Source organism: Nonomuraea sp. NPDC047529 (assembly GCF_040642995.1).
Classification (GTDB): Bacteria; Actinomycetota; Actinomycetes; order Streptosporangiales; family Streptosporangiaceae; genus Nonomuraea.
On the sequence record NZ_JBEYTJ010000038.1, the window covers coordinates 1 to 111,076 of the forward strand.

Below are 111,076 nucleotides of genomic sequence, written 5' to 3' on the forward strand. Positions count from 1 at the left end.
CGAGCTGCTGGCCAAGGACCTGACCGTCTACAACTACGACCGGCGCGGCCGTGGCGACAGCGGTGACACCGCCCCCTACGCGGTGGACCGCGAGTACGAGGACATCGAGGCGCTCATCACCGCGGCGGGCGGGTCGGCGCACCTGTACGGCACCTCCGGCGGTGGCATCATCGCCCTGGAGGCCGCCGCCCGCGGGCTCGCCGTCGACAGGCTGGCGGTGTGGGAGGTTCCCTACATCCTGCCCGGCACCCGTACGCCGGTGCCGGCCGACTACCGCGAACAGCTCGTGGCGCTGCTGGCCGAGGGCCGCCGGGGCGACATGTGCGAGCTGTTCCTCACCGCCGCGGTCGGCATCCCGGCCGAGTACGTGGCCCCGATGCGTGACTTCCCGGGCTGGCCGGCGATGGAGGCCGTGGCCCACACGCTCGTCTACGACGCCACCATCACCGGCGACTTCTCCCTGCCCGCCGATCGGCTGACCGGCGTCACGGCCCCCACCCTGGTGATCGACGGCGAGACGATCCCGTGGATCAGCAGCACGGCGCAGGCCGTGGCCGACCTGCTGCCGGACGTCCGGCGGGCCACCCTCACCGGTCAGCCGCACAACGTGGACCCCGAGGCCATCGCCCCCGCGCTCGCCGCGTTCTTCACCGAGGCCACAGCATGAGCACCATCGTCTCGCAACTGTTCGTGTCGCTGGACGGTGTCGTGGAAGCCCCCGAGCAGTGGCACTTCCCCTACTACGACGAGGAGATGGCCGCGGCCGTCTCCGGCCAGCTCGACGAAGCCGACATCCTCCTGCTCGGACGCAGGACCTACGAGGTGTTCGCCGCCTCCTGGCCCGGCAGAGGCGGCGAGGTGCCGTTCGCCGACCGGATCAACTCGATGCCCAAGCTGGTGGCCTCGACCACGCTGACATCACCGGCCTGGCAGAACACCACCGTCATCCCCGGCCCGGTCTCCGACGAACTCGCCGCCCTCAAACAGGGGCCGGACCGGCACATCACCATCAGCGGCAGCCTGACCCTGGTGCGATCGCTGCTACGCGACAACCTGCTCGACGAACTGCACCTCCTCATCCACCCGGTCGTCCTCGGCCAGGGGGAGCGGCTCTTCGCCGACGACGGTCCGACCCCGCTGCGACTGGTCCACTCGGCCACCTTCGCCACCGGCGTCCTGCACCTGATCTATCACCCCGGCACCTGACAACCGGGGGCAGCAACCCGGTGGATTGACACGGATTTCGAGGCGTCCGCTGCGCGGCCGCGGAGGCGCCGCTCAGTGGTCGCGTCTCACTGATCGCTGTCCCCGCAAGTGAATACCCATCCGGCGGCGTCGAGCCCGCTCAAGTGCTGGCGTTGCCGGTGACGGCGCAGGAGCGGATCACCTCGGCGTCCGAGGCGATCGTGCGGCGGCTCCATCTGGCGCAGCGCTCGAAGCGCTCATCCAAAGGATGGAGCGAACAACTACGAGATCGATCAATTCGGTGATATGAAGGCGACCCATGTGACAGCCGTTGAACCGGGTCTCCGCCAACGGCACATGGGAACGGCCCAGCCCGTAAAGGGAAACGGGAATCCGGGTGCTGTCGGTTCATCTATGGGACAAGTAGGTGGGCGATGAGCGAGCGAACGTTCGAAGTCCGACTGTGCGGGCGCCCGACCCGTTCGGGCAGCCCGTGCAAACAACGCGTCTACGGATCCGACGTGGCGTGCGGTATTCACATCACCGACCATGAACGGGCCCTGTCCGAGGCGTACCAGCGCGGCCGGCGGGAGGGGCACTCCGGCGGGCATGACAGCGGACGCTCGACGGCCCGGCAGGAGATCGAGCGACTTCGGCGGCGTGTCGCCGAACTGGAGCAGCATCTCGACGACGCCCAGCGCTACTACGAGATCAACGGCGACCAGGTCGTCGAGGTCGGCAAATACGCCTATCGGTGGCGTGGACAGCCACCCCTCACGGTCGGCGAACGAGTGTTGCTTCCCGAGAACTGGGTCAGCCAGATGACTGAAGGCCGAGGAACGTTCGTCGGCGAGGTGACCAGGCTCGGCGCTACTTACCGCGGCCACCTGTCAACCATCGTCAGCAGAGCAAGAACCGACCAGAGCTGACCCATATCAGCGATCGGCCGCCGACCCGGTGTTCCGTGCTCGCCACGTGCTCTTCGGTCAGCGACACGCGTAGACATTGGGCGACAGGCCTGGGTATTTTCCGGGCGGCATAACGCGGCAGAGCGACACAATCGAATACGCCAAGATTGTTCGCGACATAAAAGCTCGCGACTTTAATCCGTAGGTTCCGGGTTCGAGCCCCGGGCGCCCTACCTCAACGACCTGGGCGGACTCCTCGATCTTCATGATCAAGAAGCCCGCCCGGTTGCCCTTCGAGTTGCAGTCATCCCCAGAGTGCACGGCCCATGCGGGCTGCGGCTTCGGTCGAGAGGTGGCGGGCACGGCGACAGGCCGTGGTCGGTGTGGACGAGCTGGCAGGCAAGGGTAGTTCGTCGGTCGGTGTCGAGATCGATCCAGCGCAGGCCGGCCACCTCGGCGCGCCGCAGACCGCGCAGAGCGATCAGCCACCACAGCGCGAACAGCCGGTCATCGCGGACGAAGGTGAGGAACTCGGTCAGTTGCTCGACACACGGCCACGGCGGGGCGCTCGTCGGTGCGCCTCCACGCGACCACCCGCCGGAGAGTCCACACCACCGGGTAGACGTGGCGGGGTGACGGTAGCCGTAGCCCGCGTGCCGGGTTGTCGCGGATCAGGTCTTCCCGGACGGCTTCGTTCAGCGCTCGACCTTGAGCCGGTCGTCCATCGACCCGGCCGAGCGCCGCAGACACAACAGGTCCTGGCCCTGCTCCACCATGACCCCGACCGCCCCTGACCAGGCCGGGACATCGCCCGCCACCTCCGCGATGTCACCCTCGACACCATGGACCGGCAACTGTCTCGCTGGGCCGGCAGCCAACTCATCTGCAAGATCGGGCCGGGTATCCACACCGCCCGGCCAATCTCTTCAGCACTCCTGCCAACAGCCCAAAAGCCTTGACCACCTGGCCTTGGGCGAGCCCCATCCGCTGCTACCGGAATCGTCTGCCGTTCCGTCCCGACCGACGACTGACAACCGGTGCTGTGATGGTCACGGGGATGCCTGAGGGAGCCTGGGCGCCCGTGATACGCCTCAGCTCGGCCTCGCCCGAACGGACCTCGCTGGTCTGCGGGACGATACCGGCGTCGGCCATCAAGCGGGTCATGTCACGGCGCTGATTGGGCAGCACCAGGGTGACGACGCTGCCGGACTCGCCGGCGCGGGCGGTGCGGCCGCCGCGGTGCAGGTAGTCCTTGTGGTCGCTCGGCGGGTCGACGTTGACGACGAGGTCCAGGTTGTCGACGTGGATGCCGCGGGCCGCGACGTTGGTCGCCACCAGCGCCGTGACGTGGCCGCTCTTGAACTGGGCGAGGGTGCGGGTGCGCTGGGGCTGGGACTTGCCTCCGTGCAGCGCGGCGGCGCGCACTCCGCTGTTCAGCAACTGTTCGGTGAGCCGGTCCACAGCGTGCTTGGTGTCCAGGAACATGATCACCCGACCGTCGCGAGCAGCGATCTCCATAGTGGTGGCCTGCTTGTCGGCACCCTGGATGTGCAGCACGTGGTGCTCCATCGTGGTGACCGCGCCCGCCGAGGGGTCGACCGAATGGACCACCGGGTCGCTCAGATAGCGGCGGACCAGCAGATCGACGTTGCGGTCCAAAGTGGCGGAGAACAGCATCCGCTGGCCATCTGGGCGCACCTGGTCGAGCAGGTGGGTGATCTGCGGCATGAAGCCCATGTCGGCCATCTGGTCGGCCTCATCCAGCACGGTGATGCCGACCTGGTCCAGGCTGCAGTCGCCGCGCTCGATGAGATCCCTGAGCCGTCCCGGGGTCGCGATGACGACCTCGGCACCGTTGCGCAGCGCATGGGCCTGGCGGCTGATCGACATGCCGCCGACGACCGTGGCCAGCCGCAGCTTCAGTGCTTGGGCGTACGGCGTGAGCGCATCGGTGACCTGCTGGGCCAGTTCCCTGGTGGGGACGAGGATCAGGGCAAGCGGTCGCCGCGATTGTGCGCGCTGTCCGGAGGTGCGGACGAGCAGGGCCAGGCCGAAGGCGAGTGTCTTGCCCGACCCGGTGCGCCCCCGTCCCAGGACGTCCCGGCCGGCCAGGGAGTTCGGCAGCGTGGCCGCCTGGATGGGGAACGGTTCGTTCACGCCCAGGCCGCTGAGCACCTTGAGCAGTGCGGGCGGCATGCTCAGCTCAGCGAATGTCGCGGCTGCCGGCAGGGCCGGGGTTACGGTGACCGGCAGCGCGAACTCTCTCTGGAGCGCGGCGGGACGCCGCCCGTTGCCGGACCGGTTGGAGGCGCCTGAACGGCCCTGAGCCGGAGAGCTGAATCGGCCGCCCCTGCTTCGGGCGAAGCCGCCCGTACGGGGCGAAGAGTTGCGATCGTGCGCGCGAGTTGCGTGGTTCATGCAGAACCTTCCTCGATGCGGCACGTGTCAGGATCCTCGGCGCGATGAGCGGCACAAGAACAGCTAGCACGAGCCGAAGAAAGACGAGTCGAACCGGCGGAAACAGCCTGGGCTCGTACGTCGAAATGGTCGGCCTTCGCCGGGAAGAACGCGGCTGTGATGCGGCGCCCTGGAACTGGAGCGGGCCTATGCCCGAACCGGAGCCATCGGTGGTGCATCCGGTGTGCGGCGGAAGAACAGACATGCTGTGCTTCTCGGGTTGTGAGGTCATCACGGCACGATGGATGCCACAAAAGCAACGCGCCGGGGACCGCACCCTGCGGCGCGGGCCCCGGCTACGTGGTGCGCGGTGTCAGGCGGGAACGATGTTCTCGGCCTGCGGGCCCTTCTGGCCCTGCGTGACGTCGAAGGCCACCTTCTGGCCCTCGCGCAGCTCACGGTAGCCACCGTTGGCGACGATGTTGGAGTAGTGCGCAAAGACGTCGGCGCCGCCGCCGTCCTGCTCGATGAAGCCGAAGCCCTTTTCCGCGTTGAACCACTTCACGGTGCCAGAAGCCATGTTGATCTCCTTCGATGGGTGCAAAGCCGAAATCCGCAACGAACGGATTCCGCGTCGCCGCGATAGGACCACACACCCGGAAATGACCGGAGAACAAAAAATGCACCTGAGGCTACATACCGTCAGGTGCACACAAGTCTTTATGGGTACCACAACTGCAACTGATCCCAATCTAGCACATGTGCCGTCGTGCTGCGCATGCCCCCCGCCAACGCCGACATCATCCGCGCGCCATCGCCGCCTTGACCTGCAAGTTCCAGGTTCAACTGCGCTGTTGCCCGCACCGCGCCACCCGACGCGGGCCTCATGGCCGAGTGACCGGCGACTTCCGGACCCGGCAATCAGCGATCCGAGCCGTCGAGATTCACCTGGCCCCTGCCCGACCGGCCGGTCATGACGCCAGCGGATGGATCATGCATCCCGGCCGGCCAATGGAATGAGAGTGCGCATGGCCAAGGGATGACACCCGTCCCATGGCTGCTCGTTGGATGCTCGTCGGCACCCGATACGACAGAGCACCGGACGGCACGCCGGTGCGCCCGGCTCGTGGCACGGGCGCTGTCGAAACTGGAGCGTGCCGCGCCCGGGTGCTCTCCTGCCGGGCGAACACCTCTCCCTTCGTCGGCCGACGCATCTAATGTGGCCGGCGTGACGACGATGCGATCCTTTCTCCTGGCCGCCCTTTTATGCGGGACGCTATTGGTGCCCGCCCCCGCGATGGCCCACGACTTGTCCGCGGCCCCGTCCAGGGCCGCGCTTCTCGCCCCCGAGGACCTCGGAGACGAGTTCGCCCGTCGCGGATTCCGCACCCGAGGACTTCTGCACCCCGAATTCAGCCACACGAAGCCCTGCGCCACAGCCGTCAAAAAACTCGTCCCGGTCTATCGGACCAAGGTCTCGACAGCGCTGAAGCACACGGACAGGTGGGAGGGGATCAGCGAGTACATCGTGAGCGGCACCTCCCGTGAGCTGTCCGCCCTGGAACGCGCGGCCAAGGCCGTGATCCGCCATTGCGGCAGGATCACGATCAGGACCGGCGCCTCCAGGGAGATCATCCGCAGGCTGTCGATCGGCCGGCTCGGGGACGGCGCCTACGGGATCAGGTTCCGCAGCGGGCTCGTGAACAGCAAGCTGGAGTCGGATTCCCACATGTCAGGCATGATGATCGCGATCGACATCGTGATCGTCCGGGTCGGGAACGTCCTGATCGCGTTGGAGCACGACGGCAACGTCGGCGAGTTCGACCCCGCACTGACCAGGACCGCGGCCGAGCTGGCCGTGGCACGGGTCCAGGAGGCCGCGCAGGACGGTTAGCCGATCCGGGAGTGGGTCCAGGCCCACCCATCCGTACGGCCAGCCGCATACCGGGCCGAATCCCCTCTTCCTAGCATCGTTGACACAACGACACGGAGGAGAACGACCATGGCGAACACCGGCCTCAGCACGACCGCTACGGCGCCCCTCGGCGAGGCCCGCACCCAGGACGCCTTCGCCACGATGAACAAGTGCGTCACGCTCTTCGGCGTCGTCGGTGTCATCGTCCTGGGGGTGGTCGCCGTGACGACGTTCGCCGGGCAGGAGGCGTCGGCGTTCATGTGGATCAGGGGAGTGATCATGGTCGCGGTCGCCCCGCTGATCCACCGCATGACCGTCCGCGCCTCGCAGGGGTCGTACAAGGATTTCGACCGCGTACGCACCCTGTCGGCCACCCTGCCCATCGCGATCGTCGCCGTCGACCTGATCCCCGGCCTGTGCCCGGCCTGGTACGCCGTGCTCCAGGGCCTGTCCGCGCCGGCTCTGGGCGGGGTCGCCCTCATCACCCGCGGTTCGTCGCTGCGTGCCGCCTTCCCCGCCAGGAGGTGAACGCGGGCAGCGGCGCATCCCCGCTCTCAGCCTGCGAGGGCCGTGAGACGGTTGCTGAAGCGGGCGAGCATCCCGCTCTGGGACGTCTCGGGCACCATCCGGCCGATGAACGGCGGGATGCGCCAGTTGGCCGGGCTGCGCCTGGCCATCCTGGACACCAGGTTGACGTGCGGGTAGCGGGCCCGCTCGTAGGCGCGTAGCCGTTCCGCCGGGTCGCCGCCCTTGGCGAGCTCGCGCCCGAGCACCCACACGTCCTCAAGGGTCTGGTTGGCGCCCTGTCCGAGGGTGGGCGGCATGAGATGGGCGGCGTCGCCGAGCAGGGTGACGCGGCCCTTGCCCCACTCCCGGCGCACCTTCTGCCAGTGATGCCCGAAGAAGTCGAGGTCGTCCTCGGACGCCTGGGCGAGCAGCTCGGGGACGGGCGACGCCCAGTGGCCGAAGCGGCGCCTGAGCTCGGCCAGGGGTGCGGCGGGGCGCGGCTCGCCCGGGGACCAGCGCACGTCGAACCACCACTGGAGTTTGCCGTCCCCGGCGGGGATCATGCCGCACGCGCCCTCTCGCCCGGTGATCATGAGGTGGAGGTGGGTGCGGGTGAGGTCGATGTCGATCGGGCTCAGGGCCTGCCAGGTGCCGAAGGTGGCCGTCCGGATGGGGACGTCGCCCCACAGCTCGCGCCGGACGACCGAGTGGTGGCCGTCGGCCCCGATGAGCAGGTCCGCCGTGATCGTCGAGCCGTCGTCGAAGGACGCAGTGACGTGGTCGCCGTCCTGGCTCACCGTCCGGAGGGCCGTGCCGTAGCCGATCAGGTCGCCGGGCAGCCCGTCGGACAGCCGTTCCAGCAGAAGGCGGCGGGAGATCGACTTGTTCGGGAAACCGTAGAGCGCGGCCGCATGGGCCATGTCGGAGCTGAGCCGCAGTCGTCCGTCGGACGTCAGCGCGTCGATCCGGTCGAACCGGCCACCCACCCCGTCGAGGCTGACACCGAGATCGTGCAGCACCGCCGCGCCGTTGCTGAAGATGCTCAGGCCGGCACCGCCCGTCCGCAGGGCCGGCGCCTGCTCGAAGATGCGCACCTGGTGGCCGGCGGACAGCAGGCTCCGCGCCACGGCCAGGCCACCCACTCCGGCCCCGATCACAAGAACGTCCATTTTATCTCCAAACCGAAGTTACTTCGATTCAAAGATACATCGCGGTGAAGTACATTGGGCCGAGTGACCGACAAGCAGCCAGAAGAGGACGTCTTCCGCGAGTTCCTGATCGCGGTCATGCTGCACATCGAGGCGATCGCGGACCGGCTGGGCGTGCACCACGTGGACGTGGCGGCCCTCATCCTGCTGGAGATGCGCGGCCCGCTTCCCGTGGGAGTCATCTCCGAGGAGCTGGGGTTGCCGTCCGCCTCCGCGACCCGGCTCATCGACCGTCTGGAGAAGGCCGGCTACGTACGGCGGGTGCGCGGCGAGCGCGACCGGCGCATGGTCACCGTGGAACTGCTGGAGGGTGGCATGGCCGAGTACCACGCCACCCGCATCACCTCCGAGCGACATTTGGGCGAGATCCGCGCCGACTACCCGCCGGAGCAGGTGCCGTTGATGCTGGGCATCCTCACCGGCGTCGCCCGCGCCTACCGCTCGGCGACCAGGGAGCTGCGCGAGCAGTCCGGCTGAGGGGCCCCTTCACCTCCATTCGCTCTCACCGGCGCGGGTGCGTCACGGCGTCTCGCGGGTGCGGTCGACCTCGTCGACGAAGGTCAGGACCCGGGCGTTGACGCGCTCGGGGAACTCGCCGTTGATGGCGTGGGAGGCGTCCGGCCACAGTTCGACGACGCCTTTGGCGAGCAGCCGGCGGGCGCGCCGGGCGGCCTTGCGCGGGTCGTGGATGATGCTGCGCCCGGCGATCAGGGCGAGCACCGGCACGTCGAGTCCGGCCACCGTGTCGTCCGCGGGGTACGTCGGCGGCGGCAGGAAGGCGGTGAAGTCCCGCATCCCGGCCGAGATCAGGTTGGCGACGGGCTCGTCGTCGGAGGCGTCGGCGCCGCCGGAGATCCAGCTCAACAGCTTCCTGCGCCACGACTCGGGGAAGAACGGCACCACCGAGCCCAGCGAGATGACGATGACCTTCCAGGTGATCCGGCCGAAGAGCACGGCGGGATCGAGCAGGCTCACCGAGGCGATCTTCTCGGGGACGTTCAGGGCGAGATGGAAGGCGCTCCACCCGCCGATGGACACCCCGAAGAGGTGCACCCGGTCGAGGCCGAGCCCGTCCAGCAGCTCCGTCAGCCAGCTCGCCTGGTCGGCCGCGGTCGTGAACGCCCGCGTCTGCACCGAGAGGCCGGGCTCGCCGAGCAGGTCGATCGCGTAGACCGGGCGGTGGGCGACGAGCCCGGCCAGGTTCGCCTCCCACATCGGGGTGGACGCGGTGCGTCCCGGCAGCAGGAGAAGCGGCACGCCGTCGCCCGCGCCGAAGCGATGGACCCGGACGGTCCCGAACTGGGTCGCCACGTCCTGGACCAGATCCGGCTCGGGCAGTCGGGCCATGGCCTGGTCGTAGGCGGTCCGGTAGCGCGCGAAGGCGGACGCGTCACGGAAGTGGCCGAGCCGCCGCCCGCGGAACGCGGCTCCGATGTTGGGTTCCACAAGATCGTTCACGTACGGGACCTCCGCTCGCACCCTTCGCGATACGATCGTATCGCATCAAATGTCACGATACACTCGTATCGCGAAGAGGGGGGCGGGCCCGTGCCGAAGCAGGTGGACCACGCGGCGCGGCGGGCGGAGATCGCCCACGCCGCACTCAGGTTGTGCGCCCACGACGGCCTGGCCGGGGTGAGCATCGGGCGGGTCGCCCAGGAGGCCGGCGTCTCCAAGGGGCTCGTGCAGCACTATTTCCCGGCGAAGGCCGACCTGCTGCGGGCCGGCGCACACCTGCTCAGGCAGGAGATCGAGCGCCATGTCCGCGCGGCGCTGCCGGACGCCGGCAGCCCGGCCGACACGCTGCGGCGCACGCTGCTCGCCGTCGTCGAGCTGGGCGCTCGCGCGCCCGTGCTCCTGCTCGCCGGACACGCGTTCCTGGCCACGGCCGTCGCCGACCCCGACGTACGCGAGCTGTACCGCGCGGGCGGCGACACGGTCCACCGCGAGATCGCCGCGCTCGTGACCGCCACCGCGTCGGAACCGGGCCTCGACGCGGGGGCCGAGGCTCACGTGCTGCTCGGGCTCGCGCGCGGCCTGGCCGACGGGGTGCTGGTCGGCGAACTGGACGTCACGGAGGCGGTCGCGGTCCTCGACCACCAGCTCGGCCGGATCGGCGTACGGACGAACTCCTGACGACGGCTTCCGCAAGACGCCCTTTCCTATGAAAACGCCAAATACCCCGCGGAAAGACTGACAGGGACCTGCGACAATTCGACGGGAACAACCGATCCGTGCGCACCTCGTGGCCCGTACGCAGAATTCGGATGCCGGTTCGGTGTGCCCGATGCCAGATTTTTTGAATGGCCGGAGCAGAGCTGAGTGAGCCCGAATATCTTCGCCACATCGAGCACCTGGCCCGCGAGCTGGTGAACGCGGCACTGGACGAAGGCCGGCTCGTCCATGGCGGCCGGGTGACGCATCTGACACCGCTTCAGCGGGTGGTCGGCGAATTGGCCCATCAGATCCGTCACTACCATTTCGACGGAGACGGTTGCCTTGATCCGGAGCTGCCGCCGATGAAGCTGGCCGGTGTCGTCGTGCTCAGGCCGGATGCCGTCCCCGTGGGCATGGAGGGCGAATACGGCGAGGTCTGTGCCCGGCTGGGGGTCGGGCCACGGCCTGAAGGGTGGGCCGTCTGGAATGCCTGGGCCGAGGACGGACAGCCCGTCTCCATCATTTTGGTTGACCTGCGCGGGACCGAAGGGCTGCTGATGAACTGGGCGCGAGGGATCGAGGTCCATCCGGTCCGACCGATTCCCGCCCAGGTGGTGCTGACCCGCCAAGGGTGGGTCAAGCCGATGACCTTGTCCCCGTTCAGCGCGCGGAAACTCGGGGTGAGCCGGGGCGTCAGAGGGGTGGGTGGGCCACGGATTCCAGGGTCTGGATGATTTCGTCGGCGAACAGGAGGCCGGCCAGGCCGTGACCGTGTTTTTCGCGGCGGACGAGCGAGAGGATGTTGTCGCTGAAGGCGCGGTCGCGGACCGGGCGGAAGGCGAGCGTGCCGTTGTGGTGTTCCTCGGCCATGTCGAACCTGCTGAGAAAGGCGATGGCCTCCCCCGCGGCGGCCAGGCGCTTCATCGTCTCGATCGAATTGGTGTGGAAGGCGGGTTCGACTTTCAGGCCGGCCTCGGCGAAGGTGTCGGCGATGATGCCGTGGATCACCATCGAGCGGTCCGCGAAGATGAGCGGGTAGGTCGCACACTGGGCCAGCGGGATGGACTCCAGGCGGGCCAGCGGGTGATGCGGGGCGATGACCGCGCCGAGCCGGGTGTCCATCTGCCAGCAGAGTTCGAGCTGCGCCGAGGACGGGACGTTGAACCCCAGGCCCAGGTCGGCCTCGCTGTTCGCCACCGCGCGCAGGATCTCGTGGGTGGACAGCGCGCGGATGGAGATCCGCACCTCGGGGTGGCGGGCGTGGAAGTTCACCGTGGCGGTGGAGACGATGCTGCTGGCCAGGCCGGTCATCGTGGCGATCACCACCTCGCCGCTCGGCAGTGACTGCAGGTCGCGGATCTCCGTCACGGCCTCGCGGTACTCCTGCAGGGTCTTCCGTACGTGGGCGAGGAGGAGCTCGCCCGCCGGAGTGGGCCGCATGCCGCGCGGCAGGCGTTCGAAGAGAGGCTCGCCGAGCTCTTCCTCAAGCAGCAGGATCTGCCGGTTGATGGCCGACGGCGCGACGTGGAGCCTTGCCCCGGCGGCCCGGATGGAGCCGTACCGCGCGACCTCGTCGATGTAGTGCAGCAGGCGTGAGTGGAGCATCGGGCCTCCCAGGCCGGCCGGACCGTGCGCAGAAAACTGGACTGTGCGCAAAAAGAGTACAGTCCGTGCGAAAACGGCTGCTTGTCAGCAACGGTGCGGTGCCATTTCATAGCCACAGCGCGTACGAGCGACACGGCCCCGGCGGCCTCTGATCAACTCCGCGACCTGGCCGCCGGCATCCCGGAGCCGCGTCCTTGGAGCTCGTTCCGCCGGCGGAATCGCAACAGCCGAGTATTGAAGCGAGGAAATCATGCTCCAGCAGGAGAAGACGAGCCAGACCGGTAGGGCGGACCGGGTCTCGGTCCACTACGACCACGTGCGGGCGGTCTTCGACATCCTGAACGGGGAGAGGGAGGCAGACCTGCTGCTGCGCAACCTCAGCGTTCTGGACGTCCACAGCGAGACCGTCTACCAGGGTTCGATCCTCGTCTACAACGAGCGGATCATCGCGCTGAACCCCGACGAGTCGATCGTGCGGGTACGCGAGGTGTTCGACGGCGAGGGCCTTTACGCGATCCCCGGGCTCATCGACGCGCACCTGCATTTCGACGCCCAGTTGGCCCACCCGGCGGCGTTCGGGGAGGCGATCGTGCCGAGCGGCACGACCACCATTTTCGCCGAGACCCTGGACTTCGCCAGCGCGGCGGGCGACGAGGCCGTGGCGGCCGCCGAGGCGTTGTTCAAGGACTACGAGAAGCTGCCCTACCGGATCTACGCCTTCGCGCCGGGCAAGAAGACGTCGGTCGAGGTCACCGACGCCATGCTGAAGATGGACCCGGTGATCGGGCTGGGCGAGCTGGCCCACCTCTCCTACATGACGGGCAACGAGGACGACTTCCGCAAGTCCGCCCTGGGCCGCGCCAAGGGCGGCTTCGTGAACAGCCACTGGGGTGTGACGGCGCTGTCGGACATGTTGCTGAACTACATGCCCGCGATCGGCGCGCACAACAACCACGATGTCTGGAACGAGGACGACATCGAGAAGAGCATCCGGTACGGCTTCCAGACCCAGATCAAGTTCGGCGTCGGCAGCCCCGAGGTGATCAAGACCATGCTGCGCGCCATCGTCAAGCGCCGCTGGCCGGCCGAGAACTTCCAGATGTGCGCCGACAACATCTCCGTCGACCGCGTGCTGACCAGGGGGCACATCGACTGGGTGATCTCCCTGGCCGTCGAGATGGGCCTCAACCCGATCCAGGCGATCAAGATGGGCACGCTGTACTCCGCGCGCTCCTTCGGCATGGACCACGACTTCGGCTCGCTCGCCCCGGGCCGCTTCGCCGACATCGTGCTCACCGACAGCCTGTCGAAGATCAACCCTCGGTACGTGTTCAAGGGTGGCGAGCTGGTCGCCAAGGACCGCAAGCTCCTCAAGCCGGTCGACCTCGACTATTCGGTCATGGTCCAGGAGCCCAGGCCGGGCCTGGCCGATCTGGCTCCCGCGCAGCTCGACCTCACGCCGATCGAGATCTCCGAGGACGGCGGCCGGGCCAAGGTCCTGCTCTTCGACGTCTACGGGCGCGGTCATCTCAAGTTCGCGCAGGAGGTCTGGGTCCCGTTCGTGGACGGCGCCGTCGTGCCCGAGGTGGACGGGGTCACGCTGAACCGGATCTCCGTCGTGCAGCGTTACGCGGACGGCACCCGCCATGTCGTCAACGGCCTGTTCAAGGGCGTCTCGATCGACCGGGGGGCGGTCTCGACGTTCTGGCCGGCGCCCTTCGCCTACTTCGTGGTGGTCGGCACCGACAGCGCCGAGATGTGCGACAACCTCAAGCAGCTCGACGCCTACGTCGGCGGCTGCGTCGTGACCGAGGACGGGCAGGTGAAGGCCGCGCTGCCCCTCGACATCTACGGCGTCATGGCGAACATGAACCTGCCCGAGCTGGTCGACGCGACCCGGTCGATCGACGCCGCGCTGGAGAAGCTGGGCAACCACAACGAGGGCGAGCCGGTCGTCAACAAGCTGCTGACCCTCTTCATCTCGCTCGACCGCTTCGGGTTCATGGTCTGAGGCGTACACCGCGTCATCCGGCAGGCTCCGGCCGGAACAGCAATACAGCCAAGGAGGCAACTGTGCTACAGCATGAAAAAGAGGCCGGAGTCGTCGACACCGGAAGCCTGGTGCGGCGTTGGATCACCTACGGCGCCGGCATCTACCTGCTGACCCTGGGGGTCAGCCTGGCCATCAGGGCGGGGATCGGCATCTCGCCTCAGAGCAGTCTCACCCGGACGATGACGCTGGTCTTCCCCTCGGTCAGCCAGGGGACGTTCAACTTCGCCCTTGAGCTGCTGATGTTGCTGCTGACCTATCTCGTCCTGCCGAAGGATTTCAAGCTCAGGAACTTCCTGGCGTTGATCCCGGCCCTCGTCCTGGCCACGTTCCTCGACCTGAACCTGATGCTGACGAGCTGGATCGTGCTGGACGTGTACGCCGCCAAGTTCGTCCTCCTGGTGGTCGCGGACGCGACGTTGGCGTTCGGGCTGTTCCTGATGATCCGGGCGAACCTGGTGCTCATGCCGGTCGACATGTTCGTCAACACGGTCTTCAAGCGGACGGGCTACAAGTGGGGCAACATCAAGACGGCCTTCGACTGCACGTTGCTGGTCGTCTCCGCCGGAATCGGGCTGATCTTCCTGGGCGGGCCGCAGTTCATCCGCGAGGGCACCATCATCAACGGCATCCTCGTCGGGCAGTACATCAAGCTCTACTTCTACCTGTTCAAGAAGTTCTCGCGGACGTGAGCTGACGTCAGTCGCGAGAGGGGCCTCCGGGACCGGGCACAAGCCCAGGCCCCGGGGCCCCCGTCGTTTCAGGAGGTCAGGCGCCCGGGACGAGAAGGTTCTGCACCGGCTGCCGGCGGGCGGCCGGGACGTCGCAGGCGTCCATCGCGCGCCGCAACAGGTCGGGGTCGAAGCCGTGGACGCCCAGGTGGTCGATGATCGGGCCGTACCGGTCGGCGCGGTCGCGCAGGAGCTCGGTGGCCAGCCGGATCTCCAGCCGGACCGCCGGCACCTGGTGGGAGCCGCACGCGACCAGGACGTGATGCCGCCACGGCCCCTCCCCGACGCATTCCAGGACGTCCGAACCGGCCGGCCTCTCGACGGTGCTGAGCTCGACCTCGACCCCGTTCACCGCGAACCTGGCGAAGTACTGCGCCGACTCCGGCATCCAGGCGGCGGCGTGCAGGCGGGGGAACGCCGAGAGGGCCGCGGCGAACGTGTCCAGTTCCGCCCGGCCGGGCATCAGCAGGTCGATGTCCCCGGCCGGCAGGGGGACGCCTTGCAGGAGCGCCGCGCTCGTACCGCACAGGCGGTAGGGGACGGCGGCGCCCGCGGCGTCGAGTGTCATGGCCAACGCCGTGGTGACGTCCGCCCGGCTCAGTGATCTCGTTCGGTGGCCCATGCCGGGGCACCGTAGCAACGCGCGGCTAGCTCTTGTCACGCTCGTGCAGGAACTCGGCGATGGAGATCCAGGAGTCGGCGAGGCGCTCAAGGCGTTCCATCAGCGCCAGGTCGGTGATCGTCTCCGCGTTGTAGAGCAGGCGCGCGGCGTTCGCGATGGCGATGTCCACCGTGGTGGTGACGTCTGGCTGGTTCACCGTGCGTTCCGTCCGTCTTCGCTGCTGGGGGATGGCCGACGGTTTGCCGTGGCATCAGGAGCATAAGCCACGGTCGTGCCGGGTGTCGTCCGGGTTTCGGTGTCCGGACGCGGGCGGCGCGAGGCGTCTGTTCTGTCAGCTCTCATAACGTTTTCTCGGCTACTGACCAAGAAGGGGGGTAATCGACGAAGGGAGCACGGCCGGTGCGTCGCAAACAGCCGGATATCGCCACAGATCCGGACGCTTTCTAGGCTTTCTACCGGCGTCACGTCGATGCGATCACCTCGTTCCTCGCACGCCGGATCGACGATCCGCACACGGTCGCCGACCTGGTGGCGGAGGTGTTCGTGGCGGTGCTCGACTCCGCGCACACCTATCGGCCCGGACGCGGCAGTGAGATCGCCTGGCTGTACGGCGTGGCGCGCAACAGGCTCCCGGCCGAGCGGCGCCGGGCGTTCAAGGAGACGAGACTGCCCGATCGGGTGGGCGGGCGACGGCAGCTCGCCCCCGACGACATGACCGAGCTGGTGGAACGCATAGACGCCGAGAACCTGGCCAGAGGCGCCTTCCAGGCCATGGCCGGACTGCCCGACGGTGACCGCGCGATGCTCGAACTGGTCGTCATCGACCAGCTCACGATCGGCGAGGCGGCCACCGCTCTGGGGATCCGGCAGGGAGCCGCCCGCGCCAGGTTGCACCGCGCCCGCCACGCGCTCAGGGACGTACCGGAGATGGCCCCCTTCGTCATGGAAGGAATCCGATGAACTTCAGGGAGCACGTACTGATGGAGCTCAAAGCCGAGATCGAGGCCCGCAACGGGGCCCGGAGCCGGCGCACCAGGCGGCGCCTGCTCACCGGCACGGCGGTGGCCGCCGTCCTGGCCGCCGCGGCCGTCGCGACGCCTTTCCTCAACGGCTCGGACGCCCCCGCCTACGCGGTCAGCAAGAACACCGACGGCACGATCACATTGAAGATCAACGAGTTCCGGGACCCCGTCCAGGTGGAGAAGGACCTGGCGGCGTTCGGCCTGCCCGCCGACGTCTCCTACCTCAAGCCCGGCACCCGCTGCGCCCCCGACCGCGCGCCCGCCGACGCCGGCCCCTCCTTCACCAAGGAAGAGCTGCAGAGCAAGGACCCCGCGGTCCACGAGAGGATCAGGAAGGCGATCGAGAACAGCCCCAACGCCAAGACGTTCCGGTTGGGCAACGGTCAGGTGCAGATCGACCCGAAGCGCATCAAGACGGGGCAGACCGCCGTCATGGAGTTCACCGAGGACGACGACCAGACCTCGGGGTCCGAGAAGCCCAGGGCGCTGTGGCAGTTCGGCGGCTTCGTGGTCGACGGGCCGGCCAAGCCCTGCAAGGTGATCGACGACCCGTCCTGGGACCAGATGCCCGACCCGAAGGAGCACCCGGAGGCGTACCCGCCGTCCGGCAAGTGACCCTCCGAGATCCCCCGCGACGGCCTCCAGACAGGCCGCCGCGGGGTCGTCCCTCAGTGGTTGGGCAGGCTGATCGTGACGGAGAGGCCGCCGCCCTCGCGCGGGGACGCGGTCACCTGGCCGCCGTGCGCCTGGACGACCGCGCGGACGATCGACAGTCCCAGCCCCGAGCCGTTCGCCGAGTCCACGCGGTCGGAGTTGAGCCGCCGGAACGGCTCGAACAGGCTGCCGATCTCGTACGCCGGCACGGGCTGCCCGGTGTTGGCCACGTGGACGACGACCTCCCCGGTCAGCGTCTCGTCGGTGCTGATCCAGATCTGCCCGTTCTGCGGGAGGTTGTACTTGATGGCGTTGTCCACCAGGTTGCCCACGGCGTGTTCGAGGAGGACCGGGTCGCCCTGCATGGTCGTGCCGCCGAGGCGCGAGGTGACGGTGACGCCGCGCCGGTCGGCGGAGGGCGTCAGTTGTTCCACCGCCGTCAGCGTCACGTCGTTGATGTCCACCGGCCTTCTGCGCGCGAGCTCCCGTTCGCTTCTGGCCAGCAGCAGCAGCCCTTCGATGAGTTTCTCGTTGCGCGCGTTCACTTCGAGCAGGGTGCGGGCGAGGGCCTTCAGGTCGGGTGAGGCCAGCGGGTCGGAGAGCGCGATCTCCAGGACCGTGCGGTTGATGGTCAGCGGCGTACGAAGCTGGTGGGAGGCGTTGGCGACGAAACGGCGCTGGGAGTTGAAGGCACTGTTGAGCCTGGTCAGCATCGAGTCGAAGGTGTCGGCCAGCTCCTTCAGCTCGTCCTCGGGGCCGTGGAGGTCGATGCGCTGGTGGGCCAGCGTGCTCTCGGAGAGTTTGCGGGCCGTCGCGGTCATCTTGGCGACGGGCCGCAACGCCCGGTCGGCGACCAGGTAGCCGCAGACGAGCGCGAACAGGCCGACGCCCAGCAGGATCAGCACGGACTGCTGGACCATGAGACGCAGTATCTGCTCGTTCAGCTTGACGGCCTGGATCTCGATCTGGTGCCGCCAGATCGTCACCAACGCGTCGGGCGTGCCCGGTGGCACGTCGAGCGAGAACTCCACGTTGTCCAGCACCGAGCGCAACAGCAGGTAGGTGACGGTCAGGAGGAGCGTGCCGCCGACGAACAGCATGGACCCGTACGTGAGCGTGAGGCGGGCGCGGATGCTCAGCCTGCCGAACAGCTCTCCGAGCGGTTTTCCGTGGAGCGGTAATCGCACGCGATCTCCTTCTGCCGGAGATCTCATTGTGGGGACCGCGGCGGTAAGCGCACGGTAAGGGCGTCCCGCGGGCGGTCAGGACTCCCAGTCGAGGGTGCGGCTCACCGCGCGTTTCCAGCCCTCGTACCCCTTCTCGCGCTGCTCGTCGCTCCACTCCGGGTTCCAGCGCCGGTCCTCGGCCCAGTTGGCGCGCAGTTCGTCGGTGTCCTTCCAGTAGCCGACGGCCAGCCCGGCGGCGTACGCGGCGCCCAGCGCGGTGGTCTCGGCCACCACGGGACGGCTGACCGGCACGCCCAGGATGTCGGACTGGAGCTGCATGCACAGGTTGTTCGCGGTGACCCCGCCGTCGACCTTCAGCACGTCCAGCACCACGCCGGAGTCCTGCTGCATGGCCTCCACGACGTCCCTGCTCTGGTAGCAGATGGCCTCCAGGGTGGCCCGCGCGAGGTGGGCGTCCCTGTTGTACCGGGACAGGCCGACGATCGCGCCGCGCGCGTCGGGCCGCCAGTACGGCGCGAACAACCCTGAGAACGCCGGGACGAAGTAGATGCCGCCGTTGTCGGTCACCTGCCGGGCCAGGTCCTCGCTCTGCGCCGAGGTACGGATGATGTGCAACTGGTCGCGCAGCCACTGCACGGCCGACCCCGTCACGGCGATCGAGCCCTCCAGCGCGAACACGGCGGGCTGGCCGGCGAACTTGTAGGCGACGGTGGTGAGCAGGCCGCGCTCGGAGCGTACGAGGTCGGTGCCGGTGTTGAGGAGCATGAAGTTGCCGGTGCCGTAGGTGTTCTTGGCCTCGCCGGGCGAGAAGCAGACCTGGCCGACGGTGGCCGCCTGCTGGTCGCCGAGGATCCCGGTGATCGGCACCTCGCCGGCGAACGGGCCGTACGCGCTGGTCACGCCGTAGGACGCGGGCTCGGACGACGGGCGGATCTCCGGCAGCATCTCGTGCGGGATGCCGAAGAAGGACAGCAGCTCGTCGTCCCACTCCAGCGTCTCCAGGTCCATGAGCATGGTGCGGCTGGCGTTGGTCACGTCGGTGACGTGCACGCCGCCGCGGACGCCGCCGGTGAGGTTCCACAGGGTCCAGGTGTCGGTGTTGCCGAAGACCGCCTCTCCCCGCCCGGCCGCCTGGCGCACGCCCTCGACGTTCTCCAGGATCCACTGGATCTTGCCGCCGGAGAAGTACGCGTCCGGCCGCAGGCCCGTCTTCCTGCGGATGACCTCGCCACGGCCGTCCTGTTCGAGCTGCGCGGCGATCCTGGCGCTCCTGGTGTCCTGCCACACGATGGCGTTGCAGTACGGGCGGCCGGTGCGCGGGTTCCACACGACCGTGGTCTCGCGCTGGTTGGTGATGCCCACAGCGGCCAGGTCGGTGTCGTGCAGCCCGGTGCGCTGGAGGGCGGTCTCGATCACCGCGGAGGTCCTGGTCGAGATCTCGATCGGGTTGTGCTCCACCCAGCCGGCCCTGGGCAGGATCTGCTCGTGTTCGAGCTGGAACTTGCACACCTCCAGGCCGCCGTGATTGAAGATCATGAATCTGGTGCTGGTGGTGCCCTGGTCGACGGCCCCCACGAAATCGGGCATGGTCGTTCTCCTCCGGTCGGGTCAGACGCGGCCCGCGTCCTCAAGGTCGGGCTCGGGCTCGGGGAGGAACCGGGCGATCATCAGCTGGTAGAGCCCGGCGCCGGCCACGCCGCCGAGCAGGGGGCCGACGATGGGCACCCAGAAGTACAGGTCGCCGTACTGGTCGCGCCAGGCGCCCGAGTAGCCGGTGAGGAAGCTGGCCAGGCGCGGCCCGAAGTCGCGCGCGGGGTTGATCGCGTAGCCGGCGTCGGCACCCCACGCCATGCCGATGCCGACGATGAGCAGGCCGATGACGACGGGGCTGAGGTTGGCGCTGGGCGCGAGGTTGTGCGAGTCGGACAGGGCGTACAGGACGAACATCAGGATGGCGGTGCCGATGATCTGATCGCGGAACCCGCCCCACATGCCCACCGGCAGCTCGCCGTTGCCGGGCAGGGTGGAGAAGACGATCTGGGTCTTCAGCGTGTGCCCGGGGTCCACCTTGGTCAGCACCTCCGTGTAGTTCCAGCGCACCAGCAGCGCCCCGACGAACGCCCCCACGGTCTGCGCCAGCGAGTACGGCAGCACCTTGGCCCAGGGGAACCCCCGGAAGGCCGCGAACGCCAGCGTGACGGCCGGGTTGAGATGGGCGCCGGTGATCCGGCCCGCGACGTAGACGCCGAGCGCGACGCCGATGCCCCACGCCCAGGCGATGCTGTCGTGGTCGCCGATGCCCGCCGCGACCACCTGGGCGACGACGCCCACCCCGAACAGGATGAGCACCATCGTGCCGGCGAACTCGGCGATGAGCTCACCGGCCAGTTCCCGCCGCTTGACACGTTCGACCACCGCTGCCCCCGCTTCCGTGGTGTCGGCGTTGTGTGCCATTCCCCGATCAGGGAAACGTATACGGATTGTGAGCAGTTGAGCACAAAACGTGGTTCGGGGGATCAATGAACATGACCGGGGCGATGGACGCCAGAAACCGTCAGGCCGCCATCGACCGGCTGGCCGAGCAGTCCTTCGACGTGCTCGTGGTCGGCGGCGGCGTGACCGGCGCGGGCGCCGCGCTGGACGCCGCCTCCCGCGGGCTGCGCGTCGCGCTCGTGGAGAGCCGCGACCTGGCCTCCGGCACGTCGAGCCGGTCCAGCAAGCTCATCCACGGCGGCCTGCGCTACCTGGAGCAGTTCGACTTCAAGCTGGTCCGCGAGGCGTTGAAGGAGCGCGACCTGCTGGTCTCGCGGCTGGCCCCGCACCTGGTCAAGCCGGTCACGTTCCTGTACCCGCTGCAGCACGGGCTCATCGAGCGGCCGTACGTGGGGGCCGGGCTCACCCTGTACGACACGTTGGAGGGCATGCGCCGGCCGATGCCCCGGCACCGGTACCTGTCGGTCAAGGAGTCCCGCCGGATGGCCCCCGGCCTCCGCGCCGACGCCGTGTCCGGCAGCATGATCTACTTCGACGCGCAGGTGGACGACGCCCGCTTCACGCTCGCCCTGGCCAGGACGGCCGCCGCGCACGGCGCCGTGGTCGCCACCCGGACGCGGGTCGTCGAGATGCTGCGCGACCAGGGCAACGAGCGGATCGTCGGGGCCCGCGTACGTGACGAGGAGACCGGCCGCGACCTCGACGTCAGGGCCGACGCCGTGGTGGTGTGCGCGGGCGTGTGGACCGACCCGATCAACGGGCTGCCCGGCTCGGCCCCGGCCGGCTTCAAGGTCAGGATGTCGAAGGGCGTGCACGTCATGGTGCCCGGCGAGGCCATCGACGCGTCCACCGGCATGATCATCCCTACCGAGAAGAGCGTGCTGTTCATCATCCCGTGGACGCGACGGCGGTGGATCGTCGGCACCACCGACACCGAGTACGACGGCGACCGGGAGGAGCCGTCGGCCACCGGCGAGGACATCGACTACATCCTCGACCACGCCAACGCCGTGCTGGCCCGGCCGCTGACCCGCGACGACGTGGTGGGCGTCTACGTGGGCCTGCGCCCGCTGGTGGCCGCCGACGAGAGCTCGGCGACCACCAAGCTGTCCCGCGAGCACGTCGTGGACGTGCCGATGCCCGGCCTGGCCACGATCGCCGGGGGCAAGTTCACCACCTACCGGGTCATGGCCAAGGACGTGGTCGACGCGGCGCTGGAGGGCTTCGACGTGCCGGACTCGGTGACCGACCGGCTGCCGCTGATCGGCGCGGACGGGCTGCCCGCCGTGCGCGTGTCCGTACGGCGTCTGGCCGAGGACCACGACGTGGACGCCGACGTCGTGGAGCACCTCGTCCAGCGCTACGGCACGCTGGCGCCGGAGGTGCTGTCCCTGGTCGACGGCGACCGCTCGCTCGGCGAGCCGCTGGTGGAGGGATGCCCGTGGATCAAGGCCGAGGCCGTGTACGCCGTCACGCACGAGGGCGCGCTGCACGCCGAGGACGTGCTGTCGCGGCGGACCCGGATGCTGATCGAGGCGATCCCCGCCGCGCTCGACGCGGCCCCCGTGGTGGCGCGGCTGATGGCCGGGCTGCTCGGCTGGGACGGGGCCCGGGTCGAGGCGGAGGTGGCGCGCTGCCGCACCCTGGTCGAGGCCGAGCAGAAGGCCCTGGCCGAGGCCACGGCTCCGCGCCGGGAGGCCGCCGCCGCGTCCTGAGGGCCGGCGGTCAGTGGCGCAGGAGGGTCAGCGACGGTTCGGGGGTGACGGTCAGGCGGGCCCGGCCGCCGATCGGGAAGGTGGCCAGCGGGTTGGTGTGGCCGACCTCGACGTTGGCCAGGACGGGGACGTCCCGCAACCCCGGCTGCGTCTCGACGATCTGCTCCAGCAGGGCGCGGGTCATGCGGCTGGCCTGCTGGAACCGTCCGATCACCAGGCCGCGGACGGTCTCGGCGCCCGGCTGCTGGAGCAGCGAGGTGAGGTCGCGGGCGAAGGTGGCCGGGTGCGACTCCAGGTCGTCCTCCACGACGAGCAGCGCGTCCTCCAGTGACGGCATGTACGGCGTGCCCTGAAGCAGGTTCAGGGTGCAGAGGTTGCCGCCCACGACGCGCCCCTCGGCGACGCCGGGCCGCAGCGGCCACCAGCCTTCGCCGGGGATCGGCTCGCGCTTGTCCTGGTCGAGGAACCACAGGTCGTCGGTCCAGTACGCCGCCGCCGAGAGCTCGACCGGCGCGTCACCGAACAGGACCGCGGTGAACCACTCCAGGGTCTGCTCGAAGTGGTCCCGCATCCCGAACGTCGACCAGTGGGGCCCCGAGTACGTGACCAGCCCGGCGCGGGCGAGGAAGGCGTTCTGCAGGGCGGTGATGTCGGAGTAGCCGCACACGATCTTGGGGTTGGCCCGGATCAGCTCCCAGTCGAGGTGCGGCAGGAGCTCGTTGCTGTTGTAGCCGCCGATGACCGTCAGGATCGCCGCCACCGACGGGTCGGCGAAGGCGTCGTGCAGGTCGGCGACGCGGGAGGCGACGCTGCTGGAGTTGAAGGCGTCCCGCTCGTCGACGTGGCGGCCGTAGGTGAGCGTCAGGCCGAGCTCGGCGAAGCGGGCGTCGATGAGCGCGGTGTGGTCGTGCTCCATGACCATCGCGCGCGAGCAGGCGGGCGCGACCACGCGGACCACGTCGCCCGCCTTGAGCTTGGGGGGATGGATGACGTCCATCTAGCGAAGCATAGGGGAGTCGTTCTCCGCCTCCGCCCACACCGCGAACGAGGCCGCGTCGGCGCCGTCGCCGCAGACCGGGCAGCCGTCCGGGTCGCGCGGCCACTGGGACATCACCTCCAGCTCGCCGGTCTCGAAGTGCACGTCGAGCTGACGGCCCAGGGCGATCGGCTCGGCGTGGCCGGTCACCAGCCGGATCGCCTCGCCGGTGATCAGCGACGCGACCAGCGCGATGTGCGGGGCGAAGGCGATGGTGACCCGGCCGTGCTCGACCCGCAGCGCCCCGGCGAGCTGGGACAGGTAGCTCGGGTCGGCGCGCGTGTAGTACAGGTGCAGGCAGTCCATGCAGCCCGTCTCGCGCGGGCGCACCGAGAACAACCGGCCGCGGGTGACGAACGAGCCGCCGCAGACGTAGGGCACCCCCTCCTTCACGCAGGCCGCGTTCACCCGCCGCTGCGCGACGAACGGCGGCTCGTCGATCGCGCAGATCGCCACCTCGGCGCCCCGGACGAGCGGGGCGACGTCCGCGGCCGACTCGATCCGGCGCTGCACGGCGGTGAACTCGACGTCGGGGTTCACCTCCTTGGCCAGCCGGGCGGCCACCGCGGTCTTGTACGCGCCGATGTCGCTCTCGCGGTAGAGGGACTGCCGGTTCAGGTTGCCCAGCTCGACCCGGTCGTAGTCGACGGCCGTGATCCTGCCGAAACCGGCCGCGAGCAGCATGGGCAGGATGTAGGAGCCGCCGCCGCCCAGCCCGAGCAGCACGCAGTGGGCGGACCGCAGCCGGTCCTGCGGCTGCTCGCGCGCGGCGGACAGGCCGGCGTAGTGGCTGAAGTAGTTGACGTTGCCCTCGTAGCGGCCGTCCTCGTAGGGCGTGGGCCGCGCTTCCTCAAGGAAGCCGCGCCCGTCCAGGTCGCGGACGGCGGTGAGCACGTCCTCGACGCCGATGCCCGGGTGCGCCCGGCCGACCGCCGCGGCGACCTCGCCGAGCGGCCGCGCGCCGTCCAGCGCCTCGACGAGGGTCCAGAGCTGCCCGTACGGGTCGGTGAAGTCCACCGTGACGCCGGCCTGGGCGCCGATGCGGAAACGCCGGTCGTCCAGCCGGTACACGGGATAGATGGGTTTGACGCGGATGTGGCTGTCCAGGGAGGGGGTCATCGTCGTCCTTTCATTTCGCGGTCGCTTCGGAAATGGCCGAGCGGGCATCCGGGGAGCGGCCGTTCTCCCCGGATGCCCTGAAACTGTCTGCCGCTGTGTTGCGGGTCTACCGTCGGGCTCAGAAAACGATCCAGCTCACCTCGACCGGCGCGTCAGTGCCCAGGTCGCTCATCTCGTAAGTCATGCGATTCACCTCCCTTCGCGAAGTTCCGGACCGGCCCGGAGACGAGGCCGGCCACACCTGCCGCGGCCACCAGTACGGCGCCGAGGACGAACACCGTCCTCGGACCGGCCGCGGAAGCCATGAGTCCCGCGAGCAGCGCGCCCACGGGGAAGATCCCGAACGAGGCCACCAGCAGTGCCCCGGACACCCGCCCGCGCACCGCCGCGGGCAGCGTGGTGTGCACGACGGTGATCAGCAGCACGTTGCCCGCCGCGTTCGCCGCGCCCGCCCCGAGGAAGAGCGCCGCGGGCCAGACCTGGCCCTCGATCAGGCCGACCGCGCCGAGCAGCGCGGCCTGCGGGAGCATCAGCAGCACCGCCGCCTGCACCGGGTTGCGCGGGGCGCGCAGCAGGCCCGCCACGACGCTGCCCGCGAGCGCGCCGAGCCCGAAGGCGCCCAGCACGATCCCGTACGCGGTGGAGAACGTCGCCGGCGCGGTCTCGTGCAGCAGCGCGGGCAGCCCGACCTCCAGAATCCCGGCGAAGCCGAGATTTCCGGCGGCGGCCAGCGTCAGGATCACCCTGAACAGCGGGAACCCGCGCACGACGGCCCACATGCCGGCCCCGCCGCCGCCCTGCTCAGGACGCACCCGTCCGGGGCGCGGCCGGACGAACCAGAGGGTCGCGACCGACACCGCGAACGAGGCCGCGTCCACGGCGAGCGCCGGCCCCGGGCCCAGCCGGGCGACGAACACGCCCGCGACCACCGGCCCGGTCAGCGCGACGGCCTGCGCGGTCGCGTAGTTGCGGCTGTTGGCGGTCTGGACGTGCCGCTCCTCGACGATGTCGGGGATGATGGCGAAGTTCGCCGGCAGGAAGACGCCTCCGGCCAGGCCGAGCACCGCCGTGCCCGCCGCCAGCGCCCACAGGCGGTCCTCGCCGTTCCAGGCCAGGGCGCACAGCAGACCGGCGGCCGGGGCCCGCACGACGTCGGCCGCCAGCATGATCGGCCTGGGCGTCCAGCGGTCCGCGAGCGGGCCGCCGAGCACGAGACCGAGCAGCCGGAAGAGGCCGTAGACCGTCAGCACCGTCCCCAGGGCCGCGGTGCCGTGCCGCAGCAGCACGATCCCCGGGAGGGCGACGACGTAGAACTGGTCGCCGAAACCGGACAAGCCCTGGCCGGTGACGAGCAGCGCCAGCGACGGCACCGGAGAACGGCGGCGCCCGGTGACGTGTCCGGCGGGGATCGAGTGTTTCGACGAGTGGCTCACGTCATGGAGGGCGTTCCACCCCGTTCCAGGGCCGTTCCATGGAGGCGCCGAACGGTCGTCCGCCATCAGCCCGAAACCGGACGTTGCTCAATAATTCCGGCGACAGTGTGCACGTTTGTTATGGACGGCCGATAAACGTGCGACCACAATGCCGCCGACGGGACTATTGATAAAGTTGCAAACCCCTGTCAATCGAGCCGAAGAACTGGCAAATGTAGGCCGAATGTAGCCATTCGTGTTCCGCTAGCACACGGGCCGGGGCCGGACAAGGAGTTGCTCGCCGTTCAGCGGCGTGAATAACTGACGCTCAATACCCGGCGGAGAGCCGGGGAGACATTCACAAAAGCTGCACGGACGGGTGCCGCGACCAACGATCCCCGTCCGTGGAGCACCATTCGATGCAGAGGGAGCCTACCCACGATGTCGCTGAAACGCACGCTCTCGGCAACCGCACTGATCGCACCGCTCGCGATTCTGGGCGCGACGCCGGCCTTCGCCGACGAGCCCCGGCCCGTTCCCGGCAATCCGAACGTGGTCGTCGGCTTCGACGACGACACGGAGATCTTCCGCGCCAAGTCCTCCGCTCCTTCCCTGGCGATGGCCTGCCCGCCTGGGGAGGTCAGTTATCGGGTCTCCACCTACAGCAACAGCCACAAGGCGATCGGCCCGACGCAGTCGAACCACAACAGCACCTCGCACGCCGCGACGTCCACCTTCACCGCCACCGTCTCCGGCACGGTCTCGGTCTCCTGGAACGTCTCCGGCAGCCTGAAGGTGGACAGGCTCATCGCCGGGGCCGAAGTGGCCACGGGCGTGAATCTGTCCGCCAGTCTCACGGCTTCATTGGGCAACACCATCTCGATCCCGACTCCCGCCCGCAAAACCACCACCGCCACGTACGGCGTCTGGCGTAAGAAGACCAACGGCATTTATCACGTATGCGGCCAAAAGCCGAAAAACGTAACCGCCTGGACTCCATGGCGCGTCGGCTGGTACCTCAAACAAAGGTGATCTCGACATGATGATCCGACAGGTGGCGTCTCTCGCCATTCCCTGCTGCCTTCTCGCCCTGGCGACGGCCTGCACGGCTGCGCCTACGACCGATCCGGCGGCTGAGCGGCGGGACGCCACCCCGTCGGCCCCTCCCAGCAAGACAGCGGCGGTCCCTCCCACCGAGACCCCGGCGAGCACGCCACCGCCCGAACCCGCGTCCCTGCGCCTGCCGGGCATGGAGGCCGGCACCATCACCGTCCTCAAGGCGGGCCCGAGGAAGGGGTCCATGGTCGTGGGCGACGTGCCCCCCGGCAAGGACGAGCTGTGGGTCCTGTTCCGCTGCCGGGGGGAGGGCAAGGCGGAGATCATCCTGGAGCCGGGCATCGACATGCCCTTCACCTGCCTCGACGACATGATCAGCCCCATCATGAACCGCCTCGATCTGGGCCGCAGGAAGACCCTGACGGTACGGGTCCAGGCCCCGGACTCGGTCGAGTGGGCCTTGCGCGTGACACGCTGAGGATGGTGTTCGCGGCGGGGTGCGGCACGCCGGGTGAGGAGGAACTCCGGGGTGAGATCCGTCCTGGAGCCTAGGGTGTTTGCCATGGTCAAGTGGCTTGTACTCCTGCTCGCTTGCGCGTTGACCGGGTGCGCCGGTCCTGTCGGGACGGCCGGGCGCACGTCGGCGCCCACTTCCGAACCCGCGTCCGAACCCGCGTCCGAATCCACGTCCGGCTCGTCCACGTCGCCGCCCGACGCCGCCGGCGGCGCGGGCGGACGGGAGTTCGGCGGGTGCGGGGACGCCCGGTGCGAGGTCACCCTCAGGGCGGGGGACGTCCTGAAGTTCGGGCAGCGTCACGGGATCTCCCGCTTCGCCGTCGGGAGCGTCGAGGGCGACAAGGTCACCTGGGAGGCGGACTTCACCGGGGCCGGGGACATGAGCTCCCAGGGCGAACAGGGCGGCTCGTCCACCTGCAAGTTCGACGAGGGCGGCGGCTGCACGGGCTACATCCGGGGCGTCACCACGCTCACCCTGAACGACGTCGTCCTGCGCTTCCTCTCCTTCGACCGCGGCCGCGCCGTCGTACGGGTGACGCCCAAACGATGATCGCCTGCCGGGAGGCCGCTCCGGCATGAGCGCGCAGCCGAGCAGCCGGACCAGCGTGATCGTCACCATGGTGGTCGTGGCGACGCAGGCCGTCGTCCTCGGGGTGCTGGCGGCGGCCACCGGCTCGGCCATCCTGTACGCCGAGGCCATGTTCAGCGTGGCCGACCTCGGGGTGGAGGCGTTCCTGCTGATCGGGCTGGCGCGGGTGGCGCGTCCGGCCGACGAGCGCCACCCGCTGGGCTACGGGCAGGAGATCTTCTTCTGGTCGCTGTTCGCCGCCGTGGGGCTGTTCGTGGGCGGGGGCGTCGCGTCGATCGTGGAGGGCCTGGGCGAGCCGTCGGCCTCGGGCGGTTCGTACGCGCTGGGCTACCTGGTGATCACCCTGATCACGGTCAGCGACGGGTGGGCGCTGGCCGTCTCGGTACGGGCCCTCGGCGCGCGGGCCGCGGTGACCGGCCGGTCGTTGTGGTCGGAGCTGCTGACCGGGAGCGACCCGGCGGCCAAGACCGTCACGCTGGCCAACGCGGCGGCCGTGGTCAGCGGCCCGATCGCGCTGGCCGGGCTCGGGCTGCACCAGGCGACCGGGAACGAGGTCTACGACTCGCTGGGCAGCGTGCTGATCGGGATCCTGCTGGTCGCCGTCTCGGGTCTGCTGTTGCGGCTCAACCAGAACCTCGTCGCCGCGCCCAGCGTGGACGCCGCCGACCTGGCCCGCATCCGCCGCGCGATCGCCGAGGTGCCCGGGGTCGCCGGGGTGCGCAGGGTGATCGCGGTGATCGTGGGCCCTCACCAGGTCATGGTGGCCGCCCGGGTGACCCTCACCTCGGCCACGGACCTTCCCGGGGCCGAGCGGGCGATGTCGGCGGTGGAGGAGCGGCTGCGGCGGCGTCCGGAGATCCGCGAGGTCTACGTCACGCCGGTCGCCCCGGAATGAGCCCGCGCCCTGTCACGTCGCGGCGACGGCACCCGGGGGTGCGGGTCCTGGAGAGCTTCCTGGAGGGGGCTCGGGTTCTGGAGGAGGGCTCTGATCTCCTGGCTGATCGTGTTCATGGCGGCGCTCAGGTCGAGCAGGAGCCGGTCGGCCGCGGCGGGGTCGGTGCGGTGGCCGGTGGCGGCCGCGTCGACCGTCCCGGCCAGGTCGCGCAGGGCCCGGCCGAGCCCTTCGTGCAGGTCATGGTGGAGGCGGCGGCGTTCCTCCTCGCGGATGGCGAGCACGCGTTCCCTGGTCCGGCGCAGGTCCGCGACGACGGCCGCGGTGTGGGCGGCGTCGGCGACGTACGGGGTGACCGCGGCGACCGCCCGCGGATCGGCGAACGGGGTGATCAGCAGGCGGCCCACCGCCCGTCCGTGCCACACCAGCGGCACGTCATGAGCGACCGGCCCGGGATCGCCCGACGTGATCCGGGTGCCCGGCAGTTCCACGGCGACCGCGGTGGCCGGCAGTCCTTCTCGTACCAGCTCGATCACGGCGGCCAGCGCGGCCTGCGGGCCGTTGGCGGAGATGGCCCGCTGGAGCCGCCGGACGAGCAGCGCACGCGCCCGGCCCCGCGCGCCGGGCAGCCGGTCGAGCAGGCGCCGCGCGGCGGGCGGGGTCATGGCGGTCGTGGAGGTCATGGCAGTTGCCGGATCGCGGCCACCGACGCGGTCACGACCAGGGCGGCGCCGATGCCGACCCAGAGCCCGCGCCGGTCCGAGTCGCGGGTCATCGCCAGCGCCCCGGCCCCCAGGCTCAACGCCAGCAGGTAGAGGGCGTGCCAGGCGGGCGAGCCCGGCAGGAAACCCACGCCCTCCAGGTACGGCGGCGGCCCCCACCGCGCGAACTCGACGTACAGGCCCAGCATGGACAGCGTCGAGTGGTGCGGCTCCACCCGCTGGTTGACGACGATCAACGCGAGCATCACCAGGACGGACACCCCGGGCCACGGCAGCCACCGGGCCACCGCCACCCCCAGGAAACAGGCGCCGAGCATGCACAACGGCCCCGCCGCGATCTCGTGGACGCTCGGGAAACGCTCCAGCTCGACGTCGGCGGCCACGTAGACGGACACCATGACGGCCTGGATCGCGCAGGCCAGCAGGAACGGCCCCAGCCCGGCCAGGCAGCAGGCCGCCGTGCGCAGGTTCCGGCCGACGGGGGTGACGGCCAGCAGTTCGTCCGTGCCCGCGCGTCTGGTGGCCGAGGCCGTGAGCGTCGCGGCGAAGAAGATCGGCAAGCCCCACAGGACGACGAAACCGTTGGTGAGCGCGCTGTAGGCGGGCCGGGGCGCCCATTCCGTGGTGGCGAGGCCGAGCAGGTACAGGGCCAGGCCCGCGATCGCGAGCGGGTGCAGCATCAGCCGCCGCGTCTCGGCCAGCGCGAGCGCGGGCAGCAGGTGCGCGGGCAGCGGATGGACGGGCTCGCCACCGTTCTCCAGCAAGTCCGGCGTGCGGGGGGTGTCCGGAGGGGAGGCATCGGGGTCGCGGGTCATGCCGAAGCCTCCGTGATGTCCGTGGTGTTGGTGGTTGTGGTGAGGAGCAGCAGGTAGCCATCCTCCAGGGTCGGGTCGGCGGGGCGGGCGTTACGGGGGGCGGGGCCGAGGCCGCGGTACAGGCCGTCGCCGGTCCGCCGCGACGTCCCTGCCGCCTTCTCCGCCGACACCCAGACCTGCCCCTCGGCCAGCGCCCGGAGCTCCCGAGGAGCCCCCGCGAACACGCACCGGCCCGCCTTGAGCACGGCCACCCGGTCGCAGAGGGCGGCGACGTCGTCGGTCTGATGGGTGGACAACACGACCGTACGGTCCTGGCCGAGGCGCGCGACCAGCTCGCCGAACAGCAGCCGCTGCTCCGGGTCCAGCCCGGCGGCGGGCTCGTCCAGGAGGATCAGCTCGGGCTCGCCCAGCAGGGCCTGGGCGATGCCGAGACGCCGCCGCATGCCGCCCGACAACGTACGGACCCGCCTGCCGCCGACGGACGTGAGCCCGACCTCCTCGATCACCCGGCGCACCTCGTCGTGCCTGGACCGGCGGTGTGTCATCTCCTTCAGGATCGCCACGTAGTCGACGAACTCGAAGACGGTGACACCGCGTTGGAAGCCCAGGTCCTGCGGCAGGTAGCCGAGCCGCCGCCGGATCTCCAGCCGTCCGGCGGCCGGGTCGCGGCCGAGCAGCCGCAGCTCGCCCTCGTCCGGCGCGAGGACGGTCGCGAGGACCCGTACCAGGGTGCTCTTGCCCGCGCCGTTCGGGCCGAGCAGGCCGGTGACGCCCTTGCCGGCGGTGAGGGTGAGCCCGTCCAGGGCCCGGTCGCGGCCGTAGGTCTTCACCAGGCCGACTGCCTCGATCATGAGAACTCCCTGCGCCGGACGACGAGCAGGACGACGGACACGACGGTGACGGCCAGGTAGCCGGCCTGCCCGGCGGCCCCGAACATGGCCAGATCCGGCTCGCGTACGTTCGTGCCGACGACCGCGGCCACCCAGGGGACGGTCACCGCGATCGCGCAGCGGCGCGGGTCGTACCGGCTGGACAGCGCCAGGGTCAGCGAGGTGAGGGCGAGCGAGGGCAGCAGCCACGCGGCGGTCGCCCAGCCGCCGCCCGGCAGGGTCAACCCGGCCGCCAGCGCCAGCGCCGACGAGGACGCCACCACGGCGGCGGCCCGCATCAGCATCAGCCGGAACGTCGAGTACGGCGCGGCCAGCCCGATCTCGTAGGCCGGATCCCCGTCCCGCCCGAAGGCCACGGCGACCCCGGCCACCGGCACGACCGGCGCCAGTGTGAGGAACGTCAGCAGCCCCCACCGGTTCGTCTCCCCCGAGGCCAGCGCGGCGAAGAACAGCGCCACGGCGCTGGCGGCCAGCCACGGCAGCCGCAGCGAGACCGTGGCCCCGAGCAGCCGGGCCGTGTGCTCGCGCACCCCGGCGGCCCGCAGCAGCCGTTCGACCGGGCGGGGCGCGGGGGCGTCCACGGTGTCGGCGATGTCGTCCCAGACCCGGTCCAGGCGGGCCCGCGGCACCCGCGGGGCCAGCAGGAGGCGGCACTGCTCGCAGGCCAGCAGGTGGGCCTCGACGGAGGCGGCCGGCGTCGCGGGCAGTTCGCCCGCCGCGTACGCCGCGGCCATGCCGTCGTCCATGTGCCAGGTGCTCACGCCAGTTCCTCCCTCAGCAGCGCGCGGGCGCGCATCATCCGGGTCTTGACCGTCCCCACGGGGATGCCGAGCAGCCGTCCGGCCTCGCGGGTGGTCAGGCCGTCCAGGACGGTCGCCTGGACCACGGCGCGCAGCTCCGGGGAGAGCCGGTCGAGCGCCCGGCCGAGCTCGCCGTACTCGATGCCGAGCAGCACCTGCTCCTCGGCGGAGACCATGACCTGCTCGTGGGCCGGCAGCACCGCCGCGGGGCGGCGGCGCAGGTGGTCGAGCAGGCGGCGCACGCCGATCCCCCAGATCCAGGCCGCGACCTCGCCCTGCCCCTTCCAACTGCGCGCGGTACGCCAGACCGCGACGAAGGTGTCCTGGACGGCCTCGTCCACCAGGGCGGGGTCGGCGCAGCGGCGGGTGAGCCGGAGGAGGAGCCAGGGCGCGTGCCGGGCATAGAGGACTTCCAGCGCACGCCGGTCGCCGTCGGCCACGGCCTCCAGCAGCCGGGCGTCCTGCCACGTCTCGTGCTCGCTCACGGGAGCCCGTTCATCGGTGTCATGCCTCTCTGTCGCATCCCTCCGCTCCGGCGGTTCACGAACTGGGATGCGCGTTTCACCCGACAAGGGGGATGTGAGAGGAAAGGTACTGGTGACACCGACCCGACCGAGCCCCCGGGAAGCCGGTCCGCTCAGGGAACCGGCCTCCCGGAGGCAGGCCCGGTCACTCCTCCGGGAAGTGGCAGCTCACCTGTCGTCCCCGTACCGTCGTGAGCACGGGCGGCTCCGTCCGGCACAGCGACTGGGCCTTCGGGCAGCGCGGATGGAAGGCGCAGCCGGGCGGCGGCGCGAGCGGGCTGGGCGGGTCGCCGTGCAGGACGATGCGCTCCCGCGCCGCCTCCACCTCCGGATCGGGCACCGGCACGGCCGACAGCAGCGTGCGCGTGTACGGATGGGCGGGATCGGCGTAGACGGTGGCCGAGGAGCCGGTCTCCACGATCCGGCCCAGGTACATGACGGCGACCGTCTCGCACATGTGCCGCACCACCGACAGGTCGTGCGCGATGAACAGGTAGCCGAGCCCGAGGTCGGCCCGCAGGTCGGCGAGCAGGTTGACGATCTGGGCCTGGATGGACACGTCCAGCGCCGAGACCGGCTCGTCGCAGACGACCAGGCGGGGGCGGGAGGCGAGCGCGCGGGCGATGCCGATCCGCTGCGCCTGGCCGCCGGAGAACTCGTGGGGGTAGCGGTCGGCGTGCTCGGCGTCCAGGCCGACGAGCCTGAGCAGCTCGACGACGCCGTCCCGGTCCACGGTCCGGCGCGGCCCGGCGACGATCTGCCGGACGGTGTGGCGCGGGTTCAGCGACGCGTACGGGTCCTGGAAGATCATCTGGAGCCGTCCGCGCATCGGCAGCAGGGCCCGGGGGCCCAGGTGGGTGATGTCCTGGCCGTCGAAGGTGACGGTCCCGCCGGTGGGCTCCAGCAGCCGGACGATCATGCGCCCGGTCGTGGACTTGCCGCAGCCCGACTCGCCCACCAGCCCGAGCGCCCGGCCCTCGGGCACGTCGAAGCTCACGCCGTCCACCGCCCGGACCCGTTGCCCGCGGCGTACGGGGAAGGTCATCCGCAGGTCGCGTACGGAGAGCATCAGTGGTCGGCTCCTTCCAGATGGCACGCGACCCGGTGGGGCTCGCCCGCGAGCGGCGGTCGCGTGGTCGCGCAGACGTCGAGGGCGGCCGGGCAGCGCGGGTGGAACCGGCAGCCCGGTGGCGGCGCGAGCAGCGAGGGCGGCGCTCCCGCGATGGCCCGCAGGCGGGCACGGCCCGGGTCCGCGCCGGGCACCGAGTCCAGCAGGGCCCGCGTGTACGGGTGCAGCGGCCGTTTGAAGATCTCCCTGGCCGGCGCGTGCTCCACGGTCCGGCCGCCGTACATGACCAGGACGTCGTCTGCCATGCGCGCCACCACGCCCAGGTCGTGGGTGATCAGGACGACCGCGAGCCCCCGGTCGCGCTGGATGCGCGCGATCAGGTCGAGGATCTGCGCCTGGACGGTCACGTCCAGCGCCGTCGTCGGCTCGTCGGCGATCAGCACGCCCGGCTCGCAGGCCAGCGCCATCGCGATCATCACCCGCTGCCGCATGCCGCCCGAGAAGCGGTGCGGATGCTCCCCGGCGCGCCGCCGCGGCTCCGGGATGCCCACCTCGGCCAGCATCTCGACCGCCCGCTCACGAGCCACCCGCCTGCCGGTACGGCGGTGCAGCCGGTACGCCTCGGCGATCTGCTCCCCCACGGTGAAGAACGGATGCAGCGACGACAGCGGATCCTGGAAGATCATCGAAACCGCGCTGCCGCGCAGCCGGCGCAGCCGTTCGGCCGGGGCGCCGACGAGCTCCTCCCCGTCGAGCTCGATCGACCCGGCGACGGTCGCCCGGCGGTGCAGCCCGAGCACGGACAGCGCGGTCACCGACTTGCCCGACCCGGACTCGCCGACGACGCCCAGGGTGCGCCCCCGCGCCACGCCGAACGACACGCCGTCCACGATCCGGACGTCGCCGAAGCTCACGGACAGGTCGCGCACGGAAAGGATCACGAGTACCTCACCCTGGGGTCGATGACCGCGTAGACCAGGTCCACGAGCAGGTTGGCCAGCACGATGAAGAAGGCCGCGAGCAGCGTCGTGCCGAGGATCACGGGCTGGTCGGACTTGACGATGCCGTCGTAGGCCAGCCGTCCCACGCCGGGCAGGCCGTACACGGTCTCGGTGATCATCGCGCCGGCGAGCAGGCCGCCCAGGTCCATGCCGAAGACGGTGACGATCGGGGTCATGGCCGCGCGCATGCCGTGCTTGGCGACCACGGTCCGCTCGTGCAGGCCCTTGGCGCGGGCCGTCCTGATGTACGGCTCGGCCATCGTCTCGATCATCTGCGCGCGGGTGAGCCTGGCGTACATGGCGGCGTACAGGGCGGCCAGCGTGACCCAGGGCAGGATCAGGTTGCCGGCCCAGGCGGCGGGGTCGTCGGTGAGCGGCACGTACGCCGGGTACGGCAGCAGCCCCGTCACCCGTACCACCAGCAGGAGCAGGACCATCGCCACGAAGTAGACCGGCAGGGAGGCGCTGGTCAGCGTGGCGATCATCAGCGTCCGGTCCAGGGCGCTCCCCCGGCGCAGCGCCGACACCACCCCGACCGTGACGCCCACGACCAGCCACAGCAGGGCCGCGCCGATCGCCAGGGACGTGCTGGCCCCCAGCCGGTCGATCAGCAGGTCCCAGACCGGCAGCGCGTTCTGGTAGGAGAACCCGAGGCAGGGCACGTGGCAGCCGGGACGTCCGGCGAAGATGCCCGCGACGTAGCCGCCGAACTGCTCCCACAGCGGCCGGTCCAGCCCCATCTGCGCGCGCACCTCGGCGACCCGCTCGGGCGTGCAGGTCTTGCCGCACGCCTGGACCGCCGGGTCGGACGGCAGCACGTAGAAGATCACGAAGGTCACCGCGCAGATCACCAGCAGCACTCCGGCGACCGCGAGGGCCCGTCTGAGCAGGTACGACGTCACTGCGCCGCCCCCTTGGGGTCGATGGCGTCGCGCAGGGCGTCGCCGAGGAGGGTGAAGGCGAGCACGGTCAGGAACAGGCAGGTGCCGGGGATGAGCAGGTACATCGGATCCACCTCGTACCAGAGCATCGCCTCCTGGATCATCTGCCCCCAGGAGGCGGTCGGCGGGCGCACCCCGACGCCGAGGAACGACAGCGCCGCCTCGGTGCCGATGTTGGCGGGCACGGCGAGCGTCGCGTACACGAGGATCGGCGCGGTGATGTTGGGCATGATCTCGCGGAAGACGATGACGCCGTTCAGCGCGCCGCCGACCCGGGCGGCGTCCACGTACTCGCGGTGCTTGACGGAGATCGCCTGCCCGCGCACGATCCGCCCGATGTACGGCCAGCCGAACCCGCCCATCACGCACACGAGCAGGACCATGCGGTCGCCGTCAGGCATGACCGAGATGAGGGCGATCATGAAGATCAGGCTCGGGAACGACATGAGCAGGTCCATGGTCCGGCTGATCACCGCGTCCGCCCAGCCGCCGAGGTAGCCGGCCAGCAGGCCGAACACGGTGCCGAGCAGCACCGACACCAGGGTCGCCAGGGTGGAGACGAGCAGCGAGACGCGGGCGCCGTACACGATGCGGCTGAAGACGTCGCGGCCGTTGACGGGCTCGACGCCGAGCCAGTGCTCGCCGCTGACGCCGCCCAGCATCCCCTTGGGCACGCCCGCGAGCTCCTGGTCGATCGCGGCCGGGTCGAAGGCGTCCGGCGGCCAGCCGTTCACCTGGGTGAGCAGCGGCGCGGCGAGCGCGACCAGCACCAGGACCGTCACCACGGCCAGCCCGAACCGGGCGGCGGCGCCGCCCAGCAGGCGCCTGCGGACCAGCCGGGCGGGCGGGCTCGCCGTGACGACCGTCGCCGTCATGTCCGGATCCGCCGGAATCCGGGGTAGCCGTTCCTCACTGCTGCTTCACCCCCAGGACGGCGAAGTCGAGCTGCCCGGACCAGACGGGATGGCCCACGGCGCCGGAGACGCCCTTGCCGACCAGGATCGGCTTGCGGTCCCACGCGTACGGCACCGCCGGCGAGGACTGCATGACCTGCCGGTCGAGGTCGATCCAGGCGGCCTCGGCGGCCTTCGGGTCGCTCATCGCCTGGATCTCGTCGATGCGCTTCTCCACGGCCTCGTCCTTGAACTGCCAGACGTTGCCCGAGTTGCCCTTCTCGACGATCGTGCGCCCGTCGAACAGCAGCGGCAGGAACGTCGCCCCGGACGGGTAGTCGGGGCACCAGCCGTAGGTGAACAGGTCGGGCGTCTTGGCGGTGTCGCCGACGGTGTCGTAGTAGACCGAGGGATCGACGGGGGTGAGCACGACCTCGACGCCGGCCCGCTTCAGCGACGCCTGCACGGCCTCGCCGAGCGCCTTGTCACCGGTCGAGATCGTCATCCGGACGTTCAGGGTCCGGCCGCCGAGCAGGGCCTTGGCCTTCTCGACGTCGCCGCCCGGGGGCAGGCGGAACACGTCCTGCGGCGTGCCGCCCGACAGGGCCGGCGGCAGGTACGAGGTGGCGATCGAGGTCATGGCCGGGCCGCCGGCGGCGGTCTGGAGGGCCTGCTTGTCCAGGGCGAAGTGCACCGCCTGCCGGGCCTTCACGTCGTCGAAGGGCGGCTTGGAGGTGTTGAAGCCGATCATGTCGGTGCACCCCGACATGGCGTTGACCAGCCGGGACTTCACGTCGGGCCGGGGCAGGATCTTGGCCAGGCTGGCGGCGCTGACGTCGGTGTAGGCGATCGAGGTGGCGTCCTCGCCCCTGCTCTCGATGAGCCGGTCGTCGATCACGCCCTGCCGCAGGCCCTGCTTGACCACGATGCGGTCGGGCGCGGCCTTGCGCACCGGGTCGGTGGCCGCCGACCAGTGCGGGTTGCGGACGAGGACCATCTCCTTGCCGCGGTCGTAGCGCTCGATCTTGTACGGCCCGGAGGAGAAGGGCCGGTTGTCGTACTGCGCCACGGTCTCCTTCGCGGCCGGCACCGGCGCGAACGTCGGCAGCGTCACCGTGGAGGAGAACTCGGCGACCGGCCGCTTGAGGCGGAAGACGATGGTCCTGTCGTCCGGGGTCTCGATCGAGTCCAGGTGCCTGCCCTTCAGCGGGCCCTTGTAGCCGTCCGCGTCGGCCAGGTAGAGCTGGGCGTAGTTGGGGCCGCCGGGCAGCTCGGGGGCGAAGGAACGCTCCACGTTGTACTTGATGTCCTTCGAGACGACCGGGGTGCCGTCCTCGTACTTCACGCCCTCCTTGAGGGTGAAGGTCCATACCTTGCCTCCTTCGGAGGCGGTCCCCAGGTCGGTGGCCAGATCCGGGACGATCTCGTGGCTGCCTGCCTTGAAGGTGGTGAGGGTGCGGTACAGCAGCCGGATGCCGAAGTCCATCTGGGGCATCGTCCAGTTGCGGGCCGGGTCCAGGTGGGAGAAGTCCTGGTTGGACAGGATCGTCAGGGTCCCGCCCCCGGCCGCCGCCGGCGCGGGCGCGGCGGCCTTGCCGCCGCCGCAGGCCGCCACGCCGAGCAGCAGCCCCGCGGTCAGCACGTTACGGAGAGTCACGGATCACTCCAGTGAGGTGAGAGGGGCCCGGGCCGGGACCGGCGGGAGGGGGCTCGCCGGCCCCGGCGCCCGGGCGGTCTAGTACTCGGTCTTGACGCTCGCGCCCGAGAAGGTCTGCGCGGCGTGGAGGCTGATGTAGTTGTAACCGGCGGGCGGGTTGTTGATCACCAGGGTCTCGGCGTTGCCCGACGCGGTGGAGCGCTGGGTGTAGGCCGAGGTGGTGGCCCAGGTGGCGGCGTTGTAGTAGAGGTCGGCGTTCCCGGTGCCGCCGGAGGCGGTGATGGTCAGCCGGGCCGTCCCCGCGGGCAGGTAGATGTAGAGGTAGGCGTAGTTGCCCTGGGTGGCCGACAGGTTGCCGCGCTTGCAGTTCCTGTCGAGCTTGCGGGTGTCGGAGGCGGTGCACTCGGGCGTCGAGCCGCCGCCGGTCGAGACGGTGACCTGCTTCGACGTCGTCCCGGTGGCGCCGCCGTTGTCGGTGACGGTCAGCGTGACCGTGTACGTGCCCTGCGCCGCGTAGGCGTGCGTCGGGTTGGCCGTGGTGGAGGTGGCGCCGTCGCCGAAGTCCCAGCGGCGGGAGGCGATGGTGCCGTCGGAGTCGGTGGAGGTGTCGGTGAAGGAGGCGGTCAGGCCGCTGGCCGTGGAGGTGAAGTTCGCGGTGGGCGCCTGGTTGCCGGTGCCGCCTCCCGAGCACGCCCCGGCCGCGCAGGCGGCGAGCCAGGTGTTCCAGTCGGAGTCGTAGCGGCTGCCGATCGTGCTGGTCAGGAAGGACCTGGCGGTGCTCCACGCGCCGCTCCGGTACGAGCCCAGCAGCGTCGCGACGTCGGCCGGGTGCTTCTCGAACATGTAGCGGACGGCCAGGTAGCCCCACCGGTAGATGCGGGTGGTGTCATGGTCGTAGGTGGTGTTCCACAGCGTGCTGAGGGCGTACGTGCGGTTGCCGGCCTCGGTGATCGCCGCGTCGTAGACGACCTTGCGGTAGGAGTAGGAGACGTACTCGGCGAAGCCCTCGATCCACCAGATGGTCGGCGTGCTCACCCCGGCGTTGAAGTCGCCGTACATGTCGAAGCGGCCGTCGAGGTAGTGGGTGTACTCGTGGTTGAGGTTCCAGATCTGGAAGTCGGGGCGCAGCCACTCGGCCTCGTAGGCGATGAACCTGGGCTGGTTGCCCGCGGCGGCGGGGTCGCCCTCCAGGTACATGCCCCCGTTGTTCGTGTCGATCCCGAAGATCGCGCCGGCGTAGGTCTGGTAGTCGGTGCTGGAGTCGAAGACCACCACTTCCAGCGTGGTGTTGTTGTCGTTCGCGACCGGGCCGTTGTCCTTGACCAGGTTGTGGAAGAAGGCGTCCTGGTTGGCCAGGCTGGCGCAGGTGGAGGCGAGCTGGCTCGCGGTGACGTCCTGGGCGCGGATCCTGATGCTGGCGCTGCACGTGTGGGTGATCGGCAGCACGGTGGTCGCCAGGCGGTTCGCCAGGTCGCAGGTGCCGTAGTAGGAGCAGTTGGCCTTGTCGTAGGCGTCGGTCATCTCGGCCACGCCCACCCACAGCGGCGCGGTGGCGCCGGTGATGGCACTGCGGCTGATCAGGTTCTTGGCCAGCGGCCGGACGACGGCCTGCATGGCCGTGTGCTGCAGGAAGCGGCCCAGCTCGCGCCCGGCGTTGGAGACGAGGTAGGAGCGGTCGGTGCCGAGCATGTTGAGGTGGTTCGTGGCGAAGGAGTTGAGCGAGTCCAGGACGCTGCGGTCGGCCTGCACGGCGCTGACGAACGCGGGCACCTGGTGGCCGCGGAACAGCACGGTGTAGACGTTGTTGACCGCGTTGAGCATCCACCACGACGCGTCGTAGGAGCTGTTGTAGCCGTCGAGCAGGCGCTTGACCACGTACAGGTAGCGGTCGTTCTGCTCGGCGCTGTCGATGAGGGTGACGGCCTCGCCCAGCACCTCGCCGTTGGCGTCGCTGACGGTCGAGGACCGGGAGGAGGCGAAGAAGGCGTCCAGGCCGGACCGGATCGCGGTGATGAGCGCCTGGCCGTAGGTGCCGACGTCGCCGGAGTTGTACCAGTGGACGTAGTAGCCGGCGCGCAGGTAGAGGACCAGTTGCGCGGTGCCGGTGGAGTTGTCGCCCGGGTAGTTCGCCGAGTTGTCGCGCAGGGCGTAGGCGACGGTCGTCATCTGCGCCTCGCGGAAGGCGTTGTAGGCGTCCGTGCCGGTCAGCATGAACAGGGTGTTGACGCAGTCGGTGGCGCTGGCCTTGATCTGCTGGACCAGGGCGCTGCCGGTGCGGCTGGTGAAGTCGGAGACGTTGCAGGCGGCGGCCGCCGCGACGCCCTTGCGCGCCGACGGTCTCGGGCGCTGCGGCTGCGTGGCGGGTTCGTCGTAGTCGCGGCGCAGGGCGTCCTTGGCCGCGGGCTGGGGGGCCCGGTCACGGGTGTCGAGCCGGGTCTTGCTGACGTGCGGGGCTTCGTCGGACGGGGCCGCGAGGCGGGCGGCCGGGGGCGGTTCGGCCGTCGCGCTGGCGGGTGCCGCGGCGAACGGGGAGAGAAGGGCTAAGGCGGCCAGGGGAACGACGAGCCGCCAGCCGTGCAGGACCTTGCGCACAAGAACCTCCGGGGGGTATCCGCATGGATGCGAGGTCGGGTACGAGTGTGCGGTCCGTCCGGAGGGCGTGGTCATACGACGCCGCATAAGTGTTGCCTATGGGCGTCCCGAAGACGTCGCCAAGAGCCATCACATGTCACATAATCCTGAGCTATGGACCTGGATCTCCGGCATCTCCGAATGGTCTGTACGATCGCCGAAGCGGGCAGCGTCACCAAGGCGGCCGCGCGCCTGGGGCTGTCCCAACCGGCGATCACCACCCAGCTCCGCAGAATCGAGGAGATGGTGGGTGGTGAGCTGTTCACCCGCAGCCGGAACGGCGTCCAACCCACCCAGCTCGGACGTCAGGTCATCGCCCGCGCCCGGATCGTCCTGTCGGAGATCGACGCGCTCTTCGGCGACCTGCACGACGCGAACCCGTCCGTCACCGGGCTCCGGCTCGGGTGCAGCCACCTGGCGTGCGTGGCCAGCGTGGTGGACCGGGTCGGCGAGGCGTTACCCGGCCGGTCGATCTCCCTGCGCATCGAGCCGTCCAGCGTGCAGCTCGCCGACGCGCTCACCCACGGCCAGCTCGACGCCGCGCTCATGGGCATGATCGAGGGCTTCGACGTCACCCTCACGCCGCCCGTCGTCACACGCACGCTGGTGCCCAGGTATCCCATCTTCGTGGCCATGTCCGCCGGGCACCCGCTGGCCGAGCAGCCCCAGGTGCACCTGTCCGACCTCAGGAACGAGCGCTGGATCAGCCCGCCCGGCGCCGACGACGGCTCGCTCGCCGCCCTGCGCGCCTCCTGCCGGGCCGCCGGATTCGAGCCGGACGTGCGCTACGACGCCCCCAGCGGGGCCGGGCGCCCGCTGGTCGCCGCCGGGCTGGGCGTGCGCCTGGTGGACCCGACCTGGCCGGTGCCCGAGGGCACCGCCGTACGGCCGCTGGTGGGCGAGCCGCAGGTCGGGCACCTGGTCATGGCCTGGCGCAGGGACCTGATCGGCCCCGACGCGGCGGCGGCCATCTACCGCGGGCTCGCCGCCGCCTTCGAGGACCACATCGACGACAACCCCATCTTCCGCCAGTGGTGGGACGAGCACCCGGGCGCCCATCCCCTCCCCTGACGCCCGCGATCAGCGCGCCAGCCGCAGCGTGACCAGCTCGAACGGCCGCAACGTCACCGGGATCGACGGGCCGGGCCGCTCGGGCTCGGCCAGCGGGCGCTCCAGCAGGTCGGTCACGGTCACCGAGGTGACGGGGAAGCCGGCCGTGAGCGTGGCCGCCGCCCGTCCGCCGCGCGACTCGTGGAAGCGCACGACCACGTCGCCGCTGCCGTCGTCGGCCAGCTTGACCGCGGTGATCACGACCGCGTCGTCGTCCACCGTGACCAGCGGCGCCACCTCGGCGTCGCCGGACAGCACCCGTTCAGGCAGGTTGACGAACCAGCCCTCGCGCACCGCGTCGCCGATCGTCGCGCCGGGCAGCAGGGCGTGCCGGAAGGTGTGCCTGCCCTGGTCGGTCTCGGGGTCGGGGAAGCGGGGGGCGCGCAGCAGCGACACCCGCAGGGTCGTGGTGGTGCCGCCGTCCTCGCGGACCGTGCGGGTCACGTCGTGGCCGTAGGTGGAGTCGTTGACCACGGCCACGCCCCAGCCGGGCTCCTCCAGGTGCACGAACTTGTGGTTGCACGCCTCGAACTTGGCCGCCTCCCAGCTCGTGTTGGTGTGGGTGGCGCGGTAGGCGTGGCCGTACTGGCTCTCGGAGGCGTAGCGCTCGGCCCGCACGTCGAGCGGGAAGGCCAGCTTGAGGAACTTCTCGGTCTCGTGCCAGTCGACCTCGGTGGCGATGTCGACGCGCCGCCCGTGCAGCGAGATCACCTGCGTGACGGACGAGCCGCCGAACGAGCGGGTGACCCGGACCGAGCCCGGCCGCTCGCCTGCCGTCACCTCGTCGGCGTCGGTGAGGTCGCGGACGGTGTTGCGGTAGAACTCGTCCACGTCCCAGGCGTCCCACATGTTGGGGAAGTCCTGGTGGAGCTGGAGCAGGTTGGCGGCCTGGCCGGGGGGCAGGGTCTCGCGCCGGGCGCGCAGGTCGTAGGCGGAGACGATCAGGCCGCGCCCGTCCACCTCCACCCTGAGCAGGCCGTTGTCCAGCACGTAGCCGCCGCCCTCCCGGGGTTCCCTGCCGGTCGCGGCCGCCGGTACGGCCGCGGCCGCGCCACCGGCCGGGACGCCGTCGCGGGCGTGCGGGGCCGCGTTGAAGACCAGTTCGCGGGAGCCGTCCCCGGCCAGGGCCCGCTGGGCGCCGGCGATCAGGCCGTTCAGCTCCTCGGCCAGCGCCGCGTAGGTGTTCCTGGCCTCGCGGTGCACCCAGGCGATCGAAGAGCCGGGCAGGATGTCGTGGAACTGGTGCAGCAGCACCGTCTTCCAGATGCGGTCGAGCTGCTCGTACGGGTACGGCGCCCCGGCCCGTACGGCGGCCGTGGCGGCCCACAGCTCGGCCTCGCGCAGCAGCGACTCGCTGCGCCGGTTGCCCTGCTTGGTCTTGGCCTGGCTGGTCAGCGTGGCCCGGTGCAGCTCCAGGTAGAGCTCGCCCACCCAGACCGGCGGGCTGGGATACTCGGCCTCGGCCTTGGCGAAGAAGTCGGCCGGGGTCTCCCAGGTGACGGTGGCCGAGCCCTCCAGGTCTCGCAGCCGGGCGGCCTTGGCCACCATCTCGCGGGTCGTGCCGCCGCCGCCGTCGCCCCACCCGGTGGGGGCCAGCGAGTGCCGGGCGACGCCCTTGTCCTTGAAGTTGCGGGCGGCGTGCGCGATCTCCCTGCCGTTCATCGAGCAGTTGTAGGTGTCGACCGGCGGGAAGTGGGTGAACACCCGCGTCCCGTCGATGCCCTCCCACAGGAACGTGTGGTGCGGGAAGGTGTTCGTCCGGCTCCAGGAGATCTTCTGGGTGAGCAGCCGCTTCGAGCCCGCCGCCTTGATGATCTGCGGCAGCCCGGCCGCGAAGCCGAACGTGTCCGGCAGCCACACCTCCTCGTTGTCGACGCCGAACTCGTCGATGAAGAAGCGCTTGCCGTGCACGAACTGGCGGGCCATGGCCTCGGAGCCGGGCATGTTCGTGTCGGACTCCACCCACATGCCGCCGGCCGGGACGAACCGCCCGGCCGCCACGGCCTTGGTCACCTTGGCCCACACCTCGGGCCGGTGCTCCTTGATCCACGCCCACTGCTGGGCCTGCGACATCGCGAAGACGAACTCCGGCTCGTCGGCCAGCAGCGCCGTCATGTTGGAGGCCGTACGGGCCACCTTGCGGACGGTCTCGCGCAGCGGCCAGAGCCAGGCCGAGTCGATGTGCGCGTGCCCGACCGCGCTGATCCGGTGGGCCGAGGGCACGGCGGGCGCCGACAACACGCCGGCCAGCTCGGCGCGGGCGGCCTCGGCGGTGGCGTTGACGTCCTGGAGGTCGATCGCGTCCAGGGCGCGGTCGATCGCCCGGGTCAGCTCGGAGCGGCGGCCGCTGTCGGCGGGCAGCTCGTGCATCAGCTCCCCGGCCACCTCCAGGTCGAGGATCAGGTTCCACACCGTCTCGTCGAACACGGCCAGGTCCATGCGCACCAGCCGGTACTGCGGCTCACCGCCCGCCGTCTCCCTGTCGCCGAGCGGGGTGGGCACGAACGGCTTGTAGCCGAGCACGACCGGGTTGGAGGCCGCCTCGATCCGCAGCTCGACGTGCTCGCCGCCGGTCACCGGCGCGCCGACGCGCACCCACTGGTTACGCGGGTTGAGCCCCTTCACCGGCGTGCCGTCGGGCAGGTAGACCAGGCCCTCGCACTGGAAGCCCGGCATGTTCTCGTCGAAGCCGAGGTCGAGCACCGCCTCGACGGTCCGGCCCGCCCAGTCCTCCGGGACCGTGCCGGTCACCGTGAACCAGCTCGTGCCCCACGGCGCGCCCCACGCCGTGCCGACCGCGATCGGCTCGGCGGGCGCGGCCAGCCCTTCGGCGACGGGCACGGGCTCGCCCGGCGCGTGCCAGACGCGTACGTCCATCGGCACGGACTCGGGGTAGACGGCCGGACGCAGACGTTCGTCCAGCACGCGCTTGAGACGGGCTTCGACCAGTGTGCGGTCGTCATGCATCGGAGAGCTCCCTAGAGGTGGCGGGTCAACCCTTGATCGCGCCTTCCGCGACGCCCCTGAAGAAGAAGCGCTGGAGGGACGCGAACACGATCACGATCGGCAGGAAGGAGATCATCGTGCCCGCCGCGATGAGGCGGGGGTTGGCCGTGAACGTGCCGTTGAGGTACTGCAGGCCCACGGTCAGCGTGTAGTGGTCGGGGTCGTTGAGCACGATGAGTGGCCACAGGAAGTCGTCCCAAGCGCCGATGAACGCGAAGATCGTGATCACACTCAGCATGCCACGGACGTTCGGCAGCCCGATATGGCGCAACCGCTGCCATGCGGTCGCCCCGTCGATGATCGCGGCCTCGTCCATCTCGGGCGGGATCGAGCTGAAGGCGACCCGCATGAGCAGCACGTTCAGCATGCCGATCGCGCCGGGCAGCGCCACGCCGGGCAGCGTGTCGGCCAGGCCGAGGTCGCGGACGATCACGTACTTGGACACGATCGTCACCTCCTCCGGCAGCACCAGTGTGGCCAGGAACGCGCCCAGCAGCAGCTTGGCGCCCCGGAAGCGCAGCTTGGCCAGCGCGTAGCCGGCCAGCGTGGCGCCGACGGCGTTGCCGGTGACCACGATGGCCGCCACGACCACCGAGTTGGCGGCGTACGACCAGACCGGGATCGTGCGGGCGACCTCCACGAAGTTGTCCAGCGTGGGGTGCTCGGGCAGGAAGGCCGGCGTGCTGGTGTAGATGTCCTCGTCCAGGCTCTTCAGCGACGTGGACAGCTGCCACAGGAACGGCGAGACGGTGATCGCCAGCATCAGCAGGAGCAGCGCGTACCGCAGCGCCCGCTCCCCCGGCGAGATCGTGTTGAGCGAGCCCCCGCCCGCGAGGCGGCGCCGGTGGGCCGGGTCGGTGCGCGCCACCTCAGGCCGCCTTCCTGTCGAGCCGCAGCAGCAGGAGCATCGGGCCGATCGTGATCGCCAGCAGCACGAGGCTCAGCGCGGAGGCGTAGCCGAGATGGCCGGAGAAGCCGCGGCTGTACATCTGGATCAGCATGACCAGCGACATGTCGCGTCCGCCGGGGCCGCCGGTGCCGTTCGACAGCACGTACAGCTCTGAGAAGACGCGCAGCGCCGACACCGACACCAGGACCGAGACCAGCAGCATGGTGTTGCGCACGCCGGGGACGGTGACGCTCCAGAACCTGCGGATCGCGCTCGCGCCGTCCACGGCGGCCGCCTCGTGCAGCTCCCGCCGGACGTTCCCGAGCGCCGACAGGTAGATGATCATGTAGTAGCCGAGGCCCTTCCACACGGTCAGGCTGATCGCGCTGAACAGCAGCAGCCACCGGTCGGTCAGGAACGGCACCGGCGCGGCGACCACGCCCAGCCACTGCGCGAAGCCGTTGACCAGGCCCCGGTCGTCCAGCAGCCAGCCCCAGATCAGCGCCACCACCACGGCCGAGGCCACGACGGGCGTGTAGAAGGCGGTGCGGAAGAACATGATCCCGGGCAGCCGCTTCTCCACCAGGATCGCGATCAGCAGCGGCAGCATCGTCAGCAGCGGCAGGCAGACCAGCATGAACACGACGCTGTTGACCAGCGCGTCCACGAGCTGGTCGTCGTTCAGCACCCGTTCGGCGTTGGCCAGGCCGGTGAAATGCCCGCCGCCGAGCGGCTTGGCGTTCGTGAACGACAGCACGATCGTGTTGATCGAGGGCCAGACGTTGAACGCCACCAGCCAGACGGCGGCGGGCAGCACCAGCAGCCACGGCGTGAACCAGCGGCGGTGGGTCATCGGCCGCTCAGCTCGTGAGCAGTTCGTTGCACTTCGCCACCGACTTGTCCAGCGCCTCCTTGGAGCCGATCTCGCCGCTGATCGCCGCCGCGAACTGCTGCCTGATGTACTTGCTCATCGCCTCGGTCACCTCGTACGGCTGCAACACCTTGGCCTTGGCCAGCGAGGTGAACGCGGTGACCTTGGCGTCGCCGGAGTTCGTGCCGTCGCTCTTGCTGAAGAACGGGTCGGCCGACGACGCCTTGGTGCTGGGGAAGATGTTGACCAGGTGGGCGAAGGCGGCCTGGTTCTCGGCGTTGGTCACCCAGCGGGCCAGGGCGAGCGCGGCGGGCGGGTTCTTGGTCTTCGCGGAGACCGACAGGCCCTGGACGTACAGCGGGGGCACGTCCCAGACCGGCGAGGAGACCACCTTGGGCGCCAGCGTCGGGTTGTCGGTGGCCAGGCTGGTGATGTAGTTGCCCCCGCCGGTCGTCCAGGCGACCGTGCCCTCGTTGAACAGCTTGGCGTTGCCCGCGTAGGTGTCGGTCAGCACGTCGCGCGGCAGCAGGCCGTCCTTGAACGCCGCCCGGTAGCGGTCGAGCACGGCGACGGCCTCGGGGGTGTTGAAGACGAAGCTCTTGCCGTCGTCGGCGAGGATCTTGACGCCCGCCTGGGTGAGGTCACCCAGCTCGGGGCGGCGGCTCATCAGGTAGACCTTGCCGCCGGACTTCTCCTTGACCGTCCTGGCCTGCGCGATCAGCTCGTCCAGGGCCGCCGGCGGCTTGGCCGGGTCGAGGCCGTACTTCTTGAGCAGCTCGGAGTTCCAGTAGTTGACGTCGGTGTTGAGGTACCAGGGGTAGCCGTAGACGCCGTCGTGGCCGGAGAACCGGTACGCCTCGACGCCGCCGGGGACGTACTCGTCGGCCAGCTTGGCGTCGGCCCGGCCGACGTCGAGTAACAGCCCCTGCTTGACCAGGGGCAGCGCGAAGTCCGGCGGCAGGTTGGTGACGTCGGGCAGGGTGCCGCCGGCCGCCTGGCTCAGCACCTTCTCGGAGTAGCCGTCGGCCGGCTGGTCGAGCCATTCGACCTCGACGCCCGGGTACTTCTTCTCGAAGGCGTCGATGACGCCCTGGACGTAGTCGGTGAACTTGGGCTTCAGCGCCCACGTCTGGAGGCTCACCTTGCCCTTGACCTCGCCGGTCAGGCTCGCGCTCGGCACTGCCGGTCCTTGTCCCGAACCCTGCTCCGCGCCGCCGAGCCCGCAGCTCGTGGTGATCATCGTGGCGGCCACGGCCAGTCCTGCCCAGTACCTTCGCATGAAGCACTCCTTCTGGGAACTAAACCGCTCTAGTTGCGGGACTATCCACCGGGCTACACTGCGGTGTCAATAGATGAGACGAATCCGTGAGGAGCCAGCCGTGGGCCGACCGACGATCGCCGACATCGCCGAGAGGGTCGGGGTGTCGAAGGGCGCGGTGTCGTTCGCACTCAACGGCCGTCCCGGCGTCAGCGAGGCGACCAGGGCCCGCATCCTCCAGGCCGCCAAGGAGATGAACTGGCGGCCCCACAGCGCGGCCAGGGCGCTCGGCGGGTCCAGGGCCGAGGCCGTGGGGCTGGTCCTCGCCCGGCCGGCCAGCACGCTGGGCGTGGAGCCGTTCTTCGCCCAGCTCCTGTCGGGGCTGCAGGCCAGCCTGTCGGCCCAGTCGGTGGCCATGCACCTGCTGGTGGTCGAGGACGTCGAGGCCGAGATCGAGGTCTACCGCGAATGGGCCTCCGCGCACCGCGTGGACGGGTTCATCATGGTCGACCCGCAGGTCCGCGACCCGCGCATCGACGCCCTCCAGGAGCTGGAGGTGCCCGCCGTGGTGCTCGGCGGGCCGGGCGGCCACGGGTCGCTGTCGAGTGTGTGGGCCGACGACCGCGAGGCGATGCTCTCGGTGGTCGACTACCTGGCCGCGCTCGGCCACCGGCGCGTGGCGCACGTGGCCGGGCTGCCGCGCTTCCGCCACACGCAGCGGCGGATGCGCGCGCTGCGCGACTCCGTGCGCAGGCTCGGGCTGGTCGAGGCGGTGTCGGTGCCGACCGACTTCAGCGACGCCGAGGGCGCCGCCGCCACCAGGGCGCTGCTGTCGCGCGGGCGGCGGCCCACCGCGATCGTCTACGACAGCGACGTGATGGCGCTGGCCGGGCTCGGGGTGGCGGGCGAGATGGGGGTGCGCGTGCCGGACGAGCTGTCCATCGTGGCCTTCGACGACTCGGTGCTGACCCGGGTCACGCATCCGGCGATCACGTCGTTGTCGCGGGACACGTTCGCGCTGGGCGGGCAGGTGGCCGAGGTGCTGCTGGAGCTGATCGCCGACCCGGGGCGGCGGCGCGACCTCAAGACCGCCACGCCGCGCCTGGTCGTGCGCGAGAGCACCGCGCCGCCGTCCCGCGCCGCCTGACCGCCTTCCGGCCGGTTCCGGCGGGCCGCCGCGCCCTCCTGGGGGCGGTGTCTTGGCAAGCGGACTAAACCGATTTAGGGTTCGGGGAGTTCCGATCGACTCCTCGGAGGACGTGTGCCCTTCCCCTTGCGTTTCGGCGCCAACTACGTGCCCGCGGAGGGCTGGTTCTACAGCTGGCTCGACTTCTCGGCCGACGCCGCCCGCCGCGACCTGGCCGACCTGGCCGGGATCGGCCTCGACCACATCCGGATATTTCCGGTCTGGCCGTGGATTCAGCCCAATCGCTCGCTGATCCGGCAGCGCGGCATCGACGACGTGCTCGCCCTCATCGACATCGCCGCCGAGTTCGGCCTCGACGTCTGCGTCGACCTCCTCCAGGGCCACCTGTCCAGCTTCGACTTCCTGCCGTCCTGGGTGCTCACCTGGCACCGGCGCAGCCTGTTCACCGACCGGGACGTCCGCGACGGCCTGGCCGCGTACGTCGACCGGCTCACCCGCGAGGTCGCCACCCGCGGCAACGTGTTCGCCGTGACGCTGGGCAACGAGGTCGACAACCTCTTCCCGGCCAACGGCACCACGCCGGACGCGTCCTCGGCCTGGGCCGCCGAGCTGGTCGGCGTGGCCCGCGCCGCCGCCCCCCGCCTGCTCGCCCTCCACTCCCTCTACGACGCCACCTGGTACGACCCCGGCCACCCCTTCCACCCGGCCGACACCGTCGAGCTGGGCGACCTGACCACCGTGCACTCGTGGGTGTTCAACGGCGTGTCCGCCCTCGACGGCCCGCTCGGCCCCGCGACCGTCTCCCACGCCGACTACCTGGTCGAGCTGGCCGCCGCCACCAGCGCCGACCCGGACAGGCCGGTGTGGCTCCAGGAGGTCGGCGCGCCCGCCCCGGACGTGCCCGCCGCCGCCGCGCCCGCGTTCGTGCGCGGCATGCTCGACCTGGTCACCGCCAACCCGGCGCTCTACGGCGTCACCTGGTGGTGCTCCCACGACCTCGACCGCTCGCTGGCCGACTTCCCGGAACGCGAGTACGACCTCGGCCTGTTCACCGTCGACCACCGGATCAAGCCGGCCACTCGGGAGCTGGCCGCCGTGATCGCCGAGCACCGCCGCTCCGGCGGCGCCCGGCAGGGGGACGGCGGCGGCAGGCCCGCGCTCGTCTGCGAGTCCGACCTCGCGACCGAGCCCGGCCGGCGCGGCGAGGTCGCGCCGGGCAGCCCCTTCCACGCCGAGTGGGTACGGCTGCGCCGATCGGGGCCGGTGGCCATCGTCACCAAGGCCCGCAGCGCGGACGCCGCGCATCTCCAAGCTCGGGGGATCGACACCGTCCTGACCCAGGCATGAGACAAGGAGCTCAGATGCCACGCAGGCTGTTATCCACCTTGTGCGCGGCGGCCTCATTGGCCGCCGCGCTGGTCGCGGGCCCGGCCCAGGCCGCCGCGGCCCAGCCCGGCGACCAGCCGTACGCCTCCTACTGGTACCCGGACACCATCCTGTCGTGGGACCCGGCGACCGACCCCGACGCCCGCTTCAACCGTTCCCGGGTGCCGCTGCGGCCCAGGATCCAGGACCCGGCGCTGAAGGCCAACGCGAACGCCCGTGCCGGGGAGGGCCGCATCGCCTCGCTGGTGTCGTTCGGCCCGACCTCGAACAACCCGTCGCAGGGCTCGTCCGACCCGGCCTACTACGCCTTCGGCTACTGGCAGTACGTCGACACGCTGGTCTTCTGGGGCGGCTCGGCGGGCGAGGGCCTGATCCTGGCCCCCAACCCCACGGTCATCGACGCCGCCCACCGCAACGGCGTCAAGGTGTACGGGACGGTCTTCTTCCCGCCCACCGCCTACGGCGGCCAGATCCAGTGGGTGCGCGACTTCGTCCGGAAGTCCGGTTCCTCGTACGTGGTGGCCGACAAGCTCGTCCAGGTGGCCCAGCACTACGGGTTCGACGGCTGGTTCGTCAACCAGGAGACCGCCGGCGGCGACGCGGCCCTGGCGACCGAGCTGCGCTCGCTGATGAAGTACGCCAGGGCCAAGGGCCCGGTCGAGTTCATGTGGTACGACGCCATGACCGAGAGCGGCTCGGTCGCCTGGCAGAACGCCCTGACCACCGCCAACGACGCCTTCCTGGCCGATCCGGCCAAGGTCTCCGACTCGATGTTCCTGAACTTCGGCTGGTCGGCGAGCGGTCTGGCCTCCTCCCGCGACCGGGCCGGCTCGCTGGGCCGCAGCGGGTACGAGCTGTACTCCGGCATCGACACCGAGGCGAACGGCTACGGGACGGGCGTGTCCTGGGACGCGCTGTTCCCCGCCGGACGGCCGCACGTCACCTCGCTCGGCCTCTACCGCCCGGAATGGACGTGGAAGTCCTCCTCCGGCCGCGACGACTTCCGCACCAAGGACGCCCGCTACTGGGTGGGCGCGAACGGCGACCCGTCGAACACCTCGACGTCCTCCTCGTGGAAGGGCCTGGCCACGTACGTCGCGGAGTCCAGCGCGGTCACCGCGAAGCCCTTCGTGACCGGGTTCAACGCGGGACAGGGCGACTTCTACAACGTCGGCGGCGTCCGGGTGCGGACCGGCGGCTGGAACAACCTCTCGCTCCAGGACGTGCCGCCCACCTACCAGTGGCTGGTCTCGTCCGCCGGGACCAGGCTCACGCCCTCGATCGACTTCGGCGACGCCTACGAGGGCGGCTCCTCGCTGCGTCTGCGCGGCCGTCTGGACTCGGTCAACACCGTCCGGCTCTACCAGACGAAGCTGCCGGTGGCCGCCGACACCAAGCTCTCGGTCGTGTTCAAGGCTCCGGCGGCGGGCGCGACGAACCTGCGGGCGGCCGTCGCCTTCACCGACGCGCCCACCACGTTCACCACGTTCGACCTCGGCTCGGCGGCGGGCACCGGCTGGGAGCGCAGGACGCTCGACCTGTCCGCCCACGCCGGGAAGACGATCGCCCAGCTCGGCCTCCAGGCCGCCGGGAGCAACGACGCCTACGACATCCGCGTCGGCCAGCTCTCTGTCTACGACGGCGCGGTGGACGTTCCCGCCGCCCCCACCGGCGTGAGCGTGCTCGGCGTCACCGACGTGTCGGCCGGCCGCAAGTCGCTCCGCCTGTCCTGGTCGGGCTCCGGCCAGGCCCACCACTACGACGTCTACCGGCGCAACCCCGACGGGACGCGCACCTACCTGGGCGGCACCCCGAACGACGCCTACTTCGTCCCGCAGCTCGACCGGGTGGGCACGGAGACCTCGACCACGATCGACGTCGAGGCGGTCTCCCCCGAGTACGGCCGCTCCCCCGCCGCCTCCACCACGGTCACCTGGGGGGGCGACCCCGGCGAGAGCAACCTGGCGCTCGGCCGGCCCGCCACCGCCTCCGGCCAGTGCAACGCGGACGAGGGCCCGGCCAAGGCCGTCAACGGCAGCGTGTCCGGCGGGAACGCCGACAAGTGGTGCGCCCTGACCAGCACGAAGTGGCTGGAGGTGGACCTCGGCTCGGCGAAGCAGCTCACCCGGTTCGTGGTCAGGCACGCCCAGGCCGGCGGCGAGCAGGCGAGCTGGAACACCCGTGACTTCACCGTCCAGGTGCGCTCGTCCGCCTCGGACCCGTGGACCACGGCGGTCACGGTCACCGGCAACACCGCCGGGACCAGCACGCACCCGGTCACCACGACCGCCCGGTACGTGCGGCTGAACATCACCAAGCCCGCGCAGGACTCCGACCCCGCGGCCCGGATCTACGAGTTCGAGGTCTGGGGCTCCTGACGGGGGGCGAGGTGCCGGCCCGCCTGCCCGGGCCGGCACCTCAATCCGCCGTGCGCAGCGGGAAGTGGCAGGCCACCTGATGGGCGCCGCCCGCCAGCGGCGGTTCGGTCTCGCAGATCTCCTGGGCGAGCGGGCAGCGCGTCCTGAACCGGCATCCCGTGGGCGGGTTCTGCGCGCTGGGCAGCTCGCCCTTGATCGCCACGCTCTCGCGCGGTGCCACGCCGGGCTCGGCGGACGGCACGGCCTCGATCAGCGCCTGCGTGTACGGGTGCCGGGCGGCTCTGACGACGTCGCGAGCGGGCCCGACCTCGACGAGCTTGCCCAGGTACATGACGCCGATCCGGTCCGACATGTAGTCCACGACGGACAGGTCGTGGCTGATGAACACGTACGACAGGCCCAGCTCGCGCTGGAGGTCGCGCATGAGGTTGAGCACCTGGGCCTGGATGGAGACGTCGAGCGCGCTGACGGGCTCGTCGCACACGATCAGCCGCGGCTCCAGGGCCAGCGACCTGGCCAGCCCGATGCGCTGGAGCTGGCCGCCGGAGAACTCGTGCGGGTACCGGTCGAGCACCCGTCGCGGCAGGCCCACCTGATCCAGCAGGGTGCCGATGCGGGAGCGGCGGCCGGCCCGGTCGCCGGCCTGCTGGATCTCCAGGGGTTCGGACAGGATGGAGTCGATGCGCATGCGCGGGTTCATCGCCGCGTAGCTGTCCTGGAACATGAGCTGGACCCGCCGGTGCATGCGGCGGCGGGCGCGCCGGTCGAGCGTGGCGATGTCGGCGCCGTCCACCACGATCTGCCCGGAGGTCGGCTCCTCCAGGCCGACGATCAGCCGGCCCACGGTCGACTTGCCGCAGCCCGACTCGCCCACGAGCCCGAACGTCTCGCCGGGGCGCACGTCGAAGCCGACCCCGGCGACGGCGCTCACCTGCGGCGCCTTGCGGCCCAGCGACCCCGTGCCGTCGTAGTTCTTGACCAGCTCGCGGACGGACAGGATCGGCGCGACCTCGTCCTGCGGCCCGGCCCGGCCGGGCACCGGCGCGGCGACCTCGGCGCGCGCCCGCGGCTGGAGCACCGGGTGCAGGCAGGCGTGCTGGTGCTCGTCGCCGGACAGGGTCACATCGGTGGTGCGGCACTCCTCGGTCGCGAACCGGCAGCGGGGTGCGAACCGGCAGCCGGTCATCGGCCGGGACAGGTCCGGCGGCAGGCCGGGGATGCTGTAGAGCGCGCCGCCCTCGTGGCCGGCCGCGCCGGGCAGCGACTCCATGAGCGCCTCGGTGTAGCGGTGGCGCGGCTGCCGGAACAGCTCGGCGGTGCTCGCGGCCTCGACCACGCGGCCGGCGTACATGACGGCGACGCGGTCGGCGCGGCTGGCGATCACGCCCAGGTCGTGGGTGACCAGGACGACCGCCATCTGGAACTCCTCGCGCAGGTCGTCGATGAGCTCGAGGATCTGGCGCTGGGTGGTGACGTCGAGCGCGGTGGTCGGCTCGTCGGCGATGAGCAGCCGGGGCGAGCAGACCAGGGCCATGGCGATGACCACGCGCTGGCGCATGCCGCCGGAGAGCTGGTGCGGGTAGGCGTCGGCGATCTTGTCGGGACGCGGCATGCCGACCCGCCGCAGGATCTCGATCGCCCGCTCGCGCGCCTCCGCCTTGCCGACGCCCTGGTGGACCCGGAGCGGCTCGGCGACCTGGGCGCCGATGCGCATGGTGGGGTTGAGCGAGGTGAGCGGGTCCTGGAACACCATGCCCATCTCGACGCCGCGGATCCTGCGCATCTCGGCGGGCGGCAGGGACAGCAGGTCGCGGCCCTCGAACAGGATCTCGCCGCCGACGACGTGGCCGCCGGACGGCAGCAGGCCCATGATCGACAGTGCGGTCATGGTCTTGCCGCTGCCCGACTCGCCCACGATGCCGAGCGTCTCGCCCTGCCGCACCTCCAGGTTGACGTGGTCGAGGGCGTGCACGACGCCCTGACGCAGCGGGATGTCGGTGCTGACGTCGCGCAGGCGCAGCAAAGGGGTCATGTTCCGTTCCTCCTAGCGCCGCCGGAGGCGGACCTCGAAGACGTCCCTCAGCCCGTCGCCGATGAAGTTGAAGGCGAGGACGATGAGGATGATGGCGATCCCGGGCGGGTACAGCAGCCACCAGTAGCCGCTGTAGGTGTTGGCGAGGCCGTCGGAGAGCATCCCGCCCCAGTTCGCCGCGGGTGGCGGCACGCCTAGGCCGAGGAAGGACAGGTAGGCGACGTACAGGATGGCGTCGGCGACCTGGAAGGTGGCGTTGACGATCACGGTCCCGATGGCGTTGGGGATGATGTGCCGCCGTACGGCCCTGCCGCCGGTGCCGCCCATCGACCGCATGGCCTGGACGTACTCGCGCGAGCGCAGGGTCAGCGCCTCGCCGCGGACCAGCCGGGCCGGGCCCAGCCAGGCGAAGGCGCCGATGATGAGGATGAGCATCGGCACGGTCGGCGTGACGATGGTCGCCATCAGCATGAACAGGAACAGCGAGGGGATCGACATCATCGCGTCGACGACCCGCATCATGGCCGCGTCCACCCAGCCGCTGGTGAAGCCGGCGATGGCGCCCCAGATCGTGCCGACGACCGTGGCCAGCACGCCGGCGGCCAGCCCGACGACGATGGACGTCTGCCCGCCGAGCAGCAGGCGGCCGAGCTGGTCGTAGCCGACGCCGTCGGTGCCCAGCGGGTGCCCGGGGGTGCCGGGGGCCAGGTAGACCGAGGCGAGGTCGGTGTGCACCTGGTCGGTCCGGTAGAACAGCGGCCCGAGGAAGCACAGGCCGCCCAGCACGACGAAGATGACCAGGCCCACCAGGGCGAGGCGGTTCTCGGCGAAGACGGTCAGTGCCTGGCGCCACTGGCCGCGTACGGGTGCCTCGTCGGCGGGGACCGGCGTGCCGGCCGCCTCGGCGGGTGCGGTCATGAGCGGGCCGCCGTCCTGAGCCGTACGCGGGGGTCCACGGCGGCGTACAGCAGGTCGGCGAGCAAAGCGCCGAGCACGGTCGCGACCGCGATGATCAGGGTGACGCCGAACAGGATCGGGAAGTCCCGCTTCAGCGCCGCCTGCCAGAAGAGCTGGCCCATGCCCGGGTAGTTGAACAGGGCCTCGACGACCAGGGCGCCGCTGAACAGCGCGGGCAGGTACATCCCGAGCAGCGTGATGACCGGGAACAGGCCGTTGCGCAGCGTGTGCCGGGCGACGACGCGCGCCTCCGACAGGCCCTTGCTGCGGGCGGTGCGCACGTAGTTCTCGTTGAGGTTGTCGACCATCGAGGAGCGCACGTACCGCGAGTAGACGGCGACGGTCACGATGGCGAGCGTGATGGTGGGCAGGACGAGCCCGGCCGGATCGGCGAGCACCTCGCCCAGGGTGAACCCCTGCGAGGCCTCCGGCGGCAGGATCGGCCACACCTGGGAGAAGAGAATGATCATCATGAGACCCATGAAGAAGATCGGCGTGGCGTAGGCCAGCAGCGACAGGGTGGTGATCGTGTAGTCGGGCCACCTGTTGCGCCGCATCGCCTGGACGACGCCGAGCGGGATGGCGACGACGACGGCCAGCATCGTCGAGAACAGCGACAGCACCATGGTCTTGGGCAGCCGCTGGCCGATGGCCTCGGCCACCGACTGGTTGAGCTGGAAGGAGTAGCCGAGGTCGCCGCGCAGGAGGCGGCCGACGAACATGACGTACTGCTGGATCCAGGGGCGGTCGTAGCCCATCTCGTGGTCGAACGCCGCGAGCTGCGCCAGCGTCGCGTCCTTGCCCAGGGTGGCCCGCGCCGCGCCGCCCGGCAGGAGATGCAGGATGACGAACGTGATCATCGTGACCAGCACGACGATGATCAGGGCCTGGCCCAAGCGGGTGATCAGATACCGGGCCACGCGTGGACCCTCCTTGCTCCGGGGACCCCGGCGGCCCCCGCACGGGCCGCCGGAGTGGGGGACTGTCTCAGCTCTTCCAGGACCAGTCCTGGAAGAACATGTTGTTCATCGGGTCCTGCGTCACGCCCTGGAGCCCGGAACGGTACGCCGAGATCTGGTAGACGGGGTTCGGCATCCACAACACCGGCAGGTCCTGGGCCAGACGGTCGTTGTACGCCTTCAGCGTCGCCTCGTCGTCGGAGAACTGGGTGGCCTCGATGAGCTTGTCGGACTCGGCGTCGCTGTAGCTGCCCAGGTTGACCGGGGCGCCGGTGGCGAACAGCCGCTCGCCGCTGGGGAAGGCCGGGTAGTACCAGCTGCCCTGCGAGCCGAAGTACGACATGTCCCACGAGCACTCGGAGTCGGAGGACTTGCAGGCCGGGGTGACCGCGACCGAGTCCGGCACCTCCTTGATGGTGAGCTGGATGCCCAGCTTGGCCATCTGCGACTTGATCTCGGCGAACATCTTGGTCGTCGCGGAGAAGCCGGTCTGGCTGGTGACGGTGAAGGCCAGCTTCGCACCGGACTCGATGCCCTCACCGCACTGGTCGGCGCCGGCGCCCGGCTTCTGGCAGGTCGTCTGGCCGTCGGGGGTCACCTGCCAGCCGTGGCTCTCCAGGAGCTGCTTGGCCTTGGCCGGGTCGAAGGGGTAGGCGCAGCCTTCGCTGGACCCGTTCGTGCCGGGCTTGGCCGGGACGGGACCGCAGGTCGGGGCGGCCATGCCGGACCAGATGGCCTTGCTGATGGTCGGCTGGTCGATGAGCGACTGCAGGGCCTGGCGCAGGTAGAGCTGCTTGAACAGGGGGCCCGAGGCGGGGTTGTTGAAGTTCAGCTGGAGGTAGGTGATGGACCAGCCGTACCAGGGGGCGATCTGGTAGCCCTTCGACTCCAGGTACTTCTGCTGCGACAGGTTGGCCGGCGGCACGTAGCCGTAGTCGATCTGACCGGCGCGCAGCACGTTGAACTCGGAGTCGTCGCTGGTGAAGGGGCGCAGCGTCACCGACTTGAGCTTCGGCTTGTCGGAGCCGGAGTAGTTCGGGCGCGCGGTGAGGACGACCTCGCCGTTCGGCACGTACTTCTCCAGCTTCCACGGGCCGCTGTTGACCTGCCACAGCTCGTTGGTCGCGTACGTCTTGGGGTCCTTCGACGCGGCGGTGAGGAAGTCGAAGACCTTCCTGGCGCCCTCGGGCGTGGTGTCGAGGTCGCTCACCTTGCCCGTCGCCGAGTCCTTGTCCCAGACGTGCTGGGGCAGCGGCACGATGCGGTTGAGCTGGTTGCCGACGAACCACCCGGTGTTGTACGTCTTCGTGGTCGTCAGGGAGAAGGTCTTGTCGTCCTTCACCTTGAACTCGGCGATGTTGTCCGGGAAGCCGCCTTCGCGGTAGGACGCCCACTTGTCCTTGTTCGCGGTGACGAGGTTCCACCAGAACTGGATGTCACGGGTGGTGACGGGCTTGCCGTCGGACCACGTGTTGTCCTTCAGGGTGATCGTCAGCGTCTTGCCGCCGTCGCTCACCTCGGGCGGTCCGGCCATCGAGCGCTCGGGGTCGATGTTGTACTTCGCCGAACCGTCCAGCAGGTACTCGTACACGTGACGGTACTGGGCGGAGCCGAAGATGACGTTCTCGCCCTGGGTGAAGCCGGGCGCCGAAATCGGCAGGATCCAGTTCGGGGTCCTGAGGGCGACGGTCACGCCGTCCTTGGTCTGGCCCCCGCTCTGGGCGCCCTTCTGCGCGCCGCCGGCGGACCCGCTGCACGCGGTCAGCGCCAGCCCGATGGCCAGCACGCCCGTCAGGGCGCCGGTGCCGCGGAGCCCGCGCCGGTGGAATCTGCTCCCCATGGGATCTCCTCGGTTGACGTCGCACGGCGCCCTGCGCTTTCCGGAGGGCCTGGTGCGTTCAATGCGGAGAATGTATAGATGGTCCCGTATGAAGTCAACGGAAGTAACACACTTTGTTCGCTTACTTCTTTCAGGTTAGAGTCGAAGTCGCCGGTGCCTCATGATGGGGCTCTGTTGCGACGACGGGCCTGCCGGGAGACCGGCCTGAAGAAGGAGCGGCATGCCGGAGCCATCGAGTCCCGCCAACCTGCGTGAGCAGGCGCTCGACCTCTTGGCCAGCGGTGCGGCGACATCGCGCGCCGACCTGGTCGAGACTCTCCAGGTGGCTCCGTCCACGGTCTCCAGCGTGGTCCGGCGGCTGCTGGAGGAGGGCGCCATCCTGGAGGAGGGCGTGGGCCGCTCCACCGGCGGGCGACGGCCGCGCATCCTGCGCCTGCGCGACGTCCAGGGCGCGTTCGCGGTGTCCGAGCTGGGCGCCCAGCACGCGCGCGTCGGGCTGTGCTCGCCCGACGGCCGGCTGCTGGCCGTACGGGAGATCGCCACCGACATAGCGGACGGGCCCGGCCAGGTCTTCGACGCCATCGGGCAGGCGTACGAGCAGCTCAGCACGGCCAAGGCCCCCGGTCAGCCGCTGCTCGGCATCGGCGTCGCGCTGCCCGGCCCGGTCGAGTACCCGCACGGCCGGCTGATCGGCCCGGCCCGGATGCCCGGCTGGAGCGGCTTCGACGCCCAGACCCACCTCAGGGAGCGCTTCGGCGTGCCCGCGGTCGTCGACAACGACGCCAAGGCCGCCGCCATCGGCGAGTACGTCGGCCGGGGCCGCGACCCCGGGGACATGATCTACGTCAAGGCCGGCACCGGCATCGGCGGCTGCCTGGTCAGCGGCGGCCAGATCTACCGCGGCGGCCGCGGCCTCAGCGGCGACGTCACGCACGTCCGGGTGGCCGACAGCGGCGAGCGCGAGTGTTCCTGCGGCAGCCGCGGCTGCCTGGAGACGGTGGCCAGCGGCGCCGCCCTGGTCCGCCAGCTCCAGGACCGGGGCCTGCGGGTCAGCACGCCGCGCGACGTCATCGCCGCCACCGTCGACGCCGAGCCGTCCGTCGTGACCCTGGTCCGCCACGCCGGCGGCCTGCTCGGGGTCGCCCTGTCCGGCCTGGTGAACTTCCTCAACCCCGACGCCGTCGTCATCGGCGGCGCCCTGTCCAGCCTCGACGTCTACGTGGCCGCCGCCCGGAGCATGCTCTACAAGCGCTGCCTGCCGTCCATGACCCAGTCACTCTCCATCGAGGCCAGCGCCGCCGGCCCGGACGCGGCCCTGATCGGCCTCGGGCATCTCGTGCGCGCCTCGGCCGACGTCCGTCCCTCCTAGGCAAGGAGTCCCCGCCCGTGTCCCGTCCCCTCCGCGTCGCCGTCGGCGGCGTGCACATCGAGTCCAGCACCTTCTCCCCGCACCTGAGCACCGCCGCCGACTTCGAGGTCACCCGCGGTGACGCCCTGCTCGCGCGGTACGGCTGGCTCGCCGAGCCGTGGGCGGCCGACGTCGAGTGGATCCCGCTCGTCCACGCCCGCGCCCTGCCCGGCGGGGCCGTGGCCAGGGAGACGTACGACGCCTGGGCCGCGGAGATCGCCGCCGGCTTGGCCTCGGCCGGCCCGGTGGACGGCGTCCTGCTCGACATCCACGGCGCGATGAGCGTGGTCGGGCTGGAGGACGCCGAGGGCGACCTGATCACGGTGGTCCGTTCGGTGACCGGCGGGGGGCCGTTCGTCTCGGCGGCCATGGACCTGCACGGCAACGTCTCCCACCGCTTCTTCGACGGCTGCGACCTGCTCACCTGCTACCGCACCGCCCCGCACGTGGACGTCTGGGAGACCCGCGAGCGCGCGGCGCGCAACCTGGTGGAGGCTCTGCGCCGCGGGCAGCGTCCGCACAAGGCCCTCGTGCACGTGCCGATCCTGCTGCCCGGCGAGATGACCAGCACGCGCGTCGAGCCCGCCAAGGGCCTCTACGCCCGCGTCCCCGAGATCGAGGCCAGGGACGGCGTCATCGACGCGGCCATCTGGATCGGCTTCGCCTGGGCCGACGAGCCCCGCTGCCGCGGCGCGGTCGTCGCCACCGGCACCGACGCCGCCGCCACCGCCGAGGCCGCCCGCGAGCTGGGCGAGCACTTCTGGGCGGCGCGCGACGCGTTCACCTTCGTCGCGCCCACCGGTTCCATGGACGAATGCCTCGACCAGGCGCTGACCGCGGTCAAGGACCCGGCCCGGCGCCCGTTCTTCATCAGCGACTCGGGCGACAACCCGGGCGCGGGCGGCGCCGACGACGTCACCTTCGCCCTCGAACGCATGCTGGCCCGTCCCGAGATCGCCGGCGGCTCGGTCCGCGCGGTCTACGCCTCGCTGGTCGACCCCGAGGCCGTGGCCCAGGTCGCCGGCCTCGCGCCCGGCTCGCCGGTCGCCCTGCGCGTCGGCGGCCGGATCGACGCCCGCGAGCCGGGGCCGCTGCCGATCGAAGGCGTGCTGGAGGCGGTCGCCGACGACCCCGACGGCGGGCTGTGCGTCAGCGTGCGGGTGGGCGGTCTGAGCGTGTTCGTCACCTCGCGCCGCATGCAGTACCGCGAGCTGGCCTCCTACGCCCGTCTGGGCGTCTCGGTGGACGAGGTGGACCTGGTGACGGTCAAGATCGGCTACCTTGAGCCCGAGCTGTTCGACGCGGCGGGCGACTGGCTGCTGGCCCTGACGCCCGGTGGTGTCGACCAGGACCTGCAGCGCCTGCCGTACGAGCGGCTGGCCCGGCCGGTCTTCCCCCTCGACCGCGACTTCGACGCCGATCTCACCGTGATCACCGCACGTTAGCCCCCCGACGGACGAGCCCCCGCCGCCCGGGCAGAAGGGCGGCGGGTGAGGGTGCCGGGGCTCGGACCTGAGCCTGGCGGGGGCTTGCACCCGGTGGCCCGGCAAGGGCTTCGGACCTGGGCCTGGTGAGGGCTTGGAGGGGGCTCCCAGTCGGCTCCAAGCCAGGAACAAGAGGGCTAACTCATCATTCCGCCTGTGAGCGGATATTTCAGGAAAAGGCTGATGAGGGTCGCCGCGGGTGCGGCGGTCGTCGCGGCGGTCATGCTGCCGGCGCTGCCCGCGGCCGCCGACGACTCCCCCGACGAGCGGCCCGACGTCCCGGTCGGCACCTGGCTGGCGGCGCGTACGCAGCCCGCGGTGCAGCTGACCAGCTTCACCTACACGGCGACGGTGTCCGTCCCGTCCAACACGATCAACGAGGCGGCCTACAACCAGATCGTCCAGGAAGCCGTCACCGCCGTGCAGTCCGGCAAGATCTCCTCGGACGAGCGCAGCATCGGCAAGTGGGTCTTCCAGCAGATCGCGGCCAACGTGGACACCTACGTGTCCGCGACCACCCCGATGCGTACGGTCGAGGCCGAGGTCGGCGGCATGTGCACCGGCTGGTGGGTCACCCCCGACGGGTACATGGTCACCGGGGCGCACTGCGTCCAGATCGGCGACACCGAGCTCAGCCAGCTCTTCGCGCAGCAGGCGCTGGCCAAGTTCAACAAGAAGGACGCCAAGGAGATCATCAGCGGCCTGGGCGACCTCAAGAACGACGAGGAGATCGTCAAGCTCGCCCAGCAGATCTACGTCACGTTCAACTCGACCCACATGCAGCTCGGCAACCTCAAGCAGAGCCTGTCGGTCATGCAGAGCCTGCCGGGCGGCGGCGTCGACAAGACGGCCAAGGCGGTCCCGGCCGAGCTGGTGTCGGTGGGCGAGAGCTACCCCGGCAAGGACTTCGCACTGCTCAAGGTGAACGGCCAGCAGAACCTGCCGACCGTGCCGCTCGGCGACGACGCCGACGTCCGCACCGGTGACACCCTCTACATCAGCGGCTTCCCCGGCCTGGTCACCAACACACCGTTCTTCAGCCTGGAGTCGAAGCTGGAGCCGGCCCTGACCGAGGGCCCGTACAACGCCAAGCGCACCACGCAGACCGGCGTGCCGTACATCCAGACGCAGGCGCCGTCCTACCACGGCAACTCCGGCGGCCCGGTGTTCAGCAAGGACGGCAAGGTCATCGGCATGCTGATCGCGGGCACGGTCAGCGAGGGCGGCGAGGCGTCGGAGAGCGAGAGCTTCGTCCTGCCGGTGGGCATCATCAAGGAGAAGCTCGGCGAGAAGAACGTCAAGCCCGCCCAGGCCGTCACGACGACCCGGTACAACGAGGCGCTCAACGACTTCTTCCGGCGCTACTACTCCGCCGCGCTGCCGAAGTTCCGCGAGGTCCAGGCGCTGTTCCCGAACCACCCGTACGTGGCCAAGTACATCAGCGACTCCCAGCAGGCGATCTCCGCGGGCAAGGACGAGACGCCCAAGCCGATCCTGATGTGGGTGCTGATCGGCGGCGGCGTGCTGCTCCTCCTCGTGCTCGTCGCGGTCCTGGTCAAGGTGCTGCGCGGGCGGCGGCGGTCCCAGCCGGGCGTCATCTCGCCCCAGCCCGGGTACGGCGCGGTGCCGCCGCCCCCGTGGCAGCAGCTTCCCGCGGCCCAGGCCCAGCTCTCGCCGCCGGTCCAGCCGATGTACCCGGCCCAGGGCCAGTACGGCCACAACGGCTCCGACGGCCACGGCGGGTACGGCCCCGGCGGGTACGCCGCGGGCGGTCACGCCGCGAGCCCGTACGGATCGGCGCCGGACGACCGGTTCCAGCAGCCCCCTCACCAGCAGGCCGGCGGCGACCAGACCAGGTCCGTCCGCTACGGCCAGTTCGCCCCGCCCTCGGACCCCAGGTCCGGGCAGGTCGCGGACCTGGAACGGCAGATCGCCGACCTCCAGCGCCGGCTCGGCGACCAGCCCCCGAACTCCTGACGGGCCCGCGTGAGCCAGGTCCCGCCAGACACGTCAGGATGCGCGGCCCCGGAACCCCATGACGGGTTCCGGGGCCGCGACATGCGCCCGTCCGATCCGGCCCGCCACGCCCCCCGCGGCCTACGATGACCTCGTGGACGTGCTGAGCAGCCGCGTGCTCCTGCGGCCGAGCGACCCCGGACGCACCCGCCGCTTCTACGCCGAGACCCTCGGCCTGGCGGTCTACCGCGAGTTCGGCCCCGACGACGATCCGGGCGTGGTCTTCTTCCTCGGCCAGGGCTTCCTTGAGGTCGCCGGGCGTTCCGACGGCCCCGCGACCGGCGACACGCTGTCGATCTGGTTGCAGGTGCGCGACGTCGGGCGCGAGGAGGAGCGCCTGCGGCAGGCGGGCGTCACGGTGCTGCGCGAGCCACGGCTGGAGCCGTGGGGCCTGGTCGAGATGTGGATCGCCGACCCCGACGGCCATCGCATCGTCCTGGTGGAGGTGCCGCCCGGCCATCCGCTGCGCCGCGACCCGCGGTGAAGGCCCCCGCATTTGCGTCATGCGCGATGGGTGTGCTAGCGTTAGCTGCGTTGCAGTTGTGGTACCCATAAAAGACTTTGTGCGCACCTGAAAGGGCTGGATCTTCAGGTGCGTTTTTGTTTTCCGGTCATCTCCGGGATGGGCTCAACGCGGCGACACGGGGGTCCGCGCGGTGCGGATTCCGTCTCTGCACATCTGAAGGAGATCCGATATGGCAACCGGTACCGTGAAGTGGTTCAACTCCGAAAAGGGCTTCGGCTTCATCGCCCAGGACGGCGGCGGCGCCGACGTCTTCGCCCACTACTCCAACATCGTCTCCAACGGTGGCTACCGTGAGCTGACCGAGGGCCAGAAGGTGGCCTTCGACGTCGTGCAGGGCCAGAAGGGCCCGCAGGCCGAGAACATCGTTCCCGCCTGACCCACGCAGCCCGCGTCTGGGCCCGCACCTCTCCGGGGTGCGGGCCCAGACCGCTTTCAGGGGCATTTATCGGGTATGGACCGAGCAGCTCCGTACGGTTATGTTGCGAGGGCGTCAGGCAAGTTGTCAGACTTCGTCTGAGAGGACCCTCGTATGTGCGGCATCGCCGGATGGGTGGACTTCGACCGCGACCTGACCAGCGAACGGGCCACCGCCCTCGCCATGACCGAGACCATGAGTTGCCGGGGCCCCGACGACCAGGGGCTCCATCTCGAACCCCACGCCGCGCTCGGCAACCGCCGGCTCGCCGTCATCGACGTCGAGGGCGGCCACATGCCGATCGAGGCCGAGGGCCTGGCCGTCATCACCTACAGCGGCGAGGTCTACAACTTCCGGGAGCTGCGCGAGGAGCTGGCCGCCAAGGGCCACCGCTTCCGCACCAGGAGCGACACCGAGGTCGTGCTGCGCGGCTACCTGGAATGGGGAGAGGACGTCGCCGACCGGATCAACGGCATGTACGCCTTCGCCGTCTGGGACGAGCGCGAGCAGGAGCTCGTCCTGATCCGCGACCGCATGGGCATCAAGCCCCTCTTCTACTACCCGCTGCCCAACGGCGTGCTGTTCGGCTCCGAGCCCAAGGCGATCCTGGCCAACCCGCTGGCGCCGCCCGTGGTGAACCTCGACGGCCTGCGGCAGTTGCTCAGCCTGGCCAGCCTCCGGCAGCGGTCGGTCTACCAGGGCCTGTTCGAGCTGCCGCCCGGCCATCTGCTGCGCGTGGGCAGGCAGGGCGCGCGGCTGCGCCGCTACTGGTCGCTGGAGGGCCACGAGCACACCGACGACCTGGACACGACCGTCCGCACGGTGCGCGAGCTGCTCGACGACATCATCGGCCGGCAACTGATCTCCGACGTGCCGATCTGCACGCTGCTCTCCGGCGGCCTCGACTCCAGCGTCGTCACCGCGCTGGCCAGGACGCACGGCCCGATCCGCTCCTTCGCCGTCGACTACGCCGGTTACGCCGAGCACTTCCGGCCCGACGAGTTCCGCGGCGACCCCGACCGGCCGTTCGTGCGGATGCTGGCCGAGCACGTCGGTTCCGAGCACACCGACATCGTCCTCGGGCCGGCGGAGCTGGCCGATCCGAAGCTGCGGGCCTCGGTCGTACGGGCCTGGGACGCGCCGAGCTTCATGGGCGACATGAACTCCTCCCTCTACATGCTGTTCCGCGCCATCCGCGAGCATTCGACCGTGGCGTTGTCAGGCGAGTCCGCCGACGAGATCTTCGGCGGGTACGCCTGGTTCCACCTGCCGCAGACGGTCGAGGCCGACACCTTCCCCTGGCTGGCGATGGCGATGCGCGAGCAGCAGCCGTCCGACATGCTCGACAAGTCGCTGATCCGGCAGCTCGACCTGGACGCCTACACGGCCGACGCCTACCGTACGGCGCTGGCCGAGGTGCCCCACGTACCCGGTCAGGACGCCCGCGAGCGGCGCATGCGCGAGATCTGCTACCTGCACCTGACCCGCTTCCTGCCCTTCCTGCTCGACCGCAAGGACCGGATGAGCATGGCCGTCGGGCTGGAGGTGCGCGTGCCGTTCTGCGACCACCGGCTGGTCGACTACGTGTTCAACACGCCCTGGTCGATGAAGACGTTCGACGGCAGGGAGAAGAGCCTGCTGCGGGCGGCCGGGGCCGACCTGCTGCCCGAGCCGATCCTGCGCCGGGTCAAGGCGCCGTACCCGGTGACCCAGGACGTGGGCTACGAGCAGGCGCTCCGCGCGGCGCTGCGCGAGCTGGCCGCCGACAAGGACGCTCCGGTGCTGCGGCTGCTCGACCCCGACGCCGTCCGGGAGGCCGCCTCGGCGCCGCCCGAGAAGGTGACGACCACGATGAGCAGGTACAGCCTGGAGCTGGCGCTCGACCTGAACGTCTGGCTGACCGCCTATGGCGTGCGCCTGGAGTTGTAGCGGGCAGACTGGGCGGATGACGTCCAGTGATCATTTGCCGGCCACGCCGTTCGAGGAACAGCTGTGGGCGGCCCGCCAGGACGGGCAGGACGCCCTGTGCCTGGGCCTGCTCCGCGACGCCGACCTGGCGTTGCCGATCACCGCCGCCGCGGCGGCCGGTACCGAGCCGCCCGCCTGGGCGACGGCCACGGACTCCGGCCGCACCTGGGTGGTGGCCTTCACCTCGGTCGAGGCGATGATCACCGCGACCGGCGGCGCCGCCACCCACTGCCGGGTCGTCTCGCCCGCAGAGCTGGCGGCCGGCTGGCCCGACCCGCGATGGGGGCTGGCGGTCAATCCGGGGCTGGGGGCGGCGTTCCTGCTGGAGCCGGGGACGCTGGCCAGGCTGGCGGTGCCCACGCTCGTCCAGGACCTGCTGCTCGCGCCCGACTCGGGGGTGCCGGTGGTGCAGAAGCTGCTGTCCCCGTCCGACATCGGGGACCTCCTGGCGACGGGCGAGCCGCGCGTCTCCGGCTACTGCCACCACGCCCTCGACGTCTCCCACATCGCCACGCCCGCCGTGCTGGCCGACGCCCTGAAGCAGCCGGAGATGCTGACCGAGAGCGGCTCGCTGAACATCCTGCGCTGGCGTCCCGTCGGCCTCGACCTCTACCGCACTCCGTACGGCGGGCGCGACGAGGAGGGCCGGGTCGCGGTGGCCGGCTGGGTGGTCGAGGAGCCGCCGTTCGTGGGCATGGGCCTGGTGCCCAACGTCGACCAGGTCATCCGCGAGTACAAGGTGTACGGCGTCGGCCTGCCGCACGGCTCGGAGATCTGGGAGCTCACCGTCCAGGGCGCCGAGCACCGGCGCGCGCTGTACCACGGTGACCTGCGGCGATGGCTGCTGATCGGCAGGGGGGAACGATGACCTGGCACTTCTACCGCGCCCACTGGCAGGGCGCCGACTACGTGGCCAGCCCGGAGCCGCACGCCCTGGAGCTGTGGGTACGCCTGCGCACCACCGGCCCGGCCGACGGCTTCGAGGAGGTCGAGCCGGGCTGCCACGTCCGCACGGTGCCGGTGACCGAGTGCGCGTCCCTTCAGTTCGTGACCACGGAGTGCATCTGGCGGGACGAGCGGTTCCAGGTCCACGACGAGCGCGACGGCCTTCTCCTGCTCGAATACCTGGGCGGCTCCGCGCCCGCGGCGCTCGCACTGGGGCTGGAGCGCATCGAGCGGGGCGTGTACCGGGCGTGGGTCCCGCGGGCGGAGATCGCCGAGCTACGGGAAGAAGTTGTGGCGATAAGTCCGCCGAACGGCCATTTTTCGTGATTGGCTCTTGTCTCCTGTTGTTCATGTGACGGAAACTGACCTGAAAGGTCGGTGTGGCGTAAGAGTCACGCGGCATGGGGCCGGGGGTGTCATGGATTCTCCTGACGTGGCGGGGATGCGGGCGTACGGCGACGAGCTGCGCGACATGTTCCGCCAGATCCAGGACGTGGGCATGGAGCTGCACGAGCAGGCCAAGGCCGTCCAGGTGACCGAGACCTCCCGGGACGGCCTGGTCTCGGTGACCGTCGGCGCACGCGGCGAGCTGGTACGGCTCGACCTCGACCCGCGCATCTACCGGCGCCCCGACGCCCGTCACCTGGCCGACACCATCGCCGAGACCGCCCGGCTGGCCACCGAGCGCGCCCAGGAGCGCATCACCGAGATCTTCGAGCCGGTGATCCCGCGCGAGGACTTCCAGGCGCATCTGAGCGGCGACCTCGAAACCGTCCTGACCCGGCTCGCCGACCGCATGGGAGGCGGCCGATGAAGCCCTGGGACGGCACCCAGATCATCAAGCCCGTCGTTGACTCCGGCATCTCCCAGTGGACCACCATGGCCGAGGACTGGGAGAAGGAGTCCAGGCGGCTGGTCGCCGCGGTCGTCGAGGCGCTGGCCACCGCTCCCTGGGGCGGCGGCACCGAGGGCGAGTCGTTCAAGTCCTCCCACTTCCGCGACGACGGCCCCAACCGCATGCTCAACCAGTACGTCGACCTCTCCAAGCAGATCAACGACGCGTGCGGCAGGCTCCGCGTGAGCATCGACAACACCCTCGGCACGGACGCCGACATCGAGCAAGAGCTCAAGGCGCGAGAGGTCTGACGCGTGTCGCACAGCGCCACCGGCCCCCAGGGGCCGACTTCTGCGGGTTCGTCGGGCCAGGCCACCGTCCAGCCCCCGGTCCGCATCGACCGGGACGTGGAGCCGGTGTGGGAGACCGAGGCACTGCCCGACTGGGTGGTCAACTGGCTGCTCCCGATGTTGTCGGCGGGTCAGAAGTGGCCCGAAGCAAGCGAGAGCGGCATGTCCAAGCTCGCGCACACCTACCACGCGCTGGCCGCCGGGGCGATCGCCACCGCGCCGCGCGCCGGCTCTGCCGTGCGCACCGTGGCGACCGGCTGGTCCTCGCCCGCCAGCGCCGACTTCGTCACCCGCGCCAAGTTCCTGTACGGCCAGGAGGCCGGCATGGCGGGCGCGGCCAGGGTGTCGCAGTCCCTCCAGATGCAGTCGGACAACTTCGCGGTCGAGACCCAGTACTCCAAGCTGTCCGTCAACGTGGCCTTCTGGGTCACGGTCGTCGCCATCGCCATCGCGCTCATCGTCGCCTTCTTCTCCGCCGGCACCTCCGCGGCGATCATCGGCCCGTACGCGGCCGCGGGCCGCGCGGCGATCAGTCGCATCCTCGTCAGGCTCGCCATGATCGGCGCCAGGGAGCTGGGCGCCGGCAAGCTGGCCCGGGTCACCACGCTCAGCGGCGCCACCGGGCGCGGTCTCATCGCCAAGCTGCTCGGCTCCTCGATCGGCCGCGAGCTGATCGAGGAGATCGGCGAGGAGTTCTTCATCGACGCCGCCGCCCAGTACCAGCAGATCAAGATGGGCACCAGGAAGGACTGGGACTGGAAGAAGTCCCAGGCGGCGATCATCGGCGCGGGCGGCGGCGCGCTCTTCGGCACCGCGCTGTCCGGGCCCATCTCCAAGGTCACCCGGCACATGCCGGGCTTCCCCGGCCGCGCGATGACCACCGGCCTGACCAACACGATCGCCTCCCCGGCCGGCAGCTTCCTCGCCAACGGCCTGGTGTACGGCCAGTGGAACAACCCGTTCTCGGTCGACTCCCTCATGGGCGGCTTCATGGGCGGCGTCGGACGTACCGGGTCGATCAGCCCGTTCAACCCCGAGGTGTACACCGCGCTGGGCAACCCGGTCAGTACCCTGGCCTCCGCCTACGACGCCGCCGCCCGTTCCGACGCCGCCCGCGCCGGAGGCGGCGACCCCAGCACGGGGGGCGGGAACCCGCCGGTCGGCAGCCCGGCCCCCACGGGTGGCGGCGGGCCCGTCGTCCCCGCCTCGGCGCAGGCGCCCGCGCCGAACCAGGGCGACGACGTCAGGCGCGGCACGCCGTCCACGTCTCCCCCCGACTCGGACGCGAACCCGCGCCGCGGCTCCTCCTCGCGGGACGGCCGGACGGACACCGACCGCGAACCCCGTGCCGACGCCGACCAGAACGTCGACGAGGACACCGACGACGACGACAAGCAGCAGCGGCGGCCGAAGAGCGACCCTGCGCCCGCTCCCCAGTCCACCACCGCCCCGGCCTCCCCCCAGGCCCAGGACGGCTCGCAGGACACCCGCCAGACCCGCGACACCCAGCCGGACGACCAGACCCAGCAGAACGACCAGCAGAACCCCCGGCAGGACGCCGAGCAGGACACGCAGCAGAACCCCCAGCAAGACGCCCAACAGAACGACCAGCAGGACGCTCAGCCGGACAACCAACAGGACAACCAGCAGGACGGTCGTCAGGAGCCGATCGCCCAGCAGGGCGACCAGCAGGGAACGACCACCGCCCAGGACACGAACACCCCCGCCACGACGTCGGCCGCCGCCCCCGACGCCACCTCGCCCGTGCCCGTCACCGGCCCCGTCCGGGCCCGTACCGCGCTGATGGACTCGCTCACCCTGGACTTCCCCGGCGCGGTCGTCGGCCCCACCGGCGACCTCCTCATCCCCTCCCCCGACGGCACCGTACGGGTGATCCGCGCCGCCACCATGAAACGCGTGCGCGCCGCCCTGGACACCCGCGCCGACGAGGTCACCGACGCCGACGAGCTGCGCGCGGAGGCCACCGCGATGGTGCTGCTGGCCCAGGAGGGCGGCGAGACCCTGCAACCGGCCACGAGCAAGCCGGGCACGGTCACGTCCAGGCCGGTCCCGGGCACCCGGCACGTCCCCGACGCCCGGCCGGACACCCCGTTGCAGCCCGGCGACGTCCGTACGGGAGCCGACGCGGTGCGGCCGTCCCACTTCCTCAACCAGGACGTGGAGGAGATCACCTGGTCGGCCGACGGCACGCTCGTCGTCCGCACCAGGAACAACGGCACCCACCACTTCCGCCCGGTCATCGGCGCGATGACCGAAGGGCTCATGGGCGAGACCGAGCTCTCGACCGGTGAGGACGCCGCGCACGCCCACGTCGTGCACTTCGCCCCCGGCATGAACCCCAGCCAGGTGTCCCGGGTCTGGCTGCACGAGATCACCGACACCCTGCAGAAGACGCAGGAGGACAACGGCGGCAAGCGGCGGGGCTTCCTGCGCCGCAGGAAGGCGACCAGCGAGCCCACGCAGGACATGTGCGCCCAGGCCCAGCTCAACGAGCTGGCGTTCATGGCCGAGCAGTGGCACGCGGCGCAGACGCCGCAGGAGCAGCGACTCCTCGCCCTCGACATCGACGGCGTGTCCCGCCAGCTCATCGAGCGCGGCCACACCCCGCCGCTGCCGCCCTGGGCCCCCAAGCCGGGGACCCGGCCCACGTACGCGCCGCAATTACCGCAGGGCCGTCCGTCCCAGGAGGAGCTGCCGGCCGTCATCGACGCGCTGCAGCGGGCCGAGCGGGCGCTCAAGGAGCAGGTCGACGCGAAGCGGAAGACCGCCCAGGAGGCCCAGCAAGCGGCACGCGACGCCAACAAGAAGATGCGGAAGGCGCAGCGGCAGCACGACCAGGGCCGCCAGGCGCGGGCGACCGCGGCGCGGAAGGAGGCGCTCCAGCAGCGGGCCACCCGCAGGCGGCACAACAGGATCGCCGACGCGTACGAGGCCGCGCTGCGCGAGGCGACGCGGACCCGGCAGACCTACCAGCAGCTGCTCACGGCGATGAACGAGATCCAGAACCCGAGCGCGCCCAACGGGCCGGTCAGCATGCGGTCCGTCGCCGAGCGGCTGGCCGCCCAGGTCCTTGAGCAGCACGCCGCCTACCTGAAGGCGCTGGCCGCCGCGTTGCCCCAGGAGATCAGCCTGGCCGCGGCCCAGCCGACGGGCCGGCTGGCCCACCTGTCGGCCCTCACCACCGCCGTCAACGACCTGCTGACCGACAACGGCGTCAATCACCAGTTCTCCGCCGACCAGCTCGAACGGGCGATCCGGGCCGACTTCCACAAGGCCGTCTCCCCCGACGGTCTCGTGCTGACCGTGGGGCACCACGGCAAGGCGGCCGAGGTGCGGATCAAGCTGACGCTCGCCGACCTGGTCGAGGTGCTCGACCCCGCCATCAAGGGGTCGGAGATGATGGTGGGCCTGTTCTACCAGGCCGCCCGTACGGCCTCGATCAGCCAGGCGGGCAGCGGCGGCGTGTCGGCGGGCTTCGACACCAGCGTCCTGGCGCAGTTCCTGCCGGAGGACCACGTCGCCAGGACGGTGAGCGAGCTGCTGGGCGTCGGCCTCGGCGCCTCGCTCGGGCGCAACTGGTCCACCAGCGGCGGGGCCGGCATGTACGCCCAGGGCGGCTCGGTCACCGACAACCGCAGCGAGTCGCTGCTGTTCGACGCCGCCGCCACCTGGACGGCCGAGATCCGCACCGGCCAGGACGCGAGGTGGCAGGGCACGGTCACGGTCGACTCCGGCGCCCCGGGCGACTCGTCGAGCCAGCGGCTGTGGTTCTCGCACCCCGCCACCGACCAGCCGGCGCGCGTGCTGGACTGGATCGACAGGGCCAAGCGGGGCAAGACGATGCCCAACGTCGTCGTCCAGAGCATGACCGACCTGGAGGGCGCCCTCGACGCGCTCGCGGAGGAGCTCGGCGGCGACTACGCCGAGGTCGGCACCGTGCCCCGCGACCAGCTGCGCTCGTTCGTCACCCAGGAGCTGCCCCACCGCCTGCGGACGTCGGTCAACGAGGGGCTGGAGCGCGTCTTCACCAAGAACGGCGAACCGCACGTCCGGGTGCGGGCCGAGAGCCGTGTCGTGGTGGAGACCGCCCAGCCGATCGGCGGCGCGTCCTCCGAGGAGTGGGAGGAGGAGGTGCTCGTCGACTTCGTCCAGACGCCGGGGGGCGCCTCGTCGGGCTCCTCGCTCGACGGCAGCGCCTCGGCCGGGTTCAAGGCCCCCGGGCTGCAGGCCGTGGACCTCGGCCCGTACCAGCCTGCGATCGGCCCCAAGGCCAACGGGGGGAGGGGGGCGTCGCGGTCGTACTCGGCCACGGCCAACAAACAGGCGATCCACCCCAGCGTGCACCGCAAGTCCCACCCCAAGCAGGGCTACCGGCTCACGGTGGTGACCACGTTCACGGTGGAGGTGATCGGCAAGCCCCCGGTCACCCTGCCATCGGTGCGCAGCACGGCGCTGGTGGACATGCGCGAGTCGGCCGCCTACCGGTACGGCCTGCCCGTGGACAGCGCCGCGCTGGTCCGCAAGGACGGCCGGCCGGTCACCGACGCCAACGGCGACCATGTCCTGCGCGGCGACCCGCACCCCGGTCCGCCGCCCGGCCGCAAGCCGGAGCTGCCCGCATGGCTCGGCGACGGCCCCGGGCAGATGCGCGGCGCGGGCCCGGCGCTGGTGCAGGAGATCGAGGGGCTGGCGGAGTTCCGGCAGAAGGTGCTGGACGAGCTCGCCGAGCGCGGGCTCATCCCGAAGACCGTGAACGGCGTGCCGGAGTACTCCTCCAACAAGCTCGCCCGCGCCAGCCAGATCCTCAACCGCCAGGAGGTCCTGGAGCAGCTGTCGGAGCAACGCATCCGCGCCGCCTACGACTCCCTGGCCCAGGACGGCATCGTGCTGGACCTGACGCTGCAAGGGCTCAACTCCGCCCCCGAGCACTACATGCTGCGCCTGTCGCTGAAGCAGGACTTCAACGACATGACCTACGTCGGTCACACCGACACCCAGACGGTCGTCAACCTCGACATCGGCTCCGACACCTCCGCCCGCGGCATCGGCAGGTCCAGGACGTACAGCGGCGGCGCCGGGGTCAGCGAGAGCGACGGCCCGGACAAGGGGCAGGACGGCCTCACGAACGAGGTCGGCGTCAAGGGCGGCGGCAACCGCACCCGTACGGCGGGCTCCAGCGCCGGCGGCACGACCAACGTCGTGACCCTCCAGGAGAGCAACAGCACGGTCGCGATCTTCACGCTGGGCCACCAGATGACCGCCGACCTGCTGCACAGGGGCACGACGACGACGATCGCGACCAGCGACGGATCGGCCCAGCTCGTCTTCGCCGCCGACATGCTCCCCTCGACCAAGCCCACGCCGCCCGCGCCGATCGGCCGGATGTCCCAGAAGCTCAGGGCCAAGGCGCGGCTGCTGCACGTGGACGTGGGCCGCCCCCTGGACGCGGCCCGCCAGGTGCTGCCACGCGGCATGACCGCCGACTCCGTGGCCTTCCAGCACCTCATGGCGTTCCTGAACGTGCGCAACCTGGTCGCCCACCCCAAGCTGCTGAACAGGCCGCTGACCACGGATGTCGCGATCCGGCCGAACGGGCCCACGCGCTCGTCGCTGTCGGTGTCCGGCGAGGTCGGCGAGACCGAGGTGCTGGGGGTCGTCGACCAGGTCACGGGCAACATCCTGTTCGGGCTCGGCAGCGCCGGCATCTCGTGGGGCGGCTCGTCCGGGCTGTCGGCCGGCATGTCGACGTCCGTCGGCGACCTCGACGACGGCGGCACGACCGGCGACAGCGGCTCGCTCTCGCTGCCGTCCCGGTCCGGCGGCACGTCCGAGTCCACCTCGATCCTCGACATCTGGGGCAGCGAGGAGCTGACGATCGAGTTCGGCCGCCAGTACATCCTGCGCAGCACGGTCGACCTCACCCTCACCGGTTCCGAGAGCGCCGAGCACGGGGTGCCGACCGGCGAGCAGATCCCCGTCAGCGGCTCGAAGACGACGACCACGTCCGGCACCGCGCTGTTCACGGTCTCGGAGTACGACGCGCTGCTGATGTACGCGGAAGGCGACCTCGACCTGCCGGCCCACCTGGTCGGCGACGCGGTCGAACGGTTCCTCAACGGCAGCCTGACCCTCGACCGCAGCCTCGCGGTCCCGCTGGTCCAGCGCTACGTCCTGGACATGGCCCAGTCGGGGACGACCAACGAGTACACCGAGCGGCACACCCCGGAGGCCCTGCTGGCCAAGCTCAAGGAGGTGACCGGGCTCACCGCCCCCGACAGCGGCAGCCCGCAGCAGAAGCTCGACCAGACCCTGGACAAGGCCGCCGAACAGCTCGAACGCTCCAGAGACGTGGTGCTCGCGCCGTCGTACGACCGGTCGGTGGGCGCGAGCTCGACCGAGTCGCTGACGCTGACCGACGAGAACGGCGACCCGGTCGACGTGATGGACGCCGTCCGGAAGGCCGTGCAGGACGCCGTGCCGGGGGCGCTGGACGAGAGCCCCACCCTCGGCGAGGAGTTGAACGTCGACTTCTCCGAGGACGCCGCGCTGATCCACGTCACCGACATGTGGTCCTCGCGCGGCTTCGAGCGCAGCTACCACGTCCAGCAGGGCGCGCAGGTCACGCAGGCCGAGGAGGTGACGGTCCGGGTACGCCTCGAACCCGTCGGCGACTCGCGCAGGGCCACGATGCTCAGCCAGACGTCGCAGTCCGGACTGATCGTCCAGCACTACCGGTACACCGACCTGTCGCATTCGGAGTCGTACAACGGGTCCTACTCGGCGGGCTTCGACCAGGGCGCCAGCGACCCGACCGGCGGCCAGGGAGCCGGCCTCTCCACCGACCGGGGCCGCGGCTACTCGGGCTCCACCAACCACCAGAACACCAGGTTGCAGCGGATCGGCCTGTTCAACGGGCTGACCCGGGTGCAGCAGGAGATGCGGCTCGTCATCGAGGTCGAGCGCAGGCCCGTACGGGGCGGCAAGGTCTCCGGCGCCGCCAAGCGCGTGGCGGACGTGCTCCAGGGCAAGCGGCGCGCCGCGCCGCCGGTCGTCTACAACGCCACGGTGGTGCGGCGCATCCCGACCGGCATGACCAGGCCCGCCGCCGAGGACCCGGGGCCGGTCGTCATGACCACCGACCCCCGGCAGGCCGAGCTGCATCCCGGCTTCTTCCCGGCGGCGTTGTGGGAGAGCCCGGCCAAGCCGAGCCTGTACGAGGTCGTCACCACCCAGCTCACCAAGATGATCGGCGCGGCGGCGGTCGAGGAACGGCGTCCCGAGCTGATCAGGCGGCTGGCGCCGTCGGCGCTGCTGACCGCCTTCGAGCGGATGACCGGGCCCTCGGGCGAGCCGGTCGTCCGGGTGTCCAGGCAGAAGTTCAAGGACCAGGGCGTGAACGTCACCGTCCACGCCCGCACGTCCGACCTGACCATCGTGGCCGGCCCGTACGACGCGGAGAAGGGTCAGGTCGACCGGCAGGCCGACGCCCAGAACGTGAACGTCTCCCGCGGGCGGACGACCCCGGTGGGCTGGGGCGCCAACGGGTCGGACAGCTCGACCGGGGTCAACGGCGGCGTCCGGGGCGGGGAGCAGACGTCCGAGGGCGTCGGCGACCACCACGGGGCGCGCCGCGAACGCAGCATGTTCGAGAAGGGCAAGGCCTACACCGTACGTCTCCGGGTGGACTACGACCTCGAGTTCCAGTACATGGCGCGGCTGCGCGACGGCAACGAGCGGCCGGTCGGCGAGGCCGTCCACCTGCCCTCCGCCTCGACCGGCGAGGTGGACGTGGTCATGTTCGGCGAGGAGATCGAGGAGCTGCGCGAGCGCATGGCGGCGGGCGTACGGATCGCGCCGCCGCGTCCCGGCGGCCCGCCGCCCGCGACGTTCAATTTCGTGCCCACGTCCGAGCGGCAGAACCCGATCCAGACCCTCCAGGAGGCCCGCGTGGCCGCCCGCGACCGCGGCGAGGTGGCCCGGGTGGCGGTCTGGGAGACGGACGGCCTCCACCGCTACCGCGTCATGCCCGACGGCTCGCTGTACAGCGAGACGCTGGACGGCGGCTTCGCCGAGGCGTTCGCGGGCCTCGCGCCCGACCTCCTGGACGCGGCCCGCGGCGCCGGCCTGAACCTGCGCGACGTCTTCATGAACCCGAGCACGGACGGCACCTTCACCGAGCAGGTCGAGGCCGCGCTCGACGCCGTCGGCGCCCTTCCCGCGCCCGCCGCCCCGGCCGCCTGGCCCGCCGCCGCCCCCGACACGCACGCGAACCCGGTCGGCGGCAGCGTGTCGCAGGGCGTGACGCCCGCCGCCGGGATGCCGTCCCCGGCGATCGAGGACAGCCCGTTCAGCAGGTCGGCCCGCCCCGAAGGGGTTCCCGACCTGACCCTGGACGAGCTGCACGACCAGCCCGTCTCGGCCGTCGACCTCGGCGGCACCGCCGCCCACGTCGGCTGGACCGGGGACGACGTCCTGACCGTCCAGTTGCCGGGCGTGCCCGACCAGCACGTCCGCGTGGTGGTGGCGGACCCGGGTGACGGCCTGAACGCGCTCACCGAGCCGCGCGCGGGCACGGCCGAGGACCCGCACCTGCTGCGGATCTGGGGACGCGTGCATCCGGACCTGGTGTCGTCGATCCTGGTCCACGACCTCTCGCACGTCGCCCAGACGGCGACCGCGGCGGCGGCCGGCATGCCGCAGGGCGTGCTCAGGACGTCCCCGACGGGCGAGCACGCCGAGGGCACCGACCTCTGCCTGCTCCCCCGCCTGGACGAGCACGCCCACCTGTCCGACAAGTGGCACGCCACCACCGACCCGGCCCGCCGGGAGCGCCTGGCGGCGGCCATCGACGCCCTCGCCGACGACATCCGCCGGCGCGGCCACACGCCGCCGCCCCCGCCGTGGGGCACCGGGCCCCGCGCACCGGCCGCCCCCGAGCCGCAGAGCCGGATCGCCCGCCTGCTCAACGGCGATTCGGCCACCGGCCTGGACACCTCGCCGCCCGGCCTCGGCAAACTGGCCGAGATCGCCGGCGTCCCCGCCATCACGCCCGGGGGCGTCCCTGCGAACGGCACGGCGCCGCAGACGGGACCGGTGGACACGTTCACGGTGACCACCCCCGAGGGTGAGTTCACGCTGACCCTGGCCGAGGCCGCTCCCGGCACGGCCGGGGTGACCGTCGAGTCGAGCGCTCCCGGCCACCTGACACTGCGGGTGCCCGCCGACGACGGCCCCAGGGCCACGACCGCCGTCGCCGAGCAGGTCGCGGCCCACGCCGCCACGCTCGCGGGCGACACCGCCGCCGGCCGGCCGCAGGACACCGGCCAGGCCCGGCCGGCGGCCCCCGGGCGGCCCGGCCCGATCGAGGCGGCGGCGCTGGCGCGGCTGCGCGGGCTGGCGCGGGCGGTCGCCGAGGCGGGCCCGGTCCGCTCGCGCACCGAACGGGCGGCGCTCCAGGAGGAGGCCAGACGGCTGGGCCTGGCGAACGGCCGGCAGGGCGCGTCGTCCAAGCTGGTGGAGCTGTCGCGCGCAGGCTATCTCACCCCCGCCCAGGTCACGGCGATCCGCGGCCACGCGACGCTCCCCGCGACGGCCGCCGCCGGAGCCGTCGGACGGGCCGCCGCCCTCATGGGCGCCCGCGTGCACACCCACGGGCCCGGCCTGCTCGACATCGTGCTGCCGGGCCGCGCGCCCATCGCCGTCGAGATCCGGCAGCCGGGAACGGGCGCGAACGACCCGGGCGTGCTCACCTACGAGGTGGACCCGGCCCGCACGGTCGGCGCGAACGAGCGGGCCGCCGCCGCGACGGCCGCCGCCGCGGTGGCCGACGCGCTGGGCCTGCCGCCCGCCGACGGCCAGGAGCTGGCCGAGCTGAACGAGGCCCTGCGCCAGGCCCGTACGGCCAACCCCAGGCAGCGCCCCGGACGCCTGGGCGTGCTGTACGACCTGGTCACCGAGGCCCGCCCGGAGATCCTGCGGATGTTCCCCCCGCAGGTGGCCACCGAGCTGGCCACCCTGGCGGACGGCCGCCGTCCCCGCGACTGGCCGGCGATCATCGAAAAGCTCCGCGTGATGGCGGACGGGACCGGCTGGGACGTGCCCGACGCCAAGTGCGTGTGCCCGCCCGACGGCCCGTGCACGTGCGGCCGCCGCCTGGACGAGGCCCCGCCGGTGACGCTGGAGCCCGACCCGCAGGCGATGGCGGTGTGACGGACGGGACGTCGGGCATCATGGGAACCCCGAGGAGAGGACGACTATGGCTTTCGCGGTGGCGCGGACGAGGGACGAGGCGCATCTCTACCTCGACCTCAACCCCTGCGCCTGCGGGTCCACCGACACGACCTGGCGCAACGGGCTGATCGACGTCGAGGGCGAGCTGGCCAACCGCTACTTCGGCCCGTGCGAGCAGTGCGGCACGCCGCGCGAGTTCGTGTTCGGGCTGCCGGAGACCCCCGTGATGCCCGCCGGGTTCCCGACGTTCGGCGGCCCGGAGCCGTCGGAGCTGCTCGACGCGGGCGAGTGGTTGTGGGTGGCCGACCTGACGGCGAGCGACGTGCCGGTGTCCGACCGGGCCGAGGCCCTGCGCACGCTCAGGATCGCCGCCGCGGCGGTGGAGGAGGTCGTCAAGTTCGTGCCGGCGGGCGCGGACTCGGTGCCCGACCAGGGGTTCTGGTCCGAGCGCGGGCAGGGGGTGCGGGCGGCCGAGCCGGGCAGGTTCCAGCTCGACCGGCTGCTGGTCGTCCGCGACACCTACCAGACGCTGGCGGGCGAGTATGCCTGAGCAGGGTCTGGGCCGCTCGCTCGTCGAGGCGTACGTCTACATCGACCTGGTGGCCCACTCCGGCCTGCCGGGCGCCTCCCGGAACGCCACGGTCTCCCAGGACCCGGAGAACCTGCGGGTGCGGCTCGACGACGTGGAGGTCGTGGTCCCGGTCGAGGCCGAGCGCGCGGCCAGGGAGACCGGCGCGACGTTCGGCACCGGCCTGTCCGAGCTGCTCGACCCCGGCCAGTGGGTGCTGATCGCCACCACGTACGCCAGCCGGGCCCTGGAGGAGGGCCTGTTCTACGCCGTCGGCCCGGCCTCCCCCGAGCGGTACGACTCGGTGGCGACCGGTTGGCTCTTCGCCGCCGACGCCGTGGCCGAGGCGCTGAAGTTCTTCCCGCCGGAGGCCGCCGAGCTGCCGCCCGACGCCTTCTGGAGCGACCTGGGCAGGACCGTGCGCGAGACCGAGCCGGAGCGCCTGACCAGGGAGAAGCTGGAGGACGACCTGGCCTTCTACCGCAAGAGCCTCGACGACTTCGAGGGCCTGCACACAAGGCCCTGACCGCCAGAGTGCGCCCGCAGGAGGGTAAGGCTCTCATTACTGATTGGCTACTCTACTTTTAGTAGCTGAATAACTACTTTCGGTAATGTCCTGCTCCTCCTCAAGGGAAGAGGCGCGCCATGCCCCAGTACGCCGCGGCCCCGCGGCTCCCGACCGGCCCCACCGGCCTCGGAACCTCCGCGCTCCACCTTCCGGCCCCCGCCCCGCCCCCCGCGCCTCCCGCACCGCCTCCCGGACCACGGCAGCTCCTGGCCCCCATCCCCTACGCGGAGCGGGAGTGGGGCGACGGCTCCTACCCGCCGCTCTACTGCCCCGAGACGGTCCGCGACGACCCGGCGCTCGGCGCGGAGGTCGACCGGCGGCTCGTGGCCTGGGCCGAGAAGGTGGGCCTGCACGCCGGGCGGATGGACGAGTTCGCCGCCACCGGGTTCGGCCGGCTGGTGATGCTCGCCCATCCCGACAGCGACGACCCCGACCTGCTGCTGATCGCGGCGCAGATGAACACCGCCTGGTGGGCGGCCGACGACTACTACGCCGACGAGACCGACCTCGGCGCGAGCCCCACCGAGCTGCCGCCGCGCCTGGCGCTCGTCATGTCGGCCATGGACCCGCCGCCGCCCGCGGGCGCGTACACCGGGCAGCTCGAAGAGGCGATCGAGGCCGACCCCGTGCTGGTCTCCCTGCGCTCGGCCACCGACCACCTGTCCCGCCACGGCACCCCGTCGCAGGTCATGCGGGCCTGCAACACCACCTTCCAGATGTACGTGAGCTGGACGGCCTACGCCGCCTGGCGCTACCTGGAGACGCCGCCGCCCGTCTGGCGCTACCTCGCGGCCCGGCAGCACGACAGCTTCTACACGTCCATGACCCTCATCGACGTCGTCGCCGGCTACGAGCTGCCCGCCGACCTCTTCTACGACCGGCGTTTCCACACCGCGCTCATGCAGGCCGGCACGGCCAGCGTCATCGTCAACGACCTCCACTCCGTGGCGAGGGAGGCCGCCGACGAGCTGCCCGACTCCAACCTCGTCCTGCTCATCGCGGAGGAGGAGAAGTGCTCCACGCGCGAGGCCACCGAACGCGCCGTCGCGCTGCACAACGACTTCGTCAAAGGCTTCGAGACCAGCCAGCGCGAGCTCGCCGCAGTTCCGTCCGTGGAGCTGCAGCGGTTCCTGCGTGGCGCCCAGGGCTGGATGGCCGGGTGCCTCGAATGGCACGGCAGCAGCAGCCGCTACCACTCATGACACCGGCCGCCCCCGGCCGGGAAGGAGCTCTTCCCAGGTGACCGTCAACACCCATTCCCCCGTCCTCACCAGCCACTACCAGCACTCCGTCGCCAGCTACTGGAACGCCGAGAAGAACCCGGTCAACCTGCGCCTGGGCGACGTCGACGGCCTGTACCACCACCACTACGGCATCGGCGAGGTGAACTGGACGGTACTCGACGGCCCCGAGGACACCCGCGAGGACCGCATCGTCAAGGAGCTCCACCGCCTGGAGACCGCCCAGGCCGACCTGCTGATCAGCCACCTCGGCCCGCTCGAACCCCACCACCGGGCGCTCGACGCGGGCTCCGGCCGCGGCGGCAGCAGCCTCCTGGTCAACATGCGGTACGGCTGCGAGGTCGACGGCGTGTCCATCTCCGAGTCGCAGGTCGCCTTCGCCAACGACCAGGCCAAGAAGCGCGGCGTCGACGACAAGGTGCGCTTCCACTTCCGCAACATGCTGGAGACCGGCTTCGAGACTGGATCGTTCCAGGCGAGCTGGAACAACGAGAGCACCATGTACGTCGAGCTGTCCCTGCTGTTCGCCGAGCACTCCCGGCTGCTGCGCCGGGGCGGCCGGTACGTGTGCGTCACCGGTTGCTACAACGACGCCTACGGTCTGCCGTCCCGGGCGGTCAGCCAGATCAACGCCCACTACATCTGCGACATCCACCCCCGGAGCACGTACTTCGAGCAGATGGCGGCCAACCGGCTCGTCCCGGTCAGCGTCGTGGACCTGACGGCGGCCACGATCCCGTACTGGGAGCTGCGCGCCCGTACCCATCTGGCCACGGGCATCGAGCAGTCCTTCCTCGACGCCTACAAGAACGGCAGCTTCCAGTACCTGCTCATCGCGGCCGACCGCGTCTGATCAACCGGCCACCGCGGCGGCCAGCTCCCACGGGTCGTGGGCCGAGAAGACGCTCACCTGGTCGCCGTGGTCCCGTACCAGCTCCCGCAGCCGGGCCTGGGTGCCGAGCCGCAGGTCGTGATCGACCTCCGAGCGGGTCTGCACGACGTCCATCAGCGGGTGCGGATGCGGGTCCTGCTGCAGCTCGCGGTGGTAGTAGTAGGCGTCGCCGCAGTGCAGGAGCCACCGGTCCCCCTCCCGGACGGCGACGCCGGTGTGCCCGGCGGTGTGCCCGCCGAGGGGGACCAGCCTGATGTCCTCGGGCAGGCCGTCGAGCTCGATCGAGGTAAAGCCGAACCAGTCGTCGTTCGCCTCCGGGGTGTAGGTGACCCAGTCGGGGCCGTGCGCCCAGTGGGCCGGGCGGTAGCGGTAGCTCGGGGCCTCGGCCAGCGCCGCCTCCAGCTCGGCGGCCAGCAGGTGCACCCGCGCGCCGGGGAAGTCGGGCAGCCCGCCGCAGTGGTCGACGTCGAGGTGGGTGACGATGACGTGGCACACGTCGTCCGGGCGGTAGCCGAGCCGGGCGACCTGGCGGACGGCGGTCTCCTCCTCCTCCAGCGCGGGCTCGGCCATGGCCACCCAGTCGGCGCCCAGCGTGCCTGCCGGGTCGCGCACATTGCCGAGCCCGAGCCCGGTCTCGACCAGCACGAGCCCGTCGGCCGGGGTCTCCACCAGCAGGCAGTGGTTCACGGCGGGGGCGGCGGGCGGGCCGTCGTAGGTGGCTTCGATCGTCCGTACGGATCCGCAGTTCAGGTGATGAATCCTCATGGGGACGATCGTCGTACTTGAACCGCGGTTCAAGTCAACTCGTCAGCCGCCCGCCATCATGTCGCCGAAGGCGCGGGCCGCCGGGCCCGAGGTGAACAGCCGGTCGAGCCGCGCCCTGGCCAGCCGGCGGCGGAACGGCCCGGCCAGGCTCTCGTCGCCGGCCTCGTGGGTCATCTCCGTCATCCAGCGGGAGAACTCCTGGTGCTGCCACACGCGTTCCAGGCAGGTGGCCGAGTAGGCGGCCAGCGGCTCCTCGTCGCCCTCCCGTACGGCGGCGCGCAGCGCGCGGGCCAGCACGTCGGCGTCGGCGACCGCCAGGTTCATGCCCTTGCCGCCCATGGGCGTGATGATGTGGGCGGCGTCGCCGACCAGGAAGAGCCGGCCGTAGCGCATCGGGTCGACGACGTGGCTGCGCATCTCGACGAACGCCTTCTCGCCGATCGGGCCGTCCGGCAGGTCCTTGTCGGCCAGGCGCAGCCGCAACTGGGCCCAGATCCGCTCGTCGGGCCAGTCGGCGGCGGTGGCGTCGGGGGCGCACTGGAGGTAGAAGCGGCTGGCCCGCGGGCCGCGCGGGAAGTGGGCGGCGAACCCGTGGGCCGTGATCGCCATGAGCGGGAAGCCCGGCGGCGGGACGTCGGCCAGCACCGTCAGCCAGCCGATGCCGTAGTCGTGGGAGTAGGTGGTCAGGGCGTGCGCGGGCACGCCGGCCCGGCTGACGCCGTGGTGGCCGTCGCAGCCGGCGACGTAGGAGCAGACGATCTCGTGCGTGCGGCCTTCGGCGTCGCGGTACGTGACCGTCGGGGCGGCTCCCCCGACGCCGTGCGGGGTCACCTCGGCCGCCTCGAACCGCAGGTCGCCGCCGGATTCGAGGAGGCGGGCGAGCAGCCGGCCGACGAGGACCTGCTGCGGCACGAGCCGGCCCGGTCGGCCTTCGGTGATCGCGGAGACGTCGAGGAAGCGCTGCTCGCCGTCGACGCGGAACTCGAACCGGGTCTCCTGCGGCATGCCCGCCAGGACGGTGTCGGCCAGGCCCCACTCCTCGAAGACGCGGGCGCCGTGGTGGTCGAGGATGCCGGCGCGCTGGCGCTGCTCGACGTACAGGCGGCTCTGCCGTTCGAGCACCACGCACTCGACGCCGGCCTGGCGCAGCAGGTTCGCCAGGGTCAGGCCGGCCGGACCGGCTCCGATGACGACGACCTCGGTGCTCTCTCGCCTGCTGGTCTTCCCGGACATGGCGGTCCTTTCGCCTCGGCGACGCGCAGTGGTACCCGGCCAGGATGATCACGATGATAGTCCGCGCGATCACCCGCCCACCGGGAGATCGTGCGCTTCGGGGCCCCGGCTGACCTCCGCCGGGGCGCCCAAGCGTGAGAACCTCGGCGTCATGGAAATCTGGATCAACCCCGACTGCTCCAAGTGCCGCTCGGCCCTGTCGATCCTGGACGCCGAGGCGGCCGACTACGGGGTCCGCCGCTACCTGGAGGACCCGCCGTCGCCCGACGAGCTGCGCGCCGTCCTGGCCAGGCTCGGGCTGGAGCCGTGGGACATCACGCGTACGGGCGAGCCGGTCGCGGCCGAGCTGGGCCTCGACGCCTGGCCGCGCGACCCGGACGCCCGCGAGCGCTGGATCGCCGCGCTGTCCGCGCACCCGGTCCTCATCCAGCGGCCGATCATCACCGCCGACGACGGCCACACCGTGATCGGCCGCACCGAGGAGGCCGTGCGGGACACGCTGTCCAGGTGACGCGGTCAGTCGTTCATACGGCCCTCCCGCTGGCCTGGGCGCTCGGGGCCGGCCATGCTGGAGCCGCCCGCGGGCACGTCGACGCTGCCCGGCGAGTAGTAGCGGCGCAGCCATTCGGCCAGGCCGTCTAGGCCCCCGAGCAGCACCCGCTCGGTGATCCCGGCCTGGTCGAGCCGCCGCCGGATCTCGACCTTGACCTCGGCCGGGATCGACCAGCCGCGCCACAGCCCGGGATGGGCGGCCAGCCAGTCGTCGAGCTGGTACGTCGCCCCCGACATCGCCGACAACACCGACGACTGGTTGACCATGCGCTCGTCCAGCGAGGGCGGCTCGAAGAAGACCACGAACGGGCGCTCGCGGCCGAGGGCGTCGAAGCGGGCCAGACCGGCGGCGCGTTCGGCGAGCATCTCGGTGCTGAAGAGCAGCGCGCCCTCGCCGTCGAGCACCTCGCGCAGCGGCTCGGGCAGCAGGCGGTGCGCGCCCGCGCAGTCGACGGCCAGCAGGACGGCGTCCTCGCCGGGCCAGGACGCGGTGGCGAAGTGCAGGGCGACCAGCGGGGAGAAGGTCCAGTCCAGGAGGCGGGTGGGCAGGCCGTGGTGCTGGCCGAGGGCCAGCCAGTCCCAGACGGTCGGGCCGGGGGCGGCTCTGTGCGCGTATTTTCTAAAATTTCGTATCAAGTGGGCTTCTAGGGTGGCGTAGTCGCCCGCCAGCCGCGCGAGCCTGTGCACGTGCGAGTACGCGCTCTTCGCCAGGCCGCGGAAGACCAGCGGCGAGTGCGCGTGGGCCGGCCCGTCGCCGTGGCCGGCCGCGCCGATCGCGTCGTCCAGCTCCCGCCAGGACGACACCGTCACCATCCCCATCCGCCTCCGGTGCCCCTGTGCGCCCTGGTCACACCTGCCGCCACCAGGGCACCCGGGTGCGCCCGGCTAGGTCCACATGCTGTGGACGACGGCGGCCACCCGCCGGCCCTGCTCGCGGCCCGCGTGGGCCGCCGGTGACCGTACGGCGGGGTCGAGCGGGTTGGGGCCCATGGCCGCGACGGCTCCCTCGTCCGGGCTGACGACCTCGACCGTGGAGCCTTCCTTGCGCAGCTGGGCCACCTCCTGTTCGAGCGACGTCCAGGGGGAGGCGGGCGCGCCCGGCGGCTGCGGCGACACCACCAGCACCCGCTCGAAACCGGCGGCCAGGTCCGCGTTGTCGCTGGACCGCACGCCGCCGTCGACATAGCGGCGGCCCTCGATGGTGACCGGCGGCCAGACCCCCGGCACGGCGCAACTGGCCGCCACCGCGTCCACCAGCTCCACCCCGGACGCCCGGTCGAACAGGCGCGTCTCTCCGGTCACCGCGTCGAGCGCGACCAGCACGAGCGGCCGCTGCGGCCAGCCGGTCTCCGGCAGGCGGGAGGCCACCGCCGCCCGCCGTTCCGGCTCGCCAGGCGTGGGGGCCTTCAGCGCCCAGGCGCCGATGCGGCGGTGCAGCTCGTCCCGGTCGTGGGCGCCGGCCAGGATCTCCTGGAGGCTGCCGGCGAAGGAGGCGGCGTCGAACACCGCGGGGATCTCCCTGGCCTGCAGCGCGGGGTCGACCTGCCGCTGGAACAGCTCCTCGACGGTCAACCCGCTGCGGGCCTGGGCGCCGACGGCCGACCCGGCGGAGGTGCCCACGATCAGGTCGGCGTCCCGTACGTCCACGCCTTCGTCGGCCAGCCCGGCCAGCACGCCGGTCGCCCACGCGATGCCGGCCACGCCGCCGCCCCCGAGCACCAGGGCCCGCCGACGGTCAGAAGCTTCAATTCGGTCCATGAGGATCATCATTCATCAATCAGGAACAAAGCGCGCGTCTCATCCGGGCCGTCCGTGTGTATGGTGAGTCGGTGGAACGTACTCATGATTTTGGGTACAACCCCGCCGTCGAGAGCCTGCGACTCATCGATCACGGGCTGCCGAGGTCCCTGCCCGGCAACCTGAGCGGACGCTTCCGCTTCACCCCTGCCTCCCTGTACGTCGGCGACCGGATCGCGGCGACCGCCTTCGCCCGCCTGGACGGCTTCGGCCTGTCCTGGGTGGACGTCTGGCTGCTGTCACTCCACCGCGGACGCTGGGCGTTGCGCGCCGGCGACAGCAGGTCGGCCGCGCGCAGCGACGACCTGCTGGCCCATCGGCAGGGGGTCTCGGTGCTCAAGGAGCACGCGCTGACCGACGAGAACGGGCGCTTCGACACCAACGCGGGCCGCTGGCTGCCCCGGCCGAAGCGGTGGGTGGCCTACGGGCTGCTGCGGCTGTCGGCCGAGGTGGAGACCGTCAGGCTGGGCGGGCGGGGGGTGCCGGTGCCGGGACACGGCCTGCAGGCGCTCGCCTGGCGGCTGCGGGCCGGCCCGGTGGTCGCCGACCTGCTCGACGACCTGGGCGAGACGATCGCCGCGGTGAGCCTGACCCCGTAGCCCCCGGGCGTTTCACGTCAGGCGGGGAGGAAGTCGGTCGCGTGGTCGTGGGCCCAGGTGCGGAACGTGCGCGCAGGCCGGCCGAGCAGCTCCTCGACCGTGCCGGTCACGCGTTCGGGGGTGTGCGTGAACGACTCCCACGCCCTGAGCCGGGCCGCCACGAACGCCGGATTCCCCCAGGCGGCCGTCAACTGCTCGCGGGCGACCTCCGGCGGCAGGTCCTCCCAGCGCACCTCGCGTCCGATCACCTCGCCGACGGTCCGCGCCAGCTCCTCCTGGGTGATCGACTCGGGGCCGGTGATCAGGTACTTGGCGCCGTCGTGGCCGGGGGTGGTGAGCACGTGGGCGGCGACGTCCGCGATGTCCCGCTCGTGGATCACCGATCTGGCGGCCTTGCCGTACGGGAGCCGTACCACGCCCTGCCGGATCTGGTCGGCCCAGGCCAGCGTGTTGGTGGCGAAGTCGATGGCCCGGACGAACGTCCACCGCGTCCCGGACGCCCTGATCAGCCGCTCGATCTCCTGGTGGTAGATCGTGGCCGGCTCGCCGTCCTCCAGGTCGGTCACGTCCGCCGACAGGTACGCGACCTGCCCGGCTCGCTCGGCCACCGTCGTCACCACCCGGGGATCGACGGGGATGCCGGGCCACATCAGGTACACACCGTCCACGCCGTGCAGGGCGGGCCCAAGGGAGTCGAAGTCCGCCAGATCCCCGCGTACGGGCTCGGCCCCCTCGGGGAGCACCGCCCTGGCCGGGTCGCGGACCAGCGCCCGCACCTCGTGCCCCGCCTCCGCCAGGGAGGAGACGACATGCCTGCCCACGTTGCCGGTCGCGCCGGTCACCAGAATTCTGCTCATGAGGGCAGCCTAGAACCTAGACCCCAGTCAAGGTCTATTCAAAGAACCGACTCACTCAGGTGATATGCCGCACATTCCGGGTAGCGGCGGTATTGGTGATCGCGCTTCAAGGGATGAGAAGGGCCCGGCCCCGGCCGGGCCCTTCTGCTTGCCCCAGGACCTCACATGCGATTCACAAGCGGTCCTCAGACAAACCTCATGCACGTCCGGCATCGTTCCCGGCATGCACCCGACCGCCTCGACCGTCTCGCCCGGATCCGCGCGCGGCTCGTACGCCGTCCTCGTCGTGGACGAGCTTCCGCTCGGCGAGTCCCTCTCCCGCGCGATGCGCCGCTGGGACGTGCGAAGCCTGCGGGGCGGCGAGGCGGTCAAGGCGGTACGCGGCTTCCGTCCCCGCGCGATCGTCCTGGACGCCACGACCGGCGGACGGCTCCTGCCCCGCCTGCGGGCCGCGCTGCCCGGCGTGCCGGTGCTCTTCCTGACCCCGCCGGACTCCCCGCCCGACCGGGCGACCTGGCTGCGCGCGGGCGCCGACGACTACGTGACGCGCCCGTTCAGCGTGGACGAGGTCGTGATCAGGCTGCACGGCCTGCTGCGCCGCTCGGCCGCCCCGCTGGCCGTCGGCGACCTCACCCTGGACCAGGAGACCCGCCAGGTACGGCGGTCCGGCAAGGAGATCCGGCTGACCCCGACCGAGTTCGAGCTGCTGCGGCTGCTCATGCGCCATCCGGGACGCGCCCTCAGCAAGGCGCAGATCCTCGACCGGGTGTGGGCCTACGACTTCGCCGGCCAGGGCAACATCGTCGAGCTGTACATCTCCTACCTGCGCCGGAAGATCGACGCGGACCGCCGTCCGATGATCCACACCCTGCGCGGCGTCGGCTACGTGCTCAGACCCGCCGCCTGACGGCCCGCTAGATCCCGTCTAGCGACCTTCTGGCGGCCGTCTCGCGCCTCCTGTGTGAGAGCCCGCAACGGGCCGAGGGAGGTGGACGATGGCGAGCGAAGAGCACACCGCCGGCGGGAGCGCCGTACCGCTCCGCCTCGCGGTGATCATCGGAAGCACCCGCGTCGGGCGGATGGGCGAGACGGTGGCGAAGTGGTTCGCCGGCCGCGCCCGCGACCGTCCCGACCTGGCGGTCAGCCTCGTCGACCTGGCCGACTACGCCTTCCCCGGCCGCTACCCCGAGCAGAGCAGCCCCTCGATGCGCCGCTTCACCGCGGCCGTCGGCGAGGCCGACGCCTTTGCCGTCGTCACTCCCGAGTACAACCGCAGCTTCCCGGCCTCGCTCAAGCAGGCGATCGACTACGCCTACGACGAATGGCAGGCCAAGCCGGTCGGCTTCGTGGCCTACGGCTCGGGATCGTCCGGTCTGTACGCGGTCGAGCAGCTCCGTACCGTCTTCTCCGCCCTGCACGTCGTGACGGTGCGCGACTGGGTAGGTCTCGACCTGCTGGGGGACGACGTGGCCGGGAGCGGCGAACCGTACGACACCGACGACCGCGTACGCGCGGTCGCGGCCATGCTCGACCAGCTCACCTGGTGGGGACGGGCGTTGCGGGACGCCCGGCACGCCCAGCCGTACTGCTCATGAGAGGAACACCCATGCGAGACCTGGCGATACAGACCTCCGGCCTGGTCAAGGTCTTCGGCGACAACCGCGCCGTGGACGGCCTCGACCTGGAGGTGCCGGCCGGCACCGTCTACGGCGTGCTCGGCCCCAACGGCGCGGGCAAGACCACCGCCGTCCGCATGCTGGCCACCCTGCTCCGGCCGGACGGCGGCGAGGCCACCGTGTTCGGGCACGACGTGGTGCGCGAGGCCGACGCCGTGCGCAGCCGCGTCAGCCTGACCGGCCAGTACGCCTCCGTCGACGAGGACATGACCGGCGCCGAGAACCTGATCCTGCTCGGCCGCCTCCTCGGCCACCGCAAGCCGGCCGCCAGAGACCGGGCGGCGCAGCTCCTGGAGGCGTTCGGGCTGACCGAGGCCGCCGGGCGGCAGGTCAAGACGTACTCGGGCGGCATGCGGCGGCGCATCGACATCGCCGCCAGCATCCTCAACACGCCTGACCTGCTCTTCCTCGACGAGCCGACGACCGGCCTCGACCCGCGCAGCCGCAACCAGGTCTGGGACATCGTCCGCATCGTCGTCGCCCACGGCACCACCGTGCTGCTCACCACCCAGTACCTGGAGGAGGCCGACCGGCTGGCCGGCCGCATCGCGGTCATCGACCACGGCAGGGTCATCGCCGAGGGCACGCCGGGCGAGCTGAAGTCGTCGGTCGGCTCCGGCTCGGTGCACGTACGGCTGCGCGACCCCGGCACCCGTCCCGAAGCGGAACGGCTGCTGGCCCAGACCCTCGACGCGCCCGTCTACCTGGACGCCGACCCCGTGTCGCTCACCGCCCGCATCGCCGGGAACGGCCGCGAGGCCGCCGCCGCCGAGCAGGCCTCGCGCGCGCTCGGCCGCCTGGCCGAGGCCGGGATCGTCGTCGACGACTTCTCCCTCGGCCAGCCCAGCCTGGACGAGGTCTTCCTCGCCCTCACCGACCACCCCGCCACTGGGCCCGCCACCGAGACCGCCACTGAGTCCGCCACCGACCGGGAGGCCGCAGCATGACCGCCACCACCGAGACCGCCACGACCTACTCCCCCGCCGCCGACGTGCTCGGCACCGTGCTGGCCCCCGCGGCGAAGCCGCCGCGGCCGAGCGCCTGGTCGGCTTCGGTCACGTTCGGCTGGCGGGCCATCCTGAAGATCAAGCACGTGCCCGAGCAGCTCTTCGACGTGACCGCCTTCCCGCTCATGATGACGCTGATGTTCACGTACCTGTTCGGCGGCGCCCTGGCCGGCTCCCCGACCGACTACCTGCAGTTCCTGCTTCCGGGAATCATGGTCAGCAGCGTCGTGATGATCACCATGTACACCGGGGTCGAGGTCAACAAGGACATCGAGAAGGGGGTGTTCGACCGCTTCCGCACCCTGCCGATCTGGCGTCCCTCGACCATGGTGGGCTACCTCCTCGGCGACATCCTGCGCTACACCATGGCCTCGACGGTCATCCTCGCCGTCGGCCTGGCCCTGGGGTTCCGTCCGCAGGGGGGCGTCACGGGCGTGCTGGCCGGGATCGTGCTGCTGCTCGGCTTCTCCTTCGCCTTCTCGTGGGTGTGGACGATGTTCGGCCTGCTCATGCGGAGCGAGAAGTCGGTGATGGGCGTGAGCATGCTCGTCCTGTTCCCCCTGACCTTCCTGAGCAACGTCTACGTCGACCCGGCCACGATGCCCGGCTGGCTGCAGATCTTCGTCAACGTCAACCCGATCACCCGCCTGGTGGCCGCCGTTCGCTCCCTGATGGCCGGCACCCCGGACATGGCCGAACTGGCCTGGGTCCTGATCGCGTCGGTCCTCCTCATCGCCGTCTTCGGCACCCTGACCATGCGCCTCTACAACCGCAAGTAGCCCCCACGTTCGAAGAGCGGGCGCGAAGAAGGCATCCGATGCCCTTCGCGCCCGCTCTGCTGCGTCGGCAAGGGTGTGCGACTCGGCCTTTCAGGATCGTGTGAATGCCCACCGGCCGTCGGCGTGGATCGTCACCAGAAGCGTGCCGTCCGGCAGCAGCACCTCGCCACGGTAAGAGCCGATCTCGTTGATCAGCCCGTTCTGCATCTCTTCTGTGTAGGAGTGCACGATGAAATTGCTGCTTCCCGAATGATCGGCCTTCACCGTGCTCAGGCCCGAACTGGCCGGGGACAACAGCAGCACGTCGTCGCCGCGGCCCGATATACGTGACCCCGTCCACTGGCGGGCCATCGTGATCGGTTTGAGCGTGAGGGTCCATGCCCCGTCAGCCTTGATCGTGAAGCCGCGAAGCACCTTGCCGTTGTCCTCGTTCACGATGACCGTGCCTTGGTACGCGCCGATCTCGTTCACGATGGACACCTGTTCCGCTCCTCCAGGGTCGAGAGGATGCACGATGAAGTTCGCCGATCCCTGGTGCGTGAGCGTCGCCAGCAGGACGTGCTCGGTCTCCTCCACCTTCACCACCTTGTCGCCGACTCCGCGATACGTGCGCGGTTGCATCGTCGGCGACGGCGACGGGCTGGGTTGTTCTTCCTCGACCGGCGCGCCTGCTTCTGCCTGGCCCGCGGAACTGCTCGAGGACTGTTCGGCCACAGTGAGCCGTTCCCTGCCGTCCACCGGACGTCCCCCCGACAGGACCGCCGCGAACACCAAGAGGACGAGCAGGCCGCCTACGATTCCAGCCGCCACCTTCAGGCCGGTGTGCTTTTTCGGCGGCCGACGCGGCGGCGGGAACCCCTGCCCGTAACCGGGCGGAGGTCCCGATGGCGGAAAGCCTCCTGGAGGAGGACTCTGGGGCGGATACCCGTGCGGAGGCGGGCCTGGCGGCCGGTAGCCACCCGGCGGTGGCCCCTGCGGCGGCCCGTACGGGTACGACATGGCGACTCCAACGAGGATGACCGGACGTACCCGCACATCGGTGCCGCCTGGCGGGTTCGTTACAAGCCGTGCTGCTATGAGCGCTGGTCGTCAACGCGGGCTCCGCAAGAGTCACCCTGCTACGTCTTCACAGCTCGCGTCGCCGATTCGGAGAGCCTTCGTACGCGCTGTGCACCGTTCCGCGGAATCACGCGTCCAACCGCGTCCGTACCCTTCTGCTCAGGAGTCCCAGATGCGTTTACATTCCCGCGTTGTCCTCGGCCTTATCGCGCTTGCCGGAGCGCTCCTCGTCTCACCGGTCCCCGCGCAGGCGGCCACTGCGCATTCGGGTGTCCTTCGAGGCGAAGGTGACGACGTCGTCCGCATCCCTGTCACGTCCAGGCCCAGCGTCGTGAAGCTGACCCACCAAGGCGAAAGCAACTTCGCCGTATGGACACTGACGACGAGCGGCAAGCAGGTGGATCTCCTCGCGAACGTCATCGGCGACTACAAGGGCACGGTCGCGTTCAACGTCAGCGGCCTTCACAAGATCCAGTCGATGAGCGTGAACGCCGACGGCCCTTGGACCCTGCAGGTCCTTCCGCTCGCCAAGGCTCGCCACTGGCCGATCAACGCGCAAGGAACGGGTTCGGACGTGCTGCGGCTCACCACGGCCAGCAAGGGGCTGCGTCGCCTGGCGCTTCGTCACGACGGGGAGTCCAACTTCGCGGTGTGGGCGCTCGACAATCGCGGCCAATACACCGACCTGCTCGTCAACAAGATCGGCACGTACAGGGGACGTGTCGCCCTTCCTCCTGGCACCCGATATGCCGCCATCACGGCGGACGGCACTTGGAGCATCACTCGCAACTAGGTAGCCCAAGACTCTGCACCGTGGGGCAACGGGCCCCGACCCGACATCCTGCTTGGCCGGCCCGTCGTAGGCGTCACAGGCGCCAGGTGATGGGGGTGGTGGGCTGGTAGCGGCAGGTGGCGCCGGTGGAGATGGTGGCGCGGAGGTGGGTGGCGAGTTCGGGGTGGGTGTGGGTGAGTTTGCGGAGGGTGTCGCGGATTCTGGCGGTCACCGTCTTGCGGGCGCGTTCGGCTTCGTCGCCCAGGCGGCGGGAGCGGCCGCCCAGCCCGGCGGCCGTGCGGAGCTCCTCCAGCAGGGCCGCTCGTTCGCGGTCGTACTCGGCCGCCCGGTCGTCGTCGCCGCGTTCGGCCGCCCGGTCGATCTCGTCGTCGAGGACGGACAGGCGGCGGCGGTAGCCGGCCTTGGCCTCCTCGTCGAGTACCGCGTCGCCGCCCATCCCGCGGGCGGCCAGCACGAGGTCGCCGCCCTCCGGGGCGAGCAGGTGCACGGCGGGGATGTCGGCGCCTGGATGGCCGAGCAGGTTGTGCAGGTCGCGCAGGCCCTTGGCGTCGGGCATATGGGCCAGCCGCCCGGCGAACCCGAGGGTCCAGACCTCGCCGTCCTTCCGGAAGTCGCCCGTGGGCGGGCCGAGGCCCTCGTCCGGTTCGGGGGCCTCGGGAGGCGCGGGACGGTCGTCGGCGACGGGCCGGGGGACGTCGGGCGCGGGCAGCGCCGGGAGGGTGTCGAGGACGTGGTGCATGCCGAGCTCGGCCGCCTCCCGACGGACCTCCTCCAGCAGGGGACGGGCCCGGCCCGGGTCGCCGCCGCCCAGGAGGGCTTCGGCCAGGCGGGCGCGGGCCAGGACCGACCACGGGCGGGCCCGCATGCGGTCGGCCGACCGGTAGGCCCGGGTGAACCCCTCGGCCGCCTCCTCCCACCGCTCCTCGGCCAGGTCGAGCACGGCGATCCACAGGTCGTAGGGCCCGCTGATGTCCCACCCGTAGTAGGACACCGCCCACCGCCCCCGGTACGGCAGCAGCGCGGCCCGCGCCCCGGCGGCCAGTTCCCGGTCGCGGGTGGCGGCGGCCAGCTCAGCCTGGAAACGCAGCCACAGCGGCTCGGTCATGCGCCCGACCGCCGCGCCGGCCAGGTGGTGGCGCAGCGCGGTGCCGACGTCGCCGGCCTGCAGGGCGGTCAGCGCCTCCAGCAGGGCGCGGTCGGGATGGCGGCCGGCCCTGAGCCTGCGCAGGGTGTCTTCCTGCTCCTCCACCCTGCCCTGGAGCCAGAGCATCGCCCAGCGGTGGTGGTCGAGCATGACGTCGAAGTCGTGGCTCTTGTCGTCGAGGGAGAGCCCTGTCATCAGCGACTCGGCCTCGGCGAAGCGGCCCGCGAGCGCGGCGACGATGCTGGCGTCGACGGACGTGGTGACGTTGAGGTGGGCGTCGTCGGTGCTGCGGCCCTTGGCCGCGTAGTCGTGGAACTGGGCGAGGTAGCGGGGGTCGCCCTCCTCGATCATGGCGACCCAGCGCAGGGCGCCGGCGTAGTGTTCGAGCTCCCGGTCGGAGGTGCGCCGGGCGACGGCGAGCAGCTCGTCGGTCAGGGCCACGCGCTCGCCCGCCGTGCCGGGGCCCCAGATGATGTCGTGGTGGGCCCACAGGCTGAAGGCCAGGACGTCGTCGTCGCCTCCCTGGCGGGCCTGGGCGGCGAGGTGGAAGACCAGGTCGAGGGCCAGGCGGTCGTCGGGGACCGGCTCGCCGACGAGGCCGGCGTGGGCCCGGCGCAGCCGGTCGAGCGAGGCGTCGTGGCCGTAGTGGGAGCGGAAGACCAGCGCGACGCGGGCGGTCAGCTCGGGGTCGCCGAGGCCGGTGGCAAGGGCGCCGGCCTCCTCGAACAGGGCGCGGGCCTCGTCGCGCTCGCCGCGGTGGTGCAGCTCTCTGCCGAGGTCGAGGCAGCTCAGCACGCGCCGGCGCGGCCCGGCCGCGGCGCTCACCTCGTGGGCGCGGCGCAGGTGGCCGAGCTCCTCCTCACCGGCGAGCCGGCTGCGGGCGGCGCGGGCGGCGGCCTTGAGGAGGTCGATCGCCCGCTCGGGGTCGAGGCGGTCGCCCGCCAGGTAGGCGTGCCTGGCCAGGTCGCTCGGCAACATCCGGCGGGCCAGGTCGGGGGTGCCGTCGAGGGCGCGGACGGTCGCCGCGTGCAGGTCGCGGACGTCGGCGACGGCGTCGTAGAGGGTCTCGCGGACCAGGTCGTGGGCGAAGGCGAACCGGCCGCCGCCCTTGGTCACCATCAGCTTGGCGATCACGGCCAGGTCGAGGAGGCGGTCGACATGTGCGACGGGGGCGGCCACGGCGGCGGCCAGCACCTGGCGGTGGAACTCGCGCCCGAGCACGGCCGCGGCGGGCAGCAGCTCCGACACCGGACGCGGCAGCAGGGACAGGCGGCGCAGCAACGCGTCGCGGACGCCCGGCGCGACGGCGGTGGCCGAACCGCCGCTGCGCCACAGCCTGGCGGTCTGCTCGACGAAGAACGGGTTTCCGCCCGTGCGCACGTGGACCTCGGCCACCAGGTCGGCGGGCGGGTCGTGACCGGCGGTGCGGGCCATGAGCGCGCCCACCCCGGCCTGGTCGAGGCCGGTGAGCGTGATGGAGGTGGCCTTGGCGACGAGCGGGGACAGCAGGTCGCGCAGCGGGTGGTCGACCGGCTCGACCTCGGCGTCGCGGTAGGTGCCGATGAGGAGCAGGCGCTCGAACCAGGTCTGCCGGGCGGCGAACTCCAGGAGCCTGAGCGAGGCGGGGTCGGCGGCGTGGAGGTCGTCGATGACGATCACGAGCGGGTGGTGCTGCGAGAGCGCCACCAGGGCGGTGGTGACCGCGTCGTAGATCTGGAACGCGGAGGCGGGGTCGGTGTCGGCGGCGGTGACGTCGATGTGCGGCTGGGCGAGCGCCGCCGCCTCGCCGAGGAGGGCGGCCAGGCTGCCCCCGGCCGCCTGCTCGGCCTCGGCCCATTCCTGGGGGGCGGCCGCGCGGCGCAGGGCGCGGATGACCTGGACCCAGGGCCAGTAGCCGGGGGCGCTGCCGGAGTCCCAGCAGGCGCCGCCGACCACGAGGGCGCCCCTGCGCCTGGCCTCGGCGGCGGCGCTGGTGACGAGCGTGGTCTTGCCGATGCCGGCCTCGCCGGTGACGAGGACCAGGCCGCCGTGGCTGTCGATCACCCGCGAGACCTCGGCACGCAGCAGCGCGGCGGGGTGGTCCCTGCCGATCAGCTCGTGTGGCCTGGCTTCGGTTGGCATGACACCCGCACGTTATCCGCCGCCACCGACAAAATCGCGTGGACGCCGCTACCAGGCGACCTCCAGCGCGGTCAGGCCGTACACGACGTTGAAGGAGCGGAACTCCGGCGTGGCCTCGGTCGGGCGCAGGCCGGGGAAGCGCTCGAAGAGCGCGGGGAAGGCGATCTTCATCTCCATGCGGGCGAGCGGCGCGCCCAGGCAGTGGTGGACGCCGTGGCCGAAGGCGACGTGGCCGGGGGCGCCGCGGGTGATGTCGAGGGTGTCGGGGTCGGCGATGAAGGCGGGGTCGCGGTTGGCGGCGGGCAGCGAGCACAGGATCATCTCACCCGCGCCGATGGTCCGGCCGCCCAGCTCGACCTCCCTGGACGTGAACTTGATCGTGCCGGAGTGGACGATGCTGAGCCAGCGCAGCAGTTCCTCGACCGTCGCGTCGATGCGCTCGGGCTCCTTGCGCAGCAGGGCTAGCTGGCCGGGGTTGCGCAGCAGGGCGAGCGTGCCGAGCGAGAGCATGTTGGAGGTCGTCTCGTGCCCGGCGAGCAGCAGCAGGTTGCCGATGCCGACGAGCTCGCTGGTGGTCAGGTCGTCGCCGTGCTCGCGGATGAGCATGCCGAGCAGGTCCTCGCCGGGGTCGGTGCGCATGCGGGTGACCAGGTCGCGCATGTACGCCCGCGACTCGAAGTTCGCCGCCACCCGCTCCTCGACCGGCAGCGACAGGTCCAGCATGCGCCCGGAGCGCCGCTGGAAGTCGGCCCGGTCCTCGTACGGGACGCCGAGCAGCTCGCAGATCACCAGGGACGGGATCGGCAGCGCGAACGACGACACCAGGTCGGCCGGGGAGCCTGTGGCCTCCATGGCGTCGAGGTGCTCGTTCACGATGTCCCTGATGCGGGGTTCCAGCCGCTTCATCCGGCGGATCGTGAACTCGGGCGTCAACATCCTGCGCAGCCGGGTGTGCTCGGGCGGGTCCTGGCCGAGCAGGTTGCCCGCGCGCAGTTCGGCGAGCTGTTCCTCGCTCAGCTCGGGCGCTCCCGGCATGCGGGCGGCGCCCTGCCTGGCGAGCTTGAAACGTTCGGCGTCGCCGAGGACCTCGCGGACGTCGGCGTACCGGGTCACCACCCACGCCTCCAGGCCGAGGAGGGCGTCGATGCGCTTGATCCGTTCCTGGTCGCGCACCTCGCCCAGCTCGGGGGCCGGATCGAACTCCACCCGCCGCATGTGCAGCGGCACCGCCGAGGACTCAGTCATGCAACGACCGTAACAAGTCCGGCGGCCGTCCTCTAGATCGTTTCCGTTCGGTGATCCGGCCGGCGGTTTCGGCCCGAGCTTGACGTGGGACGCGCGGCGCTTGGAGTATGCCGCTGATCACCGTGACGAATGGGAGCTAGTGTGCGCCAGACCGACATACCGGTACTGATCGCCGGAGGCGGGCCCGTAGGACTGGCGACGGCCGTGGAGCTGGCCCATCACGGGGTGCGCAGCATGGTCGTCGAACCGCGCGAGAGCGTGTCGTGGCTGCGTCCGCGCGCCAAGACCACGTCGGCGCGGTCGATGGAGCTGCTGCGCAGGTGGGGGCTGGCCGGGACGTTGCGCGCCCGTTCGCCGCTCGCGGTCTCCTGGTCGGACGAGGCGGTGTTCACGACCGGCCTGCTCGGCCGCGAGATCACCAGGATCGGCGGCTGCTTCGGACTCGACCTGACCGGCTCCGACCTGGCCGCCGAACCGGGCCAGCAGGTCGCGCAGCCGATCGTTGAGGAGGTGCTGCGCGAGGCCGCCGGTGACGCGCTGCTCACCGGCTGGCGGTTGACCGGCCTGCGCGAGGACGCCGACGGCGTCACCGCCGACCTGGCCTCCGCCGACGGCGACACCCGTCAGGTACGCGCCGCGTACGTCGTCGGCTGCGACGGCGCCCGCAGCGTGACGCGCGCCGCCATCGGCGCCCGCTACGAGGGCAGGCAGGACGCCAGGCCCAACTTCAACGTCGTCTTCCGCGCGCCCGGCCTGGCCGACCTGGTCCCCCACGGCCCCGCCGTGCACTACTGGGTGCTGAACCCGGCCCAGCCCGGCATGCTCGGCCGGCTCGACCTGGAGGACCTGTGGTGGTGCATCGCCCAGGGCGTCCCGGCCGAGGGCACCGACCCCGTACGCCTGGTGCGCAACCTGGTCGGGGCCGACGTCGAGGTCGAGATCCTGGCCACCGACCCGTGGACCGCGCGCATGCTGCTGGCCGACCGGTACGCCGGCGACCGGGTGTTCCTGGCGGGCGACGCCGCGCACCAGAACCCGCCCTACGGCGGCCACGGCTTCAACACCGGCATCGGGGACGCGGTCAACCTCGGCTGGAAGCTGGCCGCCGTACTGAACGGATGGGCGCCCGCCACCCTGCTGACCAGCTACGAGGCCGAACGGCGGCCGATCGCGGCGGACACGATCGAGTCCGCCGCCGCCAACATGGCCACGCTCGCGCCCGAACTGGCCGATCCCGCGCTGATGGGCTCGGAGGCGGAGTTCGCGCGGGTGCGCCCGGCCGTCGCGGAGGCGGTGCGGCGGACCAAGGACAACGAGTTCCACAGCCTGGACCTGGTGCTGGGGTACACGTACGCGGGGTCGCCGGTGGTGGCGGACGGGTGCGGCGAGCGGCTGCCGCACCGGTGGCTCGCTCCCGGCGAGTCGCTCTACGACCGGCTCGGGCCCGGGTTCAGCCTGGTGGGCGACCTGTCGTCGCCGGAGGCGAAGGTGCTGGTGGAGCGGGCGGCCGAGCTGGGCGTGCCGCTGCGGGAGGTGGACCTGCCGGACGCGGCGGGCACGCTCGCGCTCGTACGTCCCGACCAGCACGTGGCCTGGCGCCCGTCGTCCGGCCGGGACGCGGCCCACGCCCTGGACCTGGCGATCGGGCGTACGGGGTGAGCCGGTCTAGGGTGGGCGCATGCGTGTAGTGGTGATCGGGGCGAGCGGGCACATCGGCACCTACCTGGTCCCGCGGCTGGTGGACGCGGGGCACGACGTGGTCGCGGTCAGCCGGGGCAGGCGGGGGCCGTACACGCCGCACGGCGCGTGGGAGCGGGTCGCCACCGTGGTCGCCGACCGGGAGAGCGAGGAGGCCGAGGGCACGTTCGGACGGCGGATCGCCGAGCTGGAGGCCGACGTCGTCATCGACCTCATCTGCTTCACCGAGGCGAGCGCCCGGCACCTGGCCGGCGCGCTGGCCGGGCGGGTCCGGCAGTTCCTGCACTGCGGGACGATCTGGGTGCACGGCCCGAGCACCCGCGTCCCGACGACCGAAGACCGCCCGAAGCGTCCCATCGGCGAGTACGGCCGGCAGAAGGCCGCCATCGAGGCGTACCTGCTCGACCTGGCCGCGCGGGAGGGGTTCCCGGCCACGGTCGTCCATCCCGGGCACATCACCGGCCCCGGCTGGATCCCGGTCAACCCGGCCGGCAACCTCGATCCGGCCGTGTTCCAGGCGCTGGCCGACGGCGCGGAGGTGCGGCTGCCCAACCTGGGCATGGAGACCGTGCAGCACGTCCACGCCGACGACGTCGCCCGGCTGTTCGTGGACGCGCTGAACAACCCGGCCGCCGCCAGGGGCGAGAGCTTCCACTCGGTGGCCGTGACCGCGCTGACGCTGCGCGGCTACGCCGAGGCGGTGGCGGGCTGGTTCGGCAGGGAGGCGCGGCTGTCGTACCTGCCGTGGGAGCAGTGGCGGGAGACCGTGCCGGAGCGGGACGCCCGCGTCACCCACGACCACATCGCGCACAGCCCCCACTGCAGCATGGAGAAGGCCGGACGCCTGCTCGGCCACCGTCCCCGTCACACGTCGCTGGAGGCGGTCGCGGAGGCGGTCGACTGGCTGGTGGCGGCGGGCACCCTCACCCGCTGACCCCACCTGACCAGCGAGCGCACCGGACCCACGCACTAGAGTCACCCGCCATGACACCTTGGGAGATGGCCGCGGTCTTCGCGGCCGGCATCGGAGCAGGGGGCATCAACGCCGTCGTCGGTTCCGGGTCGCTGATCACGTTCCCGACGCTGCTGGCCGTCGGCCTGCCGCCGATCACCGCCAACGTCTCGAACAACATCGGCCTGGTGCCCGGCGGCGTGACCGGCGTCCTCGGCTACCGCACCGAGCTCCAGGGTCAGCGCGGCCGGCTGCTCCGTCTGGCCTCGGCCTCCGCGCTGGGTTCGCTGATCGGCGGGCTGCTGCTGCTCAACCTGCCCGAGCGCACGTTCACGGGTGTCGTCACGGTGCTGATCGGGCTGTCCTGCGTGCTGGTCCTGGCCCAGCCCAGGATCAGCCGGATGCTGGCCAGCCGTCCGCGGCAGGCGCACGGCGGGCCCTGGTTGTGGCTGGGCGTGCTGGCCGCCGGGGCGTACGGCGGCTACTTCGGGGCGGCCCAGGGCGTGCTGCTCATCGGCCTGCTCGGCATCTTCCTCGACGAGGAGCTCCAGCGCGTCAACGCCGCCAAGAACGTGCTCTCGCTCGTGGTCAACGCCACGGCCGCCGTCCTCTACACGCTGGTCGCCGACGTCGACTGGTGGGCCGTGCTGCTGGTGGCGCTCGGCTCGACGGTCGGCGGGTTCCTCGGCGCGCGGGTGGGACGCAGGCTGCCCGCGCCGGTGCTGCGCGGCGCGGTCGTCTGCATCGGGGTCGTGGCGATCGTCAAGCTCCTGACCGCCTAGCCGGCGTAGCGGAGTCAGCCCGCCATCCCAACGAAGAACGCCACCGGGACCAGCGCGAGGGTGAGGGCGAGCGCCCACCAGCGGGGCGCGGGGCCCGTCCGCAGCACCGCGACGCCCATGGGCACGAGCGCGACGGCGAGCCCGGCCAGGGCGGCCAGCGCGATCGGGTCGCTGCTGCCCTTGAGCACGCCGAGCGGCAGCCCGGCCGCCAGCGCCAGCGCGACGCATCTGGCCACGCCGACCGGCCCGGCCCCGAAGGCCCTGGCACGGAACGCGCCGACGGCCAGCACGAGCCAGCCGCCCATGATGCAGACGTTGACCGCCTTGAACACGTGGAAGGCCCCGTAGGTGCCGGCGACGACCCGCTGGGCCGCGTCCGGGCCGAGCGCGTCCACCAGCTGGAAGGCCAGATGGCTCACCCCTGCGTGGAACACCCTGCCGAACAGCCCCAGCACCGCCAGCGTCACGCCCCACCTGGCCAGGGCCGGGTGGGCGGCGCCGATCACCCGGCCGAGCGCGGTCACCGCGGGCCACAGCAGCACGGCGCCCGCGGCGTACAGGCTGTAGGAGAGCACCATGCGGCCCGGGTCGGCGGCGTAGGCGGCGAGCTGGCCGGGGAAGAAGTCGTCGGCGCCGAGCCGGAGCAGGACCCCGGCGAGGAGCAGCGCCGGGCCGAGCACCAGCCCGGTCCCCTCCGCCCAGCGCCCGGGGACCGTGATGTGCGTGATCGTCATGACCACCATCCAAGTGACGGACGCGTCCGGGCACATTGGGGCGGCCGCGAGGACCCGTACTCCACCTGGCACTACCCCGGCATGAAAGTTTCAGACGTTCTCGCAGGTCAGGACGGCTGGTGGGCGTCCTCGCATTGACGGGCCCGAACGCTGCGGCCCAGCATGACGCCGCGTTCCCCTCCTGGAAAGGGCACCCCGATGCAGACCTCGAAGGCGGCACTGACCGCCCTGGCCACGGTGGTGGCCGGAGCGGCTGTCGCCGTCGCGCTGACCACCACCCCGGCGGGCGCGGCGACCGGCACAGGGACCGGCTACCTGCACACCAGCGGCAACAAGATCCTCGACAGCACCGGGGCGACCGTCCGGCTGACCGGGATCAACTGGTTCGGCATGGAGACCGACAACAAGACCTTCCACGGCCTGTGGTCGAGCAACCCCTGGAAGAGCCAGATCGACAAGATGGCCTCGCTGGGTTATAACACGCTGCGGGTGCCGTACTCGAACGACGCGCTCAAGCCGGGGGCCGTCGCCACCGGGATCAACGACTACGTCAACCCCGACCTGGTCGGCCTGTCCCCCATGCAGATCCTGGACAAGGTCGTGGACTACGCGGGCGTCAAGGGCATGCGGATCATCCTCGACCGCCACCGCCCGACCGCGGCCGGTCAGTCCCCGCTCTGGTACGTCAGCGCCGCGCCCGAGAGCACCTGGATCAACGACTGGAAGACCCTGGCCCAGCACTACGCGAACAACCCCACGGTCATCGGCGCCGACCTGCACAACGAGCCGCACGCCGAGGGCACCAACCCCGCCGCGACCGGCGCCTGCTGGGGCTGCGGCGACCAGGCCCGCGACTGGCGCCTGGCGGCCGAACGGGCGGGCAACGCGGTCCTGGGCGTCAACCCCAACTGGCTGATCTTCGTCGAGGGCGTGAGCTGCCCGAGCGGCGGCCTGTCGAACGTCTGGGACAACGATCCCAGCAACGACGAGGACTGCGGCTGGTGGGGCGGCAACCTGTCGAAGGCCGGCCAGTACCCGGTACGGCTCAACGTGGCGAACCGCCTGGTCTACTCCCCGCACGAGTACGCGACCTCGGTCTACCACCAGACCTGGTTCGACGCCCCCGACTACCCCGCCAACATGCCCGCCATCTGGGACAAGTACTGGGGATACCTGTACAGGCAGAACATCGCGCCGATCATGATGGGCGAGTTCGGCACCACGCTGGCCTCGAACGTCGACAAGGTCTGGCTCCAGGAGCTCATGAAGTACACCGGGACCGGGGTGAACGGCATGTCGTTCACGTACTGGTCGTGGAACCCGAACTCGGGCGACACCGGCGGCATCGCCAATGACGACTGGACCACGATCAACCAGGCCAAGCAGGACATCCTGCAGCCGTACCTGATCCCGCCGGCCGGGGGCGGGAGCAACCCGACCACGTCGCCGACGGTGAACCCGCCGGGCCAGTGCACGGTCGCCTACAAGCAGACCAACGCCTGGCAGGGCGGCTTCCAGGGCGAGGTGACGGTGAAGAACACCGGCACGTCCCCGATCGGCAACTGGACCGCGACCTGGACGCTGCCCTCGGGGGTCACCCTGAACAACGCCTGGAACGCGGTGGTGACGGTGTCGGGCACGACCTGGACCGCCAAGGGGCCCGACTGGGCGAGGAACCTGGCGCCCGGGGCGTCGGTGGCGATCGGCTTCACCGCCAACGGCCCGGCGGCCACCCCCGCGAACACCGCCTGCTCCTGACCTCCCGCCGACCTCCCGCCCGCGTTCCCCCGCCCGGGGACGCGGGCGGGCGCGTGTAACCCGGAGGCCCAGGAAGGGGGCGGCTCGGTCAGGTGAAGGGCCGGGACATCTCGTCGAGCATCTCGGCCATGACCTGCCGCAACGAGCGCGACTGGCGCTCGTCCACCCACAGGTGCGACCCGAGACGCAGGGCCGTGAGGAACCCGGCCGCCACGACCCGGGGACGCACCGGGCTCTCCCGCTCGGAGATCGCCTCGGCCAGGTCGCGCTCCAGCGCCGCGTGGTTGGCGAGCTGCCGGGCGAGCAGCGACGGGTGCTGCTTGGCCAGGCGGGCGCGTACGGCCCACTCCCGCGCCGGCTCGCCCACCTCGTCGAACACGTCGTCGATCGCGCCGCGCAGCGCCTGCCAGGCGGTCCGGCCGGCCGGCTGGGCGCGCACCTTCTCGACCAGATCGCGGATGCGCTGCTCCTCGCCGTAGAGGACGGCGTCCTCCTTGCCGGCGAAGTAGTTGGAGAACGTGCGGCGCGAGATGTTGGCGGCGTCGGCGATGGTCTCGACGGTGACGGCGTCGAGGCCGTGCTCGCCGACCAGCCGCAGGGCCGCCTCGTGCACGGCCTGCCGCGTCTCGGCCTTCTTGCGCTCGCGCAGCCCGCCGGTGCTGTCCATGATGCGCCAAGCCTACCGTTCGGGAATATATGCTCAGCGGGCAAACTTTCCCATTGGGCATTGTTTTAACTTAGAGGAGGCCGCGCGTGAGCGCACCGACCGTCCCGGCCGCGCCGCCGGGTCAGATGAGCCATCGGCAGATCATGGAGGCCCTGAGCGGGCTGCTGCTCGTCCTGTTCGTGGCGATGATCAGCGGCACGATCGTGTCGGTCGCGCTGCCGCAGATCATCGGCGCGCTGAACGGCACGCAGTCGCAGTACACGTGGGTGATCACCGCGTCGCTGCTGGCGTCCACGGCCTCCACCCCGATCTGGGGCAAGCTGGCCGACCTGTTCAGCAAGAAGCTCCTGTTGCAGATCTCCATCGTGATCTTCATGGTCAGCTCGGTGGCCTGCGGCTTCGCCCAGGACACCGCCCAGCTCATCGCCTTCCGCGCCCTCCAGGGCCTGGGCATGGGCGCGTTGCAGGTCCTGGTCCAGGTGATCATCGCGGCGATGATCAGCCCGAAGGACCGGGGCAAGTACAACGGCTACCTCGGCGGCGTCATGGCCGTCGCGACCGTGGCCGGGCCGCTGCTCGGCGGCCTGATCGCGGACACCTCCTGGCTCGGCTGGCGCTGGTGCTTCTTCGTCGCGGCGCCGTTCACCGTGATCGCCTTCTTCCTGCTGCAGAAGACCCTGCGGGTGACCCACGTGCGCCGCGAGGGCGTCAAGGTCGACTACGTCGGCGCCACGCTGATCGCGCTCGGCGTCAGCGTGCTGCTCATCTGGGTGACCTTCGTCGGCAACTCCTTCGACTGGCTGTCCTGGCAGACCGCCGCGATGGTGCTCGGCGGCGTCGCCGTCCTGGCGATCGCGACCTGGGTGGAGACCGCGGTCAAGGAGCCGGTCGTGCCGCTGCACGTCATCCGCCGCCGTACCCCGGCGCTGGCCATCCTGGCGAGCCTCGCGGTGGGCATGGCGATGTTCGGCGGCTCGGTCTTCCTCGGCCAGTACTTCCAGATCGGCCGCGGCTACAGCCCGACCGAGGCGGGCCTGCTGACGATCCCGATGATGCTCGGCGTGCTGCTGTCCTCGGCGATCTCCGGGCGCATGGTGTCGAGGAGCGGGAACGTCAAGCCGTACATCGTGACCGGGTCGATCGTGCTGACCGTCGGGTTCCTGGTGTTGTCCCTGATGGACCACGAGACCTCGCTCGTGCTCATCGCCGGCGCGATGGTGCTGGTCGGCGCGGGCGTCGGCATGTCGATGCAGAACCTCGTCCTCGCGATCCAGAACACCGTGCCGCTGCGGGAACTGGGCGCGGCCAGCGGGGCCGTGACGTTCTTCCGCTCGCTGGGCGGCACGGTGGGCGTGTCGGTGCTCGGCGCGGTGCTGGCCAACCGGGTCGCGACGGGCATCGCCGAAGGGCTGGCCAAGGCGGGCATCGACCCGGCCAAGGCGGCCGCGGGCGGCAAGAGCACGCTGAACATCGCGGCGCTGCCGGAGCCGTTCAAGGGCATCGTCCGGGCCGCGTACGGGGACGCCACCGGGCACATCTTCCTGATCTCGGCGGGCATCGCCGTGGTCGGCGTGATCGCCACCCTGTTCCTCAAGCCGACCAAGCTCCGCGACAGCGTGGACCTGGCCGAACCCGCCCCGGCGAGCGACGGCAAGACCCCCGTCGCCCCCTGAGACGCCGCCCGCGCGGGTCAGGGCGGTGGAGGGCGCCGGGACCACCGGCGCCACCAAGGGCATGTCATTTGACCGGAAAACAGAGGGTTGACCCGCGATGACCTGTGATGGATAACAGTATTCCGACAGGGGGAGTAAACCTGCACTGTTACGGAGACCCCGATGACAAGCCTGGCTTCTCCTGGGTTGATCGGGCGTGACGTTCAGTTACGCTCACTCACCGACGCCATCACCGGCCCTCCGGCCGTCATCCTCGTGCAGGGTGAGGCGGGCATCGGAAAAACCCGGCTGGTCCGAGCCGCGCTCGACCAGTTGCCCGACGGCGAACGCACCGTCCTGATCGGCCATTGCCACCAGATCCGCGAGCCGTTCCCGTACGGCCCGGTGTTCGACGCCCTGCGGCACGTCGCGGGGGCGCTGCCGGAGACCGGCACGCTCAACCCGGTCACCGGCGCCCTGCGCGGATACCTGCCGGAACTGGCCGGGCATCTGCCGCCGGCGCCGTCCCCGCCGCCCCTGGACGACCCCCGCGCCGAGCGCCACCGCCTGTTCCGCGCGGTGCACGCCCTGCTGGCCGCGGCGGGCCCCGCGGTGCTGGTGATCGAGGATCTCCACTGGGCCGACGACGGCACCCGTGACCTGCTGCGCTTCCTCACCGACCAGCCGCCGGCGGGGCTCGCGCTGGTGGTGACGTTCCGCCGGGAGGGGCTGCCGGTGCCGGGGCTGCCGTTCGGGCGCGCGTACCGGCGTCCGCCGGGGGTGCGCAGCGAGGTGATCTCGCTGTCGCCGCTCGACGTCGAAGGGGTGCGCAGCCTGACCGGGGCGTTGCTCGGCCGTTCGACGCTGACCTCCGAGTTCGTCACGAAGCTGCGCGACCGCACGGCGGGGGTGCCGTTCGTGATCGAGGAGGTGGTGCGCTCGTTGCTCGACGACGAGGGCCAGTTACTCGGCGGCGAGGAGGAGCCTGAGGTCCTGGAGCGCATGGCCGTCCCGCTGCTGCTGCGCGAGGCGATGGCCGAACAGCTCACCGGGCTCTCACCGGCCGCGCTGCACGCCGTGCACGCCGCCGCCGTGCTCGGGCTGCCCGCCGACGAGCAGCTCATCGCCGCCGTCTCCGGCCACCCGCTGGGCGACGGGCTGAGCCAGGCGCTGAAGGCCGGCGTCCTGCTCGAACAGCACGACGGCCAGTACGGCTTCCGCCACGCCCTCGCCCAGCAGGCCGTCTACGACGCGATCCCCGGCCCCGACCGGCGGCTCACCCACCAGCGGGCGGTGAGCGCCCTGTCGGCCCTCTCCCCGCCGCCGCTCGTCCAGCTCGCCTACCACGCTCGGCGCGCGGGCGACTTCGAGTCCTGGCAGCGGCACGGCCCGGCGGCGGCCGACCACGCCGCCGCCATGGGCGACATCCCGCTCGCCGTCGAGGTGCTGGCCGGCATGCTGGCCGACCCGAAGCTCCCGCACGACGCCCGCGGCCCGCTCGCGCTGCGGCTCAGCAGGGTGGCCGCGATCGGGCTGTCCTACCGGCGGGTGGTGCGCTCGCTGCGCCACCTGCTGGCCGAGGACTTCCTGTCCCGGCACGTACGCGGCGAGGCCCGGCTCAACCTGGGCGTGCTGCTGTCCAACCAGGCCGGCGTGGTCGCCGCGGGCCGCCAGGAGATCCTGCTCGCCCTCCCCGACCTGCACGACCGGCCGAGCCTGGCCGCGCGCGGACTGGCGCTGCTGGCGATGCCCGCCTGGGGCGACGAGCCGCTGGCCGCCCACGAGGAGTGGATGAACCAGGCGGAGAAGCTGCTGGCCACCGTCGAGCACCAGGATCCCGAGCTGACCGCCGCCGTGCACGCCAACAAGATCAGCCTGGCCATGATGCTGGGCTCGGCGGACGCCTTCGACCTGGCCGCGACGCTGCCCGCGAACGACCCGTCGACGGCGGTGCGCAGGCAGGTCGCCCGCGGTTACGCCAACCTGTTCGACGCGGCCATCGCGCTCGGCCACTACGCGACGGCCGAGCGCTTCGCCGACCAGAGCAGGCGCATCGCCGAGGAGACGGGCGCGCAGTACCCGGTGTTCCTGGTGGAGATGTCCTCGATCCGGCTCGCCCTGCTGACCGGCCGCTGGGAGGGCCTGCGGGAGCGGGCGGTCGCGGCGGTCGAGATGACGGCCGAGGCGCCGCTGCTGGCCGTGGACGCCCGGCTGGCGCTGGGCGTGCTGGCCCTGGCCAGGGGCGAGTGGGAGGAGGCCGCCGAGCACCTGATGGCGACGGGGGTCAACGACCTGGAGTCGGGGTTCCTGCCGGTCGCCGCCGTGGCCTCGGGCGGCCTGATCGAGCTGCACCTGACCCGCGACTGCCCGCACGAGGCGCTGGCCGAGGCCGAACGGGGGGTGGCCAGGCTGCGGCGCAAGGGCATGTGGGTGTGGGGCGACCAGCTCGTGCCGCCGGCCGTGGCCGCGCTGCTGAAGGCCGGACGGGCGGAGGAGGCGGAGGAGCTGGTGGCCGAGTTCGCGGCGGGCATCGAGGGCCGGGACGCCCCCTCCGCGCACGCCGGCCTCGAGGCGGCGACCGGCTCGCTGGCCCTGGACCGGGGCGCGTACGAGGAGGCGGCCCGGTGTTTCGCCAGGGCGCGGGCGGCGTACGAGGCGATGCCCAGGCCGTACAGCGTGGCCAGGACGGCCGAGTCCGAGGCGGCGGCCCGGCTGGCGACGGGCGACCGGGCCCGCGCCGCGGACCTGATCGCGGACGCCTGCGAACGGTACGCCGGCCTCGGCGCGACCCACGACGCCGCCCGCTGCCGCCACCTGCTGCGCGAGATCGGGCCGGGCAGCGCGCCGCGCAGGGGCAGGAAGGGCCGCAGCGGGGTGTTGTCGCCCCGCGAGGCCGAGGTGGCCCGGCTGGTCGCGCTTGGCCGGACGAACAGGGAGATCGCCGAGGTGCTGTTCCTGTCGCGGCGGACGGTGGACACGCACGTCGCGCGGGTGCTGCAGAAGCTCGGCGTACGAACCCGCAACGACGTGAAGGAGCCCCGGCCGGATGACCGGCCGGGGCCCCCTGCCCCTGAGTTCGACGGTTAGACCGTGATGCTCCAGGAGTCCAGGAAACCGGTGTCACCGAGGTAGACGTCCTCGATGTCGAGGGTCCAGGTGCCGGCCGCCTGCTGGCTGACCGGGACCGAGAAGGTCCTGGTGCCGTACTGCGTGCAGGTGGTGCCGCCGTAGGCGTCGACCACGTACCAGGTGCCGTTCGGGCCGCGGAGCCAGATGTCGAGGTCCTCGGCGCAGGTGTGGCTGATCGTGATGGACACCTTGACCGGGGAGGCCGCGGTGCCCGACGCCGTGGACGTGATCGAGCTCTGGGTGTTGGCGTAGTCGCTGATCTGGTAGTCGGTGTCGTTGGTGAACGTCCGGCCGCCCGAGGTGCCCTGGACGGTCAGCGTGTACGTCGTGGTGTGGTTGATCGTCTCGCCCGTGCCGGTCACGGTGATCGGGTAGGCGCCCGCCGGGGTGGTGGGCGAGGTCGCGATCGACAGGCTGGACGAGCCGCCCGACGTGATGCTGGCCGGGTTGAACGAGGCCGTGGCGCCGGTCGGCAGGCCGCTCGCGGACAGGTTCACCGTCTGGGCGGTCCCGTTCGTGGTGGTCGAGCCGATCGTCGTGGTGGCGGTGGAGCCGGCCTGCACCGTGCCCGAGCCGGGGTTGGCGGAGAGCGAGAAGTCACGCGGCTGGGTGGTGCCGCCGACCGCCTGCTTCCAGATGGCGTACGCCGCGGCGTCGGCCGCCCGGTCGAGAACGGTGTCGTTGATGTTGGAGGTGGTGTCGCAGGAGGAGTGGTAGCAGGAGTCGTAGGCCCTGTTGGCCGTGCCGCCCCACTTGGTCGCCTGCGCCGAGGTCTTGATGGCGCTCGCGCCCGCCGCCACGCCCGAGCTGGCGATGCCGGCGTTGCGGAAGGAGGCGTCGTCGGAGCGGTTGGCGCCCTCGGTGTTCTCCTCCGGCTGCAGGTTCAGCTTGTCGTAGAACTCCTTCAGGTAGGACGCGCCCGTGGTGGTGATGTTGTTGATGAAGTAACCACCGTTGGGCGAGCCGACCATGTCGTAGTTGTAGTAGACCTTGATCTTCGAGCGGTCGGCCGAGCTCAGCGAGGCGACGTACGCCTCGGAGCCGTTGAGGCCCTGCTCCTCGTCGGTCCACCAGCCGAACCGCACGTGCTTGGTGAGCGTGGGGTTCTTCTGGGCCAGGGTCAGCGCGACCTCAAGCAGAGTGGACGAGCCGGAGCCGTTGTCGTTGATGCCCGGTCCCGCGGACACGCTGTCCAGGTGGGCGCCGGACATGATGACCTGGTTGGCGTCGCCGCCGGGCCAGTCGGCGATCAGGTTCGGGCCCGCGCCGCTGGTGCAGTAGGAGACGCTGCAGGTCTGGCGGGTCACGGTGTACCCGGCCGCCTGGAGCTTCTGCTCGACGTAGGAGACCGACTGGAGGTAGCCCTGGCCGGTGGACCTGCGGTTGCCGCCGTTCGCGGTGGCGATGCTCTGGAGCTGCGCCAGGTGCGTCTTGATGTTGGTGACACTGACGTCAGGCGGGTCCTGGCCGCCGGGGCCGCCGCCGCCGACCGTCAGGGTGTACGTCGCGGTGTGCGTGGTCGAGCCGGTGCCCGTGATGGTGATCGGGTAGGTGCCCTGCGCGGTGGACGCGCCGACCGACAGCGTCAGCGTCGAGGAGTTGCCGGAGGTCACCGACGCCGGGTTGAAGCTGGCGGTGGTGCCGCTGGGCAGGCCGGAGGCGGTCAGGGTGACCGTCTGGGCGCTGCCCGAGGTGGTCTGGGTGTTGACCGTGGTGGAGGCGGTCCCGCCCGGCTGGGCGCTGCCGGAGGAGGAGCTGAGTGTCAGCGAGAAGTCGGGGCCGGCGGTGCCGCAGGCCGGTTCGCCGGAGGCCGCGGTGACGCTCACCGCGCTCCAGGCCGCCTTGGTGCTGTTGCACT

92 protein-coding genes and 1 pseudogene are annotated in these 111,076 nt (G+C 71.3%); 49 read left to right on the top strand and 44 right to left on the bottom strand.

All coding sequences use genetic code 11. The features are described 5' to 3' along the window. The 3 genes from ABZ815_RS40930 to ABZ815_RS40940 form a co-directional block, all read left to right on the top strand. On the top strand, nt 1-667 hold a 667-nt coding region (locus ABZ815_RS40930), incomplete at its 5' end, for an alpha/beta hydrolase (RefSeq protein ID WP_357706765.1). Continuing rightward, a complete protein-coding gene (locus ABZ815_RS40935; protein ID WP_357706766.1) occupies nt 664-1,206 on the top strand; it encodes a dihydrofolate reductase family protein in 543 nt (180 codons plus the stop codon). The genes ABZ815_RS40930 and ABZ815_RS40935, both read left to right, overlap by 4 nt. Before the next feature lie 413 nt (nt 1,207-1,619). Next, on the top strand, nt 1,620-2,114 hold the full coding sequence (locus tag ABZ815_RS40940; RefSeq protein WP_357706767.1) for a hypothetical protein: 495 nt from the start codon (nt 1,620-1,622) through the stop codon (nt 2,112-2,114). A gap of 674 nt (nt 2,115-2,788) precedes the next feature. On the opposite strand, the gene ABZ815_RS40945 is transcribed toward ABZ815_RS40940, so the two are convergent. From ABZ815_RS40945 to ABZ815_RS40955, 3 genes are all read right to left on the bottom strand, one after another. After that, nucleotides 2,789-2,911 (bottom strand): hypothetical protein, encoded by a 123-nt coding sequence (locus ABZ815_RS40945; RefSeq protein WP_357706768.1) that lies wholly within the window; start codon nt 2,909-2,911, stop codon nt 2,789-2,791. Between the two features lie 172 nt (nt 2,912-3,083). Beyond that, nucleotides 3,084-4,511 (bottom strand): DEAD/DEAH box helicase, encoded by a 1,428-nt coding sequence (locus ABZ815_RS40950; RefSeq protein ID WP_357706769.1) that lies wholly within the window; start codon nt 4,509-4,511, stop codon nt 3,084-3,086. Nucleotides 4,512-4,863: 352 nt separating this feature from the next. Continuing rightward, nucleotides 4,864-5,070 (bottom strand): cold-shock protein, encoded by a 207-nt coding sequence (locus ABZ815_RS40955; protein ID WP_020545593.1) that lies wholly within the window; start codon nt 5,068-5,070, stop codon nt 4,864-4,866. Nucleotides 5,071-6,018: 948 nt separating this feature from the next. On the opposite strand from ABZ815_RS40955, the gene ABZ815_RS40960 reads away from it, so the two are divergent. After that, a complete protein-coding gene (locus tag ABZ815_RS40960) occupies nt 6,019-6,384 on the top strand; it encodes a hypothetical protein (RefSeq protein ID WP_357706770.1) in 366 nt (121 codons plus the stop codon). Nucleotides 6,385-6,492: 108 nt separating this feature from the next. After that, complete coding sequence (locus ABZ815_RS40965) at nt 6,493-6,933, top strand: hypothetical protein (protein WP_357706771.1); 441 nt, start codon at nt 6,493-6,495, stop codon at nt 6,931-6,933. Nucleotides 6,934-6,959: 26 nt separating this feature from the next. Here ABZ815_RS40965 and ABZ815_RS40970 read toward each other — a convergent pair whose 3' ends face one another. Further along, on the bottom strand, nt 6,960-8,081 hold the full coding sequence (locus ABZ815_RS40970; RefSeq protein WP_357706772.1) for an FAD-dependent monooxygenase: 1,122 nt from the start codon (nt 8,079-8,081) through the stop codon (nt 6,960-6,962). A gap of 63 nt (nt 8,082-8,144) precedes the next feature. Between ABZ815_RS40970 and ABZ815_RS40975 the strand changes: the two genes are divergently transcribed. Continuing rightward, nucleotides 8,145-8,597 carry a MarR family transcriptional regulator gene (locus tag ABZ815_RS40975; protein WP_357706774.1) on the top strand — a complete coding sequence of 151 codons (453 nt, stop codon included), beginning with the start codon at nt 8,145-8,147 and terminating at the stop codon, nt 8,595-8,597. Between the two features lie 42 nt (nt 8,598-8,639). On the opposite strand, the gene ABZ815_RS40980 is transcribed toward ABZ815_RS40975, so the two are convergent. Then, nucleotides 8,640-9,578 (bottom strand): alpha/beta fold hydrolase, encoded by a 939-nt coding sequence (locus tag ABZ815_RS40980; RefSeq protein WP_357706776.1) that lies wholly within the window; start codon nt 9,576-9,578, stop codon nt 8,640-8,642. A 90-nt stretch (nt 9,579-9,668) separates the two neighbouring features. Here ABZ815_RS40980 and ABZ815_RS40985 point away from each other — a divergent pair, with 90 nt between their 5' ends. Then, nucleotides 9,669-10,256: a TetR family transcriptional regulator gene (locus ABZ815_RS40985; RefSeq protein ID WP_357706777.1), complete on the top strand. Its 588-nt coding sequence runs from the start codon at nt 9,669-9,671 to the stop codon at nt 10,254-10,256. A gap of 167 nt (nt 10,257-10,423) precedes the next feature. Beyond that, on the top strand, nt 10,424-11,011 hold the full coding sequence (locus tag ABZ815_RS40990; protein WP_357706779.1) for a hypothetical protein: 588 nt from the start codon (nt 10,424-10,426) through the stop codon (nt 11,009-11,011). Here ABZ815_RS40990 and ABZ815_RS40995 read toward each other — a convergent pair. Continuing rightward, nucleotides 10,971-11,882: a LysR substrate-binding domain-containing protein gene (locus ABZ815_RS40995; protein ID WP_357706781.1), complete on the bottom strand. Its 912-nt coding sequence runs from the start codon at nt 11,880-11,882 to the stop codon at nt 10,971-10,973. The two genes, ABZ815_RS40990 and ABZ815_RS40995, sit on opposite strands and share 41 nt — an antisense overlap. Nucleotides 11,883-12,132: 250 nt before the next feature. Between ABZ815_RS40995 and ABZ815_RS41000 the strand changes: the two genes are divergently transcribed. Both ABZ815_RS41000 and ABZ815_RS41005 read left to right on the top strand, forming a co-directional pair. Then, a complete protein-coding gene (locus ABZ815_RS41000; RefSeq protein ID WP_357706782.1) occupies nt 12,133-13,893 on the top strand; it encodes an adenine deaminase C-terminal domain-containing protein in 1,761 nt (586 codons plus the stop codon). A gap of 62 nt (nt 13,894-13,955) precedes the next feature. Then, on the top strand, nt 13,956-14,624 hold the full coding sequence (locus ABZ815_RS41005; RefSeq protein ID WP_357706784.1) for a DUF6198 family protein: 669 nt from the start codon (nt 13,956-13,958) through the stop codon (nt 14,622-14,624). 76 nt (nt 14,625-14,700) lie between these two features. Here ABZ815_RS41005 and ABZ815_RS41010 read toward each other — a convergent pair whose 3' ends face one another. Together ABZ815_RS41010 and ABZ815_RS41015 are read right to left on the bottom strand one after the other, a co-directional pair. Continuing rightward, a complete protein-coding gene (locus ABZ815_RS41010) occupies nt 14,701-15,285 on the bottom strand; it encodes a hypothetical protein (RefSeq protein WP_357706785.1) in 585 nt (194 codons plus the stop codon). 25 nt (nt 15,286-15,310) lie between these two features. Then, nucleotides 15,311-15,481: a hypothetical protein gene (locus ABZ815_RS41015; RefSeq protein ID WP_357706786.1), complete on the bottom strand. Its 171-nt coding sequence runs from the start codon at nt 15,479-15,481 to the stop codon at nt 15,311-15,313. Nucleotides 15,482-15,747: 266 nt separating this feature from the next. Between ABZ815_RS41015 and ABZ815_RS41020 the strand changes: the two are divergent. Then, nucleotides 15,748-16,245, top strand: a pseudogene (locus ABZ815_RS41020) (sigma-70 family RNA polymerase sigma factor); the annotation flags it as partial. Continuing rightward, a complete protein-coding gene (locus ABZ815_RS41025; RefSeq protein ID WP_357706787.1) occupies nt 16,242-16,922 on the top strand; it encodes a hypothetical protein in 681 nt (226 codons plus the stop codon). The pseudogene ABZ815_RS41020 and the gene ABZ815_RS41025, both read left to right, overlap by 4 nt. Before the next feature lie 53 nt (nt 16,923-16,975). On the opposite strand, the gene ABZ815_RS41030 is transcribed toward ABZ815_RS41025, so the two are convergent. From ABZ815_RS41030 to ABZ815_RS41040, 3 genes are all read right to left on the bottom strand, one after another. Next, nucleotides 16,976-18,148 (bottom strand): HAMP domain-containing sensor histidine kinase, encoded by a 1,173-nt coding sequence (locus ABZ815_RS41030; RefSeq protein ID WP_357706789.1) that lies wholly within the window; start codon nt 18,146-18,148, stop codon nt 16,976-16,978. Nucleotides 18,149-18,223: 75 nt separating this feature from the next. Next, nucleotides 18,224-19,735 carry a glycerol kinase GlpK gene (glpK, locus tag ABZ815_RS41035; protein WP_357706791.1) on the bottom strand — a complete coding sequence of 504 codons (1,512 nt, stop codon included), beginning with the start codon at nt 19,733-19,735 and terminating at the stop codon, nt 18,224-18,226. Nucleotides 19,736-19,756: 21 nt separating this feature from the next. Then, the gene (locus tag ABZ815_RS41040; protein WP_357706793.1) at nt 19,757-20,602 is read right to left on the bottom strand and encodes an MIP/aquaporin family protein; all 846 of its coding nucleotides are present in this window, start codon (nt 20,600-20,602) and stop codon (nt 19,757-19,759) included. Between the two features lie 83 nt (nt 20,603-20,685). On the opposite strand from ABZ815_RS41040, the gene glpD reads away from it, so the two are divergent. Next, complete coding sequence (glpD, locus tag ABZ815_RS41045) at nt 20,686-22,356, top strand: glycerol-3-phosphate dehydrogenase (protein WP_357706794.1); 1,671 nt, start codon at nt 20,686-20,688, stop codon at nt 22,354-22,356. 10 nt (nt 22,357-22,366) lie between these two features. On the opposite strand, the gene ABZ815_RS41050 is transcribed toward glpD, so the two are convergent. The 3 genes from ABZ815_RS41050 to ABZ815_RS41060 all read right to left on the bottom strand — a co-directional run bounded on the left by ABZ815_RS41050 (nt 22,367) and on the right by ABZ815_RS41060 (nt 25,944). Then, nucleotides 22,367-23,353 (bottom strand): S66 peptidase family protein, encoded by a 987-nt coding sequence (locus ABZ815_RS41050; RefSeq protein ID WP_357706796.1) that lies wholly within the window; start codon nt 23,351-23,353, stop codon nt 22,367-22,369. Further along, nucleotides 23,354-24,511 carry a ThiF family adenylyltransferase gene (locus tag ABZ815_RS41055; protein WP_357706798.1) on the bottom strand — a complete coding sequence of 386 codons (1,158 nt, stop codon included), beginning with the start codon at nt 24,509-24,511 and terminating at the stop codon, nt 23,354-23,356. A 152-nt stretch (nt 24,512-24,663) separates the two neighbouring features. Further along, nucleotides 24,664-25,944 (bottom strand): MFS transporter, encoded by a 1,281-nt coding sequence (locus ABZ815_RS41060; RefSeq protein ID WP_357706800.1) that lies wholly within the window; start codon nt 25,942-25,944, stop codon nt 24,664-24,666. 420 nt (nt 25,945-26,364) lie between these two features. Here ABZ815_RS41060 and ABZ815_RS41065 point away from each other — a divergent pair, with 420 nt between their 5' ends. From ABZ815_RS41065 to ABZ815_RS41080, 4 genes are all read left to right on the top strand, one after another. After that, nucleotides 26,365-26,955 (top strand): hypothetical protein, encoded by a 591-nt coding sequence (locus ABZ815_RS41065; protein WP_357706802.1) that lies wholly within the window; start codon nt 26,365-26,367, stop codon nt 26,953-26,955. 7 nt (nt 26,956-26,962) lie between these two features. Further along, nucleotides 26,963-27,457: a hypothetical protein gene (locus tag ABZ815_RS41070; RefSeq protein ID WP_357706803.1), complete on the top strand. Its 495-nt coding sequence runs from the start codon at nt 26,963-26,965 to the stop codon at nt 27,455-27,457. Between the two features lie 84 nt (nt 27,458-27,541). Continuing rightward, complete coding sequence (locus tag ABZ815_RS41075) at nt 27,542-28,045, top strand: hypothetical protein (protein WP_357706805.1); 504 nt, start codon at nt 27,542-27,544, stop codon at nt 28,043-28,045. 25 nt (nt 28,046-28,070) lie between these two features. Continuing rightward, nucleotides 28,071-28,979 carry a cation transporter gene (locus ABZ815_RS41080; RefSeq protein ID WP_357706806.1) on the top strand — a complete coding sequence of 303 codons (909 nt, stop codon included), beginning with the start codon at nt 28,071-28,073 and terminating at the stop codon, nt 28,977-28,979. On the opposite strand, the gene ABZ815_RS41085 is transcribed toward ABZ815_RS41080, so the two are convergent. The 11 genes from ABZ815_RS41085 to ABZ815_RS41135 all read right to left on the bottom strand — a co-directional run bounded on the left by ABZ815_RS41085 (nt 28,952) and on the right by ABZ815_RS41135 (nt 40,880). Beyond that, nucleotides 28,952-29,659 carry a hypothetical protein gene (locus tag ABZ815_RS41085; protein WP_357706807.1) on the bottom strand — a complete coding sequence of 236 codons (708 nt, stop codon included), beginning with the start codon at nt 29,657-29,659 and terminating at the stop codon, nt 28,952-28,954. The two genes, ABZ815_RS41080 and ABZ815_RS41085, sit on opposite strands and share 28 nt — an antisense overlap. Next, the gene (locus tag ABZ815_RS41090) at nt 29,656-30,513 is read right to left on the bottom strand and encodes a hypothetical protein (protein WP_357706810.1); all 858 of its coding nucleotides are present in this window, start codon (nt 30,511-30,513) and stop codon (nt 29,656-29,658) included. Before ABZ815_RS41090 ends, ABZ815_RS41085 begins: the two co-directional genes overlap by 4 nt. Next, the gene (locus ABZ815_RS41095) at nt 30,510-31,364 is read right to left on the bottom strand and encodes an ATP-binding cassette domain-containing protein (RefSeq protein WP_357706811.1); all 855 of its coding nucleotides are present in this window, start codon (nt 31,362-31,364) and stop codon (nt 30,510-30,512) included. The genes ABZ815_RS41090 and ABZ815_RS41095 overlap by 4 nt, the downstream gene beginning before the upstream one ends. After that, nucleotides 31,361-32,164, bottom strand: coding sequence for a zf-HC2 domain-containing protein (locus tag ABZ815_RS41100; RefSeq protein WP_357706813.1), 804 nt, complete (start codon nt 32,162-32,164; stop codon nt 31,361-31,363). The genes ABZ815_RS41095 and ABZ815_RS41100 overlap by 4 nt, the downstream gene beginning before the upstream one ends. Continuing rightward, nucleotides 32,161-32,688: an RNA polymerase sigma factor gene (locus ABZ815_RS41105; protein ID WP_357706814.1), complete on the bottom strand. Its 528-nt coding sequence runs from the start codon at nt 32,686-32,688 to the stop codon at nt 32,161-32,163. Before ABZ815_RS41105 ends, ABZ815_RS41100 begins: the two co-directional genes overlap by 4 nt. Nucleotides 32,689-32,872: 184 nt before the next feature. Next, nucleotides 32,873-33,796 carry an oligopeptide/dipeptide ABC transporter ATP-binding protein gene (locus tag ABZ815_RS41110; protein WP_357706815.1) on the bottom strand — a complete coding sequence of 308 codons (924 nt, stop codon included), beginning with the start codon at nt 33,794-33,796 and terminating at the stop codon, nt 32,873-32,875. Then, entirely contained in the window at nt 33,796-34,737 is a 942-nt protein-coding gene (locus ABZ815_RS41115; protein ID WP_357706816.1) for an ABC transporter ATP-binding protein, read from the bottom strand. Before ABZ815_RS41115 ends, ABZ815_RS41110 begins: the two co-directional genes overlap by 1 nt. After that, on the bottom strand, nt 34,734-35,699 hold the full coding sequence (locus ABZ815_RS41120; RefSeq protein WP_357706817.1) for an ABC transporter permease: 966 nt from the start codon (nt 35,697-35,699) through the stop codon (nt 34,734-34,736). The genes ABZ815_RS41115 and ABZ815_RS41120 overlap by 4 nt, the downstream gene beginning before the upstream one ends. After that, on the bottom strand, nt 35,696-36,613 hold the full coding sequence (locus ABZ815_RS41125; RefSeq protein ID WP_357706819.1) for an ABC transporter permease: 918 nt from the start codon (nt 36,611-36,613) through the stop codon (nt 35,696-35,698). The genes ABZ815_RS41120 and ABZ815_RS41125 overlap by 4 nt, the downstream gene beginning before the upstream one ends. Nucleotides 36,614-36,647: 34 nt before the next feature. Continuing rightward, a complete protein-coding gene (locus ABZ815_RS41130) occupies nt 36,648-38,288 on the bottom strand; it encodes an ABC transporter substrate-binding protein (RefSeq protein WP_357706820.1) in 1,641 nt (546 codons plus the stop codon). Between the two features lie 78 nt (nt 38,289-38,366). After that, nucleotides 38,367-40,880 (bottom strand): collagenase, encoded by a 2,514-nt coding sequence (locus ABZ815_RS41135; protein WP_357706821.1) that lies wholly within the window; start codon nt 40,878-40,880, stop codon nt 38,367-38,369. Nucleotides 40,881-41,033: 153 nt separating this feature from the next. On the opposite strand from ABZ815_RS41135, the gene ABZ815_RS41140 reads away from it, so the two are divergent. Beyond that, nucleotides 41,034-41,990: a LysR family transcriptional regulator gene (locus ABZ815_RS41140; RefSeq protein WP_357706823.1), complete on the top strand. Its 957-nt coding sequence runs from the start codon at nt 41,034-41,036 to the stop codon at nt 41,988-41,990. A 9-nt stretch (nt 41,991-41,999) separates the two neighbouring features. On the opposite strand, the gene ABZ815_RS41145 is transcribed toward ABZ815_RS41140, so the two are convergent. The 4 genes from ABZ815_RS41145 to ABZ815_RS41160 are packed head-to-tail and all read right to left on the bottom strand — an operon-like array spanning nt 42,000 to nt 48,074. Then, on the bottom strand, nt 42,000-44,996 hold the full coding sequence (locus tag ABZ815_RS41145) for a glycoside hydrolase family 38 C-terminal domain-containing protein (RefSeq protein WP_357706825.1): 2,997 nt from the start codon (nt 44,994-44,996) through the stop codon (nt 42,000-42,002). Between the two features lie 25 nt (nt 44,997-45,021). Further along, complete coding sequence (locus tag ABZ815_RS41150; RefSeq protein WP_357706826.1) at nt 45,022-45,903, bottom strand: carbohydrate ABC transporter permease; 882 nt, start codon at nt 45,901-45,903, stop codon at nt 45,022-45,024. A 1-nt stretch (nt 45,904) separates the two neighbouring features. Further along, a complete protein-coding gene (locus tag ABZ815_RS41155; protein ID WP_357706827.1) occupies nt 45,905-46,777 on the bottom strand; it encodes a sugar ABC transporter permease in 873 nt (290 codons plus the stop codon). A 7-nt stretch (nt 46,778-46,784) separates the two neighbouring features. Then, the gene (locus ABZ815_RS41160; RefSeq protein WP_357706829.1) at nt 46,785-48,074 is read right to left on the bottom strand and encodes a sugar ABC transporter substrate-binding protein; all 1,290 of its coding nucleotides are present in this window, start codon (nt 48,072-48,074) and stop codon (nt 46,785-46,787) included. Nucleotides 48,075-48,174: 100 nt separating this feature from the next. Here ABZ815_RS41160 and ABZ815_RS41165 point away from each other — a divergent pair, with 100 nt between their 5' ends. The 3 genes from ABZ815_RS41165 to ABZ815_RS41175 all read left to right on the top strand — a co-directional run bounded on the left by ABZ815_RS41165 (nt 48,175) and on the right by ABZ815_RS41175 (nt 52,964). After that, a complete protein-coding gene (locus ABZ815_RS41165) occupies nt 48,175-49,200 on the top strand; it encodes a LacI family DNA-binding transcriptional regulator (RefSeq protein WP_357706831.1) in 1,026 nt (341 codons plus the stop codon). Nucleotides 49,201-49,314: 114 nt separating this feature from the next. Next, nucleotides 49,315-50,547, top strand: coding sequence for a glycosyl hydrolase (locus ABZ815_RS41170; protein WP_357706832.1), 1,233 nt, complete (start codon nt 49,315-49,317; stop codon nt 50,545-50,547). A gap of 14 nt (nt 50,548-50,561) precedes the next feature. Next, entirely contained in the window at nt 50,562-52,964 is a 2,403-nt protein-coding gene (locus ABZ815_RS41175) for a discoidin domain-containing protein (RefSeq protein ID WP_357706833.1), read from the top strand. Between the two features lie 40 nt (nt 52,965-53,004). On the opposite strand, the gene ABZ815_RS41180 is transcribed toward ABZ815_RS41175, so the two are convergent. The 4 genes from ABZ815_RS41180 to ABZ815_RS41195 all read right to left on the bottom strand — a co-directional run bounded on the left by ABZ815_RS41180 (nt 53,005) and on the right by ABZ815_RS41195 (nt 58,752). After that, on the bottom strand, nt 53,005-54,996 hold the full coding sequence (locus ABZ815_RS41180) for an ABC transporter ATP-binding protein (protein WP_357706834.1): 1,992 nt from the start codon (nt 54,994-54,996) through the stop codon (nt 53,005-53,007). A gap of 12 nt (nt 54,997-55,008) precedes the next feature. After that, the gene (locus tag ABZ815_RS41185) at nt 55,009-55,914 is read right to left on the bottom strand and encodes an ABC transporter permease (protein WP_357706835.1); all 906 of its coding nucleotides are present in this window, start codon (nt 55,912-55,914) and stop codon (nt 55,009-55,011) included. Further along, entirely contained in the window at nt 55,911-56,873 is a 963-nt protein-coding gene (locus ABZ815_RS41190; protein WP_357706836.1) for an ABC transporter permease, read from the bottom strand. The genes ABZ815_RS41185 and ABZ815_RS41190 overlap by 4 nt, the downstream gene beginning before the upstream one ends. 67 nt (nt 56,874-56,940) lie before the next feature. Continuing rightward, the gene (locus ABZ815_RS41195) at nt 56,941-58,752 is read right to left on the bottom strand and encodes a peptide ABC transporter substrate-binding protein (RefSeq protein ID WP_357706837.1); all 1,812 of its coding nucleotides are present in this window, start codon (nt 58,750-58,752) and stop codon (nt 56,941-56,943) included. Between the two features lie 220 nt (nt 58,753-58,972). Here ABZ815_RS41195 and ABZ815_RS41200 point away from each other — a divergent pair, with 220 nt between their 5' ends. The 15 genes from ABZ815_RS41200 (at nt 58,973) to ABZ815_RS41270 (ending at nt 82,180) form a co-directional block, all read left to right on the top strand. After that, a complete protein-coding gene (locus ABZ815_RS41200; protein ID WP_357706838.1) occupies nt 58,973-60,121 on the top strand; it encodes an ROK family transcriptional regulator in 1,149 nt (382 codons plus the stop codon). A 17-nt stretch (nt 60,122-60,138) separates the two neighbouring features. Further along, nucleotides 60,139-61,605 (top strand): M81 family metallopeptidase, encoded by a 1,467-nt coding sequence (locus tag ABZ815_RS41205; RefSeq protein ID WP_357706840.1) that lies wholly within the window; start codon nt 60,139-60,141, stop codon nt 61,603-61,605. Between the two features lie 222 nt (nt 61,606-61,827). Next, entirely contained in the window at nt 61,828-63,621 is a 1,794-nt protein-coding gene (locus ABZ815_RS41210; protein ID WP_357706841.1) for a serine protease, read from the top strand. 133 nt (nt 63,622-63,754) lie between these two features. Further along, nucleotides 63,755-64,144 (top strand): VOC family protein, encoded by a 390-nt coding sequence (locus ABZ815_RS41215; protein ID WP_357706843.1) that lies wholly within the window; start codon nt 63,755-63,757, stop codon nt 64,142-64,144. Nucleotides 64,145-64,355: 211 nt separating this feature from the next. Continuing rightward, entirely contained in the window at nt 64,356-64,562 is a 207-nt protein-coding gene (locus tag ABZ815_RS41220) for a cold-shock protein (protein ID WP_055509312.1), read from the top strand. A gap of 153 nt (nt 64,563-64,715) precedes the next feature. After that, nucleotides 64,716-66,530: an asparagine synthase (glutamine-hydrolyzing) gene (gene asnB / locus ABZ815_RS41225; RefSeq protein WP_357706844.1), complete on the top strand. Its 1,815-nt coding sequence runs from the start codon at nt 64,716-64,718 to the stop codon at nt 66,528-66,530. A gap of 16 nt (nt 66,531-66,546) precedes the next feature. Continuing rightward, entirely contained in the window at nt 66,547-67,437 is an 891-nt protein-coding gene (locus ABZ815_RS41230) for an SseB family protein (RefSeq protein WP_357706845.1), read from the top strand. Next, on the top strand, nt 67,434-67,841 hold the full coding sequence (locus tag ABZ815_RS41235) for a hypothetical protein (RefSeq protein WP_357706846.1): 408 nt from the start codon (nt 67,434-67,436) through the stop codon (nt 67,839-67,841). The genes ABZ815_RS41230 and ABZ815_RS41235 overlap by 4 nt, the downstream gene beginning before the upstream one ends. Nucleotides 67,842-67,932: 91 nt before the next feature. Then, nucleotides 67,933-68,328 carry a YbaB/EbfC family nucleoid-associated protein gene (locus ABZ815_RS41240; protein WP_357706847.1) on the top strand — a complete coding sequence of 132 codons (396 nt, stop codon included), beginning with the start codon at nt 67,933-67,935 and terminating at the stop codon, nt 68,326-68,328. Then, nucleotides 68,325-68,660, top strand: coding sequence for a hypothetical protein (locus ABZ815_RS41245; protein WP_357706848.1), 336 nt, complete (start codon nt 68,325-68,327; stop codon nt 68,658-68,660). The genes ABZ815_RS41240 and ABZ815_RS41245 overlap by 4 nt, the downstream gene beginning before the upstream one ends. Nucleotides 68,661-68,663: 3 nt before the next feature. After that, a complete protein-coding gene (locus tag ABZ815_RS41250) occupies nt 68,664-78,929 on the top strand; it encodes a hypothetical protein (protein WP_357706849.1) in 10,266 nt (3,421 codons plus the stop codon). Between the two features lie 46 nt (nt 78,930-78,975). Next, nucleotides 78,976-79,500 carry a hypothetical protein gene (locus tag ABZ815_RS41255; protein ID WP_357706851.1) on the top strand — a complete coding sequence of 175 codons (525 nt, stop codon included), beginning with the start codon at nt 78,976-78,978 and terminating at the stop codon, nt 79,498-79,500. Further along, nucleotides 79,493-80,044, top strand: a complete 552-nt coding sequence (locus ABZ815_RS41260) for a hypothetical protein (protein ID WP_357706853.1) — start codon at nt 79,493-79,495, stop codon at nt 80,042-80,044. The genes ABZ815_RS41255 and ABZ815_RS41260 overlap by 8 nt, the downstream gene beginning before the upstream one ends. Before the next feature lie 119 nt (nt 80,045-80,163). Continuing rightward, entirely contained in the window at nt 80,164-81,288 is a 1,125-nt protein-coding gene (locus tag ABZ815_RS41265) for a family 2 encapsulin nanocompartment cargo protein terpene cyclase (RefSeq protein ID WP_357706855.1), read from the top strand. A 37-nt stretch (nt 81,289-81,325) separates the two neighbouring features. Continuing rightward, entirely contained in the window at nt 81,326-82,180 is an 855-nt protein-coding gene (locus ABZ815_RS41270; protein WP_357706856.1) for a geranyl diphosphate 2-C-methyltransferase, read from the top strand. Here ABZ815_RS41270 and ABZ815_RS41275 read toward each other — a convergent pair whose 3' ends face one another. Together ABZ815_RS41275 and ABZ815_RS41280 are read right to left on the bottom strand one after the other, a co-directional pair. Beyond that, nucleotides 82,181-82,984, bottom strand: coding sequence for an MBL fold metallo-hydrolase (locus tag ABZ815_RS41275; RefSeq protein WP_357706858.1), 804 nt, complete (start codon nt 82,982-82,984; stop codon nt 82,181-82,183). A gap of 42 nt (nt 82,985-83,026) precedes the next feature. Then, a complete protein-coding gene (locus ABZ815_RS41280; RefSeq protein ID WP_357706859.1) occupies nt 83,027-84,217 on the bottom strand; it encodes a 4-hydroxybenzoate 3-monooxygenase in 1,191 nt (396 codons plus the stop codon). 151 nt (nt 84,218-84,368) lie between these two features. Here ABZ815_RS41280 and ABZ815_RS41285 point away from each other — a divergent pair, with 151 nt between their 5' ends. After that, entirely contained in the window at nt 84,369-84,728 is a 360-nt protein-coding gene (locus tag ABZ815_RS41285) for an arsenate reductase family protein (protein WP_357706860.1), read from the top strand. A gap of 5 nt (nt 84,729-84,733) precedes the next feature. Here ABZ815_RS41285 and ABZ815_RS41290 read toward each other — a convergent pair whose 3' ends face one another. Then, nucleotides 84,734-85,588 carry an FRG domain-containing protein gene (locus ABZ815_RS41290; RefSeq protein ID WP_357706862.1) on the bottom strand — a complete coding sequence of 285 codons (855 nt, stop codon included), beginning with the start codon at nt 85,586-85,588 and terminating at the stop codon, nt 84,734-84,736. Nucleotides 85,589-85,654: 66 nt separating this feature from the next. Further along, a complete protein-coding gene (locus tag ABZ815_RS41295; RefSeq protein WP_357706863.1) occupies nt 85,655-86,527 on the bottom strand; it encodes a patatin-like phospholipase family protein in 873 nt (290 codons plus the stop codon). 71 nt (nt 86,528-86,598) lie between these two features. On the opposite strand from ABZ815_RS41295, the gene ABZ815_RS41300 reads away from it, so the two are divergent. Beyond that, nucleotides 86,599-87,165 (top strand): hypothetical protein, encoded by a 567-nt coding sequence (locus ABZ815_RS41300; protein WP_357706865.1) that lies wholly within the window; start codon nt 86,599-86,601, stop codon nt 87,163-87,165. A gap of 17 nt (nt 87,166-87,182) precedes the next feature. On the opposite strand, the gene ABZ815_RS41305 is transcribed toward ABZ815_RS41300, so the two are convergent. Then, on the bottom strand, nt 87,183-88,022 hold the full coding sequence (locus ABZ815_RS41305; RefSeq protein ID WP_357706866.1) for an NmrA family NAD(P)-binding protein: 840 nt from the start codon (nt 88,020-88,022) through the stop codon (nt 87,183-87,185). Between the two features lie 223 nt (nt 88,023-88,245). Between ABZ815_RS41305 and ABZ815_RS41310 the strand changes: the two genes are divergently transcribed. The 4 genes from ABZ815_RS41310 (at nt 88,246) to ABZ815_RS41325 (ending at nt 91,484) form a co-directional block, all read left to right on the top strand. Continuing rightward, nucleotides 88,246-88,929 (top strand): response regulator transcription factor, encoded by a 684-nt coding sequence (locus ABZ815_RS41310; protein ID WP_357706867.1) that lies wholly within the window; start codon nt 88,246-88,248, stop codon nt 88,927-88,929. Nucleotides 88,930-89,017: 88 nt separating this feature from the next. Next, the gene (locus ABZ815_RS41315) at nt 89,018-89,617 is read left to right on the top strand and encodes an NAD(P)H-dependent oxidoreductase (protein ID WP_357706868.1); all 600 of its coding nucleotides are present in this window, start codon (nt 89,018-89,020) and stop codon (nt 89,615-89,617) included. A gap of 11 nt (nt 89,618-89,628) precedes the next feature. Continuing rightward, nucleotides 89,629-90,645, top strand: a complete 1,017-nt coding sequence (locus ABZ815_RS41320) for an ATP-binding cassette domain-containing protein (protein WP_357706869.1) — start codon at nt 89,629-89,631, stop codon at nt 90,643-90,645. Further along, nucleotides 90,642-91,484 (top strand): ABC transporter permease, encoded by an 843-nt coding sequence (locus ABZ815_RS41325; protein WP_357706870.1) that lies wholly within the window; start codon nt 90,642-90,644, stop codon nt 91,482-91,484. The genes ABZ815_RS41320 and ABZ815_RS41325 overlap by 4 nt, the downstream gene beginning before the upstream one ends. 90 nt (nt 91,485-91,574) lie before the next feature. Here ABZ815_RS41325 and ABZ815_RS41330 read toward each other — a convergent pair whose 3' ends face one another. Next, a complete protein-coding gene (locus tag ABZ815_RS41330; RefSeq protein ID WP_357706871.1) occupies nt 91,575-92,222 on the bottom strand; it encodes a hypothetical protein in 648 nt (215 codons plus the stop codon). Between the two features lie 493 nt (nt 92,223-92,715). On the opposite strand from ABZ815_RS41330, the gene ABZ815_RS41335 reads away from it, so the two are divergent. Continuing rightward, on the top strand, nt 92,716-93,336 hold the full coding sequence (locus ABZ815_RS41335) for a hypothetical protein (RefSeq protein ID WP_357706872.1): 621 nt from the start codon (nt 92,716-92,718) through the stop codon (nt 93,334-93,336). 73 nt (nt 93,337-93,409) lie between these two features. On the opposite strand, the gene ABZ815_RS41340 is transcribed toward ABZ815_RS41335, so the two are convergent. Then, nucleotides 93,410-96,601 carry an AAA family ATPase gene (locus ABZ815_RS41340; protein ID WP_357706873.1) on the bottom strand — a complete coding sequence of 1,064 codons (3,192 nt, stop codon included), beginning with the start codon at nt 96,599-96,601 and terminating at the stop codon, nt 93,410-93,412. 48 nt (nt 96,602-96,649) lie between these two features. Continuing rightward, on the bottom strand, nt 96,650-97,846 hold the full coding sequence (locus ABZ815_RS41345; protein WP_357706874.1) for a cytochrome P450: 1,197 nt from the start codon (nt 97,844-97,846) through the stop codon (nt 96,650-96,652). A 141-nt stretch (nt 97,847-97,987) separates the two neighbouring features. On the opposite strand from ABZ815_RS41345, the gene ABZ815_RS41350 reads away from it, so the two are divergent. From ABZ815_RS41350 to ABZ815_RS41360, 3 genes are read left to right on the top strand one after another with little or no spacing between them, the layout of a single operon-like run. After that, on the top strand, nt 97,988-99,505 hold the full coding sequence (locus ABZ815_RS41350) for an FAD-dependent monooxygenase (protein ID WP_357706875.1): 1,518 nt from the start codon (nt 97,988-97,990) through the stop codon (nt 99,503-99,505). A gap of 19 nt (nt 99,506-99,524) precedes the next feature. Beyond that, complete coding sequence (locus tag ABZ815_RS41355) at nt 99,525-100,478, top strand: NAD(P)-dependent oxidoreductase (RefSeq protein ID WP_357706876.1); 954 nt, start codon at nt 99,525-99,527, stop codon at nt 100,476-100,478. A gap of 50 nt (nt 100,479-100,528) precedes the next feature. Beyond that, nucleotides 100,529-101,278: a sulfite exporter TauE/SafE family protein gene (locus ABZ815_RS41360; RefSeq protein ID WP_357706877.1), complete on the top strand. Its 750-nt coding sequence runs from the start codon at nt 100,529-100,531 to the stop codon at nt 101,276-101,278. Between the two features lie 14 nt (nt 101,279-101,292). On the opposite strand, the gene ABZ815_RS41365 is transcribed toward ABZ815_RS41360, so the two are convergent. Further along, nucleotides 101,293-102,012 (bottom strand): hypothetical protein, encoded by a 720-nt coding sequence (locus tag ABZ815_RS41365; protein WP_357706879.1) that lies wholly within the window; start codon nt 102,010-102,012, stop codon nt 101,293-101,295. Nucleotides 102,013-102,210: 198 nt separating this feature from the next. Here ABZ815_RS41365 and ABZ815_RS41370 point away from each other — a divergent pair, with 198 nt between their 5' ends. Beyond that, nucleotides 102,211-103,770 carry a cellulase family glycosylhydrolase gene (locus tag ABZ815_RS41370; RefSeq protein ID WP_357706881.1) on the top strand — a complete coding sequence of 520 codons (1,560 nt, stop codon included), beginning with the start codon at nt 102,211-102,213 and terminating at the stop codon, nt 103,768-103,770. An 88-nt stretch (nt 103,771-103,858) separates the two neighbouring features. On the opposite strand, the gene ABZ815_RS41375 is transcribed toward ABZ815_RS41370, so the two are convergent. Next, nucleotides 103,859-104,437, bottom strand: a complete 579-nt coding sequence (locus ABZ815_RS41375; RefSeq protein WP_357706883.1) for a TetR family transcriptional regulator — start codon at nt 104,435-104,437, stop codon at nt 103,859-103,861. A 143-nt stretch (nt 104,438-104,580) separates the two neighbouring features. Between ABZ815_RS41375 and ABZ815_RS41380 the strand changes: the two genes are divergently transcribed. Both ABZ815_RS41380 and ABZ815_RS41385 read left to right on the top strand, forming a co-directional pair. Beyond that, on the top strand, nt 104,581-106,110 hold the full coding sequence (locus tag ABZ815_RS41380; RefSeq protein ID WP_357706887.1) for an MDR family MFS transporter: 1,530 nt from the start codon (nt 104,581-104,583) through the stop codon (nt 106,108-106,110). 162 nt (nt 106,111-106,272) lie between these two features. After that, nucleotides 106,273-109,176, top strand: coding sequence for an AAA family ATPase (locus tag ABZ815_RS41385; protein WP_357706884.1), 2,904 nt, complete (start codon nt 106,273-106,275; stop codon nt 109,174-109,176). Here ABZ815_RS41385 and ABZ815_RS41390 read toward each other — a convergent pair. Beyond that, a partial coding sequence (locus ABZ815_RS41390; protein ID WP_357706886.1) for a M28 family peptidase occupies nt 109,173-111,076 on the bottom strand: 1,904 nt, incomplete at its 5' end. The two genes, ABZ815_RS41385 and ABZ815_RS41390, sit on opposite strands and share 4 nt — an antisense overlap.

Bases quoted from the DNA above. Each gene is read 5' to 3' on its own strand.
- ABZ815_RS41180 (WP_357706834.1), bottom strand. From the start codon at position 54,996: ATGACCCCTTTGCTGCGCCTGCGCGACGTCAGCACCGACATCCCGCTG.
- ABZ815_RS41275 (WP_357706858.1), bottom strand. From the start codon at position 82,984: ATGAGGATTCATCACCTGAACTGCGGATCCGTACGGACGATCGAAGCC.
- ABZ815_RS41340 (WP_357706873.1), bottom strand. From the start codon at position 96,601: ATGCCAACCGAAGCCAGGCCACACGAGCTGATCGGCAGGGACCACCCC.
- asnB (WP_357706844.1), top strand. From the start codon at position 64,716: ATGTGCGGCATCGCCGGATGGGTGGACTTCGACCGCGACCTGACCAGC.
- ABZ815_RS41260 (WP_357706853.1), top strand. From the start codon at position 79,493: ATGCCTGAGCAGGGTCTGGGCCGCTCGCTCGTCGAGGCGTACGTCTAC.
- ABZ815_RS41285 (WP_357706860.1), top strand. From the start codon at position 84,369: ATGGAAATCTGGATCAACCCCGACTGCTCCAAGTGCCGCTCGGCCCTG.
- ABZ815_RS40950 (WP_357706769.1), bottom strand. From the start codon at position 4,511: ATGAACCACGCAACTCGCGCGCACGATCGCAACTCTTCGCCCCGTACG.
- ABZ815_RS41360 (WP_357706877.1), top strand. From the start codon at position 100,529: ATGACACCTTGGGAGATGGCCGCGGTCTTCGCGGCCGGCATCGGAGCA.
- ABZ815_RS41110 (WP_357706815.1), bottom strand. From the start codon at position 33,796: ATGCTCTCCGTACGCGACCTGCGGATGACCTTCCCCGTACGCCGCGGG.
- ABZ815_RS41280 (WP_357706859.1), bottom strand. From the start codon at position 84,217: ATGTCCGGGAAGACCAGCAGGCGAGAGAGCACCGAGGTCGTCGTCATC.
- ABZ815_RS41145 (WP_357706825.1), bottom strand. From the start codon at position 44,996: ATGCATGACGACCGCACACTGGTCGAAGCCCGTCTCAAGCGCGTGCTG.
- ABZ815_RS40940 (WP_357706767.1), top strand. From the start codon at position 1,620: ATGAGCGAGCGAACGTTCGAAGTCCGACTGTGCGGGCGCCCGACCCGT.
- ABZ815_RS41000 (WP_357706782.1), top strand. From the start codon at position 12,133: ATGCTCCAGCAGGAGAAGACGAGCCAGACCGGTAGGGCGGACCGGGTC.
- ABZ815_RS41010 (WP_357706785.1), bottom strand. From the start codon at position 15,285: ATGGGCCACCGAACGAGATCACTGAGCCGGGCGGACGTCACCACGGCG.
- ABZ815_RS41305 (WP_357706866.1), bottom strand. From the start codon at position 88,022: ATGAGCAGAATTCTGGTGACCGGCGCGACCGGCAACGTGGGCAGGCAT.
- ABZ815_RS41240 (WP_357706847.1), top strand. From the start codon at position 67,933: ATGGATTCTCCTGACGTGGCGGGGATGCGGGCGTACGGCGACGAGCTG.
- ABZ815_RS41185 (WP_357706835.1), bottom strand. From the start codon at position 55,914: ATGACCGCACCCGCCGAGGCGGCCGGCACGCCGGTCCCCGCCGACGAG.
- ABZ815_RS41195 (WP_357706837.1), bottom strand. From the start codon at position 58,752: ATGGGGAGCAGATTCCACCGGCGCGGGCTCCGCGGCACCGGCGCCCTG.
- ABZ815_RS41160 (WP_357706829.1), bottom strand. From the start codon at position 48,074: ATGCGAAGGTACTGGGCAGGACTGGCCGTGGCCGCCACGATGATCACC.
- ABZ815_RS41070 (WP_357706803.1), top strand. From the start codon at position 26,963: ATGATGATCCGACAGGTGGCGTCTCTCGCCATTCCCTGCTGCCTTCTC.
- ABZ815_RS41065 (WP_357706802.1), top strand. From the start codon at position 26,365: ATGTCGCTGAAACGCACGCTCTCGGCAACCGCACTGATCGCACCGCTC.
- ABZ815_RS40990 (WP_357706779.1), top strand. From the start codon at position 10,424: ATGGCCGGAGCAGAGCTGAGTGAGCCCGAATATCTTCGCCACATCGAG.
- ABZ815_RS40995 (WP_357706781.1), bottom strand. From the start codon at position 11,882: ATGCTCCACTCACGCCTGCTGCACTACATCGACGAGGTCGCGCGGTAC.
- ABZ815_RS41255 (WP_357706851.1), top strand. From the start codon at position 78,976: ATGGCTTTCGCGGTGGCGCGGACGAGGGACGAGGCGCATCTCTACCTC.
- ABZ815_RS41325 (WP_357706870.1), top strand. From the start codon at position 90,642: ATGACCGCCACCACCGAGACCGCCACGACCTACTCCCCCGCCGCCGAC.
- ABZ815_RS41370 (WP_357706881.1), top strand. From the start codon at position 102,211: ATGCAGACCTCGAAGGCGGCACTGACCGCCCTGGCCACGGTGGTGGCC.
- ABZ815_RS41365 (WP_357706879.1), bottom strand. From the start codon at position 102,012: ATGACGATCACGCACATCACGGTCCCCGGGCGCTGGGCGGAGGGGACC.
- ABZ815_RS41335 (WP_357706872.1), top strand. From the start codon at position 92,716: ATGCGTTTACATTCCCGCGTTGTCCTCGGCCTTATCGCGCTTGCCGGA.
- ABZ815_RS41380 (WP_357706887.1), top strand. From the start codon at position 104,581: ATGGAGGCCCTGAGCGGGCTGCTGCTCGTCCTGTTCGTGGCGATGATC.
- ABZ815_RS41040 (WP_357706793.1), bottom strand. From the start codon at position 20,602: ATGGCACACAACGCCGACACCACGGAAGCGGGGGCAGCGGTGGTCGAA.
- ABZ815_RS41320 (WP_357706869.1), top strand. From the start codon at position 89,629: ATGCGAGACCTGGCGATACAGACCTCCGGCCTGGTCAAGGTCTTCGGC.
- ABZ815_RS41385 (WP_357706884.1), top strand. From the start codon at position 106,273: ATGACAAGCCTGGCTTCTCCTGGGTTGATCGGGCGTGACGTTCAGTTA.
- ABZ815_RS41025 (WP_357706787.1), top strand. From the start codon at position 16,242: ATGAACTTCAGGGAGCACGTACTGATGGAGCTCAAAGCCGAGATCGAG.
- ABZ815_RS41055 (WP_357706798.1), bottom strand. From the start codon at position 24,511: ATGACCCCCTCCCTGGACAGCCACATCCGCGTCAAACCCATCTATCCC.
- ABZ815_RS41315 (WP_357706868.1), top strand. From the start codon at position 89,018: ATGGCGAGCGAAGAGCACACCGCCGGCGGGAGCGCCGTACCGCTCCGC.
- ABZ815_RS41245 (WP_357706848.1), top strand. From the start codon at position 68,325: ATGAAGCCCTGGGACGGCACCCAGATCATCAAGCCCGTCGTTGACTCC.
- ABZ815_RS41235 (WP_357706846.1), top strand. From the start codon at position 67,434: ATGACCTGGCACTTCTACCGCGCCCACTGGCAGGGCGCCGACTACGTG.
- ABZ815_RS41220 (WP_055509312.1), top strand. From the start codon at position 64,356: ATGGCAACCGGTACCGTGAAGTGGTTCAACTCCGAAAAGGGCTTCGGC.
- ABZ815_RS41140 (WP_357706823.1), top strand. From the start codon at position 41,034: ATGGACCTGGATCTCCGGCATCTCCGAATGGTCTGTACGATCGCCGAA.
- ABZ815_RS41200 (WP_357706838.1), top strand. From the start codon at position 58,973: ATGCCGGAGCCATCGAGTCCCGCCAACCTGCGTGAGCAGGCGCTCGAC.
- glpD (WP_357706794.1), top strand. From the start codon at position 20,686: ATGGACGCCAGAAACCGTCAGGCCGCCATCGACCGGCTGGCCGAGCAG.
- ABZ815_RS41080 (WP_357706806.1), top strand. From the start codon at position 28,071: ATGAGCGCGCAGCCGAGCAGCCGGACCAGCGTGATCGTCACCATGGTG.
- ABZ815_RS41095 (WP_357706811.1), bottom strand. From the start codon at position 31,364: ATGATCGAGGCAGTCGGCCTGGTGAAGACCTACGGCCGCGACCGGGCC.
- ABZ815_RS41355 (WP_357706876.1), top strand. From the start codon at position 99,525: ATGCGTGTAGTGGTGATCGGGGCGAGCGGGCACATCGGCACCTACCTG.
- ABZ815_RS41050 (WP_357706796.1), bottom strand. From the start codon at position 23,353: ATGGACGTCATCCATCCCCCCAAGCTCAAGGCGGGCGACGTGGTCCGC.
- ABZ815_RS41085 (WP_357706807.1), bottom strand. From the start codon at position 29,659: ATGACCTCCACGACCGCCATGACCCCGCCCGCCGCGCGGCGCCTGCTC.
- ABZ815_RS41210 (WP_357706841.1), top strand. From the start codon at position 61,828: ATGAGGGTCGCCGCGGGTGCGGCGGTCGTCGCGGCGGTCATGCTGCCG.
- ABZ815_RS41295 (WP_357706863.1), bottom strand. From the start codon at position 86,527: ATGGACCGAATTGAAGCTTCTGACCGTCGGCGGGCCCTGGTGCTCGGG.
- ABZ815_RS41345 (WP_357706874.1), bottom strand. From the start codon at position 97,846: ATGACTGAGTCCTCGGCGGTGCCGCTGCACATGCGGCGGGTGGAGTTC.
- ABZ815_RS41290 (WP_357706862.1), bottom strand. From the start codon at position 85,588: ATGGGGATGGTGACGGTGTCGTCCTGGCGGGAGCTGGACGACGCGATC.
- ABZ815_RS41265 (WP_357706855.1), top strand. From the start codon at position 80,164: ATGCCCCAGTACGCCGCGGCCCCGCGGCTCCCGACCGGCCCCACCGGC.
- ABZ815_RS41125 (WP_357706819.1), bottom strand. From the start codon at position 36,613: ATGACGGCGACGGTCGTCACGGCGAGCCCGCCCGCCCGGCTGGTCCGC.
- ABZ815_RS41090 (WP_357706810.1), bottom strand. From the start codon at position 30,513: ATGACCCGCGACCCCGATGCCTCCCCTCCGGACACCCCCCGCACGCCG.
- ABZ815_RS41375 (WP_357706883.1), bottom strand. From the start codon at position 104,437: ATGGACAGCACCGGCGGGCTGCGCGAGCGCAAGAAGGCCGAGACGCGG.
- ABZ815_RS41230 (WP_357706845.1), top strand. From the start codon at position 66,547: ATGACGTCCAGTGATCATTTGCCGGCCACGCCGTTCGAGGAACAGCTG.
- ABZ815_RS40955 (WP_020545593.1), bottom strand. From the start codon at position 5,070: ATGGCTTCTGGCACCGTGAAGTGGTTCAACGCGGAAAAGGGCTTCGGC.
- ABZ815_RS40970 (WP_357706772.1), bottom strand. From the start codon at position 8,081: ATGGACGTTCTTGTGATCGGGGCCGGAGTGGGTGGCCTGGCCGTGGCG.
- ABZ815_RS41155 (WP_357706827.1), bottom strand. From the start codon at position 46,777: ATGACCCACCGCCGCTGGTTCACGCCGTGGCTGCTGGTGCTGCCCGCC.
- glpK (WP_357706791.1), bottom strand. From the start codon at position 19,735: ATGCCCGATTTCGTGGGGGCCGTCGACCAGGGCACCACCAGCACCAGA.
- ABZ815_RS41075 (WP_357706805.1), top strand. From the start codon at position 27,542: ATGGTCAAGTGGCTTGTACTCCTGCTCGCTTGCGCGTTGACCGGGTGC.
- ABZ815_RS41175 (WP_357706833.1), top strand. From the start codon at position 50,562: ATGCCACGCAGGCTGTTATCCACCTTGTGCGCGGCGGCCTCATTGGCC.
- ABZ815_RS40965 (WP_357706771.1), top strand. From the start codon at position 6,493: ATGGCGAACACCGGCCTCAGCACGACCGCTACGGCGCCCCTCGGCGAG.
- ABZ815_RS41310 (WP_357706867.1), top strand. From the start codon at position 88,246: ATGCACCCGACCGCCTCGACCGTCTCGCCCGGATCCGCGCGCGGCTCG.
- ABZ815_RS40935 (WP_357706766.1), top strand. From the start codon at position 664: ATGAGCACCATCGTCTCGCAACTGTTCGTGTCGCTGGACGGTGTCGTG.